The organism is Pseudomonas sp. MPB26 (genome assembly GCF_046605355.1).
Lineage (GTDB): Bacteria > Pseudomonadota > Gammaproteobacteria > Pseudomonadales > Pseudomonadaceae > Aquipseudomonas > Aquipseudomonas cedrina.
Genome location: NZ_CP176793.1, coordinates 2,269,250 through 2,381,454, shown reverse-complemented (window position 1 = coordinate 2,381,454; position 112,205 = coordinate 2,269,250). Strand labels below are relative to the sequence as shown.

108 protein-coding genes and 1 pseudogene (2 of these 109 running past the window's edge) are annotated in these 112,205 nt (G+C 61.4%); 45 read left to right on the top strand and 64 right to left on the bottom strand.

Annotated elements, in window-relative coordinates; genetic code table 11:
- The 9 genes from mdcA to pilG all read right to left on the bottom strand — a co-directional run.
- On the bottom strand, positions 1-823 hold the beginning of the coding sequence (gene mdcA / locus ACLH0H_RS10960; RefSeq protein WP_411382005.1) for a malonate decarboxylase subunit alpha. 848 nt of this gene lie to the left of the window's left edge; the window shows 823 of its 1,671 coding nt (coding positions 1-823); it begins with the start codon at positions 821-823; the stop codon falls past the left edge of the window.
- A gap of 121 nt (positions 824-944) precedes the next feature.
- Positions 945-1,667, bottom strand: coding sequence for a hypothetical protein (locus tag ACLH0H_RS10955; RefSeq protein ID WP_411382004.1), 723 nt, complete (start codon positions 1,665-1,667; stop codon positions 945-947).
- A gap of 165 nt (positions 1,668-1,832) precedes the next feature.
- Positions 1,833-2,087: a DUF6124 family protein gene (locus tag ACLH0H_RS10950; RefSeq protein WP_411382003.1), complete on the bottom strand. Its 255-nt coding sequence runs from the start codon at positions 2,085-2,087 to the stop codon at positions 1,833-1,835.
- A gap of 867 nt (positions 2,088-2,954) precedes the next feature.
- Entirely contained in the window at positions 2,955-3,410 is a 456-nt protein-coding gene (locus tag ACLH0H_RS10945; RefSeq protein ID WP_411382002.1) for a chemotaxis protein CheW, read from the bottom strand.
- A complete protein-coding gene (locus ACLH0H_RS10940; RefSeq protein WP_411382001.1) occupies positions 3,403-9,222 on the bottom strand; it encodes an Hpt domain-containing protein in 5,820 nt (1,939 codons plus the stop codon). Before ACLH0H_RS10940 ends, ACLH0H_RS10945 begins: the two co-directional genes overlap by 8 nt.
- Before the next feature lie 177 nt (positions 9,223-9,399).
- Positions 9,400-11,451 (bottom strand): methyl-accepting chemotaxis protein, encoded by a 2,052-nt coding sequence (locus ACLH0H_RS10935; RefSeq protein ID WP_411382000.1) that lies wholly within the window; start codon positions 11,449-11,451, stop codon positions 9,400-9,402.
- Complete coding sequence (locus tag ACLH0H_RS10930) at positions 11,448-11,972, bottom strand: chemotaxis protein CheW (RefSeq protein ID WP_411381999.1); 525 nt, start codon at positions 11,970-11,972, stop codon at positions 11,448-11,450. Before ACLH0H_RS10930 ends, ACLH0H_RS10935 begins: the two co-directional genes overlap by 4 nt.
- Positions 11,973-11,984: 12 nt before the next feature.
- Complete coding sequence (pilH, locus tag ACLH0H_RS10925) at positions 11,985-12,350, bottom strand: twitching motility response regulator PilH (RefSeq protein WP_076953156.1); 366 nt, start codon at positions 12,348-12,350, stop codon at positions 11,985-11,987.
- A 45-nt stretch (positions 12,351-12,395) separates the two neighbouring features.
- A complete protein-coding gene (gene pilG, locus ACLH0H_RS10920; RefSeq protein ID WP_411381998.1) occupies positions 12,396-12,803 on the bottom strand; it encodes a twitching motility response regulator PilG in 408 nt (135 codons plus the stop codon).
- A gap of 241 nt (positions 12,804-13,044) precedes the next feature.
- On the opposite strand from pilG, the gene gshB reads away from it, so the two are divergent.
- The 7 genes from gshB (at position 13,045) to ACLH0H_RS10885 (ending at position 19,113) form a co-directional block, all read left to right on the top strand.
- A complete protein-coding gene (gene gshB, locus ACLH0H_RS10915; protein WP_076953155.1) occupies positions 13,045-13,998 on the top strand; it encodes a glutathione synthase in 954 nt (317 codons plus the stop codon).
- A 77-nt stretch (positions 13,999-14,075) separates the two neighbouring features.
- On the top strand, positions 14,076-14,981 hold the full coding sequence (locus ACLH0H_RS10910; protein ID WP_186686786.1) for an energy transducer TonB: 906 nt from the start codon (positions 14,076-14,078) through the stop codon (positions 14,979-14,981).
- Positions 14,982-15,170: 189 nt separating this feature from the next.
- Complete coding sequence (locus tag ACLH0H_RS10905) at positions 15,171-15,740, top strand: YqgE/AlgH family protein (protein ID WP_076953153.1); 570 nt, start codon at positions 15,171-15,173, stop codon at positions 15,738-15,740.
- Positions 15,740-16,177: a Holliday junction resolvase RuvX gene (ruvX, locus tag ACLH0H_RS10900; RefSeq protein WP_003176676.1), complete on the top strand. Its 438-nt coding sequence runs from the start codon at positions 15,740-15,742 to the stop codon at positions 16,175-16,177. The genes ACLH0H_RS10905 and ruvX overlap by 1 nt, the downstream gene beginning before the upstream one ends.
- 132 nt (positions 16,178-16,309) lie before the next feature.
- On the top strand, positions 16,310-16,816 hold the full coding sequence (gene pyrR / locus ACLH0H_RS10895; RefSeq protein WP_076953152.1) for a bifunctional pyr operon transcriptional regulator/uracil phosphoribosyltransferase PyrR: 507 nt from the start codon (positions 16,310-16,312) through the stop codon (positions 16,814-16,816).
- 24 nt (positions 16,817-16,840) lie between these two features.
- Positions 16,841-17,845: an aspartate carbamoyltransferase catalytic subunit gene (locus tag ACLH0H_RS10890; protein ID WP_076953151.1), complete on the top strand. Its 1,005-nt coding sequence runs from the start codon at positions 16,841-16,843 to the stop codon at positions 17,843-17,845.
- Positions 17,842-19,113, top strand: coding sequence for a dihydroorotase (locus ACLH0H_RS10885; protein WP_411381997.1), 1,272 nt, complete (start codon positions 17,842-17,844; stop codon positions 19,111-19,113). Before ACLH0H_RS10890 ends, ACLH0H_RS10885 begins: the two co-directional genes overlap by 4 nt.
- Positions 19,114-19,247: 134 nt before the next feature.
- Here ACLH0H_RS10885 and ACLH0H_RS10880 read toward each other — a convergent pair whose 3' ends face one another.
- Positions 19,248-19,676: an NINE protein gene (locus tag ACLH0H_RS10880; RefSeq protein WP_076953149.1), complete on the bottom strand. Its 429-nt coding sequence runs from the start codon at positions 19,674-19,676 to the stop codon at positions 19,248-19,250.
- Positions 19,677-19,926: 250 nt separating this feature from the next.
- Between ACLH0H_RS10880 and ACLH0H_RS10875 the strand changes: the two genes are divergently transcribed.
- Positions 19,927-20,565: a C40 family peptidase gene (locus ACLH0H_RS10875; RefSeq protein WP_411381996.1), complete on the top strand. Its 639-nt coding sequence runs from the start codon at positions 19,927-19,929 to the stop codon at positions 20,563-20,565.
- 155 nt (positions 20,566-20,720) lie between these two features.
- Here ACLH0H_RS10875 and ACLH0H_RS10870 read toward each other — a convergent pair whose 3' ends face one another.
- On the bottom strand, positions 20,721-21,755 hold the full coding sequence (locus ACLH0H_RS10870) for a type IV pilus twitching motility protein PilT (RefSeq protein WP_411381995.1): 1,035 nt from the start codon (positions 21,753-21,755) through the stop codon (positions 20,721-20,723).
- 57 nt (positions 21,756-21,812) lie between these two features.
- Here ACLH0H_RS10870 and ACLH0H_RS10865 point away from each other — a divergent pair, with 57 nt between their 5' ends.
- The 10 genes from ACLH0H_RS10865 to ACLH0H_RS10820 all read left to right on the top strand — a co-directional run bounded on the left by ACLH0H_RS10865 (position 21,813) and on the right by ACLH0H_RS10820 (position 29,385).
- Complete coding sequence (locus ACLH0H_RS10865) at positions 21,813-22,499, top strand: YggS family pyridoxal phosphate-dependent enzyme (RefSeq protein ID WP_411381994.1); 687 nt, start codon at positions 21,813-21,815, stop codon at positions 22,497-22,499.
- 34 nt (positions 22,500-22,533) lie between these two features.
- Complete coding sequence (proC, locus tag ACLH0H_RS10860; protein ID WP_411381993.1) at positions 22,534-23,352, top strand: pyrroline-5-carboxylate reductase; 819 nt, start codon at positions 22,534-22,536, stop codon at positions 23,350-23,352.
- Positions 23,353-23,391: 39 nt separating this feature from the next.
- Entirely contained in the window at positions 23,392-23,979 is a 588-nt protein-coding gene (locus tag ACLH0H_RS10855) for a YggT family protein (protein ID WP_076953144.1), read from the top strand.
- Positions 23,980-24,130: 151 nt separating this feature from the next.
- Positions 24,131-25,270, top strand: coding sequence for a homoserine O-succinyltransferase MetX (gene metX / locus ACLH0H_RS10850; RefSeq protein ID WP_076953143.1), 1,140 nt, complete (start codon positions 24,131-24,133; stop codon positions 25,268-25,270).
- A 7-nt stretch (positions 25,271-25,277) separates the two neighbouring features.
- Positions 25,278-25,898, top strand: coding sequence for a methionine biosynthesis protein MetW (metW, locus tag ACLH0H_RS10845; protein WP_017735309.1), 621 nt, complete (start codon positions 25,278-25,280; stop codon positions 25,896-25,898).
- Positions 25,899-25,919: 21 nt separating this feature from the next.
- Entirely contained in the window at positions 25,920-26,357 is a 438-nt protein-coding gene (locus tag ACLH0H_RS10840; RefSeq protein WP_076953141.1) for a DUF4426 domain-containing protein, read from the top strand.
- Entirely contained in the window at positions 26,354-26,947 is a 594-nt protein-coding gene (gene rdgB / locus ACLH0H_RS10835; protein ID WP_411381992.1) for an RdgB/HAM1 family non-canonical purine NTP pyrophosphatase, read from the top strand. The genes ACLH0H_RS10840 and rdgB overlap by 4 nt, the downstream gene beginning before the upstream one ends.
- Complete coding sequence (gene hemW / locus ACLH0H_RS10830; protein ID WP_411381991.1) at positions 26,944-28,146, top strand: radical SAM family heme chaperone HemW; 1,203 nt, start codon at positions 26,944-26,946, stop codon at positions 28,144-28,146. The genes rdgB and hemW overlap by 4 nt, the downstream gene beginning before the upstream one ends.
- Positions 28,147-28,165: 19 nt before the next feature.
- Positions 28,166-28,489 carry a DUF3392 domain-containing protein gene (locus tag ACLH0H_RS10825; protein WP_003176691.1) on the top strand — a complete coding sequence of 108 codons (324 nt, stop codon included), beginning with the start codon at positions 28,166-28,168 and terminating at the stop codon, positions 28,487-28,489.
- A 95-nt stretch (positions 28,490-28,584) separates the two neighbouring features.
- Complete coding sequence (locus tag ACLH0H_RS10820) at positions 28,585-29,385, top strand: pentapeptide repeat-containing protein (RefSeq protein WP_411381990.1); 801 nt, start codon at positions 28,585-28,587, stop codon at positions 29,383-29,385.
- A 175-nt stretch (positions 29,386-29,560) separates the two neighbouring features.
- On the opposite strand, the gene trmB is transcribed toward ACLH0H_RS10820, so the two are convergent.
- The 4 genes from trmB to ACLH0H_RS10800 form a co-directional block, all read right to left on the bottom strand.
- Complete coding sequence (gene trmB, locus ACLH0H_RS10815; protein ID WP_411381989.1) at positions 29,561-30,286, bottom strand: tRNA (guanosine(46)-N7)-methyltransferase TrmB; 726 nt, start codon at positions 30,284-30,286, stop codon at positions 29,561-29,563.
- A gap of 9 nt (positions 30,287-30,295) precedes the next feature.
- On the bottom strand, positions 30,296-31,090 hold the full coding sequence (locus ACLH0H_RS10810) for a thiazole synthase (RefSeq protein ID WP_307388447.1): 795 nt from the start codon (positions 31,088-31,090) through the stop codon (positions 30,296-30,298).
- Between the two features lie 48 nt (positions 31,091-31,138).
- Positions 31,139-31,339: a sulfur carrier protein ThiS gene (gene thiS / locus ACLH0H_RS10805; RefSeq protein ID WP_411381988.1), complete on the bottom strand. Its 201-nt coding sequence runs from the start codon at positions 31,337-31,339 to the stop codon at positions 31,139-31,141.
- Between the two features lie 71 nt (positions 31,340-31,410).
- Complete coding sequence (locus tag ACLH0H_RS10800) at positions 31,411-31,788, bottom strand: DUF423 domain-containing protein (RefSeq protein WP_307388443.1); 378 nt, start codon at positions 31,786-31,788, stop codon at positions 31,411-31,413.
- 74 nt (positions 31,789-31,862) lie between these two features.
- On the opposite strand from ACLH0H_RS10800, the gene mtgA reads away from it, so the two are divergent.
- On the top strand, positions 31,863-32,585 hold the full coding sequence (mtgA, locus tag ACLH0H_RS10795; protein WP_411381987.1) for a monofunctional biosynthetic peptidoglycan transglycosylase: 723 nt from the start codon (positions 31,863-31,865) through the stop codon (positions 32,583-32,585).
- 193 nt (positions 32,586-32,778) lie between these two features.
- Here the strand turns inward: mtgA and rpoH are convergent, their stop codons facing one another.
- From rpoH to ftsY, 4 genes are all read right to left on the bottom strand, one after another.
- Positions 32,779-33,633 (bottom strand): RNA polymerase sigma factor RpoH, encoded by an 855-nt coding sequence (rpoH, locus tag ACLH0H_RS10790; protein WP_003176698.1) that lies wholly within the window; start codon positions 33,631-33,633, stop codon positions 32,779-32,781.
- Positions 33,634-33,762: 129 nt separating this feature from the next.
- Positions 33,763-34,788, bottom strand: a complete 1,026-nt coding sequence (gene ftsX / locus ACLH0H_RS10785; protein WP_411381986.1) for a permease-like cell division protein FtsX — start codon at positions 34,786-34,788, stop codon at positions 33,763-33,765.
- Positions 34,785-35,456, bottom strand: a complete 672-nt coding sequence (ftsE, locus tag ACLH0H_RS10780) for a cell division ATP-binding protein FtsE (protein WP_003213784.1) — start codon at positions 35,454-35,456, stop codon at positions 34,785-34,787. Before ftsE ends, ftsX begins: the two co-directional genes overlap by 4 nt.
- Positions 35,453-36,823, bottom strand: coding sequence for a signal recognition particle-docking protein FtsY (ftsY, locus tag ACLH0H_RS10775; protein ID WP_411381985.1), 1,371 nt, complete (start codon positions 36,821-36,823; stop codon positions 35,453-35,455). The genes ftsE and ftsY overlap by 4 nt, the downstream gene beginning before the upstream one ends.
- Positions 36,824-37,054: 231 nt before the next feature.
- Between ftsY and ACLH0H_RS10770 the strand changes: the two genes are divergently transcribed.
- The 4 genes from ACLH0H_RS10770 (at position 37,055) to ACLH0H_RS10755 (ending at position 41,711) form a co-directional block, all read left to right on the top strand.
- Entirely contained in the window at positions 37,055-38,410 is a 1,356-nt protein-coding gene (locus ACLH0H_RS10770; RefSeq protein ID WP_411381984.1) for a M16 family metallopeptidase, read from the top strand.
- Complete coding sequence (locus ACLH0H_RS10765; protein WP_411381983.1) at positions 38,403-39,893, top strand: M16 family metallopeptidase; 1,491 nt, start codon at positions 38,403-38,405, stop codon at positions 39,891-39,893. Before ACLH0H_RS10770 ends, ACLH0H_RS10765 begins: the two co-directional genes overlap by 8 nt.
- Positions 39,893-40,501, top strand: a complete 609-nt coding sequence (rsmD, locus tag ACLH0H_RS10760) for a 16S rRNA (guanine(966)-N(2))-methyltransferase RsmD (RefSeq protein ID WP_411381982.1) — start codon at positions 39,893-39,895, stop codon at positions 40,499-40,501. Before ACLH0H_RS10765 ends, rsmD begins: the two co-directional genes overlap by 1 nt.
- 214 nt (positions 40,502-40,715) lie before the next feature.
- A complete protein-coding gene (locus ACLH0H_RS10755; RefSeq protein ID WP_411381981.1) occupies positions 40,716-41,711 on the top strand; it encodes a hydrolase in 996 nt (331 codons plus the stop codon).
- A 115-nt stretch (positions 41,712-41,826) separates the two neighbouring features.
- Here the strand turns inward: ACLH0H_RS10755 and ACLH0H_RS10750 are convergent, their stop codons facing one another.
- Positions 41,827-42,681 carry a sulfurtransferase gene (locus tag ACLH0H_RS10750; RefSeq protein WP_411381980.1) on the bottom strand — a complete coding sequence of 285 codons (855 nt, stop codon included), beginning with the start codon at positions 42,679-42,681 and terminating at the stop codon, positions 41,827-41,829.
- A gap of 34 nt (positions 42,682-42,715) precedes the next feature.
- Positions 42,716-43,387 (bottom strand): TetR/AcrR family transcriptional regulator, encoded by a 672-nt coding sequence (locus ACLH0H_RS10745; RefSeq protein WP_411381979.1) that lies wholly within the window; start codon positions 43,385-43,387, stop codon positions 42,716-42,718.
- 146 nt (positions 43,388-43,533) lie between these two features.
- Between ACLH0H_RS10745 and ACLH0H_RS10740 the strand changes: the two genes are divergently transcribed.
- From ACLH0H_RS10740 to ACLH0H_RS10720, 5 genes are all read left to right on the top strand, one after another.
- Positions 43,534-44,961: a coniferyl aldehyde dehydrogenase gene (locus tag ACLH0H_RS10740; RefSeq protein ID WP_411381978.1), complete on the top strand. Its 1,428-nt coding sequence runs from the start codon at positions 43,534-43,536 to the stop codon at positions 44,959-44,961.
- A 27-nt stretch (positions 44,962-44,988) separates the two neighbouring features.
- Positions 44,989-45,534 carry a twin-arginine translocation pathway signal protein gene (locus tag ACLH0H_RS10735; RefSeq protein ID WP_411381977.1) on the top strand — a complete coding sequence of 182 codons (546 nt, stop codon included), beginning with the start codon at positions 44,989-44,991 and terminating at the stop codon, positions 45,532-45,534.
- A gap of 162 nt (positions 45,535-45,696) precedes the next feature.
- Positions 45,697-47,292, top strand: coding sequence for a GMC family oxidoreductase N-terminal domain-containing protein (locus ACLH0H_RS10730; RefSeq protein ID WP_411381976.1), 1,596 nt, complete (start codon positions 45,697-45,699; stop codon positions 47,290-47,292).
- A gap of 103 nt (positions 47,293-47,395) precedes the next feature.
- Positions 47,396-47,875: a pantetheine-phosphate adenylyltransferase gene (gene coaD / locus ACLH0H_RS10725; RefSeq protein WP_049711086.1), complete on the top strand. Its 480-nt coding sequence runs from the start codon at positions 47,396-47,398 to the stop codon at positions 47,873-47,875.
- A 102-nt stretch (positions 47,876-47,977) separates the two neighbouring features.
- On the top strand, positions 47,978-48,229 hold the full coding sequence (locus ACLH0H_RS10720) for a YfhL family 4Fe-4S dicluster ferredoxin (RefSeq protein WP_057723493.1): 252 nt from the start codon (positions 47,978-47,980) through the stop codon (positions 48,227-48,229).
- Positions 48,230-48,363: 134 nt separating this feature from the next.
- Here ACLH0H_RS10720 and mutM read toward each other — a convergent pair whose 3' ends face one another.
- A complete protein-coding gene (gene mutM, locus ACLH0H_RS10715) occupies positions 48,364-49,176 on the bottom strand; it encodes a bifunctional DNA-formamidopyrimidine glycosylase/DNA-(apurinic or apyrimidinic site) lyase (protein ID WP_411381975.1) in 813 nt (270 codons plus the stop codon).
- A 21-nt stretch (positions 49,177-49,197) separates the two neighbouring features.
- Positions 49,198-50,010, bottom strand: a complete 813-nt coding sequence (locus ACLH0H_RS10710) for an HDOD domain-containing protein (RefSeq protein ID WP_197678489.1) — start codon at positions 50,008-50,010, stop codon at positions 49,198-49,200.
- Positions 50,011-50,305: 295 nt separating this feature from the next.
- On the opposite strand from ACLH0H_RS10710, the gene ACLH0H_RS10705 reads away from it, so the two are divergent.
- Complete coding sequence (locus tag ACLH0H_RS10705; RefSeq protein WP_015886370.1) at positions 50,306-51,502, top strand: class I SAM-dependent rRNA methyltransferase; 1,197 nt, start codon at positions 50,306-50,308, stop codon at positions 51,500-51,502.
- 105 nt (positions 51,503-51,607) lie between these two features.
- Here the strand turns inward: ACLH0H_RS10705 and ACLH0H_RS10700 are convergent.
- Positions 51,608-52,053, bottom strand: a pseudogene (locus tag ACLH0H_RS10700) (REP-associated tyrosine transposase).
- Positions 52,054-52,438: 385 nt separating this feature from the next.
- Between ACLH0H_RS10700 and ilvD the strand changes: the two are divergent.
- Positions 52,439-54,280 (top strand): dihydroxy-acid dehydratase, encoded by a 1,842-nt coding sequence (gene ilvD, locus ACLH0H_RS10695; protein WP_411381974.1) that lies wholly within the window; start codon positions 52,439-52,441, stop codon positions 54,278-54,280.
- A 192-nt stretch (positions 54,281-54,472) separates the two neighbouring features.
- On the opposite strand, the gene ACLH0H_RS10690 is transcribed toward ilvD, so the two are convergent.
- Positions 54,473-55,531: a haloacid dehalogenase-like hydrolase gene (locus ACLH0H_RS10690; protein WP_411381973.1), complete on the bottom strand. Its 1,059-nt coding sequence runs from the start codon at positions 55,529-55,531 to the stop codon at positions 54,473-54,475.
- Positions 55,532-55,772: 241 nt separating this feature from the next.
- Between ACLH0H_RS10690 and ACLH0H_RS10685 the strand changes: the two genes are divergently transcribed.
- Positions 55,773-57,164, top strand: coding sequence for an L-cystine transporter (locus ACLH0H_RS10685; RefSeq protein WP_411381972.1), 1,392 nt, complete (start codon positions 55,773-55,775; stop codon positions 57,162-57,164).
- 32 nt (positions 57,165-57,196) lie between these two features.
- Here the strand turns inward: ACLH0H_RS10685 and ACLH0H_RS10680 are convergent, their stop codons facing one another.
- The 3 genes from ACLH0H_RS10680 to ACLH0H_RS10670 all read right to left on the bottom strand — a co-directional run bounded on the left by ACLH0H_RS10680 (position 57,197) and on the right by ACLH0H_RS10670 (position 58,435).
- Positions 57,197-57,484 carry a type II toxin-antitoxin system RelE family toxin gene (locus ACLH0H_RS10680; RefSeq protein WP_411381971.1) on the bottom strand — a complete coding sequence of 96 codons (288 nt, stop codon included), beginning with the start codon at positions 57,482-57,484 and terminating at the stop codon, positions 57,197-57,199.
- A complete protein-coding gene (locus ACLH0H_RS10675; protein ID WP_003176725.1) occupies positions 57,474-57,713 on the bottom strand; it encodes a type II toxin-antitoxin system RelB/DinJ family antitoxin in 240 nt (79 codons plus the stop codon). Before ACLH0H_RS10675 ends, ACLH0H_RS10680 begins: the two co-directional genes overlap by 11 nt.
- A gap of 209 nt (positions 57,714-57,922) precedes the next feature.
- Entirely contained in the window at positions 57,923-58,435 is a 513-nt protein-coding gene (locus ACLH0H_RS10670) for a dihydrofolate reductase (protein WP_411381970.1), read from the bottom strand.
- A 69-nt stretch (positions 58,436-58,504) separates the two neighbouring features.
- Here ACLH0H_RS10670 and ACLH0H_RS10665 point away from each other — a divergent pair, with 69 nt between their 5' ends.
- Positions 58,505-59,884: a DUF2868 domain-containing protein gene (locus ACLH0H_RS10665; RefSeq protein ID WP_411381969.1), complete on the top strand. Its 1,380-nt coding sequence runs from the start codon at positions 58,505-58,507 to the stop codon at positions 59,882-59,884.
- Positions 59,877-61,244 carry a DUF3482 domain-containing protein gene (locus tag ACLH0H_RS10660; RefSeq protein ID WP_411381968.1) on the top strand — a complete coding sequence of 456 codons (1,368 nt, stop codon included), beginning with the start codon at positions 59,877-59,879 and terminating at the stop codon, positions 61,242-61,244. Before ACLH0H_RS10665 ends, ACLH0H_RS10660 begins: the two co-directional genes overlap by 8 nt.
- On the opposite strand, the gene ACLH0H_RS10655 is transcribed toward ACLH0H_RS10660, so the two are convergent.
- From ACLH0H_RS10655 to ACLH0H_RS10625, 7 genes are all read right to left on the bottom strand, one after another.
- On the bottom strand, positions 61,241-61,795 hold the full coding sequence (locus ACLH0H_RS10655; protein ID WP_411382399.1) for a phosphonate degradation HD-domain oxygenase: 555 nt from the start codon (positions 61,793-61,795) through the stop codon (positions 61,241-61,243). The genes ACLH0H_RS10660 and ACLH0H_RS10655 overlap by 4 nt on opposite strands.
- Positions 61,795-62,928, bottom strand: coding sequence for a TIGR03364 family FAD-dependent oxidoreductase (locus ACLH0H_RS10650; protein ID WP_411381967.1), 1,134 nt, complete (start codon positions 62,926-62,928; stop codon positions 61,795-61,797). Before ACLH0H_RS10650 ends, ACLH0H_RS10655 begins: the two co-directional genes overlap by 1 nt.
- Before the next feature lie 124 nt (positions 62,929-63,052).
- Positions 63,053-64,072: a putative 2-aminoethylphosphonate ABC transporter substrate-binding protein gene (locus tag ACLH0H_RS10645; protein ID WP_411381966.1), complete on the bottom strand. Its 1,020-nt coding sequence runs from the start codon at positions 64,070-64,072 to the stop codon at positions 63,053-63,055.
- 21 nt (positions 64,073-64,093) lie between these two features.
- Complete coding sequence (locus tag ACLH0H_RS10640; protein ID WP_411381965.1) at positions 64,094-65,806, bottom strand: putative 2-aminoethylphosphonate ABC transporter permease subunit; 1,713 nt, start codon at positions 65,804-65,806, stop codon at positions 64,094-64,096.
- Position 65,807: 1 nt separating this feature from the next.
- The gene (locus ACLH0H_RS10635) at positions 65,808-66,872 is read right to left on the bottom strand and encodes a putative 2-aminoethylphosphonate ABC transporter ATP-binding protein (RefSeq protein WP_411381964.1); all 1,065 of its coding nucleotides are present in this window, start codon (positions 66,870-66,872) and stop codon (positions 65,808-65,810) included.
- Positions 66,873-67,118: 246 nt separating this feature from the next.
- A complete protein-coding gene (locus tag ACLH0H_RS10630; protein ID WP_411381963.1) occupies positions 67,119-67,982 on the bottom strand; it encodes a LysR family transcriptional regulator in 864 nt (287 codons plus the stop codon).
- 15 nt (positions 67,983-67,997) lie between these two features.
- Complete coding sequence (locus ACLH0H_RS10625; RefSeq protein ID WP_411381962.1) at positions 67,998-70,244, bottom strand: heavy metal translocating P-type ATPase; 2,247 nt, start codon at positions 70,242-70,244, stop codon at positions 67,998-68,000.
- 85 nt (positions 70,245-70,329) lie between these two features.
- On the opposite strand from ACLH0H_RS10625, the gene cadR reads away from it, so the two are divergent.
- On the top strand, positions 70,330-70,770 hold the full coding sequence (cadR, locus tag ACLH0H_RS10620) for a Cd(II)/Pb(II)-responsive transcriptional regulator (protein ID WP_076951908.1): 441 nt from the start codon (positions 70,330-70,332) through the stop codon (positions 70,768-70,770).
- Between the two features lie 153 nt (positions 70,771-70,923).
- On the opposite strand, the gene ACLH0H_RS10615 is transcribed toward cadR, so the two are convergent.
- The 3 genes from ACLH0H_RS10615 to ACLH0H_RS10605 form a co-directional block, all read right to left on the bottom strand.
- The gene (locus ACLH0H_RS10615; RefSeq protein ID WP_015886389.1) at positions 70,924-71,757 is read right to left on the bottom strand and encodes a thymidylate synthase; all 834 of its coding nucleotides are present in this window, start codon (positions 71,755-71,757) and stop codon (positions 70,924-70,926) included.
- Between the two features lie 57 nt (positions 71,758-71,814).
- Positions 71,815-72,627, bottom strand: coding sequence for a prolipoprotein diacylglyceryl transferase (gene lgt, locus ACLH0H_RS10610; RefSeq protein WP_076951910.1), 813 nt, complete (start codon positions 72,625-72,627; stop codon positions 71,815-71,817).
- 77 nt (positions 72,628-72,704) lie between these two features.
- Entirely contained in the window at positions 72,705-73,487 is a 783-nt protein-coding gene (locus ACLH0H_RS10605; protein ID WP_411381961.1) for a sulfite exporter TauE/SafE family protein, read from the bottom strand.
- 121 nt (positions 73,488-73,608) lie between these two features.
- Between ACLH0H_RS10605 and ACLH0H_RS10600 the strand changes: the two genes are divergently transcribed.
- On the top strand, positions 73,609-74,355 hold the full coding sequence (locus ACLH0H_RS10600) for an NRDE family protein (RefSeq protein ID WP_411381960.1): 747 nt from the start codon (positions 73,609-73,611) through the stop codon (positions 74,353-74,355).
- Positions 74,356-74,453: 98 nt separating this feature from the next.
- Here the strand turns inward: ACLH0H_RS10600 and ptsP are convergent, their stop codons facing one another.
- Both ptsP and ACLH0H_RS10590 read right to left on the bottom strand, forming a co-directional pair.
- Positions 74,454-76,733, bottom strand: a complete 2,280-nt coding sequence (ptsP, locus tag ACLH0H_RS10595) for a phosphoenolpyruvate--protein phosphotransferase (RefSeq protein WP_076951914.1) — start codon at positions 76,731-76,733, stop codon at positions 74,454-74,456.
- Positions 76,734-76,755: 22 nt separating this feature from the next.
- Positions 76,756-77,235 carry an RNA pyrophosphohydrolase gene (locus ACLH0H_RS10590; RefSeq protein ID WP_003176750.1) on the bottom strand — a complete coding sequence of 160 codons (480 nt, stop codon included), beginning with the start codon at positions 77,233-77,235 and terminating at the stop codon, positions 76,756-76,758.
- A gap of 143 nt (positions 77,236-77,378) precedes the next feature.
- On the opposite strand from ACLH0H_RS10590, the gene ACLH0H_RS10585 reads away from it, so the two are divergent.
- Positions 77,379-78,035, top strand: a complete 657-nt coding sequence (locus tag ACLH0H_RS10585) for an HAD family hydrolase (RefSeq protein WP_411381959.1) — start codon at positions 77,379-77,381, stop codon at positions 78,033-78,035.
- Between the two features lie 112 nt (positions 78,036-78,147).
- Here the strand turns inward: ACLH0H_RS10585 and ACLH0H_RS10580 are convergent, their stop codons facing one another.
- From ACLH0H_RS10580 to ilvA, 4 genes are read right to left on the bottom strand one after another with little or no spacing between them, the layout of a single operon-like run.
- Complete coding sequence (locus tag ACLH0H_RS10580; RefSeq protein WP_411381958.1) at positions 78,148-78,615, bottom strand: DUF2269 family protein; 468 nt, start codon at positions 78,613-78,615, stop codon at positions 78,148-78,150.
- A complete protein-coding gene (locus ACLH0H_RS10575) occupies positions 78,612-79,862 on the bottom strand; it encodes an SDR family oxidoreductase (protein WP_411381957.1) in 1,251 nt (416 codons plus the stop codon). Before ACLH0H_RS10575 ends, ACLH0H_RS10580 begins: the two co-directional genes overlap by 4 nt.
- A 9-nt stretch (positions 79,863-79,871) precedes the next feature.
- Positions 79,872-80,285, bottom strand: a complete 414-nt coding sequence (locus ACLH0H_RS10570; RefSeq protein ID WP_411381956.1) for a DUF2269 family protein — start codon at positions 80,283-80,285, stop codon at positions 79,872-79,874.
- 42 nt (positions 80,286-80,327) lie between these two features.
- The gene (gene ilvA / locus ACLH0H_RS10565; RefSeq protein ID WP_411381955.1) at positions 80,328-81,842 is read right to left on the bottom strand and encodes a threonine ammonia-lyase, biosynthetic; all 1,515 of its coding nucleotides are present in this window, start codon (positions 81,840-81,842) and stop codon (positions 80,328-80,330) included.
- A gap of 138 nt (positions 81,843-81,980) precedes the next feature.
- On the opposite strand from ilvA, the gene rpiA reads away from it, so the two are divergent.
- Positions 81,981-82,652, top strand: a complete 672-nt coding sequence (gene rpiA / locus ACLH0H_RS10560; RefSeq protein ID WP_411381954.1) for a ribose-5-phosphate isomerase RpiA — start codon at positions 81,981-81,983, stop codon at positions 82,650-82,652.
- A 112-nt stretch (positions 82,653-82,764) separates the two neighbouring features.
- Here the strand turns inward: rpiA and ACLH0H_RS10555 are convergent, their stop codons facing one another.
- The 4 genes from ACLH0H_RS10555 to ACLH0H_RS10540 all read right to left on the bottom strand — a co-directional run bounded on the left by ACLH0H_RS10555 (position 82,765) and on the right by ACLH0H_RS10540 (position 86,944).
- Positions 82,765-83,685 carry an SdiA-regulated domain-containing protein gene (locus tag ACLH0H_RS10555; protein ID WP_411381953.1) on the bottom strand — a complete coding sequence of 307 codons (921 nt, stop codon included), beginning with the start codon at positions 83,683-83,685 and terminating at the stop codon, positions 82,765-82,767.
- A gap of 120 nt (positions 83,686-83,805) precedes the next feature.
- A complete protein-coding gene (locus ACLH0H_RS10550; RefSeq protein ID WP_411381952.1) occupies positions 83,806-84,732 on the bottom strand; it encodes an SdiA-regulated domain-containing protein in 927 nt (308 codons plus the stop codon).
- Between the two features lie 123 nt (positions 84,733-84,855).
- Positions 84,856-85,527, bottom strand: a complete 672-nt coding sequence (locus tag ACLH0H_RS10545; RefSeq protein ID WP_411381951.1) for a fumarylacetoacetate hydrolase family protein — start codon at positions 85,525-85,527, stop codon at positions 84,856-84,858.
- Between the two features lie 22 nt (positions 85,528-85,549).
- Positions 85,550-86,944, bottom strand: coding sequence for an FAD-binding oxidoreductase (locus tag ACLH0H_RS10540; protein WP_411381950.1), 1,395 nt, complete (start codon positions 86,942-86,944; stop codon positions 85,550-85,552).
- Positions 86,945-87,149: 205 nt separating this feature from the next.
- On the opposite strand from ACLH0H_RS10540, the gene serA reads away from it, so the two are divergent.
- Positions 87,150-88,379, top strand: a complete 1,230-nt coding sequence (gene serA, locus ACLH0H_RS10535) for a phosphoglycerate dehydrogenase (RefSeq protein ID WP_076951925.1) — start codon at positions 87,150-87,152, stop codon at positions 88,377-88,379.
- Positions 88,380-88,446: 67 nt separating this feature from the next.
- Here the strand turns inward: serA and ACLH0H_RS10530 are convergent, their stop codons facing one another.
- Positions 88,447-88,887, bottom strand: a complete 441-nt coding sequence (locus ACLH0H_RS10530; protein WP_411381949.1) for a DUF4399 domain-containing protein — start codon at positions 88,885-88,887, stop codon at positions 88,447-88,449.
- A 134-nt stretch (positions 88,888-89,021) separates the two neighbouring features.
- On the opposite strand from ACLH0H_RS10530, the gene ACLH0H_RS10525 reads away from it, so the two are divergent.
- Positions 89,022-89,516, top strand: coding sequence for a transporter substrate-binding domain-containing protein (locus ACLH0H_RS10525; protein WP_411381948.1), 495 nt, complete (start codon positions 89,022-89,024; stop codon positions 89,514-89,516).
- 41 nt (positions 89,517-89,557) lie between these two features.
- On the opposite strand, the gene ACLH0H_RS10520 is transcribed toward ACLH0H_RS10525, so the two are convergent.
- On the bottom strand, positions 89,558-90,190 hold the full coding sequence (locus ACLH0H_RS10520; protein ID WP_411382398.1) for a 2OG-Fe(II) oxygenase: 633 nt from the start codon (positions 90,188-90,190) through the stop codon (positions 89,558-89,560).
- 131 nt (positions 90,191-90,321) lie between these two features.
- On the opposite strand from ACLH0H_RS10520, the gene ACLH0H_RS10515 reads away from it, so the two are divergent.
- Entirely contained in the window at positions 90,322-91,074 is a 753-nt protein-coding gene (locus ACLH0H_RS10515) for a DUF2059 domain-containing protein (protein WP_411381947.1), read from the top strand.
- Between the two features lie 85 nt (positions 91,075-91,159).
- On the opposite strand, the gene ACLH0H_RS10510 is transcribed toward ACLH0H_RS10515, so the two are convergent.
- Positions 91,160-92,101 carry an alpha/beta hydrolase gene (locus ACLH0H_RS10510; RefSeq protein ID WP_411381946.1) on the bottom strand — a complete coding sequence of 314 codons (942 nt, stop codon included), beginning with the start codon at positions 92,099-92,101 and terminating at the stop codon, positions 91,160-91,162.
- 99 nt (positions 92,102-92,200) lie between these two features.
- On the opposite strand from ACLH0H_RS10510, the gene ACLH0H_RS10505 reads away from it, so the two are divergent.
- Both ACLH0H_RS10505 and ACLH0H_RS10500 read left to right on the top strand, forming a co-directional pair.
- Entirely contained in the window at positions 92,201-92,776 is a 576-nt protein-coding gene (locus tag ACLH0H_RS10505) for a DUF6436 domain-containing protein (protein WP_411381945.1), read from the top strand.
- Between the two features lie 29 nt (positions 92,777-92,805).
- Positions 92,806-95,160, top strand: a complete 2,355-nt coding sequence (locus ACLH0H_RS10500) for a penicillin acylase family protein (RefSeq protein ID WP_411381944.1) — start codon at positions 92,806-92,808, stop codon at positions 95,158-95,160.
- Positions 95,161-95,299: 139 nt separating this feature from the next.
- Here the strand turns inward: ACLH0H_RS10500 and ACLH0H_RS10495 are convergent, their stop codons facing one another.
- Positions 95,300-96,265 carry a GlxA family transcriptional regulator gene (locus ACLH0H_RS10495; RefSeq protein ID WP_411381943.1) on the bottom strand — a complete coding sequence of 322 codons (966 nt, stop codon included), beginning with the start codon at positions 96,263-96,265 and terminating at the stop codon, positions 95,300-95,302.
- A gap of 246 nt (positions 96,266-96,511) precedes the next feature.
- Between ACLH0H_RS10495 and ACLH0H_RS10490 the strand changes: the two genes are divergently transcribed.
- Positions 96,512-97,153: an HD domain-containing protein gene (locus tag ACLH0H_RS10490; RefSeq protein WP_411381942.1), complete on the top strand. Its 642-nt coding sequence runs from the start codon at positions 96,512-96,514 to the stop codon at positions 97,151-97,153.
- A 132-nt stretch (positions 97,154-97,285) separates the two neighbouring features.
- Here ACLH0H_RS10490 and ACLH0H_RS10485 read toward each other — a convergent pair whose 3' ends face one another.
- The 7 genes from ACLH0H_RS10485 to ACLH0H_RS10455 form a co-directional block, all read right to left on the bottom strand.
- Positions 97,286-98,170: an ABC transporter permease subunit gene (locus tag ACLH0H_RS10485; RefSeq protein WP_057723417.1), complete on the bottom strand. Its 885-nt coding sequence runs from the start codon at positions 98,168-98,170 to the stop codon at positions 97,286-97,288.
- Positions 98,167-99,087 (bottom strand): ABC transporter permease subunit, encoded by a 921-nt coding sequence (locus ACLH0H_RS10480; RefSeq protein WP_076951936.1) that lies wholly within the window; start codon positions 99,085-99,087, stop codon positions 98,167-98,169. Before ACLH0H_RS10480 ends, ACLH0H_RS10485 begins: the two co-directional genes overlap by 4 nt.
- The gene (locus tag ACLH0H_RS10475; RefSeq protein WP_169376954.1) at positions 99,084-100,226 is read right to left on the bottom strand and encodes an ABC transporter ATP-binding protein; all 1,143 of its coding nucleotides are present in this window, start codon (positions 100,224-100,226) and stop codon (positions 99,084-99,086) included. Before ACLH0H_RS10475 ends, ACLH0H_RS10480 begins: the two co-directional genes overlap by 4 nt.
- A gap of 62 nt (positions 100,227-100,288) precedes the next feature.
- Positions 100,289-101,383, bottom strand: coding sequence for a polyamine ABC transporter substrate-binding protein (locus ACLH0H_RS10470; RefSeq protein WP_411381941.1), 1,095 nt, complete (start codon positions 101,381-101,383; stop codon positions 100,289-100,291).
- A gap of 219 nt (positions 101,384-101,602) precedes the next feature.
- Positions 101,603-102,697, bottom strand: a complete 1,095-nt coding sequence (locus ACLH0H_RS10465) for a polyamine ABC transporter substrate-binding protein (RefSeq protein WP_411382397.1) — start codon at positions 102,695-102,697, stop codon at positions 101,603-101,605.
- A gap of 85 nt (positions 102,698-102,782) precedes the next feature.
- Positions 102,783-104,147, bottom strand: a complete 1,365-nt coding sequence (locus tag ACLH0H_RS10460; RefSeq protein WP_411381940.1) for an aspartate aminotransferase family protein — start codon at positions 104,145-104,147, stop codon at positions 102,783-102,785.
- 58 nt (positions 104,148-104,205) lie between these two features.
- Positions 104,206-105,564, bottom strand: a complete 1,359-nt coding sequence (locus ACLH0H_RS10455; protein ID WP_076951940.1) for a glutamine synthetase family protein — start codon at positions 105,562-105,564, stop codon at positions 104,206-104,208.
- A gap of 597 nt (positions 105,565-106,161) precedes the next feature.
- On the opposite strand from ACLH0H_RS10455, the gene ACLH0H_RS10450 reads away from it, so the two are divergent.
- Together ACLH0H_RS10450 and ACLH0H_RS10445 are read left to right on the top strand one after the other, a co-directional pair.
- Positions 106,162-107,538, top strand: a complete 1,377-nt coding sequence (locus tag ACLH0H_RS10450) for a glutamine synthetase family protein (protein WP_003176781.1) — start codon at positions 106,162-106,164, stop codon at positions 107,536-107,538.
- A gap of 218 nt (positions 107,539-107,756) precedes the next feature.
- Complete coding sequence (locus tag ACLH0H_RS10445) at positions 107,757-108,386, top strand: TetR/AcrR family transcriptional regulator (protein ID WP_411381939.1); 630 nt, start codon at positions 107,757-107,759, stop codon at positions 108,384-108,386.
- Between the two features lie 335 nt (positions 108,387-108,721).
- On the opposite strand, the gene ACLH0H_RS10440 is transcribed toward ACLH0H_RS10445, so the two are convergent.
- The 5 genes in view from ACLH0H_RS10440 to ACLH0H_RS10420 are tightly spaced (at most 25 nt apart) and all read right to left on the bottom strand, a layout consistent with a single transcriptional unit that may run on beyond the window.
- Positions 108,722-108,937, bottom strand: coding sequence for a molybdopterin-binding protein (locus tag ACLH0H_RS10440; RefSeq protein WP_003213899.1), 216 nt, complete (start codon positions 108,935-108,937; stop codon positions 108,722-108,724).
- A gap of 18 nt (positions 108,938-108,955) precedes the next feature.
- Positions 108,956-109,762 (bottom strand): aliphatic sulfonates ABC transporter ATP-binding protein, encoded by an 807-nt coding sequence (gene ssuB, locus ACLH0H_RS10435; protein ID WP_411381938.1) that lies wholly within the window; start codon positions 109,760-109,762, stop codon positions 108,956-108,958.
- On the bottom strand, positions 109,759-110,547 hold the full coding sequence (gene ssuC / locus ACLH0H_RS10430) for an aliphatic sulfonate ABC transporter permease SsuC (protein ID WP_411381937.1): 789 nt from the start codon (positions 110,545-110,547) through the stop codon (positions 109,759-109,761). Before ssuC ends, ssuB begins: the two co-directional genes overlap by 4 nt.
- Positions 110,548-110,556: 9 nt before the next feature.
- Complete coding sequence (gene ssuD, locus ACLH0H_RS10425) at positions 110,557-111,705, bottom strand: FMNH2-dependent alkanesulfonate monooxygenase (RefSeq protein ID WP_411381936.1); 1,149 nt, start codon at positions 111,703-111,705, stop codon at positions 110,557-110,559.
- Between the two features lie 25 nt (positions 111,706-111,730).
- Positions 111,731-112,205 carry the 3' end of a sulfonate ABC transporter substrate-binding protein gene (locus ACLH0H_RS10420; RefSeq protein WP_411381935.1) on the bottom strand. 497 nt of this gene lie beyond the right edge of the window, so the window shows 475 of its 972 coding nt (coding positions 498-972); its start codon lies off the right edge, out of view — the gene reads right to left on this strand; it ends in the stop codon at positions 111,731-111,733.

Sequence of the window (112,205 nt, the reverse complement as noted above, 5' to 3'; positions counted from 1 at the left end):
AGGTGGGCAGGATCAGTTCGATGGCGGCGGTGTTGAAGCCGATACCGTGGTTGAGCGACTGCACCTTGTGTTTTTCGTAGATGCCACGGATCGCCATCATCGCCATCAGCACATGCACCGGCTTGATATGGCGCGGGTCGCGGGTGAACAGCGGCTCGATGTAGAACGGCTTGTCGGCCACCACCACAAAATCCACCCAGCTCGCCGGAATGTCGACGCGGGGCAGGTCCGTCACGTCGTCCACCAACTGGTTGACCTGCACGATCACGATGCCGTCGCTGAAGGCAGCGGGTTCGATCAGTGCCGGGGTGTCTTCGGTGCTGGCGCCGGTGTAGATGTTGCCGGCGCGGTCGGCCATGAAACCGGCGGACAGCACCACATTGGGGATCAGGTCCACCACCAGCCGCGCGTAGAGCTCGATGTAAGTGTGGATCGCGCCGATTTCCAGCAGGCCGTCTTCCAGCAACTGGCTGATGCGCAGGGATTGGGCGCCTGCGAAGGAGAAGTCGAGCTTGCGTGCGATGCCCTTTTCAAACAGGTCCAGGTGCTCGGAACGGCCGACACTGGGCATGATCATGTGCAAATCGTGGAGCTTGGCCGGGTCGGCCTTGGCCAGGGAGCGCGAGAGGAAGTCGGCCTGCTTCTGGTTATTGCCCTCCAGCACCACGCGGTCGCCGGGGAGAATCAGCGCTTCAAGGGCCTCGACGATTTTGTCACTGGGTAGCACCGCCCCGTCTGCGTATTGCTTGACCAGCCCGAGCCGCCGCTGCTTCTCGTCGCGCCGCCGCGTCCAGCGCGAGTCGGGGGTGAATGTTGTTGTCATGGTCGCTCCACGGATTTGCTGTCGTGGGGCTTACCTTAGGAGTGATTGAGGGGGCCATCAATCAAGCTGGACGTTGGACTGTTACGTCTGGGTTAATGATGACTCAATTAACACGGGGCGTTCAGACCCTGCGCCATTCGCTGCGATGGAACCATAGGGTCCTGAAAAACGCCAACGCCGCAAAAACGTGCAACCCCGACACGGCCGCCCAACTCCAATCCCACAGCCCTGACAGCGCCTGCGCGTAAACCGGTAACAGCAGCACGAGCAACGCCACCAGCGCGCAAGCACCCACTTGCTCCCAGTTTCTCAAGCGACTGGGGCGGGACGCTATCGCGTAACCCAACAATGCGCCCAGACACACAATCAGCAGGCTCAGCAGGTCATGCTCGCCGACCGGAGGCCACCCCAGCAGGTTGAGCGGCAGGCAGACCGCGAACAGGGTGAACGAGCAGATCGCGACATACACAAAAGCGTACTCAAGCGCATCCAGCAGACGATCACGGATAAACCCACGGGCCTGTTTATCCTCTTGCGGTGTGGGTCCTTGGGAAATCGCCACCGCCAGCAGACCCGACCCGAGACCGCCCAGGGTCATGACCACGAAATTGCTCACAACGCCTTTGATTGCCTTATCGGCACCGATCAGCTTGAGGCTTTCGAGGTACACCAGAATAAACACCGCGCCCGCGGTGGCAATCGTGAAGCCCCACAGCTTCCCCCGGTTGGACTGCACGTTCATGGTTACCGCTGCAGTGAACACCAGCACCCCAAACCACATCAGCAGCGTGCCGGTAAAACGGTTGAGGTTGTACAGCCAGGCAAACCCATCCAAAAGCCACATTGCGTCGATACTTCTGTCGAAAAATTCCCCTCGCTATCGGCAGTGGAGCGGGGATCTTTACGATGGGGGAGCAAGTGTTCCGTGGCTCGTCGCAATTGCCCAAGACGCCCGCTCCCACATTTGCCCGGTGTTGTTTGTTAGATAGCTGTCCCATTAAGGGACCGATCAGTCCCTTTTTGGGACCACCTCCGGCGACGGGCTGACTTGCTCCAACGCCCTTTCGACCAACAATTGTCCGAACTCAGCCATTTGCTGAATCCCCAGCATGATCGCGCGTTGGGAAGCGTCCAGGTCGAAGGCCAGGTTGCAGGTGAGTGCGTTGAGGGAGGATAGGGTTTCGCTGGCATTGACCAGCAGGGTTTCGGTGGTTTGGTGCGGGTTGACGGTGAAGAGCGGTGGATTGGGGGTAGGTTTGACCATGATGAAGCTCCTAAACAGTAAGTAAGGAGCGCCACCGTTCGCTTGCACGCGAATGAGGGTGGCGACCGTGCGCAGGTGTGCAAGACCGGGCCTGTTTAGGACACCCAGCAGGTCCGAAGACCTCCTGCGCGCAGCCGCCATTAAGCAGCGAGCACAAAAAACGCCCGTGGTTGGCTGGGCGTTTGTACGCCTAAACAGTTTCGTCGGACTTGCACGTCCGTGTCACCGTTTTTTGCGATGACGGGGCGAAGACTAGGCGCGTTGACTCGATGCGACAAGTTCATGCACTGCCCAACATCTTGCAGGAAAAATCCGAAGCCCCCGCTCACCTTGATCGTTCCCACGCTCTGCGTGGTAATGCCGCCTGGGACGCTCCGCGTCCCGACCACAGCCCCGCGTAAGGGTGACGCGGAGCGTCACGGGATGCATTACCACGCAGAGCGTGGGAACGATCGACGACTTGTGGCAGGCCGAGCATCGGGAGCAGCCGGTGATTGAGCGGTTTGCGCGGATTGATTGAGGGCTGGAGCCGAGCGCAATTCAGTGTGGGAGCTGGCTTGCCTGCGATGGCGGTGGGTCAGCTGGCTAATGTGTGACTGACCCACCGCTATCGCAGCATAGATATCTACACATCTATTTTTAATGCATGCGAGCATCTGTAGTGAGCGGGCTTGTCCCGCGCTGGGCTGCGAAGCGGCCCCAAACCAGGCGACTTGGATTTATCTGGAACTCGGCGGCGTATTTATTGGGGCGGCTTCGCCACCCAGCGCGGGACAAGCCCGCTCACTACAAAGATGTGTAGATACCTATGGCTATCGCAGGCAAGCCAGCTCCCACAGTAGCTCTCACTGAATTTGAGAAGAGTGTTCAGGCCAATCCGGATTCGACCAGCAAGGCTTCCAACCCCATCAAATCCGGCACCTTCGCCACATGTTCCCCCACCTGCACCGCCGCCAGTTCCAGCGGGCACAGCGGCACGTCCACATAACTCAACTCGCTGTCGAGCTTGTACGAACGCGGAATGCCCTGGATCACCAGCGCAATGAACTTCAATGTCGGCCGCCCACCCAGCGCATTCAACACCACGATCCGCGAACGTTCGCCGGTCACGCTGGCTTCACCGCACACCGCTTCAAAGCTGATCAGCGGGATTTGCCGATCGCGCCAGGTCACTTGCCGCAAATACCACGGCGGCGCATCGCTGGCCGGTTCGCCGCGCTGGAAGTCGATCAGCTCGGCGACGGCGACGTTGGGCAGGATCAGGTGCCGATCAGCCAACGGCAGCAGCAGGCCGGTGAGTTGGCTGGCGCGGTGGTCAAGCATGGGACTTGCTCCAGTAGGCAATGCTTTCGAGCAGCACCGATTCCTGATACGGCTTGCCCAGGTAGTCGTTGACCCCAATGGCCATGGCGCGGTCGCGGTGTTTCTGGCCGGTGCGCGAGGTGATCATGATGATCGGCAGGCGCATCAGGCGGGGGTCGTTGCGCACTTGGGTGGCCACTTCGAAGCCGTCCATGCGCGGCATTTCGATGTCGAGCAGCATCAGGTCCGGCGTGTGTTCTTCAAGCACGGCGAGCGCGTCGATGCCGTCCTTGGCGGTGAGCACGTTCATGCCATTGCGCTCCAACAGGCGGCTGGTGACTTTGCGCACGGTGACCGAATCGTCCACCACCAGTACCAGCAGCGCGCGTTTTTTCAGCGGGTCGTTGAGGATCAGTGGTGCATCGATCATCTGGGCGGGCAAGGCCGGCGGGCGAGCGCGGATATGCGCCAACAAGTCGATGATCAGCACCACGCGGCCATCGCCCAAAATGGTTGCGCCGGACAAACCCTGCACGCCGGCAAACTGCGGGCCCAGGCCCTTGACCACGATCTCCCGCGTGCCGGCCATGGCATCCACATGGATGGCCACGCGCCGCTCATTGCACTGCACCAGCAGCACCGGCACCGGCTGGTACTGGCCCAGCAGTTTCGGGCGGCTGACGGTGTGCAGAAGGTCGCCGAAATAGAACAGCTCATAGCGCTGGCCAGCGTACTCATAATGCGGCGGGTCTTGCTGGTAATGCCCGGCCAGTTCATGGGGCAGTACCCGAACCAGGCCTTCGATGGTGTTGAGCGGGATCGCATATTGATCCTCCGCGCATTGCACCATCAACGCGCGGTTGACCGACACGGTAAACGGCAGGCGGATGCGAAAATGCACGCCGGCGCCTGGCGTCGAATCAATGACCATCGAACCACCGAGCTGGCGCACCTCTTCATGCACTACGTCCATGCCCACGCCGCGCCCGGAGATCTGGGTGATCTTCTCTGCCGTGGAAAACCCCGGCTGCAGGATGAACTGCAACACGTCGCGGTCACTGATCTCCTGATGAGGGTCGAGCAGGCCGCGCTTGATCGCCTTGCGCCGCACCGCTTCCAGCGGCACCCCGGCACCGTCGTCGCGCATGTCGAAGACGATATCGCCGCCTTCGTGGGTCAGGTCCAGGGTGATGCGGCCCTTCTCCGGTTTACCCGCCGCCAAACGCACATCGCGAGATTCCAGGCCATGGTCGACCGCATTGCGCAACATGTGCTCCAGCGGCGCCGCCATGCGTTCCAGCACGTTGCGGTCCATCTCGCCCTCGGCATTGCCGACGATGAACTCCACGTCCTTGCCCAGCTCGCCCGCCACCTGGCGCACGATGCGCTTGAGGCGCGGCAACATGCGTTCGAACGGCACCATGCGCGTGCGCATCAGGCCTTCTTGCAACGCGGTGTTGATGCGCGCCTGTTGCTGCAGCAGATCGTGGGCATCTTCGTTGCGACGTTCGAGGGTGTCCTTGAGGTCGAGCAGGTCGGAGGCCGATTCCGACAGCGCGCGGGACAGCTGCTGCAACTGCGAGTGGCGGTCCATTTCCAGCGGGTCGAACTCTTCGTAGCCCAGGCGTTCGGCCTCGGCCTGCTGGCGGCTGAGGAGACGGCCCTGGGTTTCGGTGTCGAGACGGCGCAGTTGGTCGCGCATGCGTTCGATGGTGGTTTCCACTTCGCTCAAGGCAATACGCGCATCGTTGACTTGCTGCTCGATACGGCCACGGAAGATCGAGGTTTCGCCGGCCAGGTTGACCAGGTCGTCAAGCAGCTCGGCGGAGATCTTCACCATATCGGCAGCCGGGTCCATGGCGGCTTCCGCCTTGCCCGCCGGCAGCGCCACCGGGGTTACCGGCTCTTCGCTCGGGTGTACCAGGCTTTTGATGCGCTCGATGAGTTTGTCCACCGAGCCGACCGGCAGGCCGTCCGCCACGGCGTCGATCATCTGTGCCAGACGGTCGTGGCAGCCTTGCAGCAGCGCAAACAGTTCGGCGGACGGCGCGAGCAACCCGGCCGACAGGCCTTCGTAGAGAAATTCCAGCTCATGGGCCAGGTCGCCGATGGGCGCAATCTCGACCATGCGCGCGCCGCCCTTGAGGGTGTGCAGGTCACGCAGCAGGGTTTCGACTTCCTGGCGGTTGCCGGGCTCGGCCTGCCAGCGCAGCAAGGCGCTGCCCGAGCTGTCGAGAATGTCGGCGGCTTCTTCGAGGAAAATATCCAGCAGCTCAGGATCGGCGCCAGACGCTGACGGGGCCTCGACCGGCGCTGCGGGTGTGCTGCTCTGGCGAAATTCGCGCAGTTGGGCAATCAACTCGGCGGCATCGCCCAGGGGTTGATGCTGTTGCAGGTCACCAAGCTGCGAGGCCAGCCGTTCATGGCTCGCCATCAGCAACAGGGACAGTTCGGCGCAGTAACTGTAGCGCCGATCCACCAGCCCTTCGTACAGGCATTCGAGCTCATGGGCCAGGTCGCCGATCGGCTGGATTTCGGCCATGCGCGCACCACCCTTGAGGGTGTGCAAGTCGCGCTGCAAGGACGACAGCGGCGCGGCGTTGTCCGGTTCCAATAACCAGCGCTTGAGCGACTGCCCGGCGCTGTCGAGGAGGTCCACGGCTTCTTCGAGGAAGATCTCGACGATCTCGTCGTCAATCGTCGTCTCGCGTTCCAACTGCTGTGTGGCGGCACCCAGCTCGGCAATGCTCAGCGCGCGGTTGCCGTCGCTTTTGATCAGGCCGGTGGCGGACGGGTCGAGGGCTTCGTCCAGCAGCTCGCGCAGGGCTTCGACACGGGCCGGCGCCGGGCTGACTTCCTGGCCGGCGGCCAGTTGGTCGAGCATGTTGATCAACGCTTCATGGGCCTGTTCGGCTTCGTGGAAAAACCGCTCGCTCACCGCCAGGCTGCTCTCTTCCACGGCGCCATAGAGGTCGAGCAAGGCTTCGCAGAGTGCGTCGATCGCGTGCAGGTCGGCGGCATGCGCGCCATCGCCCAGGGTGGTCAACTCGTCCAGCAGCGCGGTCAGTTCCTGGCGCGCGCCGGGGTGCTGTTGCCAGCGGCGCAGCAGGTTTTCGGCGTCGAGCAGGATGTCCATGCCCTGGGCCAGGAAGTTGGCGATCAGGTGCGGGTCGCGCTTGATGCGCAGGCCGGTGTTCGGTGCGTCGAGCAGTGCTTCAAGCTGGTGATCGAGCAAGCCTTGGGTGCGGTTGATCAGGTCTTGCGCACCGTTGATCGGCGCCAGGGGATCACTGTCCAGGTCACGCAGCCCACGCTGGAACAGGCCTTCGGCTTCCAGCAGCAACTCCACTTCATCCAGGTCCAGCGGCAGGCGATGGGCCTTGTACTCGCGGGTCAGGTGATCCAGCGGGCGCGCCAGTTCGGCAATCGGCAGCACGCCGGCCATGTAGGCGCTGCCCTTAAGGGTGTGCAAGGCGCGTTGCAGTTCATCGCTGACTTGCAGCGGCACATGCTCGGCGGCCTGTTGCAGGAAGTGGTTGAGGCTGCCCAGGTGGCTCTGGGCTTCGTTGCGGAAAATCTCCAGCAACAGCGGGTCATGGGGTTCGGCGGCCGGCGCTTGGGTACCGCTGGCCAGCGCATGGGCGCGGGCGGCCAGGGCGTCGACTTCGTCGCGCTGGCGTTGAGCGTCGGCGGCAAAGTCGGCGATCAGTTCGGGCAGCAGGGCCACCGCTTCATCCAGCACCTGCTGCACCTCAGCGCCGAGAACCACGCTGCGTTCCAGCACGCGGTTGAGCAGGTTTTCCACGGCCCAGGCCAGCTCGGCCAATACCAGGGCGCGCACCATGCGGCCGCTGCCTTTGAGCGTGTGGAACGCACGGCGCATTTCACCCTGGGCGGTCTTGTCGGCGCTGTTGGGCAGGTGGCGGTGCAGCACCTCAAGCACTTCGTCGGTTTCTTCAAGGAAGACTTCGCGCAGTTCATCGTCGATAGGCGCCTCATCAGCCGGTGGCGGCAGCAAACTACCGGGGCGCTGCAGGGCCGGCGGGTTCAGGCGCGACGTCGGGCTGGCCAGCGCATCGAACTGGGATTGGCTCGGTGTGACCTCGGCTGAAAGCACGCCATCCGGCGCAGCCAATGCCTGGCGCCAGGGTTTTTCGGCGGGCAGGTAACCCAACGCAGCCAGGCCTTGGGTGGCCAGCTCCAGCATCCGTTCGCCGGTAGCGTCCGGGTCTTGGAGCATGCGCTCGAGGTAGTACTCCAAGCCGCTGATCACATCGGCGAAATGCGCCAGGTGCTGCTGCGAAGGCGCAGCGTCGTTGCCTATCAATTGTTCGTCGACATAGTCGGTGCAACCGCGCATCAGGCTCGCCGCGCGGGGTAACGGGATCATCGCAAGCGCGCCGCGCACCTGGCTCAGCAGCTCCGGCAAGGATTCCAGGCGTTGGCGGTCCCAGTCCGCTTCGACACAGTCGATCACCAGCTCCTTGGCTTGCTTGAGGCACTGGCAGGATTCGCGGATCACCAATTGGTGGATCTGGGTCAGGTCGGTGGTCGGCAGGCGGCTTTCTTCGCGGCTTTGCGGCTCGACGGTGCCGACCATGCCCGCCAGCGTGGCTTCGACATAGAGTAACGCGCCCGCCACGTCCATCAACACGGCGTCGTTGGGTTCGCGCTGGCCCTGGGCCAGGCTCAGCACCACGGCAAGCTGGTCGATGATGACTTTGCGCGGCTGGCCGAAGCCCAGCACCGCCAGGGTGTCGGCGATCTGCCGCAACGGTGCCAGCAACGCATCAAGGTCGCCGGTGTGCTGGCGGTCACTGCGTACAAATAAGTCGAGGCGTTCTTTGACCCGCACCAGTTCTTCACACAAAGCCCCCAGCACCGAGCCCATGGCGTTGCGATCGGCTCCAGCCAGGCGGGCGCGTTCGGCGTCTACCACGGCACTGTCGGGCAAGGCCTCGTCCAGGCCGTAGCGTTCCTTGAGGCTTTGCATGCGCGGTGTCGGCCGGGTGACCTTGGCGACGTAGAACAACAAGCTCTTGAGCAACTCATCCGGCGCCGGCTGGTTGACCCCTTCGATACCCTGGGCGAGCAGGCGCTTGAGTTGTTTGTCGCTGGCCTTGAGCAGGCTGCGCAACGCCGGGCTGTTGGCGATCACACCGGTGAGCATGCCCTCGACCAGTGCCGAGGCGACTTGCCACAGCGGCAACAACGGCGCGCCCTGGCACAAGGCTTCCAGGCGCGCGAACACCCGCGCCATGTCTTCCAGGTTGCTCGGGCCGTGGTCCTCACGCAGCAGCCCCGCCAACGCCTGTTGCAGCAGGTGGTGCCACTGGCGCAATTGCTCTTTCAGGTCGGGCACCGCGCGTTGGGCCAGGGCTTCATCGGGCAGCGGGGCTATCGTCAGCAATTGCGGGCTGAACAGGCTGGTCTCCGACAGCAGGCTTTCGCCGTGCGCGCTGCGCAGGTCGTTGAGCAGCGGCAACACCACCAGCGGCAAGTCGCGGCGGGCACTGTGCACGCGGTCCAGATACAGCGGCAGCTGGTTGAGGGCTTGTTGCAGCAGGCGGATGCTCTCGTCGCGCTGGCTGACGCGCTCGGCCTGCAGAGCCACGGCGAGTGCTTCAATTTCTTCGGCCAGCAGCGCCGCGCCGTAGAACTCGACCATCTGCAAGGCGCCATGCACTTGATGGACGCACGCCAGGCACTCCTCGATGGCGTCGCCGTCCGAGGTTTGGGCATACGCGTCCAGCGCCGACCGGGCCTGTTTCAGGGTTTCGGCAATGTCGCCCTTGACCCATTCGAGGGCCACGTAGTCGTGCCGATCAACCATATTCACTCCGGTGAGAATTTTTGAGTTGCAGATGCTGCCAGGAATAATGAAGATCTAATGTGGGAGCTGGCTTGCCTGCGATGGCGGTCTGTCAGTTGATATATAGGTAGCTGACCCACCGCTATCGCAGGCAAGCCAGCTCCCACATTTGGACTGTGGTGTTCTTTGGGTCGCATTTCAATCATCGACCCGTTGTGGCGGCGGGAGGGTGAAACCCGACACCGACCTACGCAACTCGCTGGCCATCTTCGCCAGGTTGCCGATGCTTTCGGCAGTCGCCGTGGAGCCCGACGACGTCTGGGTGGTGATCTGCTGGATCACGTTCATGGTCAGGGAAATCTGCCCCGCCGAAGACGTCTGTTGCTGCGCCGCATTGGAAATACTCTGGATCAGCGCCGCCAGGGTTTTCGACACGCCTTCGATCTCTTCCAGCGCCACCCCGGCATCCTGCGCCAGGCGTGCGCCGCGCACCACTTCGGTGGTGGTCTGCTCCATGGAGATTACCGCTTCGTTGGTGTCGGCCTGGATCGCCCGCACCAGGGTTTCGATCTGCCGGGTCGCGGCCGATGAGCGCTCGGCCAGGCGCTGCACTTCATCGGCCACCACCGCAAAGCCGCGCCCGGCATCGCCAGCCATGCTGGCCTGGATCGCGGCGTTCAGGGCGAGGATGTTGGTCTGGTCGGCAATGTCATCGATCAGGCTGACGATGTCGCCAATCTCCTGGGACGACTCGCCCAGGCGCTTGATGCGCTTGGCGGTGTCCTGGATCTGCTCGCGAATGTTGTCCATGCCGTGGATAGTGTTGTGCACCACCTCATTGCCCTTGTTGGCGATTTCCACCGAGCGCTCCGCGACCGCCGAGGATTCTGCGGCGTTGGCCGACACCTGGTCGATGGACTGGGCCATCTGGTTGATCGCGGTGGAGGCCTCGGCGATCTGCTGGGCCTGATGTTCCGAGGCCTGGGCCAGGTGCATGGCGGTGGCCTGGGTGTCCTGCACCGCGCCGGCGACTTGGCCGGCGGTGAGGTTGATGGTGGCGACCAGGTCGCGCAGTTGGTCCACGGAATAGTTGATGGAATCGGCGATGGTGCCGGTGAAGTCTTCGGTCACCGAGGCAGTCACCGTGAGGTCGCCGTCGGCCAGGTCTTCGATTTCGTCCAGCAGGCGCATGATCGCGTTCTGGTTGCGCTCGTTTTTTTCGGCGGTTTCATGCAACTGACGGTTGGTTTCGCGCACCATGACCAGGCCGATCAGGATGATCGAGGTCAACGCCAGCAGGCCCAGCACATAGCCGCCGATGGTGTCGAAGCTGCGCCCGCTGGCCAGGTTTTCAAACCCGGTGGCCAGGTGCGAGGCTTCATCGAGCAGGGTTTGCGACAGGTTGAAAATATTGCTCGCGGAGGCGCGCACTTGGAACAGTTGCGGCGAGGTTTCGAGGATTTCATCCACGGAGCCGGAGACAAACTCGAACAGCTCGGCGATTTCCCCCAGCCGCGCGCGGGCATCGCGGTCTTCGACTTGGGTGATGCGCAGCCCTGGGTTGCCGTTGAGCATGCCGTTGAGCACCACGCCGAAGCGGTTGGCATCGCGCCCAAAGGCGTCGGCGGCCTGCACCGCGGTTTCATCGCCGGCCAGGACGGTGTTGACCGCCCCCAGGATTCGTTCGGCCAACAACGATTGGCGCTGGGCCAGGGCCACCTGGCTGGCCGGGGCGCCGCGCTGCAGGAGGATGTCGACGACCTTCTCCGACTCAACCTGCAATTGCGGCACGGTTTCGGCGAGCGTCGCGGCCACCTGATGCAAGGACAGCACCGTCTGTTCGCTGGCGAGGATCGCATCGGTATTTTTCAGCAGCGCTTCCCAGTCGGTCTGCACCGCGCGCATTTCGGCGCGCACGGCACCGGGCGCGGCGGGCAGGCCGGTTTGCGGGTCACCTTTTTTCAGGTAGCCCCAGCGTTGGGCGAAGTCGTTGCGCGCATCCGCCAACAGCTTGAACGCAGCGGCCTTGCCGGTAGCGGCCTCGGTGGCGTTCTTGGCAATGCGCTGGGACAGCACGCGCAGCTCACCGGCGTGGCCGATGTACTGTTTGTCGTAGGTGGACTGGGTGTTGAGGTACGCAAAGTTGGCGAACAGCAACATGATGAACACGATCAGTGCAATAAACAGCACGATAATCTGCGAGCGGCTGCGCGAGCCGGCCTGAGGCCTCGGCGTGGTTGCGGTGGTCATGCGGCAACGTCCATGAAACCCGGAGCCTGGGCCAGGGCGAAGGGGCTGAGGACCTGCCACTGCGGGTCGCCCTCGAATCGGCCCTGAATGAACGGCGCACCGGGAGCGGCGTTCGCCAGCAACGCGTCTTGTGCAAAATGTTGCATCCCCACCACCTCGTCCACCAGCAGCCCGACAAACAGGTCGTTATATTCCACCACCAATACCCGCCGTTGTTTGCGCGCCTTGGACAGCTCCAGGCCGAGGAAACCGCCCAGGTCCATCACCGGTAACAAACGCCCACGCAGGTTGGCCACACCCCTGACCCAGGCCTTGACTCCGGGCATCAAGGTGCAACGCGGCTCATGCAGGACTTCGGCCACTTCCCCCATGGGCGCGACATACCAATGCTCGCCCAAACGAAAGCCGATGCCGCTCCAACGCTGCAGGCGAGCTTCCTGGGATGGCAGGTCGGCAGCCAGCAGGCGGCAGCGGCGGTCAATGTCCAGCAGCAGTTCGAAGGCGGTGTGCGACTCGGTCATGATGGCGAACAGTCAACCAGCCAACACCTTATTCAGGGTGGCGATCAGGGTTTCTTCATCCACGGGTTTGGTCAGGTAATCCTTGGCGCCCTGGCGCGCCCCCCAGATCTTGTCGGTTTCCTGGTCCTTGGTGGTAATGATGATGATCGGGATACCGTTGGTTTCCGGCTCCTTGGACAATTGGCGCGTAGCCTGGAAGCCGTTGAGACCCGGCATCACGATGTCCATCAGCACGGCGTCGGGCTTTTCCAGGCGGGCCAGGGCCACGCCATCCGCGCCGTTTTCGGCCTTGAGAACCTGGTGACCATGCTTTTCCAGCATACCGGTCAGTTTGTACATTTCGGTCGGCGAATCGTCGACGATCAGAACACGTGCCATGGTTTTCCCCACTACATAGGTGGACGCCGCCCTTGTGGGGCGGCGTCAGTGTGCTTGTTCTACTGCGGCGAACCCTGGCACATAGGCCTTGATCGCGCCCAGCAGTTCTTCCTTGCTGAACGGCTTGGTCAAAAACTGATCGACACCCACGATGCGCCCCTTGGCCTTGTCGAACAGGCCGTCCTTGGAAGACAACATGATCACCGGGATCGATTTGAACGCCGGGTTGTTCTTCACCAATGCGCAGGTCTGATAGCCATCCAGGCGCGGCATCATGATGTCGACAAAAATAATGTGCGGGTGATGGTCGACAATCCGGGCCAGGGCATCGAAACCGTCGATGGCCGTGATGACATCGCACCCTACGTTTTTCAACAGGGTTTCAGCGGTGCGGCGGATCGTCTTCGAGTCGTCGATCACCATCACCCTCAAGGCGTTGGATTGCTGTTCCATATCTGCTCTGCCATCGCCACAGCGAATCGGTTTTTTCGTGTGCACTGCCCGATGTTGCCCGGGATGAGCGCCGCAAGCCTTGGAATTCAAGGCGCTGCTGCGCCGTGGCAGTCTTTTTAGCACAGTCTTTGGGCGCAATCTATCGAGCAACCGGCCAGGTGGTTTTTCCTTGACCCACAACAGCCACAGCGCCACTCTGACGCCACTTTTATGCGCACCCATTTGCTAGAGGAAATCCCCCATGAGCGTTCGCGTCGGCATTGTCATGGACCCTATCGCCAGCATCTCCTATAAAAAGGACAGCTCGCTGGCCATGCTCCTGGCCGCCCAAGCTCGCGGCTGGACGTTGTTCTATATGGAGCAGCGCGATCTTTACCAGGGTGACGGCGAGGCTCGTGCACGTATGCGCCCGCTGCAGGTGTTTGCCAACCCTGAAAAGTGGTTCGAGCTTGCGGATGAAATCGATAGCCCTCTGAGCGACCTGGACGTGGTCCTGATGCGCAAGGACCCGCCGTTCGACATGGAGTTCGTCTACTCCACCTACCTGCTGGAGCAGGCTGAGCGCGCCGGCGTGCTGATCGTCAACAAGCCGCAGAGCCTGCGCGACTGCAATGAAAAACTGTTCGCCACACTGTTCCCGCAATGCACGCCGCCGACCGTGGTCAGCCGCCGCGCCGACGTGCTGCGTGAATTCGCCGCCAAACACGGTGATGTGATCCTAAAGCCGCTGGACGGCATGGGCGGCACCTCGATTTTCCGGCACCGCGCCGGCGACCCGAACCTGTCGGTGATCCTGGAAACCCTGACAGCCCTGGGCACCCAGCAGATCATGGGCCAGGCCTACCTGCCGGCGATCAAGGACGGCGACAAGCGCATCCTGATGATCGACGGCGAACCGGTGGATTACTGCCTGGCGCGCATCCCGGCAGCCGGCGAGACGCGCGGCAACCTGGCGGCCGGTGGCCGTGGTGAAGCACGGCCGTTGTCGGACAAGGATCGCTGGATCGCTGCCCAGGTCGGCCCGACCCTGCGTGAAAAGGGCTTGCTGTTTGTCGGCCTGGACGTGATTGGTGAGCACTTGACTGAAATCAACGTCACCAGCCCGACCTGTATTCGCGAGATCGACAATGCATTTGGCACGAACATCGGCGAAATGTTGATGGCTGCCATTGAGCGCAAGCTGCAAGCCAAGTGACATAGAACAGCCGGACACACACCAACATTGCGTTATCATGCGCCACCTGTGAAACGCGCGATGTTGGTTTTTTTGTCATGACACTCCCGTCCGATCTGCCCCCAGAACTCTCCCACCGCGGCGTGCGCCCGGCTGATCGGCTCGGATTTACCCTGTTTCTGGCGGCACTGATCCACTTGGCCCTGATCCTCGGCGTGGGGTTCTCCATGGTCGAGCCCAAGCAAATCAGTAAAACCCTGGAAATCACCCTCGCCACGTTCAAAAGCGAAAAAAAGCCCGAAAAGGCTGACTTTCTTGCCCAGGACAATCAGCAGGGCAGCGGCACGCTGGATAAAAAGGCCGTGCCCAAGACCACCGAAGTGGCGCCGTTCCAGGACAACAAGGTGAATAAAGTCACGCCGCCACCAGCGCCCAAGCCAGAGGTCAAGCAGGCCACGCCCAAAGCCGCCGTCACCACCGTCGCACCCAAGCCGCAAAAAGCCCCGACCCAGCGCGAAAAGGCCAAGACCGAACCGAAACCCGAGCCCGTCAAGCCGGCGCCGACCTTCGACAGCTCGACGCTGACCGACGAGATTTCCAGCCTGGAAGCCGAGCTGGCCCACGAACAGCAACTGTACGCCAAGCGTCCGCGCATCTACCGGCTGAACGCTGCTTCGACCATGCGTGACAAAGGCGCCTGGTATAAGGATGAATGGCGCAAGAAGGTCGAGCGCATCGGCAACCTCAACTACCCCGAAGAAGCGCGGCGCCAGCAGATCTACGGCAATCTGCGCCTGTTGGTGTCGATCAACCGCGACGGCACGTTATATGAAGTGCAGGTGCTGGAATCTTCCGGCCAGCCACTGCTGGACCAGGCCGCCCAGCGTATCGTGCGCCTGGCTGCGCCGTTTGCCCCGTTTACCGGTGATTTGAACGACGTGGACCGCCTGGAAATCATCCGCACCTGGAAATTTGCCAAGGGCGACCGCCTCTCCAGTAACTAACCGTCAGATCGTTCCCACGCTCTGCGTGGGAATGCCGCCCCTGACGCTCCGCGTCCTGCTTTAAAGCCGTGACGCAGAGCGTCACCGAATACATTCCCACGCAGAGCGTGGGAACGATCAAGCAGACGGCACTGTATTCGGGTCACGCTCAGCTTGTCAGTTCGCCCCTCCAACGCCACACTAGCGGACATGAAAAATGTCAGCCCGACCTACCTCAAGCACCAATTCCTGATCGCCATGCCCCATATGGCCGACCCGAACTTTGCGCAGACCTTGACCTACATCGTCGAGCACACGGCCAATGGTGCCATGGGGCTGGTGGTGAACCGTCCACAGGAGCTGAGCCTGGCGGATATCCTTGAGCAATTGCGTCCGGAAATCGATCCGCCGGCCAGTTGCCAGCACGTGCCGATCTACTTCGGCGGGCCGGTGCAGACCGATCGTGGCTTTGTGCTGCACCCCAGCGGGCCGAAATTCCAGGCGACGGTTGATCTGGAAGGCGTGTCGCTGTCCACTTCCCAGGACGTGTTGTTCGCCATCGCCGACGGCGTGGGCCCCGAGCAAAGCGTGATCACCCTCGGCTACGCCGGTTGGGAAGCGGGCCAGTTGGAAGCTGAACTGGCGAGCAATGCGTGGCTGACCTGCCCGTTTGACGCCGACATTCTGTTCAACACCTCCAGCGAACTGCGCCTGGAAGCGGCCGCGGCCACGCTGCGGGTCAACCTCAACCTGTTGACCAGCCAGGCGGGGCACGCCTGATGGCTTTACGCCTGATCCTCGGCTTTGACTACGGCACCAAACAGATCGGCGTAGCAGTCGGCCAGGTAATCACCGGCCAGGCCCGCGAGCTGTGCACCTTGAAAGCCCAGAACGGCATACCGGACTGGAACCAGGTTGAAGCCCTCATTAAAGAATGGAAACCCGACGCGGTCGTGGTTGGCCTGCCGCTGAACATGGACGGCACGCCCAGCGATATGTGCCTGCGCGCTGAAAAATTCGCACGCCGCCTCAACGGCCGCTACAACATTCCCTTCTATACCCACGATGAACGCCTCACCACCTTTGAAGCCAAGGGCGAGCGGCGCGACCGTGGCGGACAGAAAGGCAGCTACCGCGACAACCCCGTGGACGCCATCGCGGCCGCTCTGTTGTTGCAGGGTTGGCTGGACGAAAACACCGCTTTATTTGAATCCTGACTTTGCCGCAACCCTGTGGGAGCGGGCTTGCCCGCGAAAAACGTTAACGATACCGCGTGGATATTGGATGAACGCGATACCCATGAGTTTTCGTGAGCAAGCATGTGCCTACACACTTAACAAGGAGCCACCATGAGCTTGCCGAACCCCGCCGAACTGATCAGCCAGATGGCCACGCGCCTCAGGGCCCATCTGCAACACCGCGCCATCAGCGAGCCACGTTTCATCGGCATTCGTACCGGCGGTGTGTGGGTCGCCCAGGCGTTGCTGCAAGAACTGGGCAGTGATTCGCCCCTGGGCACGCTCGACGTATCCTTCTACCGCGACGACTTCAGCCAGAACGGCCTGCACCCGCAAGTGCGCCCTTCGGCCCTGCCGTTCGAGATCGAAGGCCAGCACTTGGTGCTGATCGACGACGTGCTGATGAGCGGTCGCACCATCCGTGCCGCCCTGAATGAACTGTTCGACTACGGCCGCCCGGCCAGTGTGACCCTGGTGTGCCTGCTGGACCTGGACGCTGGCGAATTGCCGATCAGCCCGGATGTGGTCGGCGCCACACTGTCGCTTGCCGCCCACCAGCGGGTAAAATTGTCCGGTCCCACGCCGCTCGCACTCGAACTGCAAGACCTTGCCCCTTAAACTGCCTTGTACAGAGTCCCCGCGATGACGCCTCTAGATGCCAAGCGCCCGCTGCAGCTCAATGCTCAGGGCCAGTTGCAACATTTCCTGTCCCTCGACGGCCTGCCCCGCGAGCTGCTCACCGAGATCCTCGACACCGCCGACTCGTTCCTCGAGGTCGGTGGACGCGCGGTGAAGAAGGTCCCGCTGCTGCGCGGCAAGACCATCTGCAATGTGTTCTTCGAGAACTCCACCCGCACCCGCACCACTTTTGAACTGGCCGCCCAGCGATTGTCTGCCGACGTGATCACGTTGAACGTGTCCACCTCGTCGGCGAGCAAGGGCGAAACCCTGCTCGACACCCTGCGCAACCTGGAAGCCATGGCCGCCGACATGTTCGTGGTGCGCCACGGCGATTCCGGCGCCGCGCACTTCATCGCCGAGCACGTGTGCCCGCAGGTGGCGATCATCAACGGTGGCGACGGCCGCCACGCCCACCCGACCCAGGGCATGCTCGACATGCTCACCATCCGTCGGCACAAGGGCAGCTTTGAAAACCTGTCGGTGGCCATCGTCGGCGACATCCTGCATTCGCGGGTGGCACGCTCGAACATGCTGGCCCTGAAGACCCTGGGCTGCCCGGATATCCGCGTGATCGCCCCGAAGACCCTGCTGCCGATCGGTATCGAACAGTACGGTGTGAAGGTCTACACCGACATGACCGCAGGCCTCAAGGACGTGGACGTAGTGATCATGCTGCGCCTGCAACGCGAACGCATGGCCGGTGGCCTGTTGCCGAGCGAAGGCGAGTTCTACCGCCTGTTCGGCCTGACCACCACACGCCTGGCCGGCGCCAAGCCGGACGCGATCGTGATGCACCCGGGCCCGATCAACCGCGGCGTGGAGATTGAGTCGGCGGTGGCCGACGGCAACCAGTCGGTGATCCTCAACCAGGTGACCTACGGCATCGCCGTACGCATGGCCGTGCTGTCCATGGCCATGAGCGGGCAGACCGCGCAACGTCAATTCGAGCAGGAGAACGCCCAGTGAAGCTCAGCATCCTCGGCGCCAGCGTCATCGATCCGGCCAGCGGCCTGGATCAAGTTACCGATCTGCACCTGGAAGCCGGCAAGCTCATCGCCATCGGCGCCGCGCCCGCGGGCTTCAGCCCCAGCGAGACCATCGACGCCAAAGGCCTGGTGGCCGCGCCTGGGCTGGTGGACCTGAACGTCGCCCTGCGCGAGCCGGGTTACAGCCGCAAGGGCAATATCATCAGCGAAACCCGCGCCGCCGCCGCCGGTGGCGTGACCAGCCTGTGCTGCCCGCCGCACACCAAGCCGGTGCTGGACACCTCGGCCGTGACCGAGCTGATCCTCGACCGCGCCCGTGAAGCCGGCAATTGCAAAGTGTTCCCCATCGGCGCCCTGAGCAAAGGCCTGGAAGGCGAACAACTGGCCGAACTGATCGCCCTGCGCGACGCCGGTTGCGTGGCCTTCGGCAACGGCCTGGAGGGTTTCCGCAGCACCCGCACCCTGTGCCGTGCCCTGGAATACGCGGCCACCTTCGACCTGACGGTGATCTTCCATTCCCAGGACCACGATCTGGCCGAAGGTGGCCTGGCCCATGAAGGCGCCGTGGCCAGCTTCCTCGGCCTGCCGGGCATTCCGGAAACCGCCGAAACCGTGGCCCTGGCCCGTGACCTGCTGCTGGTGGAACAAAGCGGGGTGCGCGCGCACTTCAGCCAACTGACCAGCGCCCGCGGTGTCGCCCTGATCGCCCAGGCCCAGGCCCGTGGTTTGCCGGTGACGGCGGACGTCGCCCTGTACCAGTTAATCCTGACGGATGAAGCGCTGATCGACTTTTCCAGCCTGTACCACGTGCAGCCCCCACTGCGTACCCGTGCCGACCGCGAAGGTTTGCGCGCGGCGGTCAAATCCGGCGTGGTCTCGGCGATTTCCAGCCACCACCAGCCCCATGAGCGGGATGCCAAGCTGGCGCCGTTCGGCGCGACAGAGCCGGGTATCAGCAGCGTCGAACTGTTGCTGCCGCTGGCAATGACATTAGTTGAAGAAGGCTTGCTGGACTTGCCAACACTGCTGGCGCGCCTGAGCACGGGCCCGGCCGAGGCCTTGCGCCTGCCGGCGGGCAAGTTGGCGGTGGGTTCGGCGGCGGATCTGGTGTTGTTCGACCCGGCCGCCTCCACCGTTGCCGGGGAGCATTGGCTGTCCAAGGGCGAAAACTGCCCATTCATCGGGCATAGCCTGCCGGCGACGGTGCGCTACACCATTGTCGACGGACGGGTCACCTACCAGGCCTGAAGCGGGCACGGTAGAAAATGTGGGAGCGGGCTTGCTCGCGAATGCTGAGTGCCAGTCGACAGCTACATGACTGATACACCGCATTCGCGAGCAAGCCCGCTCCCACATTAGGTTCTGCGCAGGCCTCCAGAGATTCAGCGCCCGCCGTTACGCTCGGCATTGCGGACCGAAATCTGCGTATTCAACGTCCAGAAGTCATACAGCACCCCCACCAGGAACAAGCCGCCGGTCAGCAGGTAGATCAGGCCAGTGATCCATTTGCCCTGGTACATGCGGTGCACGCCGAACACCCCCAGAAACGCCAACAGGATCCAGGCCACGTTGTACTCGATGGGCCCGGCGGTGAAACGCAGGTCCGCTTCACGGTCCATGGCCGGGATCAGGAAGAAGTCGATCAGCCAGCCGATGCCCAACAGGCCCAAGGTAAAAAACCAGATCGTACCGGTGACGGGTTTGCCGTAGTAAAAGCGATGCGCGCCGGTAAAACCGAAAATCCACAACAGGTAACCGATCACCTTGCTGTGAGTGTCTTGCTGCGAACCAATCTGCTGATAGGTGTTCATCGCGTACCTCTTTTGCCTCGATAGATAAATTTTTTCACTTTCTTTGTGACTTTTTTACGAGCGCCCGACGTACGGCAAATGGTATCTTCCCTGCCCTGAAAGCCTTATGCCACCTGACTTGTGTCGGACAATTGCGGCGGATTGTCGCGTTTTTCCTGATTTTAACGTCAAGGTTCAGTCGACAAACGGCCTGAGAACGACACCAAAAGCTGTTATAAAGTTGCGCGCAAACCCATAAGAGCCACGCCTAATGCGACCATTTTTCAAGACATGGCTAACCATTTGCCTATTAATGCCACTGGCCGCCCACGCCACCAATCGTGAGCAAAGACTTCCAAACGTTAACGGTTTTACCCCTAAAGTCCACAGCACACCCGGCATTGCCAAATCGGTAAAGCCCACCGTGAACCGCCCGACTCAACTGAGCAAGGCCCACGGTAAAGCAACGCCGGCCCTGATGGCCGTCAACACTAAGCAGAGCAGTACCGTCCTCAGCCGCGCCGTCAACGTGCTCGGTACTCCTTATCGTTGGGGCGGCAGCAGCCCAAGTAAAGGGTTCGACTGCAGTGGCCTGGTGAAATATGCGTTCAACGACGTCGCTGCCGTGGATTTGCCGCGTACGTCCAACGCCATGGCCGCCGGCCACGGGCAGAAGGTCGACCGCAAGGACCTGAAGCCGGGTGACTTGCTGTTCTTCAAGTTGAAGAGCCGCCAGGTGAACCACGTTGCCATTTACCTGGGCAACGACCGTTTCATCCACGCCCCGCGCCGTGGCAAATCGGTCAGCATCGATACGCTGAAGAAGCCGTTCTGGGACAAGAACTACGTGATTGCCAAGCGGGTACTGCCTAAAGAGCAGAACAACAACCTGCGGGTTGTACAGCGCTGATTCCAGGCTGAAATGCGGTAAAACATGTGGGAGCGGGCTTGCTCGCGAATGCGGTGGATCAGTCGATTACTCTGTCGGCTGACACTCCGCATTCGCGAGCAAGTCGAATCGTCGCACCGCCGCTCCCACATTTGATTTACATCGCCCTCAAGATTTCATATGTCTGCAGGCACCCTCGCCTTCTCCCGCGCCTCTTCCCGATTGATTACGCCCTCCCCGACCAGCGCCTTCAAGCTCATATCCAACGTCTTCATTCCCAACGCCCCGCCGGTCTGGATCGCCGAGACCAGCTGCGCCACCTTGTCCTCACGGATCAAATTGCGAACGGCCGGCGTGCCCAGCATGATTTCGTGGGCCGCCACCCGCCCGCCGCCGATTTTCTTCACCAGCACCTGGGACACCACCGCCTGCAGCGACTCCGACAGCATCGAGCGGACCATGGCCTTTTCCCCGGCCGGAAACACGTCCACCAGCCGGTCCACGGTTTTTGCCGCCGAGCGGGTGTGCAAAGTGCCGAATACCAGGTGCCCGGTCTCTGCGGCGGTCAGCGCCAGGCGGATGGTTTCCAGGTCGCGCAGCTCCCCTACCAGGATCACATCCGGGTCTTCCCGCAGCGCCGAACGAAGAGCGCTGGAAAAACTGTGGGTGTCGCGGTGTACCTGGCGTTGGTTGATCAATGCTGTTTTGGGCGTGTGGATGAATTCGATGGGGTCTTCGAGAGTAAGGATGTGCTGGCGCCGATGTTGATTGAGAAAATCGACCATGGCCGCCAGGGTGGTGGACTTGCCTGAACCGGTGGGCCCGGTCACCAATACCAGCCCGTGTGGCAACTGGGCGATGCGCTGGAATACTTCGCCAAGGCCGAGGCTTTCCAGGCTCTGCACCTCAGAGGGTATGGTACGAAAGACCGCGCCCATTCCCCGATCCTGCCGGAACACATTCACCCGGAACCGCGCCACGCCGGGCAGTTCGAAGGCAAAATCCGTATCAAGAGATGTTTCGAAATCCTTTTGTTGGTGCCGATTGAGCAACGGGCTCAACAAGTCCGCGACTTGCGGGGGCGAGAGCACCGGCCAATCCAGCGGCCAGACCTCGCCATCGACCCGCAGCATCGGCGCCAGGCCAGCCGACAAATGCAGGTCGGAGGCGCCACGGCGCACGCTGGCCGTGAGTAGTTCAGTGATATCCATAGGGCTTTCCATTTCCAGTAGAATGCCGCGGACTCCATATCCACGGGCGCATCTTGAATGTCGACGATAGCAGACAATATCGGCCTGGTTAGCCAGCGCATCCGCGCCGCAGCCGACGCCGTGCAACGTGACGCAAACAGCATCCACCTGCTGGCCGTGAGCAAGACCAAACCCGCCCAGGCCGTGCGCGAAGCCTACGCCGCCGGCGTCTGCGACTTTGGCGAGAACTACCTGCAGGAAGCCTTGGGCAAACAAGCCGAATTAACCGACCTGCCCTTGAGTTGGCACTTCATCGGCCCCATTCAATCGAACAAGACGCGCGCTATCGCCGAGAATTTCGCTTGGGTGCATTCCGTGGACCGCCTGAAAATCGCTGAACGCCTGTCCGAACAACGCCCGGCCGACCTGCCGCCGCTGAATATCTGCATCCAGGTCAACGTCAGTGGCGAAGCCAGCAAGTCCGGCTGTACACCCGCCGACCTGCCGGCCCTGGCCAATGCGATCAGTGCCCTGCCGCGCTTGAAGCTGCGCGGCCTGATGGCGATTCCCGAGCCGACTGAGGATCGCGCCGCGCAAGATGCGGCGTTCGCCCGCGTACGCGAGCTGCAGGCCGGTTTGAATCTGGCGCTGGACACACTTTCCATGGGCATGAGCCACGACCTTGAGTCGGCCATCGCCCAAGGCGCCAACTGGGTGCGGATCGGTACCGCCCTGTTTGGCGCCCGCGACTATGGCCAGCCATGAACATGGCTGACTTCCATCTGAATAAGGACCTGTCATGAGCGACACGCGTATTGCCTTTATCGGCGCCGGCAACATGGCGGCCAGCCTGATCGGTGGCCTGCGGGCCAAGGGCCTGGATGCGGCGCAGATTCGCGCCAGCGACCCCGGCGCCGACACCCGCGCGCGCGTCAGCGCTGAGCACGGTATCGACACTTTTGCCGACAATGCCGAGGCCATCCAGAACGTCGATGTGATCGTACTGGCGGTCAAGCCGCAGGCCATGAAGGCCGTGTGCGAAAGCCTGCGCCCGAGCCTGCAGCCGCATCAGTTGGTGGTGTCCATCGCTGCCGGCATCACTTGCGCCAGCATGAACAAATGGCTCGGCGCCCAGCCGATCGTACGCTGCATGCCCAACACCCCGGCACTGGTCAGTCAAGGCGTCAGCGGCTTGTATGCCACCTCCGAAGTGACCGCCGCACAACGCGACCAGGCGCAAGAGCTGCTGTCCGCCGTGGGCATCGCCCTGTGGCTGGAACAGGAGCAGCAACTGGACGCGGTCACCGCCGTGTCCGGCAGCGGCCCGGCCTATTTCTTCCTGCTGATCGAGGCCATGACCGCCGCCGGCGTGAAACTGGGCCTGCCCAAGGAAGTCGCCGAGCAACTGGCTGAGCGGACCGCCCTGGGCGCCGCGCATATGGCGGTCGCCAGCGACGTGGACGCCGCCGAGTTGCGCCGTCGCGTGACGTCCCCCGGAGGCACCACGCAAGCGGCCATCGAATCGTTCCAGGCCGGGGGCTTTGAAGCTCTGGTGGAAAAAGCATTGGGTGCCGCGGCACACCGTTCGGCAGAAATGGCTGAACAGCTGGGCAAATAGTCGCCCCCTACCCGCAACCGGACTAGATAGGAAACATACATGCTCGGACTCATAGACACTGCCGTTTTCATCATTCAGACCCTGGGCAGCCTGTATCTGCTGGTCGTACTGATGCGTTTTATCCTGCAACTGGTGCGGGCAAACTTCTACAACCCGCTGTGCCAGTTCGTGGTCAAGGCCACCCAACCACTGCTCAAGCCACTGCGCCGGATAGTGCCAAGCATGTTCGGTCTGGATATGTCGTCCCTGGTGCTGGCGCTGCTGCTGCAGATTTTGCTGTTTGTGGTGGTGCTGCTGCTCAAGGGTTACCTGCCCTACACCGTGCTTCTGTTCCCATGGGCGCTGATCGGCATCTTCTCGCTGTTTTTGAAAATCATCTTCTGGTCGATGATCATCAGTGTGATTCTGTCCTGGGTCGCACCGGGCAGTCGCAGCCCTGGCGCCGAGTTGGTGACGCAGATCACCGAGCCGGTGCTGGCACCGTTCCGTCGCATCATCCCCAACCTGGGCGGCCTGGACATCTCGCCGATCTTCCTGTTTATCCTGATCCAGGTGCTGCAAATCAAGGTCATCCCGTTCCTGGCTGAACTGGCTTACATGCCACCACTGCTGTTCGGGCTGATTTGACGCCTGACGCAGTAAAGTGTGGGGGCTGCGGTCGCACCGCAGCTCCCACACTTTTGTATCTATGTGTTGAATTGAATGCGCGCAGGCCTTTGCTTGCCGCTGGGGTCCCCGCTCTTTAGACTTACGCCTCATTTAAACGAGAGCAGGGTCGATGCCAACTGCCTTTCCCCCCGATTCTGTTGGACTGGTCGTGCCCCAAGTGGCGCACTTCAGCGAACCGCTGGCCCTGGCCTGCGGGCGTTCGCTGCCCGCCTACGACCTGATCTATGAAACCTACGGCCAACTGAACGCCACGGCGAGCAACGCCGTGCTGATCTGCCACGCCTTGTCCGGCCATCATCACGCCGCCGGTTTCCACTCGGTCGACGAGCGCAAGCCCGGCTGGTGGGACAGCTGCATCGGTCCCGGCAAGCCCATCGACACCAACAGGTTCTTTGTGGTCAGCCTGAACAACCTCGGCGGCTGCAACGGTTCCACCGGTCCCAGCAGCCTCAACCCGGAAACCGGCAAGCCGTTCGGCGCCGACTTCCCAGTGCTGACCGTGGAAGACTGGGTGCACAGCCAGGCGCGTCTGGCGGACCTGCTGGGCATAAACCAGTGGGCCGCCGTGATCGGCGGCAGCCTGGGCGGCATGCAGGCGCTGCAATGGACCATCACTTACCCGGATCGCGTGCGCCATTGCCTGGCCATCGCTTCGGCCCCCAAATTGTCGGCGCAGAACATTGCCTTCAACGAAGTAGCGCGCCAGGCCATCCTCACCGACCCTGAATTCCACGGCGGCTCGTTCCAGGAAGCCGGCGTCATTCCCAAGCGTGGCCTGATGCTGGCGCGGATGGTCGGGCATATCACCTACCTGTCCGATGACTCCATGGGCGAAAAATTCGGCCGTGGCCTCAAGAGCGAGAAGCTCAACTACGACTTCCACAGCGTCGAATTCCAAGTGGAAAGCTACCTGCGTTATCAGGGCGAGGAGTTCTCCGGGCGTTTCGACGCCAACACCTACCTGCTGATGACCAAGGCCCTGGACTATTTCGACCCGGCGGCGAACCACGATGACGACCTGGCGAAAACCTTCGAACACGCCACGGCCAAGTTCTGCGTGATGTCTTTCACCACCGACTGGCGCTTTTCGCCGGCGCGTTCCCGCGAGCTGGTGGACGCCCTGATGGCGGCCAAGAAAGACGTTTGCTACCTGGAGATCGATGCTCCGCAAGGCCACGACGCCTTCCTGATCCCGATCCCGCGTTACTTGCAGGCCTTCAGCAATTACATGAACCGAATAGCAGTGTGAGAACGCCATGAGAGCCGACCTGGACATCATCCAAGACTGGATCCCCGCCGGCAGCCGCGTGCTCGACCTGGGCTGCGGCGATGGCGAACTGCTGAGCTGGCTGCGCGACAACAAGCAAGTCACCGGCTACGGCCTGGAAAACGACCCGGACAATATCGCCCAGTGCGTGGCCAAGGGCATCAACGTGATCGAGCAGGACCTGGACAAGGGCCTGGGCAACTTTGCCAGCAACAGCTTCGACATCGTGGTGATGACCCAGGCCCTGCAAGCGGTGCACTACCCGGACCGTATCCTCGACGAAATGCTGCGCGTGGGCCGTCAGTGCATCATCACTTTTCCCAACTTCGGGCATTGGCGTTGCCGCTGGTACCTGGCCACCAAGGGCCGCATGCCGGTCTCGGACTTCCTGCCCTACACCTGGTACAACACGCCGAACATTCACTTTTGCACCTTCGAAGACTTCGAAGCGCTGTGTGGCGAGCGTGAAGCCAAGGTGATCAACCGCCTTGCCGTCGATCAACAGCACCGCCACGGCTGGGCGAGTAAGCTATGGCCCAACCTGTTGGGCGAAATCGGTATCTACCGGGTCAGCAGCCCTGGCCTGACCGACCACAAAATTGCCGTCTAATCATTTTCAAGAGGGACGTTCATGAGTCGCTTGGCTATTTTTCTATTGACCGCGTGCCTGGGCGCCAGCGCCATGGCCGCGGACACTATCGACGCTAATCGCAAGAAAGACTTCGGTGATATCACCGTGCACTACAACACCTTCACCTCAAGCTTCCTGCCGCCGGAAACCGCCCAGAAAGTCGGCGTGGTGCGCAGCAAGGAGAAGGGCTTGATCAATGTGACGGTGATCAAGGGCGTCACCCCGGTCGCGGCCCAAGTGACCGGCACCATCAAGGACCTGGGCGGCAAGAGCGAGATCCTGACGTTCAAGCAAATCGAAGAGAAAGGCGGCATCAGTTACCTCGCGCCTTACTCCGTGACGCAGCGCGAATACAAGACGTTTACCATCAATGTTGAAACCGGCGGTAAAGCCCACGGTTTCCAATTCAACCAAGAACTGTTTCCGGCCGACCGATGAACCTCACCCAACTCGTACTGGCCAGCCATAACGCCGGCAAACTCAAAGAACTCCAGGCCATGCTCGGCGAAGCCGTACAACTGCGCTCGATTGGCGAGTTCAGCCAGGTCGAACCGGAAGAGACCGGCCTGTCGTTCGTCGAGAACGCCATTCTCAAGGCACGCAATGCCGCGCGTATCTCCGGCTTGCCGGCGCTGGCGGATGACTCGGGCCTGGCCGTGGACTTTCTCGGCGGCGCGCCTGGCATTTATTCGGCGCGCTACGCCGACGGCAAGGGCGATGCGGCCAACAATGCCAAGCTGCTCGATGCCCTGAAGGACATGCCAGACGCGATGCGCGGCGCGCAGTTCGTGTGTGTGCTGGCCCTGGTGCGGCATGCCGATGATCCGTTGCCGATCCTGTGCGAAGGCCTGTGGCACGGGCGTATCCTGCATGCCGCCAGCGGTGAGCATGGGTTTGGCTATGACCCGCTGTTCTGGGTGCCGGAGCGCAATGTCTCGAGCGCCGAACTGAGCCCGGCCGACAAGAACCAGATCAGCCACCGCGCCCGCGCAATGGATTTGCTGCGCCAACGCCTGAGCCTGAAATGACCCAGAACACCTCTGCGCAGCCGCTGATCCACGGCGGCGCGCAAACACCTCGGGCGGCGTTGCCCCTGCTGCCGCCCCTGGCGCTGTATATCCACATCCCGTGGTGCGTGCGCAAATGCCCGTATTGCGACTTCAACTCTCACACCGCCAGCAACGTGCTGCCGGAAGAAGAGTATGTGGACGCCCTGCTCGCCGACCTCGATCAAGACCTGCACGCCGTTTACGGCCGCGAGCTGAGTTCGATCTTCTTCGGCGGCGGTACGCCCAGCCTGTTCAGCGCTGCGGCGCTGGGTCGTCTGCTCAAGGGCGTGGAATCGCGTATCCCGTTCGCCAGCGATATCGAGATCACCCTGGAAGCCAACCCCGGGACGTTCGAGCAGGAAAAGTTCGTGGCGTATCGCGCGCTGGGAATCAATCGGCTGTCGATCGGCATTCAGAGCTTCCAGCAGGAAAAACTCCAAGCCCTGGGCCGCATTCACAATGGCGATGAAGCCGTACGCGCCGCCGGCATGGCGCGCCAGGCGGGGTTCGACAACTTCAACCTGGACTTGATGCACGGTTTGCCCGATCAGTCCCTGGACGACGCCCTGAGCGACCTGCGCCAGGCTATCGCGCTGAAGCCGACGCACTTGTCCTGGTACCAGTTGACCCTGGAACCCAATACGGTGTTCTGGAACCAGCCGCCAACGCTGCCGGAAGATGACACCCTGTGGGATATCCAGGAAGCCGGCCAGGCGCTGCTTGCCGAACACGGTTATGCGCAATACGAGGTGTCGGCCTACGCCCAACCGGGTCGTGCGGCGCGGCATAACCTGAATTACTGGAGTTTTGGCGACTTCATCGGCATCGGTGCCGGCGCCCATGGCAAGCTCAGCCACCCCGACGGACGCATCGTGCGCACCTGGAAAACGCGAGCGCCAAAGGACTACCTCAACCCGGCCAAAAGCTTCCAGGCCGGCGCGAAAGAACTGACCAATGAAGAGCTGCCGTTCGAGTTCCTGATGAACGCTTTGCGCCTGACCGAGGGCGTCGAAGCCAGGCTCTACACCGAACGCACCGGCCTTGAACTGACGACGCTCGATAAGGGCCGCACGGATGCAGAACAAAGTGGCCTGATGCAGGTCGAACCGTCACGCCTGGCGGCGACCGACCGCGGGCAACTCTTTCTCAATGACCTGCTGCAGACGTTTTTGAGCTGACGCTCTTTAAGGAAATCGAATGGATCTGGTACTCGACCTGCTCGCCACCGTATCCCGCTGGAGCCGCAGCAACCTGTCGGAAATCTCCCTGGCTCTCGTCGGCTGTTTGCTGGTGCTGTTCGGCGCCGACATCAAGGGCTGGGTCGAAGCCCGCCTGGGCAGCATCGCCGGCGCCTTGCGCGTGCCGTTGATGGCCCTGCTGTGCATGATCGGCAGCGGCGCAGCGCTGATCTACGCCACGCCGTGGATCGTGCGGGGGTTGAGCCAGTTCAACAACTACAGTTTGGCGCCGGTGTTGGTGGTGGTGCTGGTGTTGATTGGCGTGGTTGCGGACCGCCGCTGATTTGACCGAAATACTTTGATCTAAAATCTCAGGGTTTCAGACCTTCTTGGTCAGATGCTCAACTTATGAAAAAACATATGGACACGGACGTCACAATGCGCACACCGATAATAGTTTTAATTATTTTTTCAGCAATTATAATTTTAGCAACTGGCCTCTGGCCCAGCCTCTCAAGCTTAATACTCCCCAATACGACATGGGGTCTATATACTAGAAGTTTCTTCGAGAATATCTTGGTCGGTGCGCACGGAACCGTTATAGATTTATTCCTAGTTGGTATCGTCTTGTTTTGGTTCGAACGAAGAACAGAGCAACGGGAAAAAATCGCCAAAGAAAACTCCGAGCGATCCGCCGCGATCACAAGACATAAAGAAACGTTGGCCGACCTAAGGTTTTATAAAGGTTCCGACTGCCCACATAGAACGCTTAGTACAATCAAGAGACTAATAGCATTAGAGGCAAACGACTTCCCGTGTTTTGAAGCAAATTTACAAGACATGCAAATAGAGAATATAAAACTAAAAGATACAAACATGATCGCAATAAATTTCGCAAACGCCAAGCTATCAAACGTAGAGCTAACAAATTGCCAATGTGACGCCACAAATTTTATTAACGCAAAATTTCATCATGTAACTTTAAAAAACGTAACTTTGAACAGATCAAAATTCTGCGCTGCAAACTTATCGGGTGTGGATTTTTCAGGATGCAAAATAGAACGTGTAGACTTTAGCAATGCAAATTTGCGAAGCGCAATTTTTAAGGGCGTTGATTGCAAAGGAGTGAATTTTACAAACGCAGATCTGCGTTCTGCCAATTTCAAAGGCGCAAAAAATCTCACACAAAGAATGCTGGCCACAGCAAAAAGCACCGACCATATACAGATAGGTGCTTAAAGCTAAGTAATTTTAACGAGGAGGGAATCGAACCTCTCTTCCTACCGAATCGAAAAACGATAGTTAACGGAGTAACAACGCCTTCGCGTTGCGTACCGCCCCGGAGAATTAACCCCGTTATCAGCAACCAGCTCGTTGGGCTCTGATACTACTTAGCCATGACGAAAGTTGCAATTTATTTTTGTTTTTCGAACTTCAAATCCCAAACCCCATGCCCCAACCGCTCGCCGCGGCGTTCGAACTTGGTGATCGGGCGCTCGGCCGGGCGCGGCACGCATTTGCCGTCTTCGGCCAGGTTGCGGTAGCCAGGGGCGACGTTCATCACTTCCAGCATGTATTCGGCGTACGGTTCCCAGTCGGTGGCCATGTGCAGGATGCCACCCACCTTGAGCTTGCTGCGCACCAGTTCGGCAAAGGAGGCCTGGACGATCCGGCGTTTGTGATGGCGGGCCTTGTGCCAGGGGTCGGGGAAGAACAGCATCAGGCGGTCGAGGCTGTTGTCGGCGATGCAGCGGTTGAGCACTTCGATCGCGTCGCAGTCATAAACCCGCAGGTTGGTCAGGCCCTGGGTCAGCACGCCATTGAGCAGCGCGCCGACACCGGGGCGGTGCACTTCCACACCGATGAAGTCCTGGTCCGGCGAAGCGGCGGCCATTTCCAACAGAGAGTGGCCCATGCCGAAACCGATTTCCAGGGAACGCGGGGCCGAACGGCCAAAGACCTGATCGTAGTCCACCGGCGCGTCGGCCAGGGGCAGCACGAACAGCGGCGTGCCTTGCTCCAGGCCCTTTTGCTGGCCTTCGGTCATGCGACCGGCGCGCATCACAAAGCTCTTGATGCGGCGATGCTTGGACTCGTCGCCTGCTTCCAGGGTGTTCGGCGTTTCGTTTGATTCAGTCATCAATGGCTCTTACTTGATCAGACCATCCAGCGGCGAAGAGGCGCTGGCGTAGAGTTTTTTCGGCATGCGCCCGGCGAGGTAGGCCAGACGGCCCGCGACGATGGCGTGTTGCATGGCTTCGGCCATCATGATCGGTTGCTGGGCATGGGCGATGGCCGAGTTCATCAGCACCGCGTCGCAGCCCAGTTCCATGGCGATTGTGGCGTCGGAGGCAGTGCCTACGCCCGCATCCACCAGCACCGGGATCTTGGCTTCTTCGAGGATGATCTGCAGGTTGTACGGATTGCAGATGCCCAGGCCGGAACCGATCAGACCGGCCAACGGCATCACCGCGATGCAGCCGATTTCCGCCAGTTGGCGCGCGATGATCGGGTCATCGCTGGTATAGACCATTACCTCAAAGCCTTCCTTGACCAGGGTTTCGGCGGCCTTGAGGGTTTCGATCACGTTGGGGAACAGGGTTTTCTGGTCGGCCAGCACTTCCAGCTTTACCAGGTTGTGGCCGTCGAGCAATTCACGGGCCAGGCGGCAGGTGCGCACGGCTTCGATGGCGTCGTAGCAACCGGCGGTATTGGGCAGGAAGGTGTAACGGTCCGGCGAAAGCACCTCAAGCAGGTTGGGCTCGCCCTCGATCTGGCCGAGGTTGGTGCGGCGCACGGCGAAGGTGACGATCTCGGCGCCCGAGGCTTCGATGGCCAGACGGGTTTCTTCCATGTCGCGGTATTTGCCGGTGCCGACCAGCAGACGGGACTGGTAGGTACGACCGGCCAGGACGAAGGGCTTGTCGCTACGAACGATGCTCATGGGAAATCCTCGAATTGGGGTGAGGTTCTGCAGAATTCGGGCAGGCGACTAGCCGCCGCCGATGGCGTGGACCACTTCGACCTGGTCACCGTCGCTGAGCGCGGTGCCTTCGTGCTGGCTGCGCGGGACGATCTCCAGGTTGAGCTCCACTGCGACGCGACGCCCGGTCAAATCCAGGCGGGTCAGCAGGGCCGCAACGGTTTCACCGTCGGGCAGTTCAAGGGGTTCGCCGTTCAACTGAATGCGCATGCCACGGGCCGCCATCGTTTTTAGGGGCCAGCATTCTAGCTTGATCACGGTTGATGACCCAAGCCCCTTGGTCAGGCAGCCTGCAGGCGCCATGCCGCCAGGCCGAGGAAGAACCAGCCGAGCAGGAATGCCAGCCCGCCAAACGGCGTGATGATCCCGAGCTTGCTGATCCCGGTCAGGGTCAACACGTACAAGCTGCCGGAGAACAACAGGATACCGACCGCAAACGATATACCTGCCCAGGTCACCAGGCGACCGGGAATATGCGCCGCCAGCAACGCCACGCCAAACAGCGCCAGGGTATGCACCAGTTGGTAAGTCACACCGGTGTGGAAGATCGCCAGGTACTCGGCGCTCAGGCGGTTTTTCAAGCCGTGGGCGGCGAAAGCGCCAAGGGCGACACCGGTAAAGCCAAAAAAGGCAGCCAGCATCAGAAAGCTACGCAGCATGAGGAACTCCGGTCAGACTCATGGGACAGGGTCTGTATAATGGCCCGCTCAACGGGTTCGGCCAAGCCATCTCTATGCTGCGTCTCCTCTTCAAACGCTTTCTCAATGTCCTGAAATGGTTTGCCATTGGCAGTATGCTGCTGGTGCTGCTGTTTCGCGTCGTCCCGCCGCCTTTCACCGCGCTGATGGTGGAGCGCAAGGTCGAATCCTGGTTTGACGGCGAACCCATAGACCTGCAGCGCGACTGGGTGTCCTGGGACGAGATTTCCGATGACCTCAAACTGGCGGTGATGGCCGGTGAAGACCAGCGCTTCCCGCAGCATTGGGGCTTTGACTTCGGCGCGATCCAGGCGGCGATCCTGCACAACGAGCGCGGCGGCTCGATTCGCGGCGCCAGTACGTTGAGCCAGCAGGTGTCGAAGAACCTGTTCCTGTGGGCCGGCCGCAGTTATCTGCGCAAGGGCCTCGAGGCCTGGTTCACCGGGTTGATCGAGGTATTATGGCCCAAGCAGCGGATTCTTGAGGTGTATCTCAACAGCGTCGAGTGGGATGACGGGGTGTTTGGCGCAGAGGCCGCGGCCCGGCATCACTTTGGGGTGAGTGCCAAGGGGCTTTCGCGGCAGCAGGCCAGTTATCTGGCCGCCGTGTTGCCCAACCCAAGGGTGTGGAGTGCCAGCCATCCTACGGCCTATGTGGCGCGGCGCGCGGCTTGGATTCGCCAGCAGATGAGTCAGCTCGGCGGCGATGGCTACCTGCTGGAGCTGAACAATGCCCGCAAGGCACCCTGGGCCGACTGACACAACGAGGTTCCTGTGGGAGCTGGCTTGCCTGCGATAGCGGTGGGTCAGTCAGCAGATGCCTGGCTGACACGACGTCATCGCAGGCAAGCCAGCTCCCACAGGAACCGCGTAGGGCTTGAGATTTTCTGAGCACAGACAAAAAATGCCCCGATCTTTCGATCGGGGCATTTTTTTGTCTCTTCGCTGTGTTTTAAGCAGCGATCGACAATTTCAACTTGTTCATCGCGCTTTTCTCAAGCTGACGAATCCGCTCGGCCGACACGTTGTACTTTTGTGCCAGGTCGTGCAGCGTGGCTTTTTCTTCCGCCAGCCAGCGCTGGTAGAGGATGTCACGGCTGCGGTCGTCCAGTACTTCCAGCGCTTCGTGCAGGTTGTGATTGGAGTTGTCGCTCCAGTCGGCGTCTTCCAGTTGACGAGCCGGGTCGTACCGGTGGTCTTCCAAGTAGTTGGCCGGCGATTGGAAGGCGCTGTCGTCGTCCGCTTCGGCGGCCGGGTCGAAGGCCATGTCATGGCCGGTCAGGCGGCTTTCCATCTCGCGCACTTCACGGGGCTCCACGCCGAGGCTCTCGGCCACGCGGTGGACTTCCTCGTTGTTCAGCCACGCCAGGCGTTTTTTCTGGCTGCGCAGGTTGAAGAACAACTTGCGCTGGGCCTTGGTGGTCGCCACTTTCACGATGCGCCAGTTGCGCAGGATGAACTCGTGGATTTCCGCCTTGATCCAATGCACGGCAAACGACACCAGGCGCACACCCATCTCAGGGTTGAAACGTTTCACAGCCTTCATCAGGCCGACGTTGCCTTCCTGGATCAGGTCAGCCTGGGCCAGGCCGTAGCCGCTATAGCTACGGGCGATATGTACGACAAAACGCAGGTGGGCGAGCACCATCTGCCGAGCCGCCCCCAAATCCTGCTCATAGTAGAGACTCTCGGCCAGTTCACGCTCCTGCTCGGGCGTCAGCAATGGAATGCTGTTGACCGTGTGCACATAGGCTTCCAGGTTCGCACCCGGCACCAGGGCATAAGCAGGTTGCAAAGAAGTGGTCATACGAAAAAACCTCCGACTCACATAACTCGTGCAGTTCAGCACTGCGAAAATTGACCGGGAACCGTAGGACAAGTTCCCTATACCGCCAATACGGCCAATACAAACAAAACCACATTAATCTGACATTAATTACTTCGGCGCAAGCTCACGCAAATGCCGTGCGACCGCAATCCAGGCACCGATATACCCCAACAATACCGCGCCAAGCAAGAGGCTCAAACCATCGGCGACCGGCACGCCGGCCAACGCGAAATCGCTGCCGTAGAGCCCGGCAAGCCCGACCACTGCGTCGTTCAGCCAATTAAGGCCAAACGCCAGCACGCCCCAGGACAAAACCCCGGCACCGAAGCCATAAAGCGCGCCCATGTACAGAAAAGGACGACGCACATAGCTGTCTGTGCCGCCGACCAGTTTAATCACTTCTATCTCGGTGCGACGGTTTTCAATATGAAGACGAATGGTATTACCTATCACCAAAAGTAATGCAGACACCAACAGCACCGTCAAACCGAACACAAAGCGGTCGCCCAGCTTGAGGATCGCCGCCAGGCGCTCTACCCAGACTAGATCAAGTTGGGCTTGTTGCACCTTGGGCAGCGCTGCGAGTTTTTGTCGCAGGGCTTCCAGGGCGGTCTTGTCGACTTCGTTCGGCGTCACCAGCACCACACCCGGCAGCGGGTTCTGCGGCAGCTCCTTAAGTGCCTCGCCCAGGCCGGACTGTTGCTGGAACTCCTCAAGGGCCTGGTCGCGACTGACGTACTCGGCATCCGCCACGCCCGGCATGTTCTTGATGTCGTCGCGCAGCGCTTCGCCTTGCTGGATGCTGGCATCCAGGTTCAGGTACAGCGAAATCTGCGCCGCGCGCTGCCAGGAACCGCCCAGGCGCTCGACATTATTGAGTAAAAGCGACAAGCCCATCGGCAGGCTCAAGGCCACCGCCATCACCAGGCAGGTAAAAAAGCTGCCGATCGGTTGCTTGCCCAGGCGGCGCAGGCTGTCGAGCAGGCTGGCGCGATGGCTTTCGATCCAGGCGCGCAGCAAGGTGCTGAAATCCGGGCCGTCGTCATCGTGATCGTGTTTTTTCTTCTTCGGTTGCGGATCGGCCGGTTTCGGCGCCACGCGTTCGGAGACTTTAGGGCTGCGTGTGGCACTCATACGCCGGCCTCCCCGTCACCGATCAGGCGGCCGCGTTGCAGGGTCAGCATGCGATGGCGCATGCGCGCGATCAGCGCCAGGTCGTGACTGGCGATCAGCACGCTGGTGCCCAAGCGGTTGATGTCTTCGAATACGCCCATGATCTCGGCGGCCAGGCGCGGGTCGAGGTTGCCGGTGGGTTCGTCCGCCAGCAGCAGCGCCGGGCGGTGGACGATAGCGCGGGCAATGCCGACGCGCTGTTGCTGGCCGGTGGAGAGGTCGCCGGGGTAGAGGTCGGTTTTGTCCGACAGCGCCACGCGCTCCAGGGCCGAGTCCACTCGCTTGACGATCTCGGCCTTGGACAACCCGAGAATCTGCAATGGCAACGCAATGTTGTTGAACACCGTGCGATCGAACAGCAACTGGTGATTCTGGAACACCACGCCGATCTGCCGGCGCAGGAACGGAATCTGCGCATTGCTGATGGTGGCCAGGTCCTGGCCCGCCAGCAGCAATTTGCCAGTGGTCGGGCGTTCCATGGCCAGCAACAGGCGCAACAGGGTACTTTTGCCGGCGCCGGAGTGACCGGTGACAAACAAGAATTCGCCGCGACGCACGCGAAAGCTCAGCTCATGCAAGCCCACATGCCCGTTGGCGTAGCGCTTACCGACCTGTTCGAATCGAATCATGAACGCTCCCGCTCGGCAAACAGTGCCTGTACAAAGGGTTCGGCTTCAAAGGTGCGCAGGTCGTCGATGCCTTCGCCGACACCGATATAACGAATTGGCAACCCGAACTGTTTCGCCAGGGCGAAGATCACACCGCCCTTGGCCGTGCCGTCGAGCTTGGTCAACGCCAGGCCGGTCAGCTGTACCGTCTGGTTGAATTGCTTGGCCTGGCTGATGGCGTTCTGACCGGTGCCGGCATCCAGCACCAGCAGCACTTCGTGCGGGGCATCGGCGTCGAGCTTGCCGATCACGCGGCGCACTTTCTTCAGCTCTTCCATCAGGTTGTCTTTGGTATGCAGGCGACCGGCGGTATCAGCGATCAGCACGTCGATGTTGCGCGCCTTGGCGGCTTGCACTGCATCGAAGATCACCGAGGCGGAATCCGCGCCGGTGTGCTGGGCGATGACCGGAATCTTGTTGCGCTCGCCCCAGACCTGCAACTGCTCGACCGCTGCGGCCCGGAAGGTGTCGCCAGCGGCCAGCATGACTTTTTTGCCTTCGGACTGCAGCTTCTTGGCCAGCTTGCCAATGGTGGTGGTTTTGCCGGCGCCGTTGACGCCGACCACCAGGATCACGAACGGCTTGTTCGGGGTGATCACCAGCGGCGCTTCGACCGGCTTGAGCATGGCGGCCAGCTCGGCCTGCAGGGATTTGTACAGGGCATCGGCGTCGGTCAGTTGCTTGCGCGCAACCTTCTGGGTGAGGCTCTGGATGATCACGGCGGTGGCTTCGACGCCCACGTCGGCGGTAAGCAGGCGGGTTTCGATGTCTTCCAGCAATTCGTCATCGATGACTTTCTTGCCCAGGAACAGGCTGGCCATGCCTTCGCCGATACTGGCGCTGGTCTTGCTCAGGCCTTGCTTGAGGCGGGCGAAGAAGCCGGTTTTGCTGGTTTCGGCAGCCGCAGCGACAGGTTCGGGCTCGATGACGGCGGGAGCGGCTGGCTCGACAACAACATCGACCGGCTCGACCGCTGCGGGAATCGGCGGCGCCACCTGTTCGGCCTGCGGGTCTTCAACGAAGGCGACAGGCTCGTCAGCCACCGGCAGTTCCGGCCACGGCTGGTGCTCTGGCTCCGGCTCGGGAGCTGCCTCGACGAGCGGCTGCAATACCGGTTCGGCCATTGGCAACACCACCGGTGCCGGGGTTTCGGCTACCGGTTCGGCTTCGATTACGGGCTCTGCCGCAACAGGTTCAACAGGCGGCTCGGGCTGAACCTGCGACTGTTCGTCGACGGTTTCCTGCGGCTTTTTGCGCAGCCATCCGAACAGGCCTTTTTTCTCGCCAGCCGCAGCTGGGGTCTTCTTGTCGTCGTTGGAACCAAACATGGAGACGGCTATCTCAAGGTAGCGACGCGCCGAGGGGCGCTTCGGTAAATAAAATTCGATGCGTAACAGACTGTTTTCTAGCCAGCTCGTTCATGCGCAACATTTTGAAGGCCAAAATAGGGCCTCAACAAGACCGCCGCAGTGGCCGTCCTTAAGTCGGACCAGTATCCTAGCACCTCCTCGCCCGCCGACGCTAAGATCAAGCGGGCAGCCCAACAGGTTAAAAAACGAATGAATGCTCTAGCCCGCCGCGCCGCAGGCCTGCTGCTCAGCACAGTTTGTCTGCCCCTTTCAGCTTTGGCTGCCGACCCACAACCCACCCATGAATTTATCCTCGACAACGGCCTCAAGGTCGTCGTGCGCGAAGACCATCGCGCGCCGGTGGTGGTGTCCCAGGTCTGGTACAAGGTCGGTTCGAGCTACGAAACCCCGGGCCAGACCGGTTTATCCCACGCTCTGGAACACATGATGTTCAAGGGCAGTGCCAAGGTTGGCCCAGGCGAAGCCTCGCTGATCCTGCGCGATCTGGGTGCCGAAGAAAACGCATTCACCAGCGACGACTACACCGCCTATTATCAGGTGCTGGCCCGCGACCGCCTGGGCGTGGCCTTCGAGCTGGAAGCCGACCGCATGGCCAGCCTGCGCCTGCCGGCCGACGAGTTCAGCCGCGAGATCGAGGTGATCAAGGAAGAGCGCCGCCTGCGCACCGACGATAACCCGATGTCCAAGGCCTATGAGCGCTTCAAGGCCATGGCCTTCCCGGCCAGCGGCTATCACACGCCGACCATCGGCTGGATGGCCGACCTGGACCGCATGAAAGTCGAAGAGCTGCGCCATTGGTACCAATCCTGGTACGTGCCGAACAACGCCACCCTGGTGGTGGTGGGCGACGTCACCCCGGACGAGGTGAAAAACCTGGCTCAGCGCTACTTTGGCCCGATCCCCAAGCGTGACGTACCGCCGGCCAAGATCCCGATGGAGCTGGCCGAACCCGGCCAGCGCCAGCTGACGATGCATGTGCAGACCCAACTGCCGAGCGTGATCCTGGGCTTTAACGTACCGGGCCTGGCCACCGCCGAAGACAAACGCTCGGTGCAGGCCCTGCGCCTGATCTCGGCCTTGTTGGACGGCGGCTACAGCGCGCGTATCTCCGAGCAACTGGAGCGCGGTGAAGAGCTGGTCTCCGCCGCCTCGACCAACTACGACGCCTACACCCGTGGCGATACGCTGTTCATGCTCACCGCCACCCCCAACCAGCAGAAGAAGAAAACTGTCGCCCAGGCCGAAGCCGGCCTGTGGCGCCTGCTGGATGAGTTGAAAGCCAAGCCGCCGACCGCCGAAGAACTGGAACGCATCCGCGCCCAGGTCATTGCCGGCCTGGTCTACCAGCGTGATTCCATCACCAGCCAGGCCACGGCCATCGGCTCGCTGGAAACCGTCGGCCTGTCCTGGAAGCTGATGGATTCTGAGTTGGCCGACCTGCAAAGCGTGACCCCGGAAGATATCCAGAAAGCCGCACGCACCTATTTCACCCGCGAACGTCTCAGCGTCGCCCATGTATTGCCTCAGGAGACCGCTCATGAGTGATCGCAAAAGCAGCCGCCTGATCTTCCCGGGCCTGATCGTTGTCACCTTGATCGCTGCCAGTGCCGTGTATTTGTTGCGCCCGAGCGAATCAATGGCCAGTACGGCGCTGGAAAAAGCCGAGTCGAGCAACACGTTGCAGTCCCTGGCGGAGCTGGACGGCAAGGCGCCGACCAACCGCAAGCTCGACGTACAAACCTGGACCACTGCCGAAGGCGCCAAGGTGTTGTTCGTCGAAGCCCATGAGTTGCCGATGTTTGACGTGCGCATCCTGTTCGCCGCCGGCAGCAGCCAGGACGGCAACGTACCGGGCCTGGCGTTGATGACCAACGCCATGCTCAACGAAGGCGTGCCGGGCAAGGACGTCAGCCAGATCGCCAGTGGCTTCGAGGGCCTGGGCGCGGACTTTGGCAACGGCGCTTACCGCGACATGGCGTTGGTTTCCTTGCGCAGCCTCAGCGACAGCGATAAACGCAACGCCGCCCTGGAGCTGTTCGATCAGGTGATCGGCAAGCCGACCTTCCCCGCCGACTCCCTGGCAAGGATCAAGAACCAGATCCTGGCCGGCTTCGAGTACCAGAAGCAGAACCCCGCCAAGCTGGCGAACCTTGAGTTATTCAAGCGCCTGTACGGTGACCACCCCTACGCGCACCCGAGCGAAGGCACGCCGCAGAGCGTTCCGAAGATTACCCTGGCACAGTTGCAGGCGTTCCACGCCAAGGCCTATGCCGCGGGCAACGCGGTGATTGCCGTGGTGGGCGACCTGACCCGTGCCGAGGCCGAGGCCATGACCGCTAAGGTCTCCGCCTCGTTGCCCAAGGGCCCGGCCCTGGCGAAGATCGCCCAGCCGACGGAGCCCAAGGCTGGCCTGAGCCATATCGAGTTCCCGTCCAAGCAGACGCACCTGTTGTTCGCACAACTGGGTATCGACCGCGCCGACCCGGACTACGCAGCCTTGTCCCTGGGCAACCAGATCCTCGGCGGCGGCGGTTTCGGCACCCGCCTGATGAGCGAAGTGCGCGAAAAACGCGGCCTGACCTACGGCGTGTACTCCGGGTTTTCGCCGATGCAGGTGCGCGGCCCGTTCATGATCAATCTGCAGACCCGCGCCGAAATGAGCGGCGGCACTCTGCGCCTGGTCGAGGACGTCGTGGCCGACTACCTCAAGACCGGCCCGACGCAGAAGGAACTGGACGACGCCAAGCGCGAGCTGGCCGGCAGCTTCCCGCTGTCTACCGCCAGCAACGCCGATATCGTCGGGCAACTGGGCGCGATGGGTTTCTACAACCTGCCGCTGAGCTATCTGGAAGATTTCATGAAACAATCCCAGGCGCTGACCGTAGAGCAGGTCAAGGCGGCAATGAATAAACACCTGAGCGCCGACAAAATGGTCATCGTGACCGCCGGCCCGACGATTGCGCAAAAGCCACTACCGCCCCCCACTGATAAACCCGCCGAGCAGCCGCTCGGGGTTCCGGAGCATTAATGGCCAGTTCATCTCGCCCGAAAAAACCTGTCCACAACGTGCATAACGGTGTGGGCCAACTGCGCATCATTGGCGGCGAATGGGGCAGCCGCAAGCTGAGCTTCCCCGACGTCGTAGGCCTGCGCCCGACGCCAGACCGCGTGCGCGAAACCCTGTTCAACTGGCTGGCGCCGTACATCGCCGGCGCCAAGGTGCTGGACCCGTTCGCCGGCAGCGGCGCTTTGTTCCTGGAGGCGCTGTCCCGTGGCGCGTCCCAGGCCCAGGCGCTGGATGCGAGCAATGTCGCCGTCTCAAGCCTCAAGGAACACCTGGGCACCTTGCGTTGCACCAACGGCCAGGTGCAAACCGCCGACGCGCTGCGCTACCTGGAAACCCAGGCGGCCAGCGAGTACGACGTGGTGTTCCTTGACCCGCCGTTCAACCAGAACCTGCTGCCCGCCGTTTGCACGCTGCTGGAAGAGCGCCAATGGCTGGCGCAGGATGCATGGATCTACACTGAAAGCGAGACGGCACCGTCTACGCTGGGCTTGCCGGGCGCATGGCGCCTGCATCGGGAGCAGAAGTCCGGGCGGGTGTATTACGCGCTGTGGCACCGAAACATCGCCTGACCTCTTTGCGTGTTGTCGGTGAGCGGGCGTGTTGTGGCGAGCGGGCTTGCCCCGCGTTGGGCTGCGCAGCAGCCCCATCAAGAACACCGCGTTTAATCAGTTAGAACACCTTTGCCGGTTTTGGGGCTGCTGCGCAGCCCAACGCGGGGCAAGCCCGCTCGCCACAACAACCCCGCTCGCAACAGTTAATAAATGCGCCGCCGCAGAGAGTCTCATGAAGCCTTCCGTCGACCTGTTCACCCCCGCCTTCGGCCTCGGCAACCCCCACCTGCAAACCCTGTGGGGGCCGTTGTGGCGACCCACCACGCATATCGAACGCCAACGCGAACGCCTGTGGCTGGAAGACGGCGACTTCCTCGACCTCGATTGGCACGGCCCCCACGACGCGCATGCGCCTTTGGTGCTGGTACTGCACGGGCTGACCGGATCATCCAACTCGCCCTATGTAGCCGGCCTGCAAAAAGCCCTCGCCACTCAAGGCTGGGCGAGCGCGGCGCTCAACTGGCGCGGGTGTTCGGGGGAGCCGAACCTGCTGGCTCGCAGTTACCACTCCGGCGCCAGTGAAGACCTGGCGGCTGCGATTGCCCATCTGCGGGCCAAGCGACCGTTGGCGCCGCTGTATGCGGTGGGCTATTCGCTGGGCGGCAATGTGCTGCTCAAGCATTTGGGCGAAACCGGCGAGACCTCGGGGCTGCAAGGCGCGGCGGCGGTGTCGGTGCCGTTTCGCCTGGACCAGTGCGCGGACCGCATCGGCCTGGGCTTCTCGCGCATTTATCAGAAACACTTCATGCGTGAAATGCTGGCGTACATCCGGGTCAAGCAAAGCCGGTTTCTACAGGATGGCCAGGCAGACGGGCTTAAAACCCTGGAAGCCTTGGGCTCGCTGGAGAAGATGCGTACATTCTGGGATTTTGATGGCCGGGTGACTGCGCCACTGCATGGTTTCTTGAGTGCCGAGGACTACTACCGCCGCGCGTCGAGCCGCTATTACCTGAGTGGTATCCGCACGCCGACGCTGATCATCCACGCGGCTGATGATCCGTTTGTGTTTGCTCATAGCCTGCCTGAGGCGAGTGAGCTGTCGCAGAGCACTGAGTTTGAGCTGCTGGCCAAGGGTGGGCATGTGGGCTTTGTCGACGGGTCAATCAAGCGCCCGACTTACTACCTCGAGCGCCGCATTCCGCAGTGGTTACTGGCACAACACGGTTAACCGTGGGAGCTGGCCTGCCTGCGATGCAGACACCTCGGTGTATCAGTGATACCGAGGTGATGCTATCGCAGGCAAGCCAGCTCCCACATTTTGATTGGGTTTTCAGTCCGATATTTCAGTCGCCAGTCGCAATCGCCCGCGTTGGATCATTAATCCACTCACTCCACGACCCCGCATACAACTTGCCCAACGGATACCCCGCCAAACTCAGGGCGAACAAGTTGTGGCATGCCGTCACCCCCGAACCGCAATAGGCCACCAATTCCTCCGCCGAGCGGCCCTGCAATTGGGCGGCGAAGCGCTGCTTGAGCTGCTCTGCCGGCAGAAAGCGGCCGTCACTGCCCAGGTTTTCACTGAACGCCGCACATTGCGCACCGGGGATATGCCCGGCAATCGGGTCGATGGGCTCCACTTCGCCGCGAAAACGCGGCTGGGCGCGTGCATCGATCAGCGTCAATCCCGGCTGGCCCAGGCGTTTTTGCAGGTGTCCGGCGTCCAGAAGCAGGCGATTGTCCGGCGTACCGGCGAAGGTCCCTGGCTCAACGACCGGCGCATCCAGGCTCAACGGGAAGCCCGCGGCATGCCAGGCCTTGAGCCCACCATCGAGAATAAACACGCCATCACGCTTGCCCAGCCAGGCCAGCAACCACCAGGCCCTGGCGGCATAAGCGCCAGGGCCGTCGTCATACAGCACCACCTCGGTGTCGGCGCTGATGCCCCAGACCCGCAACTGCCCAACCAACGTATCCGCCGCCGGCAACGGATGGCGCCCGGTCACGCCCTTGATCACCGGCCCACTGAGGTGGCGCTCAAGATCAGCGTACTGCGCGCCCTCGATATGCCCTTCGGCATAGCTGCAGCGCCCATAATCCGGGTCTTTCAGGGCAAAACGGCAATCCAGGATCACCACCCCGCCCGCCTTCTGGCGTTCGGCCAGTTGCTGGGGGCTGATCAGTTGGGCAAGCGGCATGACGGACTCCTATGAACAGATTCGGGGAAAGGTCCTACTTCACTTCATCCAGTGCCTGATTCAACGGCACGTAAAATTCTTTGAACAATGCGTCCACCGCTTCTTTGGCCTGGGGCGTGACAAACCCGGCCTCCAGCACCAGCACCTGGTAGACCCCGCGCTTGATCGCCTCGGCGCTCAAATGCGTGGAGTTTTCATTGGTGGTGCACAAGAACCGTACCCAGGAGGTGAGAATAATCCAGGCATTGAGGGTCAAGGCCTCGGTTTGCACCGGGTCCATATCGAGAATGCCCGCATCCACGAACCCTTTGTAGATAGCGCCACCCTGGATCAGGCAGCGCTGGGAAAATCGCCGATAGCCGGTGGCCAGCTCCGGGTCGCTTTCCAGCAGATGTTCAAGGTCGCGGTGCAGGAAGCGGTAGCGCCACATGCCGGCCAGCACGGCTTGCAGGTAGAAGCGTTTGTCTTCGACGGTGACCGCGCGGCCCTGGGGCGGGCGCAGGAAGGTGTCCACCAGGACTTCGTATTCGCGAAACAGCACGGCGATGATCGCCTGCTTGTTGGGAAAGTGGTAGTACAGGTTGCCCGGCGAAATTTCCATGTGGGCGGCAATGTGGTTGGTGCTCACGCTGCGCTCGCCCTGCTGGTTAAACAGCTCCAGGCTGGTTTGCACAATGCGCTCGCTGGTCTTTACTCGTGGTGCCATAGGGGATCAGCTTCTGTACACGTGATGGAACATCTTACGGCCTATTCCGGTAGGGATAAATCCGCAGGCAAATGTAATGACATTTGACAAATTAGAGTAATGACTCTAAAAATCCAGGCAGACCTATAACAATCGGGAACGCCGCCATGTCTGCCAACGTTGCCTACCTGCAAGATGCCCAGGCGCTGGATCACCTCCAGGACCTGTTCGACACCCAACGTCGCGCCTACGCCGCTAACCCGATGCCGTCGGCCGCTCAGCGCCAGCAATGGCTCAAGGCCCTGCGCGATTTGCTCAGCGACGAGCGCCAGGCGCTCATCAACGCGATCAGCCAGGACTTCAGCCATCGCAGCGCCGATGAAACCCTGTTCGCTGAACTCATGCCCAGCCTGCATGGCATTCACTATGCCGGCAAACACCTCAAGGGCTGGATGAAACCTTCCCGGCGAGCGGTAGGCATCGCCTTCCAACCCGCTTCGGCCAAAGTCATCTACCAGCCCTTGGGCGTGGTTGGCGTGATCGTGCCCTGGAATTATCCGCTGTACCTGGCCATTGGCCCGCTGGTCGGCGCGCTGGCGGCGGGCAACCGGGTGATGCTCAAGCTCAGCGAATCCACCCCCGCCACCGGCGAGTTGCTCAAGACGCTGTTGGCGAAGATCTTCCCTCAAGACCTGGTGTGCGTGGTGCTCGGTGAAGCCGACGTCGGCATGGCCTTTTCCAGGTTGCCCTTCGACCACCTGCTGTTTACCGGCGCCACCAGCATTGGCAAGCAGGTGATGCGTGCCGCGGCCGAACACCTCACGCCGGTCACCCTGGAATTGGGTGGCAAGTCGCCCGCCATCGTTTCCGCCGATGTTCCGCTCAAGGACGCCGCCGAGCGCATCGCCTTCGGCAAAGCCTTGAACGCTGGCCAGACCTGCGTGGCACCGGACTACGTGCTGGTGCCGCAAGAGCGTGTCGAAGGTTTTGTCGAGGCATACTCCAAGGCTGTTCGCGGGTTTTATCCGACCCTGGCCGACAATCCGGACTACACCGCCATCATCAACGAACGCCAGCTTGCTCGGCTCAATGCCTACATCAAGGACGCCACCGACAAAGGCGCCACCTTGATTCCACTGTACGAGCAGGGCCAGGCACGGCGCATGGCTCACAGCCTGTTGCTGAATGTCAGCGACGACATGACCGTGATGCAGGACGAAATCTTCGGCCCTGTGCTGCCGATCGTGCCCTATCGCGGCATCGGCCAGGCTTTTGCCTACATCAACCAACGTCCGCGCCCGCTGGCCCTGTATTACTTCGGCTACAACAAGGGCGAGCAAAACCGCGTGCTCCACGAAACCCATTCCGGTGGCGTGTGCCTGAACGACACCTTGCTACACGTGGCTCAGGACGATATGCCATTCGGCGGCATCGGCCCGTCGGGCATGGGCCACTACCACGGCCATGAAGGTTTCCTCACTTTCAGCAAAGCCAAGGGCGTGCTGGTGAAACAACGCCTGAACGCGGCGAAACTGATCTACCCGCCCTACGGAAAATCCATTCAGAAGCTGATCCAGAAACTGTTCGTGCGCTGAAACCGCCACCACGGGATAACAATAACAATGAACCCCAGCCTGACTGAAACACCCACACTGTCGCGCCGCGGCGTCTTGAAAATCGGCCTGTGCGCCAGCGCCTTCCTGGCCACCGCCGGGCTTGGCGCCAGCCTCAGCGGCTGCTCCAGCAGCACCCCGGCGAGCGGCTTTGCCTTGTTGCGCAGCAGCGACCTGCCGTTCCTGCGCGCGGTAATCCCGGTATTGCTCGAAGGCGCGGCCAGCGCCCAGGACATCGCCAACGGGATTGAAGACACGCTTAAAAAGCTCGATTTCAGCCTTCAACGCCTGTCCCCGGAAATGTTCAAGCTCACCCAGCAGTTGTTCGATGTGCTCGGCATGGGCATCACTCGTGGGCCGCTGACCGGGATCTGGGGTAGTTGGGAAAACGCCAGCAGCGAGCAGATTCGAAACTTCCTGCACCGCTGGGAAAACAGCTACCTGAACCTGCTGCGCATGGGCCAGGGCTCGCTGCTCAAGCTGGTGATCATGGCCTGGTACTTCCAGCCGGCGGCGTGGGCCCATTGCGGCTATCCCGGGCCGCCGAAAATCTGAAATTGATAATTCATTCATATGTGGGAGCGGGCTTGCTCGCGAAAGCGCTGGGTCAGCCAATAAATTCTTCACTGATACACCGCTTTCGCGAGCAAGCCCGCTCCCACATTTGGGCCGCAACTACGTAGCCACTGACATCTATAACAACAAGAGCGCACTTTTATGCCCGTACCCGATCTGTTCCGCGACGGCATGGCCCGTGGCTGGAAAACCCACAATGGCGCCGCCCTCGACAACGACCTGACCCTGCAAGCCGATGTGGTCATTATCGGCAGCGGCGCGGGCGGCGGCACCACCGCTGAAATCCTCAGTGCAGCGGGCTATAAGGTGCTGCTGATCGAAGAAGGCCCGCTCAAGACCAGCAGTGATTTCAAGCTGCTGGAAGACGAGGCCTACACCAGCCTGTACCAGGAAGGTATCGGCCGCATGAGCAAGGATGGCGCGATTACTATTCTGCAGGGCCGAGCGGTGGGCGGCACTACGTTGATCAACTGGACGTCGAGCTTTCGCACCCCCGACGCTACCCTCGCCCACTGGGCCAGCGAATACGCGGTAAAGGGGCACAGCAGCACGGAAATGGCGCCCTGGTTCGAAAAAATGGAGCAGCGCCTGGGCATCGCGCCCTGGGCCCTGCCGCCCAACGCCAATAACGATGTGATCCGCAAAGGCTGCGAAAAGCTCGGTTACAGCTGGCATGTGATCCCGCGCAACGTGCGCGGCTGTTTCAACCTGGGTTACTGCGGCATGGGCTGCCCGGTCAACGCCAAGCAATCGATGCTGGTGACCACCATCCCGTCCACCCTGGAAAAAGGCGGTGAACTGCTCTATCTGGCGCGCGCCGAACGCCTCGTCTACAGCGGCGACACCATCAGCCGCCTGGAATGCGTGGCCATGGACAACCTGTGCGTGGCGCCGACCGGGCGCAAGATCACGGTCACCGCCAAGCACTACGTGCTCTCGGGCGGCGGTATCAACAGCCCCGCGTTGCTGATGCGCTCGAACGCGCCGGACCCGCACTCGCGGCTGGGCAAGCGCACCTTTCTGCACTTGGTGAATTTCTCTGCCGGGTTGTTCGATGAGGTCATCAACCCGTTCTACGGCGCGCCGCAATCGATCTATTCCGACCATTTCCAGTGGCAGGACGGCACCACCGGGAAAATGTCATACAAACTGGAAGCCCCGCCCTTGCACCCTGCGCTGGCCAGTACCTTGCTCGGTGGCTACGGCGACCAGAATGCCCTGGACATGAGCCAACTGCCCAATACCCACGCGATGCTGGCACTGCTGCGCGACGGCTTTCACCCCGACAGCCCGGGCGGCAGCGTGGAGCTGCGCGGCGACGGCACGCCGGTGCTCGACTACCCAGTGTCGGACTATGCCTGGGATGGACTGCGCCGTGCGTTCCGGAGCATGGCCGAGATCCAGTTCGCGGCGGGCGCCAAGTCGGTCAAGCCGCTGCACCATGATGCGCGCTACGTGAAAACCCTGGCCGAAGCGCGCAGCCTGATCGACGGCCTGAACCTGGAGCTGCACCGCACCTGCCTGGGCAGCGCCCATGTGATGGGCGGTTGCGCCATGGGCGAAGACCCGAAAAACGCAGTGGCCGACAGCCTCGGTCGCCATCACCAGTTGCGCAACCTGTCGATCCACGACGGCTCGCTCTTCCCCACCAGCATTGGCGCCAACCCGCAATTATCGGTGTATGGAATGTGCGCCCAACTGGCGACAGCATTGGCCGAACGTCTGAAAACGGCATGAAAAAACCCATAATTCGGCGTAGGTATCTACATAAGTCGACTTGGCCGACCGGGGTGGCTGCGATACCATCCGGTTCCCCAACGGACTCCGCCAGGACGACGCGATGAACCGAGTGTTGTACCCAGGAACCTTCGACCCGATTACCAAAGGCCATGGCGATCTGGTCGAACGTGCTTCTCGCTTGTTCGACCATGTGATCATCGCGGTCGCGGCCAGCCCCAAGAAAAACCCGCTGTTTCCCCTGGAACAGCGCGTGGAGCTGGCGCGTGAGGTCACCAAACACCTGCCCAACGTGGAAGTGGTGGGTTTTGCCACGCTGCTGGCGCATTTCGCCAAAGAGCAGAACGCCAATGTGTTCCTGCGCGGCCTGCGTGCGGTGTCGGACTTCGAATACGAATTCCAGCTGGCCAACATGAACCGCCAACTGGCGCCGGACGTCGAAAGCCTGTTCCTCACGCCGTCGGAGCGTTATTCGTTCATTTCCTCGACGTTGGTTCGCGAAATCGCCGCTTTGGGCGGAGATATCACCAAGTTCGTGCATCCGGCCGTGGCGGACGCGCTGACCTTGCGCTTCAAGAAGTAAGACCGCTCGATCGGCGCCTGCTCGCGCTGCGGGCGCCAATGCGGCACAATTGCGCGCATTAGTTTTCAGATGCCTTGGCTGACTGCCCTGGCAGGAGTTTCCATGTCCCTGATCATCACCGACGATTGCATCAATTGCGACGTCTGCGAACCCGAGTGCCCGAACGCCGCGATTTCACAAGGCGAAGAGATCTACGTGATCGACCCCAACCTGTGCACCCAGTGTGTCGGCCATTATGACGAGCCCCAGTGCCAGCAGGTGTGCCCGGTGGATTGCATTCCGTTGGACGAAGCCCGTCCGGAGACCGAAGAGCAGTTGATGGAGAAGTACCGGAAAATTACCGGTAAGGCTTGAGGTTCTTCGGCGCCTGCAAGGGCCTCTTCGCGAGCAAGCCCGCTCCCACAGTTGACCGAGTTCCAATATGAGAATGCGGTCAACATGTGGGAGCGGGCTTGCTCGCGAAAGCGATAGCAGCCCTCACACAGTGGTCAGCGCTGACACCTGGGGCAAAACACACTCGCCCGCTGCCCCAGCACCACATTGCGCAATTCGGTCCCGCAGACCTTGCACGCCTCACCCACCCGACCATAGACGAACAGTTCCTGCTGGAAATACCCCGGCTGCCCGTCGCCACCGATAAAGTCACGCAACGTGGTGCCACCGCGCTCGATAGCCGCGGCCAGGATGCGCTTGATCTCGATCGCCAGCTTCAAGTAACGAGCCCGCGAAATTCCGCCGGCCTCGCGACGCGGATCAATCCCTGCTGCGAACAACGCCTCGGTCGCATAGATATTGCCCACGCCCACCACCACCGCGTTGTCCATGACGAACGGCTTCACCGCCATCGACCGCCCACGGGACAACTGGAACAAGCGCTCGCCGTCAAACAGGTCAGTCAGCGGCTCCGGCCCCAGGCGGATCAGCAGGGCGTGGTTGTGCGGGTCCTGGCTCCACAGCATTGCGCCGAAACGCCGAGGGTCGGTGTAACGCAGCGCCAGACCGGATTCGAGTTCGATATCCACATGTTCATGTTTGGCCGCCGGCATGCCGGCCTCAACCAGGCGCAGGTTGCCCGACATGCCCAAGTGGCTGATCAGGGTGCCCACTTCGGCATTGATCAGCAGGTACTTGGCCCGCCGCTCCACCAGCACGATGCGCTGCCCGGACAGGCGCGCATCCAGGTCGTCCGGGATCGGCCAGCGCAGGCGTCGTTCACGCACCACCACACGGCTGACGCGCTGGCCTTCCAGGTGCGGTGCAATACCGCGCCGGGTGGTTTCGACTTCGGGTAACTCAGGCATGTGTACCTCGTGAGGGATGGGTCAGCGCGCGCCCAGTTCGCGGATCGACAACTTCATGCTCTCGAAGTCGTAGTCCGACAGGCCCACGTAGTCCAGCACCAGATGGCCGACGGCGTTCCACTCGTGATCGACGGACTGGTTGCCCAGCACCCTGTACGAGGAGCAAATGTGCTCAGCCATTTTCAGGATCGCCAGCAGGTTCTTGAGCTGCGGGTTGCGCGACGACTCATCGCTGAAAATCGCCAGGGCGTTGTGATGGTTGGCGATGGCATCGGTCACATGCTCCGGCAGGCGCCAGGACTTGGCGGTGTAATAACCCACCACGGCATGATTGGTGTTGAACGCGTTGTTCTCGGTGTCCACTACGCGGCAGTCGGGGCCTGCACTGGCATAGGCCTGTTCCAGCACCGCCATGTAGTCGGGAAAGCGCTTGAGCATGAGCGGCACGCCGCAATCGTGGAACAGGCCCAATGCATAGGCCTCGTCCACCGCCTGGGCGCCGGTGCGCTTGGCAAGGGTGAGGCAAGTCATGGCCACATCCTGGGCGGTGTCCCAGAAGCGGTTGAGCGTGACGATGGTGTCGTCGCTCATCTCACCCTTGATCGACAGGGCGTTGATCAGGTTGATGATCGAGCGGCTGCCCAGCAAGTTAACTGCCCGCTGGATCGAGGCGATCTTGTTGCTCAGCCCGTAGTAGGACGAGTTGACGATCTTCAGCAATGCGCCGGAAAGGCCGGGATCCTGGGAGATCAACCGCGCGATGACTTCCAGGTCCGGATCGGGCATGTACTGCTCCATCTGCAAATCCACCATGATTTGCGGTTGGGGCGGCACGCTGATGCCTTGCAGGGCCTGTTGGATCTGTTCGGCTGAAAGCTCTGGGGACATAGGTAGATACTCTGGGCTAGGCGGGGATTCTACCTCGTATGACGACTGGGTAGGCATCCAAATACCTGATTGAAACGCGACCCCATGTGGGAGCGGGCTTGCTCGCGAATGCAGAGTGTCAGTCGATACATATGTCGCTGATACACCGCTTTCGCGAGCAAGCCCGCTCCCACATGTCCGGCGGCGCCGCCAATTCCTACACAACGCGCTATAATCCCGCTCTTTTTTCCGGAGCGACGTCATGTCCCTGCCAAGCCTGCGCCTCAAAGCCAATGCCGATCGTCGTTTGCGCAACGGCCACCTGTGGGTCTACAGCAACGAAATCGACGTGGCGGCCACCCCGCTTCACGGCTTCCAGGCAGGCGACCAGGCTATCCTGGAAGCGGCCGGCGGCAAGACCCTGGGCATCGTGGCCATGAGCCCGAACAACCTGATCTGCGCCCGCCTGCTGTCGCGCGACATCAAGCTGCCGCTGGACAAGTCGCTGCTGGTGCACCGCCTCAACGTCGCCCTGTCCTTGCGTGACCGCCTGTTCGACAAGCCGTTCTACCGCCTGGTCTACGGCGATTCCGACCTGTTGCCAGGCCTGGTGGTCGACCGTTTCGGCGATATCCTGGTGGTTCAGATCGCCTCGGCGACCATGGAAGCCCACAAGGAAGACGTGATCGCCGCGCTGACCCAAGTGCTCAAGCCGAGCGGCATCCTGTTCAAGAACGACTCCGCCGCGCGCGACGCCGAAGGCCTCAACCGCTACGTCGAAACCGTATTCGGCCTGGTGCCGGAGTGGGTCGCGCTGGAAGAAAACGGCGTGAAATTCGAAGCGCCGGTGATCCAGGGCCAGAAAACCGGCTGGTTCTACGACCACCGCATGAACCGCGCCCGCCTGGCCCCGTATGCCAAAGGCAAGCGCGTGCTTGACCTGTACAGCTACATCGGCGGCTGGGGCGTGCAAGCCGCCGCTTTCGGCGCCAGTGAAGTGTTTTGCGTCGACGCCTCCGCCTTTGCCCTCGATGGCGTGGAGCGCAACGCCGCGCTGAACGGCGTGGCCGAGAAGATGACTTGCATCGAAGGCGACGTGTTCGAAGCCCTCAAGGAGCTCAAAGCCAGCGAAGAACGCTTCGACGTGATCGTCGCCGACCCACCGGCCTTCATCAAACGCAAGAAAGACATGAAGAACGGCGAAGGCGCCTACCGCCGCCTCAACGAGCAAGCCATGCGCCTGCTCAGCAAGGACGGCATCCTCGTCAGCGCTTCGTGCTCCATGCACCTGCCGGAAGACGACCTGCAAAACATCCTGCTGACCAGCGCCCGCCACCTGGATCGCAATATCCAGATGCTGGAGCGCGGCGGCCAGGGTCCGGATCATCCGGTGCATCCGGCGATTGTCGAGACGCGCTATATCAAGAGCATTACGTGCCGGTTGCTGCCTAATAGCTAAGACTACGTTGTAGGAGCGAGCTTGCTCGCGAAGATCGCCAACCATAACGCAGCGCTGTCAGGTAAATCCGAGTCGTCTGTGCATTCTTCGCGAGCAAGCTCGCTCCTACAACCAGATCGCGTCCCACAGTGGGTACTGGCCGATATGCTCGACCAAACCCGCTCGCAGAGGATTGGCAACAATGTAGCGAGCCATGGCCTTCATATCATCCTCCCGACGCAGCGCTCGGTCGAAGTAGCCCTTTTGCCAAAGCGTTCCGAAGGACTGCCTTGCCTGGTTGATGGCACGCGCACTTCGCGATTTGGTTATTTGCATGAGTCTGGGCAAATCGCCGTTATGCAACTCCACCAGCCAGTGGAAGTGGTCGGGCATGACCACCCAGCCTCGCCGTCTTCCTGAGCCCTTCTGAACTCGCGGACAAGCAAGCGACCGATGCGCCAATCTTGAAAGATGAGTTGCCGTTGATGTGTTACAGCCGTCAGCAAGTAAATACGGCCCGATTCTGAATAGCGTCCTGTACGCAATCGATGCGCATTTTGCTGGGTGGACATTCCTTCGTCCTCTTCTGTGGTTGAAGAGAAACGGTAGGAGCCTCCAACGTTTAGTGACGTTTAAACAGTAGTCGAGATATTTCTGGGACCTTGTAGGAGCGAGCTTACTCGCGAAGATCGCCAACGATAACGCAGTACTATCGGTAACACGCGCCGTCTATACGTTTTTCGCGAGCAAGCTCGCTCCTACAGGAAGACGGTGTAGAATCGGCCCTATTCATCGCCAGTCATCCCCCGGCGGGTTTATGAGCTCGAGGCCCAAGCAAGCGGCGATCCCGCGATGCGAGTGGCAACTTCCGGACACACGGCCATTTTTCGAGTGTTCCAGTCGTCAATTAGAAGCTCACTCCCCTTTAGTACTTGATTAGCCGCCCGGAGTGCTCCAATGCCTGATTACCGCTCGAAAACATCCACCCACGGCCGCAACATGGCCGGCGCGCGCGCATTGTGGCGCGCCACGGGGATGAAGGATGACGACTTCAAGAAGCCGATCATCGCGATTGCCAACTCGTTCACCCAGTTCGTACCCGGCCACGTCCACCTCAAGGACCTGGGCCAACTGGTCGCCCGCGAGATCGAACGCGCCGGCGGCGTGGCCAAGGAGTTCAACACCATCGCCGTGGATGACGGCATCGCCATGGGCCATGACGGCATGCTGTATTCCCTGCCGAGCCGCGAGATCATCGCCGACTCCGTGGAGTACATGGTCAACGCCCACTGCGCCGACGCCATCGTGTGCATTTCCAACTGCGACAAGATCACCCCCGGCATGCTAATGGCCGCCCTGCGCCTGAACATCCCGGTGATCTTCGTCTCCGGCGGCCCGATGGAAGCCGGCAAAACCAAGCTGGCCTCCCACGGCCTCGACCTGGTCGACGCCATGGTGATCGCCGCCGATTCCAGCGCGTCTGACGAGAAAGTCGCGGAATACGAGCGCAGCGCTTGCCCGACGTGCGGCTCGTGCTCCGGCATGTTCACCGCCAACTCGATGAACTGCCTGGTGGAAGCCCTGGGCCTGGCCTTGCCGGGCAACGGTTCGACACTGGCGACCCACAGCGACCGCGAACAGCTGTTCCTGCAGGCTGGCCGCACCATCGTCGAGCTGTGCAAGCGTTACTACACCGAGAACGATGACTCGGTACTGCCGCGCAACATCGCCAACTTCAAGGCGTTCGAAAACGCCATGACCCTGGACATCGCCATGGGCGGTTCCACCAACACCATCCTGCACTTGCTCGCCGCGGCCCAGGAAGCCGAGATCGATTTCGACCTGCGCGACATCGACCGCCTGTCCCGTCATGTGCCGCAACTGTGCAAGGTCGCGCCAAACATCCAGAAGTACCACATGGAAGACGTGCACCGCGCCGGCGGGATCTTCTCGATCCTCGGTTCCCTGGCCCGTGGCGGCCTGTTGCACACCGACCTGCCGACCGTGCACAGCACGTCCCTCGCCGAAGGCATCGCCAAGTGGGACATCACCCAGACTGACGACGAAGCCGTGCACACCTTCTTCAAGGCAGGCCCGGCCGGCATCCCGACCCAGACGGCATTCAGCCAGTCGACCCGTTGGGACACCCTGGACGACGACCGTGAAAACGGCTGCATCCGCAGTGTCGAGCACGCCTACTCCCAGGAAGGCGGCCTGGCCGTGCTGTACGGCAACATCGCCCTCGACGGCTGCGTGGTCAAAACCGCCGGTGTGGATGAGTCCATCCATGTCTTCGAAGGCCGCGCCAAGATCTACGAAAGCCAGGACAGCTCGGTACGCGGCATCCTCGCCGACGAAGTCAAAGAAGGCGACATCGTGATCATCCGCTACGAAGGCCCCAAAGGCGGCCCGGGTATGCAGGAGATGCTCTACCCCACGTCCTACCTGAAGTCCAAAGGCCTGGGCAAAGCCTGCGCGCTGCTGACCGACGGCCGTTTCTCCGGCGGCACCTCGGGCCTGTCCATCGGCCACGCTTCGCCGGAAGCCGCTGCCGGCGGCGCGATTGGCCTGGTGCAGGATGGCGACAAGGTACTGATCGACATTCCGAACCGCTCGATCAACCTGTTGATCAGCGATGAAGAACTGGCGGCACGCCGGGTCGAGCAGGATAAGAAGGGTTGGAAGCCGGTTGAAAAACGTCCGCGTAAAGTGACGACCGCGCTGAAAGCTTATGCGCTGTTGGCGACCAGTGCCGATAAAGGCGCTGTGCGTAACAAGTCGATGCTGGACGGCCTGTAAACGTCGCCCATAAAAATGCCCCGCCTGGTGCGGGGCATTTTTTTTGCCTGCTCAAAATTTCCAAGATAATGGAAATCCAATGTGGGAGCGGGCTTGCTCGCGAAAGCGGTGGGTCAGTCGATATTTATGGTGACTGACACTCAGCATTCGCGATCAAGCCCGCTCCCACATTTTAACGGGGTACATCCGTGGTTACTGGATCTCCTCTGGCTTGACGATCACCCAGTTCTTATCCGCCGTCACCGCCAGCCCTTCCTTGGCCTGCGCCGCCGCGTGCTTGGCGATCATGCCGTTAAGCTGCGTCATGTATTTATCCTTGCGGTTGATCCACAAATGGATGCCGCCTTTGGCCACGTCCACATCGTGAAACAGCATGTAGCCATCGCTGGTCGGGGTATCGCCACCGACCAGTACCGGTTTTTTCCATTCATCGATGTAGGTCAGGATCGCCGCGTGCTTGCCGGCCATCCAGGTCGCCGGAGTCCATAGGTAGGGCGTGAGTTCCAGACCGAGGTTGGCCTGCTCGTCATACTTGCCGGCGGTGATCTGTTTACGCGCGGTGGTCAGCTCGCCGGTCTTGCGGTCCTTGAGTAAGGTGGTCACGCCAATCACGTTCTGGGGCTTGACGTTGTAGCCATACTTCGGATCGGCGGCGACCATGCGCACCAGCTCTTCCGAGGCCGCGGTCATCACGTACACCTCGATGCCATTTTCCATCAGCTTGTTGTACAGCTCGGCCTGGCCGGTGAAGACTTTTGGCGGTTGCACCTCAGACTTTTTCACCACGTCGCCTTCGAAGTAGCTGACCGGCACGGGCTTGCCGGACGCCATCAGCTCATCGACCTGCACCTTGAGCTCCTTGAGCGTAAAACCCGAGAATACTTGGGCGACCCACGGGTAGCAGACCATGTCGTCCACTTCGCAGAGGCGATAGTAGTAACTGAACAGGCTCTCCTTATGGTCGGCGGTGTCTTTGAACGGCATCAGCTTGAGCGACGGGTCAAGGCTGTCGCGGGTGATCAGGCCTTTGTTTTCCATGTAGGGCAACAGCGACTCTTCCAGGTCGTAGCGGTAGCTGGTGTTGTCCATGTCGAACACCGCAAAGTTACCCTTGTTGGCGTTGGCGGCGATCATTTCGTTCAGTTGCTTGGCGGCAGGCGCGGGCCAATGTTTCAACTCGGTGGCGGCGAACGCCTGGCTGGCGAGTCCCAGGCAAAGTGCGGCGGCGAGTAGTTTCGGCACGAGCTTCATAGGCGTTGTCTCCCTGAGTGAAAGACACCGACGCTAACAAATCCCTGTGACAGTTACCGCCCCAGCGCGACCGCTTGCGTCGTGATCGCGCCAGCGGCATGTGCCTGAGCGCCAAATGCTTATTCCAAAAACGACAGTCGCCATTCCATATTGGTATTAAATCATTATATTTCAAGATGTTAGGCTCCCCGGTTCGCAATCGCAGGCCCACGCGATTGGCTGCCCTCTCAACGGAGCTTCAATGAATCTGCCCCTGATTCTCAACTTATTGGTGTTCGTGGCCCTGTTGCTGGGCTTGGCACAAACCCGTCGCACGAACTGGAGCCTGGCCAAGAAGGTGCTATTCGCCCTCGTCCTGGGCGTGGTGTTCGGTGCGATTCTGCACACGATCTACGGCGACGGCCATCCGGTGCTCAAAGCCTCCATCGGCTGGTTCGACCTGGTGGGTAACGGCTACGTCCAACTGCTGCAGATGATCGTGATTCCGCTGGTGTTCGCCTCGATCCTCAGTGCCGTGGCGCGCCTGCATAACGCCTCGTCACTGGGCAAGATCAGCTTCCTGACCATCGGCACGCTGCTGTTCACCACCGCCATCGCGGCGCTGATCGGCATCGCCCTGACCAACCTGTTCGGCCTTACGGCCGAGGGCCTGGTAGCCGGTACTCAGGAAATGGCGCGCCTGCAAGTGATCCAGAGCGATTACGCCGGCAAGGTGGCCAACCTGAATGTCCCGCAACTGCTGCTGTCGTTCGTGCCGGCCAACCCGTTCGCCGACCTGGCGCGCGCCAAGCCGACCTCGATCATCAGCGTGGTGATTTTCGCTGCCTTCCTGGGAGTTGCCGCGCTGCAACTGCTCAAGGATGACGTGGAAAAAGGCCAGAAAGTCCTTAACGCCATCGACACCCTGCAAGCCTGGGTGATGCGCCTGGTGCGCCTGGTGATGAAGCTGACGCCCTACGGTGTGCTGGCGCTGATGACCAAAGTTGTCGCCGGCTCCAACCTGCAGGACATCATCAAGCTCGGCAGTTTTGTGGTGGTGTCTTACCTGGCCCTGGGCCTGATGTTCATGGTGCACGGCCTGCTTCTGTCCCTGGCCGGGATCAACCCGCTGCGCTTTTTCCGCAAGGTGTGGCCGGTGCTGACCTTTGCTTTCACCAGCCGCTCCAGCGCGGCGGCGATCCCGCTGAGCATCGAAGCGCAGACCCGCCGCCTGGGCATCCCGCAATCCATCGCCGGGTTTGCCGCCTCGTTTGGCGCTACGATTGGCCAGAACGGCTGCGCCGGTCTGTACCCTGCGATGTTGGCAGTGATGGTCGCCCCGACGGTGGGCATCAACCCGCTGGACCCGCTGTGGATCGCGACCCTGGTGGCGATAGTGACCCTGAGTTCGGCAGGCGTTGCCGGCGTGGGCGGCGGCGCAACCTTCGCTGCGTTGATCGTGCTGCCGGCCATGGGCCTGCCGGTGTCGCTGGTGGCCCTGCTGATTTCCGTAGAGCCGCTGATCGACATGGGCCGCACAGCGTTGAACGTCAACGGCTCGATGACGGCCGGGGCGATTACCAGCCAGGTCATGGGGCAGACGGATAAAGCGTTGCTGGATGCCGATGAGCATGCCGAATTAGCGCAGGCCTGACGAAATCAGCCAGCAGGGACCTTTGCTCCCTGCTAGCTCAATCGATCACCAGCCTTTCGGTAAGCTTCTTCACGCTCACGCTTGTCGACGGCAACGATAAATACCGTGATCTCCTGTTCAATCACTTGATACACCAACCGGTAACCGCTGCTGCGAAGCTTGATCTTGTAGCAATCGGGCAAACCGTGCAGACGGCTGGCTTCGATGCGTGGATTGATCAAAACCTCGGCCAGCTTCTTTTTAAACTGTTGGCGAACGGTATCGCCGAGTTTGTGCCATTCCTTTAAAGCACGTGCATCGAAATCAAGTTCATAGGTCATCCAGGGAGACCTTCACCCGTTGAGGCGCAGACAGCCGTTCCCGAACTGTTGCCAACAATGCCTCATCGTCTTCGGTCATGAGAACAGGCTTGAACGGTAACTGGCCGCGTTCTGCCACATACTGCAAGGCTTGACGCATTAATTCCGATGGGGTGACGCCGAGCTTTTCCAACTCGTGATAAGCACGAGCCTTAAGGTCGTCGTCGATACGTACGTTGATAGAGGCCATTGGGCAGCCCTCACTGTAAAGACATTGGTCATTACAGTGGCGCATAAAGGTTCCTTTTGCAAGCCTGACTAATCGGGTGCCAGTCAGGCCTTTTATGATCGTTCCCACGCTCCGCGTGGTAATGCAGCCCTGGACGCTCTGCGTCCGCTCTTGAGAGCGGGACGCGGAGCGTCCCAAGAGGCGTTCCCACGCGGAGCGTGGGGACGATCTTAGCCGCGTTCCCACACTTCGAAGTTGTACGCTGGCTTATCGCCTTCAGCTGGGTTCTCCAGATTTGAAACCAGCTTCCACTGGCTCCGATCAAACTCGGGAAACCACGCATCCCCTTCCGGGCTCAACGCGACCCGCGTCAAATACAGGCGATCCGCGTGTTCCAGCCCCTGCGCATACAACTGCGCACCGCCGATCAACATCAACTCGTCCACGCCCTGCTCCAACGCCCAGGCCTCGGCGCGCTGCACGGCCGCATCCAGTGACGGAAAAACTTGCGCACCTTCCAGCACCAGGTCGGTCTGACGGCTGACCACCAGGTTCAAGCGCCCCGGCAACGCTCGGCCCAGGGAATCCCAGGTCTTGCGCCCCATGATGATCGGCTTGCCGAGCGTGGTGGCCTTGAAATATTTGAAATCCCCCGGCAAATGCCAGGGCATGCTGTTGTCGACGCCGATCACGCGGTTTTCACCGAGGGCTGCGATCAGGCTGAGAGGGAGAGTTTTTTTCATGGTGACGAGAATACCAGAGCCACGACCCAGCGGTTATGCTCCAACCTCATTGACTCAACAGGAAGGCGCGTGACTGCACTGACTCCCTTGCACACACTCTGGCTGACAGAAACCGTGCGCCTGCGTGAAGAGCACGCCGGGCCCCTTGAAGACCTGGAAGCCAACCGCCTGGCCCGCACGGCCGGCGGTGACTTGCCCACGCGCATCCAGCACCGCGCCCTGCACCTGGCCGAGCGCGACGGGCTGACAGGCGCCCTCACCCGCTGGCTGCAAGGCGCGCGCCTGGCGCTGGTGCTGCTGGCGATCGTCGCGCTGATCAGCGGCGCCGGACTGGCCTTTGCCGCGATGGGCAATGGCCTGACGCCAGTGAACGTGTTCTGGGCCTTGGGCAGCCTGCTCGGTTTGAATCTGCTCCTGTTGATCAGTTGGGCCCTGGGCCTGCTGTTTGCCGGCGAACACAGCGCCAGCCTCGGGCGCCTGTGGCTGTGGCTCAGCGAAAAACTCGCGCGTGACGCCAAGGCCGCGCAACTGGCCCCGGCGCTGTTACTGCTGTTGCAGCGCCAAAAACTCAATCGCTGGGCGGTGGGCGTGCTGGTCAACAGCTTGTGGCTGCTGGCGCTGCTCAGCGCCATGGTGATTCTTCTTACGCTGCTTGCTACCCGCCGCTACGGCTTCGTGTGGGAAACCACCATTCTTGGCGCCGACACCTTCGTCGCCGTGACCCAGGCGCTCGGCACCCTGCCGGCGTTGCTGGGCTTGAACGTGCCGACCGTCGACATGATCCGCGCCAGCGGCGATTCCGCGCTGAACATCGAGAGCGCCCGCCAGGCATGGGCCGCCTGGTTGGTCGGCGTGCTGCTGGTGTATGGCGTGCTGCCGCGCCTGATCCTCGCCCTGCTGTGCCTGTGGCGCTGGAAACGCGGGCGCGCCGCCCTGCGCCTGGACCTGAACCTGCCCGGCTACAGCCAACTGCGCGAACGCCTGATGCCGAGCAGTGAACGCCTGGGCGTCAACGATGCCGCGCCGCAACAACTGCATCAGGTCAGCGGTGGCGTCAACGAACTGGAAAGCGACGGCGCCCTGGTGGTCGCCATCGAACTGGACGACCAGCACACCTGGCCGCCCAAACTGCCCGCCGGCGTAAAAAACGCCGGCATCCTGGACAGCCGCGAATCACGCCACACACTGCTGGAACAACTGACGCGCTTCCCGCCCGCGCGCCTGGCCATCGCCTGCGACCCGCGCCGCTCGCCGGATCGCGGCAGCCTGGCGCTGATCGCCGAACTCGCGCGCAGCGCCACCGCCACCCGCGTATGGCTGCTGCAAGCGCCGCCGGGCCAGGCGCTGGACGCCGAGAGGCTGGGCGATTGGCACGCCGCGCTGCAACAACTGGAACTGCCCTTCGCCGATTGCGCGCCGCTGAACTGGCTGGAGACCGGTCATGACTAAACCGCTGAAGCTCGCCGTGGTCGGCCACACTAATGTGGGCAAGACTTCGCTGTTGCGCACGCTGACCCGTGATGTCGGCTTCGGCGAGGTGTCCCATCGCCCCAGCACCACGCGGCATGTCGAAGGCGCGCGGTTATCGGTGGAGGGCGAAGCCTTATTGGAGCTGTACGACACGCCCGGCCTGGAAGACGCCATCGCCCTGCTCGATTATCTGGAGCGCCTCGACCGCCCCGGCGAACGCCTCGACGGTCCGGCTCGCCTGGCGCGCTTCCTCGAGGGCAGCGAAGCACGCCAGCGTTTCGAACAGGAAGCCAAGGTGCTGCGCCAACTGCTGGCGTCCGACGCGGGGCTGTACGTGATCGACGCCCGCGAGCCGGTGCTGGCCAAGTACCGCGATGAGCTGCAAGTGCTGGCCAGCTGCGGCAAGCCGTTGCTGCCGGTGCTCAACTTCGTCAGCAGCAACGACCACCGCGAGCCCGACTGGCGCGAAGCCCTGGCGCGCCTGGGCCTGCATGCGCTGGTGCGCTTCGACAGCGTGGCGCCGCCGGAAGACGGCGAGCGGCGGCTGTATGAAAGCCTCGCGCTGCTGCTGGAAACTGCGCGGCCGCAATTGGAGCGCTTGATTCTGGACCAAGAAGCGCAGCGCCAGGCCCGTCAGCAAAGCGCTGCACGGCTGATCGCGGAACTGCTGATCGACTGCGCCGCATGCCGACGCAGCGTGGTCACCGAAGATGAACCGCAAGCCATCGGCGACCTGCGCAAAGCCGTGCGCCAACGTGAACAAAAGTGTGTCGAAGCGCTGCTCAAGCTGTTCGGCTTCCGCCCCCAGGACGCCGCCGCCAGTGACTTGCCGCTGTTGGACGGGCGCTGGGGCGATGACCTGTTCAACCCCGAAACCCTCAAGCAGCTTGGCGTGCGCGTCGGTGGCGGGATCGCCGCTGGCGCGGCGGCGGGTGCCGGCGTGGACTTACTGGTGGGTGGGCTGACCCTGGGCGCCGCTGCCCTGGCCGGCGCGATTGCCGGTGGCGCGCTGCAAACCGCGCGCAGCTACGGCGGGCGCCTGCTGGGCAAGATCAAGGGCCAGCGCGAACTGACCGTCGACGACAGCGTTTTGCGCCTGCTCGCCCTGCGCCAACGCCAGTTGCTCAAGGCCCTGAATCTGCGCGGGCATGCGGCGATGCACAGCATCAAGGTCGACACGCCCCAGGACAAGACCTGGCGCGAAGGCAAGTTGCCCGATGCCTTGCACAAAGCCCGCGCCCATCCGCAATGGTCGTCCCTCAACCCTCACGCCAAGCTGAGCCAGGCCGAGCGTCAGGAACAGGTCGAAGCCCTGGCCCGGCGCCTGGACGAAACCTAAGCCGCCAGCACCTGCCGAGCCTTGGCCTTGAGCAGTTCAAGGTCGAGCACAGGCACGTGCATCTCCTTCGCCTGCTCGTCCCAATGGCGCAGGCGCAAGCTGACCGCATAGAGCGGGTCCTGTTCGAAGGCCCGAGCCTCTTCGGCGCTCATCACTGCGCCTTGATAAGCCAGGGTGCGACGGCTGGCTTCGCTCAGGCGAGCGTAGTAGTCCGGCTGGCTGAAGGTGAGGTAGCGCTTGGCCTGCACGTGGTACTCCACCAGTCTGGCCAGGCGTTCGCTGAACCCTGCATGACGCAAATAATCCGCGCCCAGACGCTCATGGCTGACCACGCCGTAACCGCCCATGTTTTCGCCGCCCTGCCCGCATAAATGCCCGATGTCGTGAAAAAACGCCGCCAGTATCACTTCGTCATCAACGCCCTCGGCCATGGCCAACTGCGCAGCTTGGGACATGTGTTCGATCTGCGACACCGGCTCGCCGATGTAATCGGCCGCGCCGTGCCGCTCGTACAAGCCGAAGACGTCGGCAATCGCCTGTTCCGGGTTCATCATGCAGTGCCCCACAAAGCGCGGATGTTTCGCTCGGCCAGTGCCGGCCCTACGCTCATGCCCACGCCGGTGTGCATTAATGCCGCGCTCACGCCGGGCGCTGCCCGCAGGAACGAAAACGGCCCCGGCCCGCGCGAGCCGTAAACACCCTGCCAACGCTCCACCACCTGAACCGCGCAGCCGAGGGTCTGCTCAGCCAGTTCGATCATCCAGTCATCGACCTGTTCGGCGTTGAAGGGCGACGCATCGCTGCCGTAATCATGGGAGTCGCCGATGATCAGCTCGCCATGGGGCGTCGGGCTGATCAACAGGTGAATGCCGTGTTCCTGCAGGTGCGGTGCCTCACGCAGGATCTGCGCCTGTACCTGCGCCGCTTCCGGCAGGTCGGCAAAAGCGCCGTAATGCACGCAACTCAGGCCGGTGAGCAGGGCGTGTTGCAGGTTCAGGTTCACCGCCGGCCGCGCGCGCAGCATTTGCAGGCGGCAGACACTCGGCTTGAGCTCCGCGAGCACTTCAGCCAGGAGGGTTTGATAGTCGTGGCCGGAGCAGACGATGATCTGCCCGCCGCGAAAACTTCCCGCCGTGCTGTGCACCTGGCCCGGTTCGACGTCGCGCACCAGGGTGGAGAAGTGAAATTCGACGTTCAGCTCAGTGCGCAGGTAATTAATCAACGCCGGGATAGCTTCGCGGGAATACAGCTGCTGATCGTCCTTGCCATGCAGCGCGGCGCGGTGATGGCGGAACTGGCCGCTATACAGGGCCTTCATTGCCGGACCTTGCAGCAGGTCGACGTTGTAGCCGTGTTCTTTCGCACGACCGCTGCAAAAAGCTTCCAGTAAGTGCTCTTCCGCTTCGGTCCGGGCAAACAGGTACGAACCGTTGCGCTTGAGCTGCAGGCCCGCGACCTGGGCCCAATGGCCCCAGATGTCACGGCTTTCTCGTGCCAGGTCTAGCATCGGCCCCGGTGGTTGGCCGGTCACCAGTGCCTGACCGAAGTTGCGTACCGAGGCGCCAAGCGGTGTGGCGCTGCGTTCGAAGACTTTGACCTTGAGGCCGCGTTTGGCGGCGGCGTAGGCGTGGGACAAGCCGAGGATGCCGGCGCCTATGATCAGCAGGTCGCTGTGGTGGGTCATGAAGTGATGTCCTGAATTCGAGGCCGCCATCGCAGGCAAGCCAGCTCCCACATTTTGAGTTGCGAACACTTCAAATGTGGGAGCTGGCTTGCCTGCGAAGAGGCCATCAGCCTTAACGAAAACCTTACTGACCGACCTTCTCCGACTTACCGTCATAGCGCTTGCGCCATTCGGTGAGGATGCTGTCGCGGTTCTTCGACGCCCAGGCAAAGTCGTTCTTGATCAGACGCTGTTCGTAGTCAGCCGGCAATTCGGTCTGCGGCTTGGCGATACCCGGCTGGGCGAGGACGGCAAAGTTGTCCTTGTACAGGTCCATCGCGGCGGGGCTGGCGGAGAAGTCGGCGAGTTTTTTCGCGGCATCGGCGTGGGCCGTGCCCTTGATTACGGCGGTGGCTTCGATGTCCCAGCCCAGGCCTTCCTTGGGCAGGATGATGTCCAATGGCGCGCCCTGGCGTTTCAACTGCACGGCCGGGTACTCGAAGGAAATGCCGATGGGGAACTCGCCCGACGCCGCCAGCTTGCACGGTTTGGAACCGGAGTGAACGTACTGGCCGATGTTCTGGTGCAGGTCGTCCATGTACTGCCAGCCCTGCTTCTCGCCAAAGGTCTGCAGCCAGGCGCTGACGTCCAGGAAACCGGTGCCGGACGAGGCCGGGTTGGGCATGACGATCTTGCCCTTGTACTCAGGCTTGGTCAGGTCTTGCCAGCTCACGGGCTTGGTCAGGCCCTGCTTTTCGGCCTCGACGGTGTTGAAGCAGATGGTCGCGGCCCATACGTCCATGCCGACCCAGGCCGGCGGGTTGGCGGCGTCGCGATAATTCTTGCCGATCTTGTCCAGGTCCTTCGGTGCGTAGCTATCGAGCATGCCCTGCTGGTCGAGGATCGCCAGGCTGGAGGCGGCCAGGCCCCACACTACGTCGGCCTGGGGGCGGTCTTTTTCGGCCAGCAGCTTGGCGGTAATGATGCCGGTGGAGTCGCGCACCCATTTGATCTCGATATCCGGGTTGGCCTGTTCGAAGGCCTTTTTGTAGGTCTTCAGTTGCTCGGCTTCAAGGGCCGTGTACACGGTGAGTTCGGTCTTGGCGAAGGCATTCAGGCTGAATGCGGTGAGTACGGCAGCGACCAGCGCCAGGGGCTTGAACATGGAGCACCTCCTTCGGGATGTTTATTGGCCGGGCGCGATCTGGCGCCAGGCTTGGGAGCGACGCAGCGCGCCACGTGAGGCCCACGCCAGCAGCAGCGAAACGCTGGCTGAGGTGAACAGGATCAGGGTGGACATGGCCGCCGCGCCGCCCACGTTGCCGGCGTCGTCCATGTTCAACACGGCGACGGCGGCGAGGATGGTGTCGGGGCTGTAGAGGAAAATCGCGGCGGACACGGTGGTCATCGCCGACACAAACAGGTAGCGCAGGATATCCAGCAGCGCCGGCAGGCAGATCGGCACGGTGACGCGCAAATAGTGGCGGTACAGCGGCGCTTTCAAAGACAACGCGGCGGCTTCGAACTCGGCGTCCAGCTGGCGCAAGGCGGTGGTCGCGGTCATCTGCGCAGTGGTCAAATAGTGCGCAATGGTGCACACCACCAGCAGGGTCATGGTCCCGTAGAACACATGCAGCGGGTTGCCGCTGAGGTTGAAAAAGAACACGTAGCCCAGACCCAGCACCAGCCCCGGCACTGCCATCGGCACAAAAGTGAGCAGGCGCAGCGCCAGGTTCAGGCCCTTCTGGCCCTTGGTTTTTTCCATCAAATAGGCGCCGGTGAAGATCAGCACACTGCCGATCAACGCCGTGCACAACGCCAGGGTCAGGCTGTTGCGGTAAGCCAACCAGCCGCCGCCCGCCGTGTCCTCGAACTGGTAATGCTTGAGCGACAGCGACAAGTTATACGGCCAGAATTTCACCAGTGAGGAATACACCGCCATGCCGAACACCAGCAGCAACACGGCGCAGACCAGCAGCACGATGGCCAGGTAGCAGCCGTCCCTTACCCGTGATGGCGCCGGTTGGAACACCTGGGCGCGGCCGCTCATGGAATCGCCCTGACGACGGCGCAGCCAGGCATCCACACCAAAGCTGAACAGCGCCGGCAGCAGCAACACCATGCCGATCAGGGCACCGCGACCGAACTGCTGCTGGCCGACCACCGCCTTGTAGGCTTCCAGCGCCAGCACCTGATAATCGCCACCCACCACCACGGGCACGCCGAAGTCGGTGATAGTCAGGGTGAATACCAGGCAAAACGCGGCGAACACCGCCTGGCGCGTGGCGGGCCAAGTAATGCTGCGAAACGCCCGGGCCGGGCTGGCACCCATGCTTGATGCGGCGTCGAACAGGCGCGCATCCGCCAGGGACAGCGCCGACAACAGGATCATCAAGGCATGGGGGAAGGTGTAGATCACCTCACCCAGCACAATGCCCCAGAAGCCGTAGATATTCTCCGAGAGCAGCCCGCGCAACAGGCCCTGGTTGCCGAACAGATAGACCAGCGCAATGCCCGGCAACATTGACGGCGCCATCAGCGGCAGCAATGACAGACCGCGCCAGATCGCCTTGCCGGGAATCAAGGTGCGTTGCAGGGCGTAGGCAAACAGGTAAGCCAGCGGTACGACAATGGCCGCCACGCTGAGGGAAACTTTCAGGCTATTGCCCAACAGCCAGTGGAAGTTGGCGCTGGTGATCAATGCCTGCGCGGCGACCAGGCCACCGCCCTGCCCGGCTTCGCTGCTGAAACCACGCCAGAAGATCGCCAGCAATGGCAACAACACCGCAACCGCCAACAGGCACAGCCACAGCCATTTGCCGCCGACCACGAAAATACGATCACCCAGCTCGGCACGGGACACCTGGCGTGGCACGGGCAATGTCATGACAGCGGCCATCTCAGGCAAACACCTGCAGGCTGCTCGGCGGTAAAGCGACCCAGATGTCCTGGGCGCCCAGGCGCGGCAACGCGTGCGGCGCCACTTCGGCCAGCAATGGATGGCCGGGCAATTGCTCCAGCTCAAAGCTCATGCGGCAGCGATTGCCGAGAAAGGTGATCTCACGGACCTTGGCCGGGAACAGGTTTTCTTCATGCACCGGCGGGTTGACGTTGATGGCTTCCGGGCGGCAAAACAGACGGCCGGACGTGGCCACGCCGGCATCGTTGGCCAGACGCATGTTCATTCCGCCGACTTGGGCATGGCTGGCGCTTTTGCGGCTGAACGGCAGCCAGTTGCCCTGGCCGACAAACTCTGCCACGAACGGCGTGGCCGGGCGGTCGTAGATCTCCTGGGGTGTGGCGTATTGCTCGACTCTGCCGTTGTTCATCACGGCAATACGGTCGGCCATCAGCATGGCTTCGTCCTGGTTGTGAGTAACCATCAGCGTGGTGACGCCCAGGCGCCGTTGCAGCTGGCGCAGCTCGGTACACAGGTGTTCGCGCACGCGGGCGTCGAGGGCCGACATCGGCTCATCCAGCAACAGCAATGAGGGTGCCGGCGCCAGCGCGCGGGCCAGGGCCACGCGTTGCTGCTGGCCGCCGGACAGTTGGCCGGGGTATTTCTTTTCGCTGCCGAGCAGGCCGACCAGTTCAAGCATCTGCCCGACGCGCTTGCGCACTTCATCGCGGCCGCTGCCGGTGAGGCCATAGGCGATGTTTGCTTCGACGGTGAGGTTGGGAAACAACGCGTAGGACTGGAACAGAATGCCGTAGTCCCGCGCCTGTGGCGGCAGCAGGGAAATGTCGCGGCTGCCCAAGTAAAGTTCGCCGCTGTCCTGGCGCTCCAGGCCGGCGATGCAGCGCAGCAAGGTGGTCTTGCCGCAACCCGACGGGCCCAGCAGGCACACCAGCTCGCCTGCGACGACGTCCAGGGACACGTTATCCAGCGCGGTGAACGCGCCGAAGCGTTTCTGGATACTGCGCACCTTCATGGGCGCGCCGGGTGGGGTCAGGGCTGTGTTCATGGGGGCACCTCATCAAACGGATGAGGGCCATGCTAGGCAGGCAATGCGTCGCTGTTGTGGCAGGAAGGCAAAAGGGGGTGATAGTGGTATTGGTGGATTTGTGTAGGACCTATAGAGACTGGTTGTCTGGTCTACCGCTTTCGCGAGCAAGCCCGCTCCCACATTTGATCCGGTTTCTTCAGGGCAACTCGGTCAACTGTGGGAGCGGGCTTGCTCGCGAAGAGGCCCTCAATGCCTGCCAAAAAATCAGAGCGGCGACATTTCCTGCGCCAACCCCAGAAACGCCGCCGGCAGCCGCGCACTTTTTCTTTCCTTGAGGCAGTACAAATACTCCGGAATCTGCGGCGCGTTCTCCAGGGTCAACACCCGCAACTGTGGATCATGCGGCACTTCCTGGCGCGCAATGATGCTGATCCCGATGTTGCGCAGCACCGCTTCGCGGATCGACTCGCGGCTGCCGATTTCCAGCAGCGGGCCGAAGCTCACACCGGAATCTTTCAACATGTCTTCAGTCAAGCGTCGCGTGGTGGAGCCCACTTCGCGCATCAACAGCGTATGCCCGGCGAGCGCGCTCAGCGGCACATGATCGAGCTTGGCCAGGGGATGGTTGCGATGCACCGCCAATACCAGCGGGTCGGTACCCAACACGCGGCGAACCAGGCGCGGGTCTTCCAGCAGTTGCGACGAGGCGGCGACATCGACGCGGTAGTCATCCAGTGCTTCGAGCACCTGCTGGGAGTTGCCGATCTCTACCGACACCTCCACCTGCGGCAGGCGTTCGCGGAAGGCTTTGACCAGGTCAAGGATGTAATACGGCGCCGTCGCGGCGATCCGCAATGCCCCCTGGACCTGGCCATTGTTGCGCAGGAAGAATTCGATATCCGCTTCCTGCTGCAGCAGCGCCTTGACCATCGGCAGCAGGCGCGCACCGTCGTCGCTGACGGTGAGGCGGCGACCGCCTCGGTAGAACAGCTCCACGCCGTACTGGCTTTCCAGGTTGCGGATCTGGGTGGTGACCGTGGGCTGGCTCAGGCCGAGTTTCTTCGCCGCCTGGGTAATGCTGCCCAGGCGGGCGACCATGAAAAACGCCTTCAGCTCAGCACTCAGCACGCCACCCTCTCATCCTCATTTGCGCAACAAGCGCAGGCCATTGAACACCACCAGCAGGCTCACGCCCATGTCGGCAAACACCGCCATCCACATGGTGGCCATGCCGAGGAAGGTAACTGCCAGGAAGATCGCCTTGATCACCAGCGCCAAGGCGATGTTCTGCTTGAGGATACGCGACGTTTGCCGGGAGAGCCGAATGAAAGCCGGGATCTTGCGCAAATCATCGTCCATCAGCGCGACGTCGGCGGTCTCGATGGCGGTGTCGGTACCGGCGGCGGCCATGGCAAAGCCGATCTCGGCGCGGGCCAGCGCCGGGGCGTCGTTGATGCCGTCACCCACCATGCCTACGCGGCGGCCTTGACTGTACAGGGCCTCGATGGCGTGCAGTTTGTCGGTGGGCAACAAGTCGCCCTGGGCCTGGTCGATGCCGACTTGAGCCGCGATGGCCTGGGCGGTGTGAGTGTTGTCGCCAGTGAGCATCAGGGTCTTGATGCCCAGTTCGTGCAGTTGCCGGATGGCTTCACGGCTGCTGTCCTTGACCGTGTCGGCCACGGCGAACAGCGCCAGCGGGCCGGACTTGTCGAGCAGCAGCACCACGGACTTGCCTTGTTTTTCCAGGGCGAAGAGTTTTTCTTCCAGCGCTGGCGAGCACAGGCCCAGGTCTTCCACCAAGCGGTGGTTGCCCAAGTGATAGGTTTCGCCGTTGATGTCGCCGCGTACGCCGCGTCCGGGCAGGGCCTCGAAGTTATCCACAACGTGGCTCGGCAGGTTTTTATCCACAGCCGCATTGGCGATGGCCAGGGACACCGGATGGTCGGAGCGCCCGGCCAGGCTCGCGGCCAGGGCGGGCGCGCTGTCCTGCACATTCGGGAACAAGGCCAGGTAATCGGTCTGCACCGGCTTGCCGTGGGTGAGGGTGCCGGTCTTGTCCAAGGCCAGGTAGTCGAGCTTGTAACCGCCCTCCAAGTACACGCCGCCCTTGATCAGGATGCCTTTGCGCGCCGCCGCCGCCAGACCGCTGACGATGGTCACCGGGGTGGAAATCACCAGCGCACAGGGGCATGCGACCACCAGCAGCACCAGGGCGCGGTAGATCCAGTCGAACCAGGCGCCCGCCATGAACAGGGGTGGAATCAGCGCCACGCCCAATGCGAACAGGAACACGGCCGGGGTATAAATTCTGGAGAAACTGTCGACGAAACGCTGGGTCGGCGCTCGCGCGCCCTGGGCCTGTTCCACGGCATGAATGATGCGCGCCAGGGTGGAGTTGTTGGCTGCCGCGGTGACTTTATATTCCAAGGCGCCGGCCTGGTTGATGGTGCCGGCGAAGACTTTATCGCCCACGGTCTTTTCAATCGGCAGGCTTTCACCGGTGATCGGCGCCTGGTCAATGGTGGATTGGCCAGCGGTGACTTCGCCGTCCAGGCCGATGCGTTCGCCGGGCCTTACCCGCACGATTGCTCCCAGATCAATGTTTTTGACCTCTTTTTCGACCCAAGAACCGTCCGCCTGTTGCACTGTGGCCTGTTCCGGGGTCATCTGCATCAAGCCGCTGATGGCGTTGCGCGCACGGTCCAGGGACTTGGCCTCGATCAACTCGGCCACGGTGAACAGGAACATCACCATGGCCGCTTCCGGCCACTGGCCGATCAGGATCGCGCCGGTCACGGCGATGCTCATCAGGGCATTGATGTTCAGGTTGAGGTTTTTCAGGGCAATCCAGCCCTTTTTATAGGTGGTGAGGCCGCCGCTGAAGATCGACACCAGCGCAACGACTGCGATCACCCAGGTGGGTGCGGCGTTGGTGAAGTGCAGCACTTCGGCGCCCAGTGCACCAACGCCAGACAACGCCAGCGGCCACCAATGTTTCTTGGTGACAGGCGCGGCGGCGGGCGCGCCCTCTTCAAGCGGATCGGCTTGCATGCCCAGGGATTTGATGGCGTCGATGATCGGCGCGGTGCTCGGCAAGTCATGAGTGACGCCGAGGATGCGGTTGATCAGGTTGAATTCCAGTTGCTGCACGCCGGCGAGCTTGCCCAGTTTGTTCTGGATCAGCGTCTGCTCGGTGGGGCAGTCCATGGCTTCGATGCGGAACGTGCTCAGGCGTGCGCCGGCGGTGGGCGCTTCGCTCAGTTGCACCACCGCAGGAGCCGGGGTGCTGGAGCAGCACGAGCCGCCGTGGTCGTGGTTACGCACAGGCGTCAGCTTCTTCTCGCCGTGGTCATGGTCATGTTTGTGCGGGGTGTGGATCGAATCGCTCATCAGGTCGCGTCCGTAAAGGTGCCTGTTGCCAAGTAAAGACCCTGTAGCCACTATAGGGTCAAGCACCCATTTGGAGATTGCTGCGATGAAGATCGGCGAACTGGCCAAACTCACCGACTGCCCGGTGGAAACCATCCGTTACTACGAGAAGGAAGCCCTGCTGCCGCCGCCGGCGCGCACCGACGCCAACTACCGCGTATACACCCAGGCACACACCGAGCGGCTGATCTTCATCCGCAACTGCCGCAGCCTGGACATGACCCTGGAAGAAATCCGCAGCCTGCTCGGGCTACGCGACAGCCCCCAGGACCAGTGCGAAAGCGTGAATGCGTTGATCGATGAGCATATCCACCATGTAAAAGCGCGGATCGACGGGCTGCTGGCGTTGCAGGAACAATTGCTGGACCTGCGCCAGCGCTGTGGTGGCGGGGATCATTGCGGGATTCTGCAGCGGCTGGAGGTCAGCGGGAGTGTGCAGGCCAGTGAGGCTGAGCCGTCACATGTCGGAAGAAGCCACGGTCACTGACTGATAATGGGGTGAAAACCCAATTCAAATGTGGGAGCGGGCTTGCTCGCGAAAGCGGGGGATCAGTCGACATCGCCAGCGACTGACCCACCGCATTCGCGAGCAAGCCCGCTCCCACACAAGCCAGCTCCCACAGTTACACCGGGGTAGTCTTCAGATCGCCACGTCAGCCTTGATGCTTGGATCGGCGTCGTAGCCCACGATCTCGAAGTCTTCGAACTTATAGTCGTAGATCGACGCAGGCTTACGCTTGATCACCAGTTCCGGCAGCTTCTTCGGCGTACGCGCCAGTTGGGTGCGGATCTGTTCCATATGGTTGCTGTAAGCGTGGGTATCGCCGGTGGTGACGATGATCTCGTGGGGGATCAGGTCGCATTGCTGGGCCAGCATGTGGGTGAGCAATGCCAGCGCGGCCGTATTGTACGGCAAGCCGAGGAACACATCCGAGCTGCGGATGTACAGCTGCATCGACAGATGACCGTCATGCACGAACGCCTGGTATAGCAGATGGCACGGCGGCAGGGCCTGCTTGCCGTTGCGCGCGTTTTCCTGCGGGCTCTTGGTCTCGTCCGGCAGGTACTCGACGTTCCAGCCGTGGAACAGGATGCGGCGGCTGTTGGGATTGGTCTTGAGCGTGTGCACCATGTAATCGATCTGGTTGATCGTGCCGCCGTCCTTGGTCGGCCAGGCAGTCCACTGCTCGCCGTACACCGGGCCCAGGTCGCCGTCTTCGGTGGCCCATTCATCCCAGATTTTTACGCCGTTTTCGTTGAGCCACTTGATATTGGTGTTGCCGCTCAACATCCAGATCAGCTCATTAGCGATGCTTTTGAAGTGAAGCTTCTTGGTGGTCAGCAGCGGGAAGCCGTCGGCCAGGTTATGCCGGTACTGACGGGCGAACACGGCCTTGGTGCCGGTGCCGGTGCGATCGCCCTTGGTCAGTCCGTTGGTCACGACGTCGTTCAGGAGTTCGAGATATTGCTTCATGTGTGTACCCGTATCGTTGACGCCGAGGCTCTGTAGCAAAAGGCTCGGCATTCGAATTTAAAGCGCGGTGTTCTTGATCGGTTGCGGGCGATTGTACGCCCACCACAGCAGGCCCAGGCCGCCGAGGATCATCGGCAGGCTGAGGATCTGGCCCATGGTCACCCAACCGAACGCCAGGTAGCCCAACTGCGCATCCGGCACACGCACGAACTCGACGACAAAGCGGAAGATCCCGTAGAACAACGCGAACATGCCCGACACCGCCATGGTGGGTCGTGGCTTGCGCGAAAAGAGGTACAGGATAAGGAACAGGGCCACGCCTTCCAACGCGAACTGATAGAGCTGCGACGGGTGGCGCGGCAGTTGCGCCGGGTCGCTGAACGGCGGGAAGACCATGGCCCATGGCACGTCGGTCGGCTTGCCCCACAATTCGGCATTGATGAAGTTGCCGATACGCCCGGCGCCCAGGCCGATCGGCACCATCGGTGCGATGAAGTCCATCAGCTGGAAGAACGACTTGCCATTGCGTCGGCCGAACCACCAGGCGGCGATCATCACGCCAATAAAGCCGCCGTGGAACGCCATGCCGCCCTTCCACACTTCGAAGATCAGCGTCGGGTTGGCGATATAGGCGGAAAGATCATAGAACAGCACATACCCCAGGCGCCCGCCGACAATCACGCCCATCGACAGCCAGAAAATCAGGTCGGAGAGTTTCTCCTTGGTCCAGGTCGGATCGAAACGGTTCAAGCGTCGGGACGCGAGGAACCATGCACCGCCGATGCCGACCAGGTACATCAGCCCGTACCAGTGGATTTTCAGCGGACCGATGGCCAGGGCCACCGGGTCGATCTGCGGGTAAGGCAGCATTGCGACTCCTCGTTAATCATTCGTTATAGCGACCGGACCATGCCCGGGCGCGATTAAGCCTGCATTACTCAGGTTGTTTAAAGCAAAAAGTTGATGCCGACGCAGAACAGCAGCCCGGCGAACAGCCGCTTGAGCAAGCGCGGCGACAACCGGTGTGCCAGGCGTGCGCCGAAGCGGGCAAACACCATGCTGGTCAGGGCAATGCCCAACAGCGCCGGCAAATACACGAACCCTAGACTATGAGCGGGCAACAACGGGTCATGCCAGCCCAGAATCATGAAACTTAATGCACTGGCCAGCGCAATCGGCAGGCCACAGGCGGATGAAGTGGCCACGGCCTGCTGCATCGGCACGCTGCGCCAGGTCAAGAACGGCACGGTCAGCGAGCCGCCGCCAATCCCGAAGATCGCCGAGGCCCAACCAATAAACGTGCCCGCCAGGGTCAGGCCGACCTTGCCCGGCACCGTTCGGCTGGCGTTGGGTTTGAAATCCAGCGCCAGCTGCACGGCCACCAGCAAGGCGAATACACCGATGATTTTTTGCAGGTGAGGGCCGGAAATCGCCTCGGCGGTCAGCGCGCCAAAGCCTGCGCCAATCAGGATACCCACAGTCATCCACACAAATATCGGCCAACGCACCGCACCACGACGGTGATGCTCACGCACGGCATTCACCGAGGTAAAGATGATCGTCGCAAGCGAAGTGCCGACGGCCAGGTGGGTCAGCACCTGCGGGTCGAAGCCCTGCAAGGTGAAGCTGAACACCAGCACCGGCACAATGATGATCCCGCCGCCCACGCCAAACAGTCCGGCAAGCACACCCGCACAGGCGCCGAGCAACAAATACAGCAGAAATTCCATGGGAGCCCCCGAACCAAGTCCGGCATGTTAACGGATGGAAGGCGCGCAACCCAACTGGAGACGATGGAACGCCTGTGCCTGAGTGGGTAAAGTGGCAGAAAACACAAAGGGAAATCGCCTGATGTGCCTGATTGTATTTGCCTGGCGGCCGTGCCACGCCCAGCCGCTGATCGTCGCGGCCAACCGCGATGAGTTCTACGCCCGCCCCAGCCTGCCGCTGGCCCAGTGGCCGGATGCGCCGCACGTGTACGCCGGCCGCGACCAGGAAGCGGGCGGCACCTGGCTGGGGGTGAGTGCCGACGGACGCTTCGCCGCCTTGACCAACATCCGCGACCCGCACCAGCCGCCGACACGCAAATCACGCGGTGAGTTGGTGGCGCGGTTTCTCAGCGGATCGATGCCGATTGACGACTATCTAGCGGATGTTAACGGCCGTTCGATCGAATATGCCGGGTTTAACCTGCTGGTGGGCACGCAGGATGAGTTGTGGCACTACAACGCCAATCAGACCGAACCCACGCGCTTGGAAGCCGGGGTGTATGGGCTGTCCAATGCGGGGCTGGATACGCCCTGGCCAAAGCTGCTCAAGGCCAGGGCGGCGTTGAGCGAAGTACTGGAAGATCCACAACCTGAGGCGTTGCTGGCGATTTTGAGTGATCCGCAGACGGCAGCGTTTGCCGAGCTGCCGGATACCGGCGTGGGCTTGGCGACGGAAAGCCTGCTGTCGAGCGTGTTTATCGCCAGCCCGAGTTACGGGACGCGGGCAAGTACGGTGTTGATTGTGAATGCCGACGGGACGCGGCGGATGGTGGAACGCAGTTTTGGGCCGCAGGGTGGCAGGCTGGGTGAGGTAGAGCTGAGGATTTGATGGCGCCTGGACTGGCGCCATCGCAGGCAAGCCAGCTCCCACATTTGGAATGCATTCCCCTGTGGGAGCTGGCTTGCCTGCGATGGCCGCGACGCGGTCTAGAGGGTTTTCGCGGAGGCAGGGTTGATCATGCGCGTCAGCCCGAGGTTCTTCAGCGCCAATTGCAACGAGCTGTGGATAACTTGCGGGTTGTCGATCGTCATCAGCTCCGCCAGCAGGTCCTTGGCCATGCTCAATTCAACCTGGCGCAACATCCACTTCACCTTTGGCAAGTTGGTGGCGTTCATCGACAGGCTGTCAAAGCCCATCGCCATCAACAGCACCGCCGCCGCCGGGTCGCCGGCCATTTCACCGCAGATGCTCACCGGCTTGCCTTCGGCATGGGCGTCGCGCACTACGTGTTGCAAGGCTTGCAGCACTGCCGGGTGCAAGTAGTCGTAAAGATCGGCCACCCGTGGGTTGTTGCGGTCCACGGCCAGCAGGTATTGGGTCAGGTCGTTGGAGCCCACCGACAGGAAGTCCACCTGCCGCGCCAGCTCCTTGGCTTGGTACACCGCCGCAGGGATTTCGATCATCACGCCGATCGGCGGCATCGGCACATCGGCGCCTTCGTCGCGCACTTCGCCCCAGGCACGGTGGATCAGGTGCAGCGCTTCTTCCAGCTCATGGGTGCCGGAGATCATCGGCAGCAGGATGCGCAGGTTGTTCAGGCCTTCGCTGGCCTTGAGCATGGCGCGGGTCTGCACGAGGAAAATTTCGGGGTGGTCGAGGGTCACGCGAATGCCGCGCCAGCCAAGGAAGGGGTTGTCTTCCTTGATCGGGAAATATGACAGTGACTTGTCGCCGCCGATGTCCAGGCTGCGCATCGTCACCGGTAACGGGTGGAAGGCTTGCAGTTGCTCGCGATAAATCGCCAGCTGCTCCTTCTCGCTCGGGAAACGCTGGTTGATCATGAACGGCACTTCGGTGCGGTACAGCCCCACCCCTTCGGCGCCGCGTTGTTGCGCGCGGGCCACATCGGCGAGCAAGCCGGTGTTGACCAGCAGCGGCACACGATGGCCATCGGTGGTCACGCACGGCAGCTCGCGCAATGAATCGAGGCCCAGCGCCAGCTGCTTCTCTTCCTCCACCACTTCGGCGTACTGCTTGCGCAGCAACTCGCTGGGGTTGGTGAAGACTTCGCCACGATGGCCGTCGACGATCATGTCGATGCCATCGACCTTGGAATACGGCAGGTCCACCAGGCCCATCACCGTCGGAATACCCATGGCCCGGGCCAGGATCGCGACGTGGGAGTTGCCCGAACCGAGTACCGAGACCAGGCCCACCAATTTGCCTTCCGGCACTTCGCCGAGCATGGTGGCGGTCAGTTCTTCACTGATCAGGATGGTGTTGTCGGGGTAGACCAGATTGGTGGTGCGGTCTTCCTGCAGATAGGCCAGCAGACGGCGGCCGAGGTCGCGCACGTCCGAGGCGCGCTCGCGCAGGTAGGCGTCGTCCATCAATTCGAAACGGTTGACGTGATCGGTCACCACCTGGCGCAGCGCGCCCTGGGCCCACTGGCCGGTCTTGATGACGGTCTTGACTTCGTTACCCAGGGACGCGTCGTCGAGCATCATCTGGTACACGTCGAACAGCGCGCGCTCTTCGGGGCGCAGCTGAGTCGCCAGCTTGGTCGACAGGTTGCGCATGTCGGCGCGCACGCCTTCCAAAGCGGTCTTGAACAGTTTGATTTCGGCGTCGATGTCTTTGACGGTCTTGTCCGGCACTACGTCCAGGTCCGCCGGCGGCAACATGACCACCGCCGTACCCACCGCAGCGCCCGGCGAACCCGGCACACCCACGAACTTGGCTTCCTGGATGCCCTTGCCCTCGCGGCCCAGGCCACGGATCGAGCCCGTCGCTTCGGCGTGGGCGATAACCCCGGCCAATTGCGCGCTCATGGTCACCAGGAAGGCTTCTTCACCTTCGTCGAACTGGCGTCGCTCTTTTTGCTGGATGACCAACACGCCGACAACACGACGGTGATGAATGATCGGTGCGCCGAGAAACGAGGCGTAGCGCTCTTCGCCGGTTTCGGCAAAGTAGCGGTAACGCGGGTGATCGGCCGCGTGTTCAAGGTTCAGGGGTTCTTCACGCGTCCCCACCAGGCCCACCAGACCCTCGTTGGGCGCCATGCTGACCTTGCCGATGGAGCGCTTGTTCAGGCCCTCGGTGGCCATCAGCACAAAACGGTTGGTCTCGGGGTCCAGCAGGTAAACCGAGCAGACCTGGCTGCCCATGGCTTCCTTGACGCGCAACACAATAATCCCCAACGCCGCCTTGAGATCCTTGGCGGAGTTAACTTCCTGGACGATCTTGCGCAGCGTATTGAGCATGGCTCGGGGTCGAACTCCGTCGTCAGTCGCGCGCTAAAAGGCGCGGGGCAAGCTCTTTGAGCGCGCGACGATAAACCTCGCGCTTGAATGTCACCACCTGGCCTAACGGATACCAATAGCTGACCCAGCGCCAGCCATCGAACTCCGGTTTACCGGTCAAATCCATCCGCACCCGCTGCTCGTTGGAGATCAGGCGCAGGAGAAACCATTTCTGCTTCTGGCCGATGCACAGCGGTTGGCTGTGGGTACGCACCAGGCGTTGCGGCAAACGATACCGCAACCAGCCACGGGTACAGGCCAGAATTTGCACATCTTCACGCTCAAGGCCGACTTCTTCATTCAACTCACGGTACAAGGCGTCTTCAGGGGTTTCGTCGGGGTTGATTCCGCCTTGAGGAAACTGCCAGGCATCTTGGTTGATTCGGCGAGCCCATAGCACCTGTCCGGCATCATTCGTAAGAATAATCCCGACATTAGGACGGAAACCATCGGGGTCGATCACGGCAACAACCTCGCAAACGCATGTCGCCGCATTGTTCCACAAAGGTTGTTCCAGCGGCAACGAGGCTTCTTACCTTATGTGCACTCTTGTGAAAAGACCGTATTCTGGACGCCTTTTTACAGACTTTTCAGCGAGTAACTGCAATGCGCCTGGCTTTATTCGACTTGGACAACACCCTTCTGGGCGGTGACAGTGACCACGCTTGGGGCGATTACCTGTGCGAACGCGGGATTCTCGACCCGGTGGCCTATAAAGCCCGCAACGATGAGTTCTACCAGGATTACCTCGCCGGCAAGCTGGATAACGCCGCCTACCTGAACTTTTGCCTGGAAATCCTCGGCAGCACCGAGATGGCCCAGCTCGACGAGTGGCACAACGACTATATGCGCGACTGCATCGAACCGATCATGTTGCCGCGGGCTGTGGAACTGCTGGCCAAGCACCGCGCCGCCGGTGACAAGCTGGTGATCATCACCGCCACCAACCGTTTCGTCACCGCGCCAATTGCCGCACGCCTGGGCGTGGACACCCTGATCGCCACCGAGTGCGAGATGGAAAACGGCCGCTATACCGGGCGCAGCACTGATGTGCCGTGCTTTCGTGAGGGCAAGGTGACGCGGTTGAACCGTTGGCTGGAAGAAACTGGCTTGAGTCTGGAAGACAGCTATTTCTACAGCGACTCGATGAATGACCTGCCGCTGCTGGAGCAAGTAACTCATCCGGTGGCGGTGGATCCGGATCCGAGTCTGCGGGCTGAGGCCGAGAAGCGCGGCTGGCCCGTGATTACCCTGCGTAGCTGATGCCGCTATCGCGGGCAAGCCCGCTCCTACATGTAACCGCGTACCAACCTAAGAATGCGGTCAATCTCTGGGAGCTGGCTTGCCTGCGATGCAGTCCACGCGGTCCAAAGCCTTACATGGGCTTGGCCACCATCAAATAGAAAATCACCATGAACGCCAGGAACGCCGGCCACCCCAGGCCAAACCACCAGCGCATATAGGTCGACGCCTTGAGCGGCATCGCCGTGCCTTCCCTCAGCGCCTGCTCTGCCATTTTGTGCACACGAATCTGCAACCACACCACCGGCAGCCAGCAGATCCCCGCCAGTACGTACAACCCGAACGTCCACTGCAGCCAACTTTGCTGCAACGACCACCCCGCCAGGTGCATCAAGCCGATACCGCTCAACGGCTGGAACACCGCCGTGGTCGCGGTAAACGCCCAGTCGGCGAACACCAGGTGCTTGAAGGTCACAGCGATGACTTCCACCTTGCCGCTGCGCCAGGCGCGCAGCGCGTAATAAGCCGAGCCGGCGCCAAGGCCGAACAGGACGGTGGATGACAGGATATGCAGGGTTTTCAACAGCAGGTAAGCGCTCATCGGCGGGGCTCAGTCCAAAATAGCCATAAAGTGGCCACCATCAACACCAGGTTCTTGGCGACGGCGGCATAGGGGTCAAACCAGTAGTGGGGCAAAATCAAGCTGATGCACAGGGTATAACCGGTCATCAGCAGCAGTTGCAGCATCAGGGCTGGGCGCCGCCAGCGGCGGACCAGCAATCCCAGGCCGAGCAGCGCATCGCACAGCGCACCGCCGATCACGGCCAGCGTCGCCCAGGCACCGTCCACGCCGGCTTGCGCCATGATGCGCAAGCCCCAATCGTATCCCGGCCCCAGGCACACGGCTGCGGTGCCCAGCCAGATCAGTACCAGCACCGCCAGCATCAGGGGCCGGATCGTGAGTTGGCTGCTCACGGCTGCTGTCGGCCAGCCCTGCAAGCGTGAGGATAACGGTGCCGCCGAATAGCCGCAGACCGAAGCCAGCACCTCCGGGTCGGCCACGTTGTCCTGTTGCGCAAGGGTGATGCTTTGTCTGTTGAGCGCGCGCCAACCCAAGCGGTCGCCCATCCAACCGCTCAATTTCAGCAACGGGGCTTGCACGTATCGACCCGGCCCCCAGCCTTGGGCAGCGCGCAAATGATCGATGACCTGGCTCAGCCGCATCGGTTCAGGCCCCACCAAGGGCAATACCATCGATTCGGCAGGCCAGCGTCGCAGCAGCGCCAGCACGGCACCGACCACGTCATCGATATGCACCGGTTGCAGGTGGGCCTTGAGGTTCAACAACGGAATCAGCGGCCAGGGCGAAAGCGCGGCGAGCCAGGCACTGCTGGTGCCGCCCTCACCCACCACCAATGAGGGGCGCAGCACCACTGAATGGATGTTCAGGCCGAGCAGGTAATCGTCAGCTACGCCTTTACTGGCAAGAAAAGGCACGTCGGCCTGCGTTGAGGCGCCCAAGGCCGATATCTGCAGGACCCGAACGCCACGCCGCGCCGCCAGATCAAACAACGCGCAAGTGCCCCGATCCTGCACCCGGCTTAATTCGGCCGCATCCACGCTCAGCAGACCGGCTGCATTGATCAATACATCAACGGACTCAGGAAAGTTGAAAGCTTTGGGGTCAGTAGCCAGCAGGCCCAGATCCAGCGAGCGCCACTGCACCCCGGGCCAATCCTGGCTTCGAGGCTCGCGACAGGTTGCAACCACACGGTGCCCCGCTTGCTGCAAGGCCCGCAGCAGGTGGCGTCCGACAAACCCGGTGGCGCCCACCAGAAGAATGTTCATGAAACTCCTTTAGACCGGTTTGGCACCCATCAACCCGGCAATCGCCACGAAACCCACCAGGCTGACCACCGCCAGCACGAGGGTGAAATTCAGGCTGCCGCCCTCGCCCTTGCGCAGCCGATTGAGCCGCGCCACCAGCCAGAACCACGCCAGCGCCGCTACGGTGTAGAGGATGCTGGACCCCAGGATCCAGGTCTGCCCCAGCGGCCAGCCAACAAGGTGTACCAGCCACCAGCCGGTGAACGGCATGCTGACCAGGCAAACGCCCATCAATAACCAGATGAAGGCCCATGGCCGCTGCACGATCACCGCCGCGCCGGCGCTGCGTTTGCGCCAGGCCAGCAGCGCCAGGCCAAGGCCACTGAGCAGCAACAATACGGTGGCCGCGACGTGGATAACTTTCAGGGTGGTCAGGGTTTCCATGTTTCATCTTTCCTTAAAGGCCGTCCCCACCAGCGTAGTCGCTCAGCCGAGGAACAGGGTGTAGGCCGGGTTATCGCTTTCATCCCAGTAGGGGTAGCCAATCGCTTCCAGCGCGGCCGGTACCAGGTGACGTTCGTCTGCCGGCACTTGCAGGCCGGCGACCACACGGCCATCGGCTGCGCCGTGATTGCGATAGTGGAACATCGAGATGTTCCAGCGCCCGCCCAATTTGTTAAGAAAGTTGAACAAGGCACCCGGGCGCTCCGGGAATTCGAAGCGAAACACCACTTCATCGCTGACCTTGGCTGCGTGCCCGCCGACCATATGACGGATGTGCAACTTGGCCAGTTCATTTTCAGTCAGGTCCAGCACTGGGAAACCCTGGCCGGTGAGACTGGCGATCAACGCGCTGCGTGGGTCGTTTTCGGGGTGCGTCTGCACGCCGACGAAAATGTGCGCCTCGCTGCCGGTGTGGTAGCGGTAGTTGAATTCGGTGATCTGGCGCTTGCCCACGGCCTCGCAGAAGGCCTTGAAGCTGCCGGGTTTCTCGGGAATGGTGACGGCGATGATGGCTTCGCGCCCTTCACCCAGCTCGGCGCGCTCGGCCACATGGCGCAGGCGGTCGAAGTTGACGTTGGCACCGGAGTCGATGGCCACCAGCGTCTGCCCCGTAACACCGCGGGTCTCGACGTACTTCTTGATCCCGGCCACGCCCAATGCCCCTGCCGGCTCGGTGATGGAACGGGTGTCGTCGTAGATGTCCTTGATTGCCGCACAGATTTCATCGGTGCTCACGGTGATCACTTCATCGACATAGTCTTTACAGATGTCAAAGGTGTATTGGCCAATCTGTGCCACCGCCACGCCGTCCGCAAACAGGCCCACGGTCGGCAGCACCACGCGCTCGCCCGCCGCCATGGCGAGTTGCAGGCAGTTGGAGTCGTCCGGCTCGACGCCGATGATCTTGATCTCCGGGCGCAGGTATTTCACATACGCCGCGATACCGGCGATCAACCCGCCGCCGCCCACCGGCACGAAGATCGCGTCCAGCGGCCCTGGGTGCTGGCGCAGGATTTCCATCGCCACGGTGCCCTGCCCGGCAATGGTGTGCGGATCATCGTAGGGGTGAATGTAGACGTAGCCTTTTTCGTCGACCAGCTTCAGCGAATAGGCCAAGGCTTCCGGGAAGGAATCGCCATGCAGCACCACTTTGCCGCCACGGGAGCGCACGCCTTCGACCTTGATCTCCGGCGTGGTCTTGGGCATCACGATGGTGGCCTTGACCCCCAGCACTTTGGCCGCCAGGGCCAGGCCCTGGGCGTGGTTGCCCGCCGAAGCCGTGACCACGCCGCGCGCACGCTCTTCAGTGCTCAGTTGGGTCAGCTTGTTGTAGGCGCCGCGAATCTTGAACGAGAACACCGGCTGCAAGTCTTCACGCTTGAGCCAGACCTTGTTGCCCAGCCGCTCGGAAAGCTGGCGGGCGGTCTGCAAAGGGGTTTCTACGGCAACGTCGTAAACGCGCGAGGTGAGGATCTTTTTGACGTAGTGTTCAAGCATCGGCGCAGGTTCACTTGGGCGGGTTGGACAGGGCCAAGGAGTCTAACCCAGCGTTTGGCCGGGCGACCACACGAATCCCGAGGTTTTGTTGGGTTATACTCGCGCCCCCCTTTAGTTCCCGCCCGTTCCGGAGCCCGCATGACCCAGGATCAACTCAAACAGGCAGTGGCCCAGGCCGCTGTCGATTTAATCCTTCCCAAACTCGACGACAAGAGCGTCGTTGGTGTCGGCACCGGCTCCACCGCCAATTGTTTCATCGATGCGCTGGCCCGGCACAAGGGCGCGTTCGACGGCGCCGTGGCCAGCTCCGAAGCCACCGCCGCGCGCCTCAAGGGTCATGGCATTCCGGTGTACGAGCTCAACACCGTGAGCGACCTGGAGTTCTACATCGACGGCGCCGATGAAAGCGACGAACACCTGAACCTGATCAAGGGTGGCGGCGCGGCCCTGACCCGCGAAAAGATCGTCGCGGCCGTGGCCAAGACCTTTATCTGCATCGCCGACGCCAGCAAGCTGGTGCCGGTACTCGGGGCGTTCCCGCTGCCAGTGGAAGTGATCCCGATGGCCCGCAGCCACGTGGCCCGCGAGTTGGTCAAATTGGGCGGCGACCCGGTGTACCGCGAAGGCGTGTTGACCGACAACGGCAACATCATCCTCGACGTGTTCAACATGCAGATCACCGATCCGGTGAAGCTGGAGACGCAGATCAACGCGATCGTCGGCGTGGTCACCAACGGTCTGTTTGCCGCGCGTCCTGCCGACGTACTGTTGCTCGGCACCTCTGAAGGCGTAAAAACCCTCAAGGCTTGACGCAAAACCCAATGTGGGAGCGGGCTTGCTCGCGAATGCGGTGGATCAGTAAAAGATGTATTTACTGACACTCCGCTTTCGCGAGCAAGCCCGCTCCCACATTGGTTGCGTGTTACTTCAGGGATTCAGGTTTTTTAAAAACGTAAAACAGGTTCGGCTCGCTGGTGAGGTACAAGTTACCGTCATCGTCCATCGCGATCCCTTCCGCCTGGGGCACGCGCTTTTTCAGGCCATGGCGCCCGTTCAGCAGTGACAGACTGCTCAGCGGGCGACCATCGATATCCAGCTCCAATACCAGGAACGACTCATCCGACAGCGCCAGCAAATGGCCGCTGCGTTCATCGTATTGCAGGCTCGACAGGTCACGCACAAACAACCCTGCATCGCGCTTGGGGTTGTTGATCACGTGCACCGAGTAGGTTTTTTCCGGTTTGAAATGGGGGAAGCCATGGACCTCGTAGATCAGCATCGGGTCGCGTTCCTTGGCCACGAACAGGCGCTTGCCCACCGAGTCATAGGCCAAACCTTCAAAGCCTTTATTGCCGCCAACGTGCAGGCCCAGGGTCATTTGCTCCGCATCGGCTGCGTCGAGAAATTGCGTGTCGTCATCCACATGCACCTTGATCAGGCGCTGCTGGCGTTCATCGCTGATGACATAGATGTTGTCGCTGATAAATTCCACCGCTTCGGCATCGCCAAACCCCACCAAGGGGATGCGCCGCAGGATCTTGCCCTCCAGGGAAAGCTCGATCAGCTCGGCATTTTTATTGGTGACGGTAAACAGGCTTTTGCGTACCGGGTCGTAGGTTAAGGCCGAAACATCGTCATTGAGCCCTTCGATTACCTGGGCCTCGATGGCCACACGGTAATCCGCCAGGCCAATGGAGCGCTCATTGGCCGGCTGGCGCCACGCTTGCCAGTTGAACCAGGCGCGCTCGAACAGGCGAAAGTGCTGCGCAACGACCCCGGCGCTGACCAGGGCGATCAGCGCAAGAAGAAAGAAGATGGGTTTGGGGCGGGCTAGTCGTCGCATTGGGCGGGCTCAAAATCAAAAGTGGCGAATGAATATCACGCCTGTCTGAATTTAAACTTAAACGCACCCTGATGTCTGGCGAATGCCGCTCAAAGAGAAATATCCGACGTAAATTATCTGTTATTTCTGCCTTTCAAAACGATAGAACAGATTTGGCTCACTGACCATGTACAACGTGCCGTCCTCGTCCATGGTCACCCCTTCCGCGCGTGGAATGGTGTTTTTCAGGCCATTGAACCCGCCGAGCAAGGTCATGAAGCTCACTTGCCCGCCCTTCTCGTCCAACTCCAGCAACAGATGGGAATCGGCCGACAGCAACAGCAGATGGCCTGTACGTGGGTCGACGGCCAAGGCAGAGAGGTTACGCATGTCCAGTTCGGAACTGGCCCGCTTTTGCTTGTCGCCGGCCAACGTCTGGCTGCCGTCGCTTTTCCAGGTAAACAGCGCCGGCGGGCGCTCTTCGCCCAATATCAGCTGTTGGTTGCGCTTGTCCCAGGTGACGGCTTCAAATGCTTTGTTCTGGTCCTTGGACGGACCCAGGTCATACACCGGGAAGTCAGCCTTGTTCAATTGCTGGGTGGCCGCGTCGACCTTGATGATGGTCAGGCTATGCTGGCGCTCGTCGACCACGGCGATCAGGCCGTTTTCCATCACCGTCACGCCTTCGGGGTTTTCCCAGCCGTTGAGCGGCATCTTGCGCAACACCTCGCCTTGCAGGGTCAACTCGACGAGGAATGGGTTCTTGCCCATCACTGAAAACAGGGTTTTGGTCTGAGGGTTGTAAGCGATGTCGGACGCTTCGTCCTTCTCCATCCCCGGCAAAAGCTTGCCATCGATGACCGCATGGTAGTCCGGCAGCCACACGCTTTCCTGGCGCTCGGCGGAAGTTTCGAAGCCTTCAAGCACCCACAGCACGCCGCGATCATCCCAGTGCATGATCCAGGCAACGCCATACACGATCACGCCGGTCAGCAGCAGCCAGGAGTACCAGCGCAGGGCAAAACGAGAACGCGGCTTGGGTGTGGCGGAGGGCAGAGGCACGGCCATTGGGCGCTTTTTCCGGAAAGTCAGCATTAGGGGGGTAGCACAAGGCCAAGGATTATCCGGATGGCGTGTGAAAAAAATGCAAAACCTTGGATTTTGCGGCTCCCACATTTCGATCGCATTTCTTCAGGCTGAACGAACTACGCTTTCGAAGCGATTCACACCCGACAATTCCAGCACCAGCTCATCGCCCACATTCAGCGGACCCACGCCAGCCGGGGTGCCGGTGAGGATCACATCGCCCGCTTGCAGCGAGAAGCAGCCGGCCATGTGCTGGATCATCGGGATGATCGGGTTGAGCATTTGCGAGCTGTTGCCGTTCTGACGCACTTGGCCATTGATGCTCAGGCGAATGCCGATGTCGGTCACGTCGGCAAAGGTACTGCTGACCACAAACGGTGCAATCACCGCCGCGCCGTCGAAGGACTTGGCGATTTCCCATGGCAGGCCCTTGGCCTTGAGCTCGGCCTGCTTGTCGCGCAAGGTCAGGTCCAGGGCCGGAGCGAAGCCGGAGATGGCATCCAACACTTCTTCACGGCTGGGCTTGTTTGACAAAGGCTTGCCGATCAATACCGCGATTTCCGCTTCGTAGTGCACCGAACCGCGCTCGGTCGGGATGCTGAAACCGCCTTCCAACGGCACCACGCAACTGCCCGGCTTGATGAACAACAACGGCTCGGTGGGTACCGGGTTGTCCAGTTCCTTGGCATGTTCGGCGTAGTTACGTCCGATACACACGACTTTTCCGACCGGAAAGTGGATGTTGGTGCCGTCGACGTACTTGTGCTGGTAGCTCATGAAACGACTCCTTCAGGGGCGGTTAAACAGCGAAGATCTTGCCAGGGTTCATGATCCCGTTGGGGTCGAACACGGCTTTCACTGCTTTCATGTATTCGATTTCAACCGGCGAACGGCTGTAGGTCAGGTAATCGCGCTTGGTCATGCCCACGCCGTGCTCGGCGGAGATCGAACCGTTGTACTTCGCAACTGTTTCAAATACCCACTTGTTCACCGTGGCGCACTTGGCAAAGAACTCATCCTTGCTCAGGGTTTCCGGTTTGAGGATGTTCAGGTGCAGGTTGCCGTCGCCGATGTGGCCGAACCAGACGATTTCGAAGTCCGGGTAGTGCTCGCCAACAATCGCATCGATTTCCTGCAAGAACGCCGGCACTTTGGAGACAGTGACGGAGATATCGTTCTTGTACGGCGTCCAGTGGGAAATGGTCTCGGAGATGTACTCGCGCAGCTTCCACAGGTTGTGCAGCTGGGTTTCGCTCTGGCTCATCACGCCGTCCAGCACCCAGCCCTGCTCGACGCAGTGCTCGAAGGTTTCCAGAGCATGGTTGGCGACTTCTTCAGTGGTGGCTTCGAATTCCAGTAGCGCATAGAAGGGGCACTCGGTTTCGAACGGCGCTGGCACGTCGCCACGGCCGAGGACTTTGGCCAAGGCCTTGTCCGAAAAAAACTCGAAGGCGGTCAGGTCGAGCTTGCTCTGGAACGCGTGCAATACCGGCATGATCGAGTCGAAGTCGGTGGTACCCAGCACCATGGCGGTGAGATTTTTCGGCGCACGGTCCAGGCGCATGGTGGCTTCGACCACAAAGCCCAGGGTTCCTTCGGCGCCGATGAACAGCTGGCGCATGTCGTAGCCGGTGGCGTTCTTGATCAGGTCGCGGTTCAGTTCCAGCACATCGCCCTTGCCGGTGACGACTTTCATGCCGGCCACCCAGTTGCGGGTCATGCCGTAGCGAATCACCTTGATGCCGCCGGCATTGGTGCCGATGTTGCCGCCGATCTGACTGGAACCGGACGATGCGAAATCCACCGGGTAGTACAGGCCATTTTCTTCAGCGACGTTCTGCAACTGCTTGGTGACCACGCCCGGCTGGCACACGGCGGTGCGGTCGGTGAGGTTCACGTCGAGGACTTGGTTCATGTAGTCGAACGACACCACCACTTCCCCATTCGCCGCCACGGCGGCTGCCGACAGGCCGGTGCGCCCGCCGGAAGGCACCAGCGCCACCTTGTGCGTATTGGCCCAACGCACGATGGCCTGTACCTGCTCGGTGGTCTTTGGGAAGACAATGGCGGTCGGCGCGGGTGCGAAGTGCTTGGTCCAATCCTTGCCGTAAGCCTCCAGGGAGTCGGCGTCGGTCAGCACTTTGCCGGGCTCAACCAGGGTCTTTAGCTCATCAATCAGGGCAGGATGGGTCATCGACAGAACTCTCGAACAATTCATGGTCATCCTGAGAACGCTTCACGTCGCAGGAATAGGTGTTTAGCGGGGCGCGTATGCTAGCATACCGCCCCCGCAGGACAGAGCCCAAGGGCGTTTCTGCGGTGACGGCTTTCCTGCCGTCCGGGTCAGCTTAAGCGATCCGATTCCCTGCCATTTTTCTCCGGGATACAGGTTTACGCAGATGAGCAAGACTTCTCTCGATAAGAGCAAGATCAAGTTCCTTCTTCTGGAAGGCGTCCACCCATCGGCTGTCGACGTTCTGAAAGCCGCCGGGTACACCAGCATTGAGTACATCACCAGTTCTCTGCCGGAAGCCCAGCTCAAGGAAAAGATCGCCGACGCGCACTTTATCGGCATTCGCTCACGCACTCAGCTGACCGAAGAGATCTTCGACCACGCCAAGAAGCTCGTGGCGGTTGGCTGTTTCTGCATCGGCACCAACCAGGTCGACCTCAACGCAGCGCGCGAGCGTGGCATCGCGGTGTTCAACGCACCGTACTCCAATACCCGTTCCGTTGCGGAGCTGGTGCTGGCCGAGGCGATTCTGCTGCTGCGCGGTATCCCCGAGAAGAACGCATCCTGCCACCGTGGCGGATGGATCAAGAGCGCGGCCAACTCCTTCGAAATCCGCGGCAAGAAGCTGGGCATCGTCGGTTACGGCTCGATCGGCACGCAGCTGTCGGTACTGGCGGAAGGCTTGGGGATGCAGGTGTTCTTTTACGACACCCTGACCAAGCTGCCCTTGGGCAACGCCACGCAAGTGTCGAGCCTGACCGAACTGCTGGGCATGTCCGACATCGTCACCCTGCACGTTCCGGAAACCGCCGAGACCCAGTGGATGATCGGCGAGAAGGAAATCCGCGCCATCAAGAAAGGCGGGATCCTGATCAACGCCGCACGCGGCACCGTGGTCGAGCTGGACGCCCTGGCCGACGCGATCAAGGACAAGCACCTGATCGGCGCCGCCATCGACGTGTTCCCGGTGGAGCCACGCTCCAATGACGACATCTTCGAAAGCCCGCTGCGTGGCCTGGACAACGTGATCCTGACCCCGCACATCGGCGGCTCCACCGCAGAAGCCCAAGCCAACATCGGCCTGGAAGTCTCGGAAAAGCTGGTAAAGTACAGCGACAACGGTACCTCGGTATCGTCCGTCAACTTTCCGGAAGTGGCCCTGCCGGCTCACCCTGGCAAGCACCGCCTGCTGCACATCCACCAGAACATTCCTGGCGTGATGATGGAGATCAACAAGGTCTTCGCGGAAAACGGCATCAACATCTCCGGTCAGTTCCTGCAGACCAACGAGAAGGTCGGCTATGTGGTGATCGACGTCGATGCCGAGTACTCGGACCTGGCGCAAGAGAAGCTGCAGCACATCACCGGCACGATTCGTAGCCGCGTGTTGTTCTAACGCTTCAAACGCCGCACAAAAAATGGGAGACCCGCAGGGGTCTCCCATTTTTTTGTCTGAACAACGCTTACTTGACGTTAACCGTGATGACTTTCGAGGCGACAGTGGGCTCGAATTGGCGATGCACGTTATCGCCAGCCACCAGTTGCAAGGTGTGCTTGCCTGGGCTCAGGGTCAGTTCGGTTTCGGTTTGCGCCTTGCCGAAATGAATCGAAGTAGCAGTGGCCGGGATGGCTTCGTCCGCCTTAAGCGCCTTCACCTCCTGGTCCACCAGCAGGTGATGGTGGCCGGCGCCCGGCACCTGCTTGTCGATCGGCTCCAGGTCCAGACCCTTGATGCCAAACTTGACAGTGAAGGTTTTGTCGACGGTAGCGCCGTCTTTAGGCGAGACGATAAACACCTCGGCCCCTTTGGGGGCAGGCGTACGAGGAACATCAGCGGCATTGGCCAACATCGAGGCGCCCAGCAACACGCTGGCCAGGGTTGCACGTGACAAAAGAGCTTTCATTCGCTTCTCCAGTTTTTCTGTGAAATCTGTAGGGGGATGACAACTTCGTGACAAATCGCTGTCCAAGGCACTCGACACCATAGCAAAGCGATGCTGAACGGCGCCTCGCACATTAAAAATTTCTAGGAGTGACCATGCGCTTTTCGCCTGGCCTGTTACTGCTGCTTCCCCTGCTGAGCCCATTGGCTCATGCCGAATTGATCGACGACGTCAATGACCGTGGCGAACTGCGCATCGCCGTTGAAGCCAACACACCGCCGTTCAATTTCAAGGAAGGCGACAAACTCACCGGCTTCGAAGTGGAGTTGGGTGAACAACTGGCCAAGGAGATGGACGTGCGCCCCTCGTTTATCACCACCGATGACACCGACCTGCTGTCGGGGGTGGAAACCGGCAAGTACGACGTGGCCATCAACCATTTCGCTATGACTGCCGCGCTGCAGGATCGTTTCGATTTCAGTGTGCCCTACAACGAGAAGCCTGAGCTGGCGATACCGTTCCAGAAGGGTAACCCAGCGTTCAAGGTAAGTTTGGATGAGGCGCTGAAGCGGATGAAGGACGACGGGCGATTGAAGGCACTGGCGCAGAAGTGGCTCGAAGGCGACACGCCAACAGTCAAGACGCAATGACTCTTTGGATTTGACCTATAGCTTCACAGAGCTGGGCAAGCTCAAAACGGCTCGTTGCCCCGCCGGCGAAACCAGCCGGTGAGGGACAGGCGTTCGCGCGTGGCGGGCATGACTTCGTGAGGCACTTCGCCCGAGAGGAACACCACCAGGCAACCGCCGCTGGGCACCACGTCGTATTCGACGCCGTCCTTGAGGTACATGCGCAACTGGCCGCCATGCTCGGGCAGCCAGGCGTCGTTCAAGTAGATGACCGCCGAGACCATGCGCCGGTCATCGTCGCGGAAACGGTCCAGGTGCTTGAGGTAGAACGCTCCCGGCGGGTACATGGCAAAGTGACTTTCGAAATCTTCCAGTCCGAGGAACAGGCCGCGGTTCATCGCCAGGCGCAGGCTGTCCATGATCGCCATGTAACTGTCGCAGACTGGCGCATCGCCCTCTTCCAGCCACTGGATATGGTCACCGCGAATACCCTCGCGGATTTCCTGGGCCGGGCCGCGCCCAACCGCCGCCGGAGCCAGTTCACCCTCGGCCGCACGTTTACGGCACTCAGCCGCCAGTTCCAGGGTCAGAGCCTGGGGCAGGAAGCCGTCCTGCCGGGACCAGCCCTTTTCGGCCAGGTCGTCGACAATGCGTTGCAGCAAGGGGTGATCGAGGGGTATTTGCATGGCGCGCATAGTATCCATACGCCTGTGAATCCGACAGAGCCGCCGAGCGTCTGAATACACTTTAGTCAGGTGACTGATAGGACTTCTCGACAAATCCTACGCCCGACACGGACAATAGTGGCCGACTGACAGGAGTCCATATGCGTCGTTTGTTTTTTTCCTTGTTGATGTTCTGCGTTTTGCCCGCTTGGGCAGACGGCCATGACCAGTTGTACAAGGTCGCCGGCTGGGCCGAACAACGTGCGCACTTCAATGACGCCCTCAGTGCCGCCCAGCAGCGCTACCGCAACAGCCTGCCGCCGGCGGTGTACCAGGCGCTGGTGGACAACAGCAATAAGCGTTTTGCCGCCCAGGCCATGGACCAGCGTGCCGAAGCGCAATTGCGCAAACACCTGGCGGACCCCAAACCCGCCCTGGCGTTTTTTCAATCGACCTTGGGCCGCAAGATTGTGGCCGCCGAGTTGCAGGCCACACGCCGCGACCAACTGGCGAAAAACGCCCAAGGCTTGCCGAAAATCGAAGCAGACGCCACCCGCAGCCTGATCATCGGCCACCTGGCCCAGGCGCTGCCGGCCCGTGAAGCCGGCGCCGAAGTCAGCCTGGCGATTGCCGGTGTGGCGGCCGACAGCCTGAGCCAGATGATCCCCGGCCTGTTGGGCGGCGGTCAGGCACAGGGCATGTTGAACGGCCAGCGTGAGCGGTTGATGCAGCAGATCGACAAGGACCTGAACAACACCTTGTTGTATGTCTACCGGGATTTGTCTGACCCGGAGCTGGAAGAATTCGCGGCCTTTGCCGAATCGCCGGAGGGCAAGGCGTATTACCAGGCGGCGCTGGCGGCGGTTCGTGCGGGATTGGCAGTTGGTCAGAGTACCTCCAGCCTGGCACCGTAAACTGTGGGAGCTGGCTTGCCTGCGATAGCGGTGGTGACTGACACACCGCTATCGCAGGCAAGCCAGCTCCCACAGTTGGGCCGTGTTACTTCAGATGATCCGTCAAATAGCGGAAATACTCTTCGCGAATCTCCTCAATCTCATTCGCCAAATGATGCCTGCCCCTCGGCAGCATCAACACCTCGGGCTGGTCGAACTTGCTGCGCAGCACCTGCAGGTTGTGCTGCCAGTCCACCGTCATGTCTTCCTCGCCCTGCACAATCACCGGCCGCCTCGGGCTGCGCGGCGCGGCTTCGATGCGTTTGATCCAGCGCGCCAATGCGCCAACCCAGGCAGTCGGCAGTTGGCGCGGCTGCAGCGGGTCGGCCTCAAGGAAAGGTTTGAACGCGGGATCGTGGGTGTTCTCGCTGAACCGCCGCGCAATGCCGTTGACGAACGGCCGCAGCAGGTAATAGCTGACTTGCGACCAACCCCAGGCACGTGGCCGCACCAACGGCGATAGCAGAAAGGTCCTGCCCTGGGCCGGGCTGGCGGCGCCATGGTTGAGCAGGTGATCCACCACTACCGCCCCGCCGGTGCTTTGCCCGAACAAGTGCCAGGGCTGCGGCAGTTGCAGTGCCTCGGCCTGGCTGAACAGGGCCTGCACCACGTCCTGATACACCGAAAATTCATCGATGCTGGCGCGCGGGCCGCTGGATAGGCCGTGGCCGGGCAAGTCGCAGGCGATCACCATGAACCCCTGGTCCAGCGCCCAGTCCACCACATGGCGGTACAGTCCCATGTGGTCATAAAAGCCGTGGAACAGGAACATCGTGGCCACCGGCACTGGCGGCCACCACACCTGGGCGACCACCTCAAAGCCATCCACCTCGAAACGCCCCAGCCGGCTCACTACCGGGACGGTGCGTGCAGCCAGATCCAGCCCATAGAAACGCTGGTAGACCCGCGCCTCGGCCGAAAGCGGTTGCGCATCCACCAGGGGCCGCAGGCTTTCGCGCAGATGATCGGGGTCAAAGGTCACAGGCATAAAGGGTTCCAGACTGACGGCAGAGATGAATTTCAAGCTGCGATATTCATCTGTCAGGACAAGCATGGCAAGCTACGCGACCTTCGAGGATACATCTGAATGCGACAGCCCCACCGCACCGCCTTGTTCGCCGGCCTGATCCTGGTTATCTGCGCCGGGGTGCTGTGGGTGGCCTATGACTGGTTCCAGGGCCGCTACCTGCGCGCCTTCAGCGAACACACGGCGGTCTTCTCCGGTGACCCGCTGAGGCTGCCGGCCGAGCTTGCGGGCCCGGGCCCGATCCGCCTGGTGCACTTCTGGGACCCGGCCTGCCCCTGCAACGTCGGCAACCAACAGCACTTGGGCGAGTTGATCGAGCAATACGCGCCCAAAGGCGTCGAGTTCTACGCCCTGCAAAAACCCGGCAGCCATGGCCAACTGCCCGAGAACCTGCGCAGGATGAAAATCCTCAATACACTGCCCGGCGCTGATCAAGTGCCGGCCAGCCCAGCCGTGGGCATCTGGGATCGCAGCGGCAAGCTGGCCTATTTCGGGCCCTACAGCGAAGGCCTTACGTGCAATGCCGGCAACAGCTTTATCGAACCGATCTTGAAGACCCTTGAAGCGAGGCGACCGGTGAATGCCACGCACACCCTGGCGGTGGGCTGCTATTGTTCGTGGCCAAAAGGCTCGTAGCTGCCACCAACTCTCCATAAGGAATGCCCATGAAGCGCGTCTTGAGGACCCTCGCGGTGCTTGCGGTACTGATCGCCCTCGGCGCCGGCTGGTACGTGTACAGCAAGCAGCCCACGCGCCAGGGCACAGTGACGCTGGCCAACCTGCAGGGCCCGGTCACCGTGCGTTACGACGACCGCGGCGTGCCGCACATTCGTGCCCAGAACGAAACCGACCTGTATCGCGCCCTGGGTTATGTGCACGCCCAGGACCGGCTGTTCCAGATGGAAATCATGCGGCGCCTGGCCCGTGGCGAGCTGGCCGAGGTGCTGGGGCCCAAGGTGCTGGAGACCGACAAGCTGTTCCGCAGCCTGCGCATTCGCGAGCGCGCCGACACCTATGTGGCGCAGCTCGATCATACCTCGGCCCACTGGAAGGCCTTGCAAGCCTACCTGGACGGGATCAACCAGTATCAGGACAGCCACGCGCGGCCGATGGAGTTCGACGTCTTGGGCATCCCCGAGCGGCCGTTTACCGCCGAGGACAGCATCAGCGTCGCCGGGTATATGGCCTACAGCTTTGCTGCTGCGTTTCGCACCGAGCCCCTGCTGACTTACGTACGCGATCAATTGGGCAGCGATTACCTGAAAATCTTCGACCTGGACTGGCAGCCCCAAGGCGCCCTCAACCTCGCCGCCAGTGACTGGCAAGCCTTGGGCGCCATCGCCGCCCTGAGCGAACAGGCCCTGGCCGACAACGGCTTGCCGCAGTTCGAAGGCAGCAACGCCTGGGCCGTCAGCGGTAACCGCACCAAGAGCGGCAAGCCGTTGCTGGCCGGTGATCCGCACATTCGCTTTTCGGCGCCGTCGGTATGGTACGAGGCGCAGCTGTCGGCGCCGGGTTTCGAGTTGTACGGTTATCACAACGCACTGCTGCCGGTGGCGTTCCTGGGGCACAACCTGGATTTCGGCTGGAGCCTGACCATGTTCCAGAACGATGACCTCGACCTGATCGCCGAAAAGCTCAACCCGGACAACCCCAACCAGGTCTGGTATCACGACCAATGGGTGGACATGACCCACACAGAGCAGCAGATCGCGGTAAAAGGCCAGACGCCGGTGACCTTGACGCTACGCCAATCCCCCCACGGGCCGATCATCAATGACGTGCTGGGCGAGAGCGCCGGCAAGACCCCGATCGCCATGTGGTGGGCGTTTCTCGACACCCAGAACCCGATCCTCGAAGGCTTCTACCAGCTCAACCGCGCCGACACCCTGGCCAAGGCGCGTGCGGCGGCGTCGAAGGTGTCCGCGCCGGGCCTGAATATCGTGTGGGCCAATGCCCAGGGCGATATCGGCTGGTGGGCGGCGGCGCAGTTGCCGATTCGCCCGGCCGGAACCCACCCTGGCTTTATCCTCGACGGCAGCACCGCCCAGGCTGACAAGCTGGGCTTCTACCCATTCAGCGCAAACCCGCAGGAAGAGAACCCGGCGCGCGGTTATGTAGTCTCGGCCAATGCCCAGCCGGTTTCACCGACCGGCATGGAGATCCCCGGCTATTACAATTTGGCCGACCGTGGCCAGCAATTGAACCTGCAACTGAGCGATAACCGGGTGAAGTGGGATATGGACAACAGCCAGGCCTTGCAGCTGGGCACCACCACCGCCTTCGGCCCGCGCCTGCTGGCGCCGCTGTTGCCGGTGCTGCGCGAAGTGGTCAAGGACCCGGCGCAGTTGAAACAGGTAGAGCAACTGGCCGCCTGGAAAGGCGACTACCCGCTCGATTCCACCAGCGCCACGTTGTTCAACCAGTTCCTGTTCAACCTGGCTGACGCGGCCTTGCGCCCGAAACTCGGCGACGCCATGTTCAAGACCCTGCTCAGCACCCGCGTGATCGACGCCGCCCTGCCACGCCTGGCCGCCACGCCGGATTCGCCGTGGTGGGACGGCAAGCGCGCCGACACCGTCAAGTTCGCATGGGACAACAGCCTTGCGCATCTGAAGGCCACCTTCGGCGATGACCCGAGCCAATGGCAATGGGGCAAGGCCCACACCCTGACCCACGGCCACCCGCTGGGCTCGCAAAAGCCGTTGGACCTGATCGTCAATGTCGGCCCGTTCCCGGCGCCGGGTGCCCACGAAGTGCCGAACAACCAGTCGGCCAACATCGGCCCGGCGCCTTGGCCCGTCACCTATGGACCATCCACACGCCGCCTGATTGACTTCGCCGACGCGGCGCACGCACTGACCATCAACCCCGTGGGTCAAAGCGGTGTGCCGTTTGACCGGCACTACGGCGACCAGGCGCAAACCTACATCGAAGGCGGCTACGAACAGGCGCACTTTACCGATGAGGAAGTGACGGCGAATACGCGCGGTACGCTGAAGTTGCTACCAGCCCGATAGCCGCTTGGAAACAGATCAAAATGTGGGAGCGGGCTTGCTCGCGAATGCGGAGTATCAGTCAACTAATCTGGCGACTGACACACTGCATTCGCGAGCAAGCCCGCTCCCACATAGAGTCCAGGGTGATGCTACTACCGGCCTACAGCGGGACTGCAAAGTTAAGCCGGAACTGTTGCGGCGTCACGCCCAGCCGGCGGTTGAACACACTGCGCATGTGCTGGGCATCACGGAACCCGCATCGATAGGCCACGGTCTTGAGCGGCGCGCAGCTGCTTTCGAGCATCACCCGCGCCGCGTCCACCCGCGCGCGCTCGACAAACTCCGCGGGCGTTATCCGCGCCTCACGGGCAAACACCCGGGAGAAATTGCGCGCGCTCATATTGGCCGCCCTGGCCAGGTCGGCGATGGCCAAATCCCCCGTCAGGTTCGCCAATACGTAAAGCTGCACCTGCGCTACCGCTGACGTTGTTTCAGCGTGCGGCGTGAGGAACGGGCTGAACTGCGACTGCCCGCCTGCGCGCTGGGTGAATACAACCAGGCGCTTGGCCACGCTCAGCGCGACTTCCGGGCCGTGGTCCTGGGCCAGCAGATACAACGACAAATCGATACCCGCCGTCACCCCGGCCGAGGTGTAGAGGTTACCGTCCTGAACATAAAGGCGGTCGGCTTCGACCTGGGCCGTGGGGCACAGGCGCGCCAGCTCGGCGGCATCGTTCCAATGGGTGGTGACGGTTTTGCCACCCAGCAACCCGGCACGGGCCAGCAGGAAGGCGCCGTTGCAGATCGAACCGAAGCGCCGCGCACGCGCGGTGGCCCCGCGAAGCCAATCATCGAACTCGGCGCCAAAGTCTTCAAAGGGCAACTGCGGGCCACCGGCGACCAGCAGCAGGTCGTAGGCTTGCAGGGCTTGGCTGTAATGCCGGTGGGCCTGCAACGACAGGCCGTTGGAAGCCGCCATATTGCCGTGGCCGAAACCGATGACCTCCAACTGATAGTGCTCCTGCGGTGGCAGAAACCGGTTGGCCTCGCAGAACACATCCATGGGACCGGTCACGTCCAATGACTGGACGCCGGGGAAGATCAGGATGGCGACGGTTTTGCCCATGCACGACACACCTTATCTAACTGGATAAACACAAATCCCTGTGGGAGCTGGCTTGCCTGCGATGCAGACGCCCCGGTCCATCAGGTATACCGAGTAGATGCTATCGCAGGCAAGCCAGCTCCCACATTTGACCGGGTACACCCTTGGCGCGATGTGAAGGCACATTGGCCGACATCGCTCCCCCGCCAAGGTAGCTGCCTCACGGACACGCGACCAGACTGGAACCCTTTCCAGAGGAGAACCACCATGCGCACTACCATCGCCGGCATTCAGGTCCCCGATAGCGCCCTGGCCAGGGCCACCACCGAATACATCCGTGACGCCGAATCCGACCTGCTCTATCACCACTCCCGCCGGGTGTTCCTGTTCGGCGCGCTGAGCGGCGAGCGCAAACAGTTGGCCTACAACCCGGAGCTGCTTTATGTCGGCGCGATGTTCCATGACCTGGGCCTGGTCGAGGGCCACCGCAGCGACAATGAACGCTTTGAAGTGGACGGCGCCAACGCAGCCGCTGCCTTTCTCAAGCCTTACGGGCTGAGCGATGACGATATCGAGCAAGTGTGGCTGTCCATTGCACTGCACACTACGCCAGGCGTGCCGCAGCATCTGCGGCCGACCGTGGCGCTGGTGACTGCCGGTGTGGAGATGGACGTGCTGGGCATGGACTACGCCGCGTTTTCCAGCGTGCAGCGCGAAGCCGTGGTGCATGCGCATCCACGTGGGGAAGGGTTCAAGGAGTGCATCATTTGCGCGTTTGCCGACGGCTTGCGCCATCGCCCGCAGACCACGTTTGGCAACGTGAAGACCGATGTGCTGGTGGATCAGGAGCCGGGGTTCAAGCCGATGAACTTTGTGGAGGTGATTCGTAAGTCGCCGTGGGCTGCATAGTTGACTTGAAATGCAATCAAATGTGGGAGCTGGCTTGCTCGCGAATGCAGTCTGTCAGTTGATGAATAAGTCGACTGACACTCCGCATTCGCGAGCAAGCCCGCTCCCACATTTTTGATCCTGTTTAGTCAGTTAGACCGGTGCAGGCGCGCGGCGCTTGTCCGGCTGCTGCCAACCATCGGCAGCCGCTTCTTCGATCGCTTGCTGGATGGCCTTCTTGCGGTGTTCCTCGGCACGGCGGCTGAAGAACCACACCAGGAAGGTCACCAACGACACCGCCAGCAGGATCAGGCTGGCCACGGCGTTGATCTCGGGTTTAACCCCAAGGCGCACCGCCGAGAACACTTCCATCGGCAACGTCGTCGACCCCGGCCCCGAGACGAAACTCGCCAGTACCAGGTCGTCCAGGGACAACGCGAACGACATCATGCCGCCCGCCGCCAACGACGGCGCGATCATCGGAATGGTGATCAGGAAGAACACCTTCCACGGCCGCGCGCCCAGGTCCATCGCCGCTTCTTCGATCGACAGGTCCAGCTCACGCAGGCGCGCCGACACCACCACCGCCACATAGGCCGCACAGAACGTCGTGTGGGCGATCCAGATGGTGACGATGCCGCGCTCCTGGGGCCAACCGATCATCTGCGCCATGGCCACGAACAGCAGCAACAGCGACAGACCGGTGATCACTTCCGGCATCACCAACGGCGCCGTCACCAGGCCGCCGAACAAGGTACGGCCCTTGAACTGGCTGATGCGCGTCAACACGAATGCCGCCAGCGTACCCAGGGCGACCGCGGCGACCGCCGTGTAGCAGGCGATTTCCAGCGAACGCGCCACCGAGCCCATCAACTGCGTGTTGTCCAGCAGGCCCACGTACCACTTGATCGACCAACCGCCCCACACCGTCACCAGCTTGGACTCGTTGAACGAGTAGATCACCAGGATCAGCATCGGCAAGTAGATAAACAACAACCCCACGACCAGCATGAAGCTGGAGAAACGAAAGCGTTTCATATCTTGCCCTCCAGCTCTTTGGCCTGGCTGCGGTTGAACAGGATGATCGGCACGATCAGGATCGCCAGCATCACCACCGCCAGGGCGGACGCCACCGGCCAGTCACGGTTATTGAAGAATTCCTGCCACAGCACTTTACCGATCATCAGGGTTTCCGGGCCGCCGAGCAGTTCCGGGATCACGAACTCGCCCACTACCGGGATGAAGACCAGCATGCAGCCTGCGATGATGCCGTTCTTGGACAGCGGCACGGTGATCTTCCAGAAACTGTTGAAGGTGCTCGAGCCCAGGTCGGACGCGGCCTCCAGCAGGCTCTGGTCGTGCTTCACCAGGTTGGCGTACAGCGGCAGGATCATGAACGGCAGGTACGAATAGACCACGCCGATATACACCGCGATATTGGTGTTGAGGATCTGCAGCGGCTCGTTGATCAGCCCCATGGACATCAGGAAGCCATTGAGCAGACCGTTGTTGCTCAGGATGCCCATCCACGCATATACGCGGATCAGGATTGCGGTCCAGGTCGGCATCATGATCAGCAGCACCAGCACGGTCTGCATCTCTTTGCGCGCAGTGGCAATGGCGTAGGCCATCGGGTAGCCGATCAGCAGGCACAACAGCGTGCTGAAGAACGCCATCTTCAGCGAGCCCAGGTACGCGGAGATGTACAGGTCGTCGCCGGCCAGCAGTTGGTAGTTGGCCAGGTTCAGCACCAGCTGCAGCTTTTGCTCAACGTAGGTATAGATCTCGGTGTAGGGCGGAATCGCCACGTCGGCTTCGGCAAAGCTGATTTTCAGCACGATGAAAAACGGCAGTGCGAAAAACAGGAACAGCCACAGGAACGGAATCCCGATGACCACCTGCTTGCCGGTGGGGACGATGCGATCCAAGCGCCGCTTGAACTTCTTCATGTTCATGAGCGAAGTACCACGCCGCTGTCGTCTTCCCACCACACGTAGACCTGGTCACCCCAGGTCGGACGCTGGCCACGGCGCTCGGCGTTGGCCACGAAGGACTGCACCAGCTTGCCGCTCGGCAATTGCACGTAGAACACCGAGTGGCCGCCCAGGTACGCGATGTCATGCACCTTGCCGCTGGACCAGTTGTGCTCGCAGGTCGGCATTTCGGTGGTCACCAGCAGCTTTTCCGGGCGAATGGCGTAGGTCACCGACTTGTCTTCCACCGCGGTGGCGATGCCGTAGCCGACGTAGATGTCGCGGTCCAGGTCGGGGCATTTGAGCACCGCGTGGCCTTCGGCGTCATCCACCACTTGGGTGTCGAAGATATTGACGTTGCCGATGAATTCGCACACCAGGCGGCTGGTAGGCGTTTCGTAGATGTCGATCGGGCTGCCGATCTGCGCGATCCAGCCCAGGTGCATGATCGCGATGCGCTCGGCCATGGTCATGGCCTCTTCCTGGTCGTGGGTCACCATCACGCAGGTCACGCCGACGCGTTCGATGATCTCCACCAGCTCAAGCTGCATCTGCGAACGCAGTTTTTTGTCGAGGGCGCCCATCGGCTCATCGAGCAGCAGCAGTTTCGGGCGCTTGGCCAGAGAGCGGGCCAGGGCCACGCGCTGGCGCTGGCCGCCGGACAACTGGTGCGGCTTGCGCTTGGCGTACTGGCTCATCTGCACCAGCTTGAGCATCTCGGCCACACGGGCGTCGACCTCGGCCTTGGGGATCTTGTCCTGCTGCAGGCCGAAGGCGATGTTCTGCGCCACGGTCATGTGCGGGAACAAGGCGTAGGACTGGAACATCATGTTGATCGGCCGCTCGTAGGGCGGCATGTCAGTAATGTCGACACCGTCTAGGTAGATGCGGCCTTCGGTCGGGCGCTCGAAGCCTGCGAGCATACGCAGCAAGGTGGACTTGCCCGAACCTGAACCGCCGAGCAGGGCGAAGATTTCGCCTTTCTTGATTTCCAGGGACACATCGTCCACGGCAATCGTCTCGTCGAACTTCTTCGTGACCCGGTCGATTTTGACCAGCACCTTTTTCGGTGTCTGGTCGCCCTCGAGGGCTTTCTTATAGGCGCCGGAGGCAACTGCCATTTACGAAACTCCCAACAAATTTGCAGTCCGCCCCAGGTGAGCGGACTTGGATAGTTTGAGCCTTACTTGCCCGTCTTGACCTTGGTCCAGCTGCGGGTCATTAAACGCTGCACCTTGGGGGGCAACTCGAAGTTGACGAATGTCCTGTCGAGTACCGCCTGCGGTGGGTAAACCGCTTCGTCGGCGCGTATCGATTGCTCCATCAGTTTGTCCGCCCCAGGGTTGGGGTTGGCATAACCGACGTAATCACTGACCTGGGCGATCACCTCAGGTTGCAACAGATAATTGATGAAAGCGTGGGCCTCCTTGACGTTGGTCGCATCCTTGGGGATGGCCAGCACGTCAAACCACAGGTTGCCGCCTTCCTTGGGAATCACGTAGGCGATGTTCACGCCTTTGCCCGCCTCGCTTGCGCGGGCCTTGGCCTGGAACACATCGCCGGAGAAACCTGCCGCTACGCAAATGTTGCCGTTGGCCAGGTCCGAGATGTACTTGGAAGAATGGAAGTAGGTCACGTAAGGACGCACTTTGAGCAGCTTGGCTTCGGCCTTCTTGTAGTCTTCCGGGTTGCTGCTGTTGGGATCCAGGCCCATGTAGTTGAGCACCGCCGGCAGCATTTCATCCGCCGAGTCCATGAACGATACGCCGCACGTGGCCAGCTTCTTCATGTTTTCCGGCTCGAACAGCACGGCCCAGGAATCGATATGGTCGACGCCCAGCACTTCCTTCACTTTATCGACGTTGTAGCCGATGCCGTTGGTGCCCCACAGGTACGGGACGGCGTACTGGTTGTCCGGGTCGTTTTTTTCCAGGCGTTTGAGCAACGCCGGGTCGAGGTTGGCGTAGTTCGTCAGCAACGACTTGTCGAGCTTCTGGAACGCCCCGGCCTTGATCTGCTTGCCGAGAAAGTGGTTGGACGGCACGACCACATCGTAGCCGGTACGCCCGGCCAGCAGCTTGCCTTCCAAGGTTTCGTTGGAGTCGAAGACGTCATACACGGGCTTGATGCCGCTGGCCTTTTCGAAGTTGGCCAGGGTGTCGGTACCGATGTAGTCCGACCAGTTATAAATATGCACCGTGGGTGCGGCCTGCACGCTGACAGCCAGCGTGATACCTGCACCCACCAGCAAGGCTTTGCGAAATAAAGAAATTGGCAAGTGGAGGTCCTCTAAAATAGTTGGGCCTTAAAGTTGTTGCCCGGCAACAAAACCGGCGCGCAACTTACCCTCGATAAACCGATCCGGCAAAACTTTCTGTCATTTAATTGTAGGAGCGAGCTTGCTCGCGAAGGTCGTCAACGATCATGCGGGGCATCAGGCACCCCGCAGCGCTCTTGAATTTTTCGCGAGCAAGCTCGCTCCTACAGGTTTTTTGCGTTACTTGCCGGATTTGATCTTGGTCCAGCTGCGTGTCATTTCACGCTGGGTTGCAGCCGGCAAATCAGCAATGGCATAGAGCTTGGCCTGCACATCCGCTGGAGGGTAGATACCCGGGTCGCTGGTGATGTCTTTGTCGACCAATGCGGTGGCTTTCTCGTTACCGTTCGGGAAGCGCACGCTGTCAGTGATCGAAGCCATCACTTCTGGCTTGAGCAAGTAGTTCATGAACTTGTAGGCGGCGTCGACGTTTTCCGCATCTTTAGGGATGGCGACCATGTCGAAGAAGCTACCTGCGCCTTCTTTCGGAATGTCGTAGGCCACTTTCACCTTGCCACCAGCTTCAGCCGCGCGGGACTTGGCCTGCTGGATGTCACCCGAGTAACCCACGGCTACGCAGATGTTGCCGTTGGCCAGGTCGGAGATGTACTTGGACGAGTGGAAGTAACCGATCGAAGGACGGATCTTGAGGAACAACGCCTCGGCTTGCTTCAAGTCGTCTTTTTTCTGGCTGTCGGTTGGCAGCCCGAGGTAATGCAAGGCGATCGGCAGCATTTCGGTCGGCGAATCGAGGAAGCTCACGCCGCAGCTCTTGAGCTTGGCAATGTTCTCAGGCTTGAGCAGCACATCCCACGAATCGATCTTGTCCACGCCCAGCGCGGCCTTGACCTTCTCCGGGTTGTAGCCGATGCCGATCGAACCCCACATGTACGGGAAGGCATGCTTGTTGTCCGGGTCGCTGACCGACACGGCCTTAAGCAGGGACTTGTTCAGGTTGTCGTAGTTGGACAGCTTGGACTTGTCCAGCTCCTGGTAGACGCCGGCCTTGATCTGCTTGGCCAGGAAGTTGTTCGACGGCACCACGATGTCGTAGCCGGACTTGCCCGCCAGCAGCTTGGCTTCCAGGGTTTCGTTGCTGTCGAAAACGTCATACACCACCTTGATGCCCGACTCTTTTTCAAAGTTGGCGATGGTGTCCGGTGCGATGTAGTCGGACCAGTTGTACACATGCAGAACCTTATTGTCTGCCTGCACCGCGCCCGCCATTGCGCCCATCAGGGACAAGGCGAGGAGGGTCTTGCCGGCGTTCTTCAAACCTGATGCCTTCATTTGGTGATGCTCCAATTTTTTTCTTTATTAGCCACAGCCTGCGTTATTTGCCGCAGGCGCAGACTAGCACTTAGCCCTGCAATGCCGCCAAGGTCAGGTCCAGGCATGTACGCGCCTTGGTCACCAACTCGTCGATTTCGGTCTTGCTGATCACCAGTGGCGGCGAAATGATCATGGTGTCGCCCACCGCGCGCATGATCAGGCCGTTATTGAAGCAGAAATTGCGGCAAATCATACCCACGCCTTTGCCTTCATAACGCTTGCGCGTGGCCTTGTCCTGCACCAGCTCGATCGCACCGAGCATGCCCACACCGCGCACTTCGCCCACCAGCGGATGATCCGCCAGTTCCCTCAGACGCTTCTGCAAATACGGTGCCGTTTCGTCGCGAACGCGGCTGACGATCTTTTCGTCGCGCATGATGCGGATGTTTTCCAGCGCCACCGCAGCGGCCACCGGGTGGCCGGAGTAGGTGAAGCCGTGGTTGAAATCACCGCCTTCGTTCAGTACGGCCACCACTTCATCGCGCACGATCAGGCCACCCATGGGGATGTAACCCGAGGTCAGGCCCTTGGCGATGGTCATCATGTGGGGCTTGAGGTCGTAGAAATCGCTACCGAACCACTCACCGGTGCGGCCGAAACCGCAGATCACTTCATCGGCGACAAACAGAATGTCGTACTTGGCGAGGATTTCCTTGATGCGCGGCCAGTAGGTCGCAGGCGGAACGATCACGCCACCGGCGCCCTGGATCGGCTCGGCAATAAAGGCACCGACGCTGTCCACGCCCAGTTCGAGGATTTTCTCTTCCAACTGGTTGGCCGCCCAGATGCCGAATTCCTCAGGGCTCATATCGCCGCCTTCGCCAAACCAGTATGGCTGGGCGATGTGGGTGATGCCTGGGATCGGCAGGTCGCCCTGCTCATGCATATACGTCATGCCGCCCAGGCTGGCGCCGGCCACGGTGGATCCGTGGTAGCCGTTCTTGCGGCTGATGATGGTTTTCTTGTTGGGCTGGCCCTTGATCGCCCAGTAGTGGCGGACCATGCGCAACATAGTGTCGTTGCCTTCGGAGCCGGAACCGGTGAAAAACACGTGGTTCATGCCGGCAGGCGCGATATCGGAAATGGCCTTGGCCAGTTCCAGCACCGGCGGGTGAGCGGTCTGGAAGAACAGGTTGTAGTAGGGCAGTTCTTTCATCTGCTTGGCGGCGGCGTCAGCCAGTTCATCGCGACCGTAACCGATCGCCACGCACCACAGGCCGGCCATGCCGTCGAGGATCTTGTTGCCTTCGCTGTCCCACAGGTAAACGCCGTGGGCTTTGGTAATGATGCGTGGACCTTTCTCCTTCAATTGCTTGAAGTCGCTGAACGGCGCCAGGTGGTGATCGCTGCTCAAGGCTTGCCATTCACGGGTTTGCGGGTTGTTGCTGGACATACCAATCTCCTAGACTTTTCAGTGAAGGGCGCGCTGTTCCCACAGCGCGCCCGGCGCATCAGACGGCGAAGAGCAGGAATTCCCGCTCCCACGAACTGATCACGCGCTTGAAGTTTTCATGCTCGGCCCGCTTGACCGCGACGTAGCCTGTGATGAACTTCTGACCCAGGTATTTCTCGATGGTCTTGCTGTTTTCCATGCGCTCCAGAGCGTCTTCGATGGTCAACGGCAGGCGCAGGTTGCGGCGCTCGTAACCACGACCCACCACCGGCGCGCTCGGGTTATGGCCTTCGACCATGCCGATGTAGCCGCACAGCAGGCTGGCGGCAATCGCCAGGTAGGGGTTGGCGTCGGCGCCCGGCAGGCGGTTTTCCACCCGGCGGTTCTGCGGGCCGGCATCCGGTACGCGCAGGCCGACAGTGCGGTTTTCTTCGCCCCACTCCACGTTCACCGGCGCCGAGGTGTCGGGCAGGAAGCGGCGGAATGAGTTCACGTTGGGGGCGAACAACGGCAGCAATTCGGGAATGAATTTCTGCAGGCCGCCAATGTGGTTGAGGAACAGCTGGCTCATGCTCCCGTCTTCGTTGGAGAAGACGTTCTTGCCGGTGGTGATGTCGATGATGCTCTGGTGCAAGTGCATCGCGCTGCCAGGCTCGCCGGTCATGGGCTTGGCCATGAAGGTGGCGGCCACGTTGTGCTTGAGCGCGGCTTCACGCATGGTGCGCTTGAACACCAGGATCTGGTCGGCCAGGGACAGGGCATCGCCGTGACGGAAGTTGATTTCCATCTGCGCGGTGCCGTCTTCATGAATCAGGGTGTCGAGGTCCAGCTCCTGCAGTTCGCACCAGTCGTAGACGTCTTCGAACAAAGGGTCGAATTCGTTGGCCGCTTCTATAGAGAAGGATTGGCGACCGGTCTCCGGGCGACCGGAACGGCCAATCGGCGGTTGCAGCGGGAAGTCCGGGTCTTCGCAGCGCTTGGTCAGGTAGAACTCCATCTCCGGTGCGACGATGGGCTGCCAGCCGCGGTCGGCGTAGAGCTTGAGGACTTTCTTGAGCACGTTGCGCGGCGACAGCTCGATCGGGTTGCCTTGCTTGTCGTAGGTGTCGTGGATCACCTGGGCGGTCGGTTCGATGGCCCAGGGCACCAGGAACACCGCGTTCTGGTCGGGGCGGCAGATCATGTCGATGTCCGCCGGGTCGAGCAATTCGTAATAGATGTCGTCTTCGACATAGTCCCCGGTCACGGTCTGCAACAGAACGCTCTCGGGCAGGCGCATGCCTTTTTCGGCGATGAACTTGTTGGTCGGCGAGATCTTGCCCCGGGTGATACCGGTAAGGTCGCCAATCATGCATTCGACTTCTGTGATCTTGTGGTCTTTCAACCAATCGGTGAGCTGGTCGAGGTTGTTACTCATAAATGCCTCTGGGCTGGGTTTCCTGGCATCCATTAAAGGCCAGGCGTTGGTTGACGCAGCATCCGCGTCGTTTTTTCATTCAGGGTAGGAGCTTACCTGCCATTTGCTGCAACGTTGCATTCCTCACGCCAACGTTGTGCGTAATTTTGAGCAGCGTAGTGGGCTCAGGCGGTTCGGCGCAGAATGAGGAGGTAAAAAAGAGGTCGGCCCGGGCGTCAAGAATATTGGCCGGTGCGCGGGCATTTACGCGGGAAGGATGAACGGTTGACACAGCCTCTCTGGAGCAGGCCAAGACGCCAGGCGGCGGCAGGAGAAACATGAAGCACCCCGGTATTATTGCTGTTATGGGTTTGAATCGAGCTTAGCCTTGTTCATTTTTTTACACAACACCCCCGTAAAAAATACAACACGGGCCGCTCAAGCCTGCGAGTCCCAAGCCCCTCAAACCCAAAAAACCGCCCCAAAAAGCCCCAAAAAAGCCTTCGTGGCGCTTTTTTAGGGCAAAAAAGCCCTCGCTTGACTTCGGCATGCCGTTCGGGTTGACTGAAACCAGAAAAGATCAATGATTGATATTTTTAACAACAAAGGTGTTGCATCATGTCGGTACCCCCGCGTGCCGTTCAGCTTAACGAAGCGAACGCGTTCCTTAAGGATCATCCTGAGGTTCTGTACGTAGACCTTCTAATTGCGGATATGAATGGTGTGGTGCGCGGCAAGCGCATCGAACGCACCAGCCTCCACAAGGTTTACGAGAAGGGCATTAACCTGCCTGCCTCTTTATTTGCCCTGGATATCAACGGCTCGACGGTGGAAAGCACCGGCCTGGGCCTGGACATCGGTGATGCTGACCGAATCTGTTATCCAATCCCCGACACCCTGTGCAATGAGCCCTGGCAAAAGCGCCCTACCGCGCAACTGCTGATGACCATGCACGAACTGGAAGGTGAACCCTTCTTCGCCGATCCGCGCGAAGTGCTCCGCCAAGTCGTCAGCAAGTTCGACGACATGGGCCTGACCATCTGCGCTGCCTTCGAGCTTGAGTTCTACCTGATCGACCAGGAGAACGTGAACGGCCGCCCTCAACCGCCGCGCTCGCCGATCTCGGGTAAACGCCCGCACTCGACACAGGTCTACCTGATCGACGACCTCGACGAATACGTCGACTGCCTCCAGGACATTCTGGAAGGCGCCAAGGAACAAGGCATCCCGGCCGACGCCATCGTCAAGGAAAGTGCCCCGGCGCAGTTCGAAGTGAACCTGCACCACGTGGCCGACCCGATCAAGGCCTGCGACTACGCCGTACTGCTCAAGCGCCTGATCAAGAACATCGCCTACGACCATGAGATGGATACCACCTTCATGGCCAAGCCTTACCCGGGCCAGGCAGGCAACGGTTTGCACGTACACATCTCCATTCTGGACAAGGACGGCAAGAATATCTTTGCCAGCGAGGATCCCGAGCAGAACGCCGCATTGCGTCACGCGATCGGCGGTGTGCTCGAGACCCTGCCCGCCCAGATGGCGTTCCTGTGCCCTAACGTGAACTCCTACCGTCGTTTCGGCGCACAGTTCTACGTGCCGAACTCGCCGTGCTGGGGCCTGGATAACCGTACCGTGGCGATTCGCGTACCGACCGGCTCGTCCGATGCCGTACGTATCGAACACCGCGTGGCGGGCGCCGATGCCAACCCTTACCTGCTGATGGCCTCGGTCCTGGCAGGCGTGCACCACGGTCTGACCAACAAGATCGAACCTGGCGCACCGGTGGAAGGCAACAGCTACGAGCAGAACGAACAAAGCCTGCCGAACAACCTGCGTGATGCACTGCGCGAGTTGGACGACAGCGAAGTGATGGCCAAGTACATCGATCCTAAATACATCGATATCTTTGTGGCCTGTAAGGAAAGTGAGCTGGAGGAGTTCGAACACTCCATCTCCGACCTTGAGTACAACTGGTACCTGCATACCGTGTAAGCGGTTGCAGCAGTAGAGGAACGCCGCTGACTTGGGTCAGCGGCGTTTTTTTATGGGTTTCTCCGGCAGACCGCAGTGGCTTCATCGCAGGCAAGCCAGCTCCCACACTTAAATGCACTCACAAATCAAATGTGGGAGCTGGCTTGCCTGCGATGGCGTCCTGGCAGACAACACAGATTCCTGCTCATACAATGCCCGTTGCCTTGTTGGAGACGCCCATGACCACCCGCCCCGCCGCCCCTCGCAAACCCCGCGCCCGCAGCCAGGCGCGGATCGACGCGATCCTGGACGCGGCCCGCACCTTGCTGGCCACCGAAGGCGTGGCGAGTTTGTCGATCTACAGCGTGGCCGAGCGGGCGCAGATTCCGCCGTCGTCGGTGTATCACTTTTTCGCCAGCGTTCCGGCACTCCTTGAAGCATTGACCGCCGATGTGCACGCCGCCTTCCGCGCCGCCATCCAGGCGCCCATCGAGCATGATTCGCTCAAGCACTGGCGCGATTTGTCCTGCATCGTCGAGCAGCGCATGCTCGTCATCTACGACCAGGACGCCGCCGCACGCCAGTTGATCCTGGCCCAGCACGGCCTCACCGAGGTAACCCAGGCCGACCGTCAGCATGACCTGGAGTTGGGGGATTTGATGCTGGAGGTGTTCAATCGTCACTTCGAAGTGCCAACGCTACCGAGCGATGTGGATGTGTTCGCTTTGGCGCTGGAGCTGAGCGACCGCGTCTATGCGCGCTCGGTGCATCAGCATGGGCTGATCACGCCGCGCATGGCGGAGGAAGGGATGCGGGTGTTTGATGCGTATGTGGGGCTTTATTTGCCGGCGTATTTGCCTAAGCGCTGAGTTTTGTACTGTCTGGGCTGGCCTCATTGCAGCATAGGTATCTACACATCTTCGTAGTGAGCGGGCTCGCCCCGCGCTGGGTGGCGAAGCCGCCCCAATAAATACTCCGCAGAGTTCCAGATAAATCCAAGTCGCCTGGTTTGGGGCCGCTTCGCAGCCCAGCGCGGGACAAGCCCGCTCACTACAGAGAGATTTTTCAACCTTTGAACGTTGTGTTAGATACCTATGCTCATCGCAGGCAAGCCAGCTCCCACATTGACCGAGTTTCACCTTTGAAATGCGGTCAATGTGGGAGCCGGGCTTGCCCGCGATGTGGGCCTCAAGGGCAACGCCAATCACAACTTGGCAATCGACACCTCGGTGGACTTCACAAAGGCAATCACCTCACTGCCAATCACCAGCTCCAGCTCCTTGACCGAGCGGGTAGTGATCACGGACGTGACGATGCCGGACGCAGTCTGCACATCGATTTCCGACAGCACGTCGCCTTCGACGATTTCCTTGATGGTGCCCTTGAACTGGTTGCGTACGTTGATGGCTTTGATAGTCATGGCGTTTTCCTGTGTGGGTTATTGAGCCCAACGCAATTGCGTAGGCAGCGGTGAAACAGGTTCAGGTTCCGGCGGCGTGCCGGGCAAAGACAGCACACGGTTGAGCACTTCGGCTTCCAGCGCGGCCAGGCGGTGCGAGCCGCGGGCCCGTGGGCGTGGCAGGTCGACGATCAGGTCGAGGCCGATTTCGCCGTCTTCGATCAGGATCACGCGGTCGGCAATGGCCACCGCTTCGCTGACGTCGTGGGTCACCAGCAACACGGTGAAACCGTGCTTGCGCCAGAGGTTTTCGATCAGTTGCTGCATCTCGATACGGGTCAGGGCATCCAGCGCGCCCAACGGCTCATCGAGCAACAGCAGGCGCGGTTGGTGGATCAAGGCGCGGGCCAGGGCCACGCGTTGCTTCTGCCCACCGGACAGCGCCGCCGGCCACTCATTGGCCCGCTCGGCCAGGCCGACCGCTTCCAGGGCGTCCAGGGCTTTAGGCCGCCAGTTGCCTTTAAGGCCCAGGCCGACGTTATCGATGATCTTTTTCCACGGCAGCAGGCGCGCCTCCTGGAACATCAGCCGCGTGTCGGCGATCGCCTCGGCCAGCGGCGCGGAACCGGCCAGCAGCTCACCGCCGCTGGCTTTGTCCAGGCCGGCCAGCAGGCGCAGCAAGGTACTTTTGCCGCAGCCGCTGCGCCCGACCACCGCCACGAATTGGCCGGCAGGGATGTGCAGGTCGATGTCCTTGAGCACTTTGCGCGCGCCAAAGGCCTTGCGCAGTTTGCGGACCGCCAGGGGAATGCCCTTGAGCAGGCGCGGGGGTTGTTGAGCTGTCATGCCGCACCTCCTTTGTTGCCTTGATAAGCCGGATGCCAGCGCAGCCACACACGTTCCAGGCCGCGCGCCGCCAGGTCGGCGAGCTTGCCGAGGATGGCGTACATCACAATGGCCAGCACCACCACGTCGGTTTGCAGGAATTCACGCGCGTTCATCGCCAGGTAACCGATGCCCGAGCTGGCGGAGATGGTTTCCGCCACGATCAGCGTCAGCCACATGAAACCCAGGGCAAACCGCACGCCCACCAGGATCGACGGCAGCGCGCCCGGCAGGATCACTTGCCAGAACAGGCTGAAGCCGGACAAGCCATAACTGCGCGACATTTCCACCAGCGCCGGGTCGACGTTGCGGATGCCGTGGTAGGTATTCAAGTAAATCGGGAACAGCGTGCCGAGCGCGACCAGGAAAATCTTCGCCGTCTCGTCGATGCCGAACCACAGGATCACCAAGGGAATCAGCGCCAGGTGCGGCACGTTGCGGATCATCTGCACCGAGCTGTCCAGCAGGCGTTCGCCCCACGTCGACAGGCCGGTGATAAAACCCAAGGCCAGGCCAATGCTGCCGCCGATCACAAAACCCAGGCCCGCGCGCCAGCCGCTGATGGCCAGGTGCGTCCAGATCTCACCGCTGGCTATCAGGTTGACGCCCGCTTCAATCACCGCACTGGGTGCCGGCAGGATGCGTGTCGACAACCAGCCCGCCGACACCGACAACTGCCACACCGCCAGCAGCAGAATCGGCAGGACCCAGGGCGCCACACGATGGGTTAGTTTTTCAACATTCATGGCGCTGCCTCAGCTCTGCGACGCAGCTTTTGGAAGGATATCGTTGGCCACCATCTCGCCGAACGGGCTCACATACCCAGCGCCCTTTGGCAACTCGGGACGTTCGACATCCAGGTGTGGGAACAGCAGCTCGGCGACCCGATACGACTCTTCCAGGTGTGGATAACCGGAGAAAATAAACGTGTCGATGCCCAGCGCCGCGTACTCATTGACCCGTGCCGCTACGGTTGGGCCATCGCCTACCAGCGCGGTACCCGCACCGCCGCGCACCAGGCCGACACCGGCCCACAGGTTGGGGCTGACTTCCAGGTTGTCGCGGTTACCGCCATGCAGGGCGGCCATGCGTTGCTGGCCCACCGAGTCAAAGCGCGACAACGACGCCTGGGCGCGGGCGATGGTCTCATCGTCCACATGGGAGATCAGCTTGTCGGCGGCTTGCCAGGCTTCGGCGTTGGTTTCGCGCACGATCACATGCAGGCGAATACCGAAGCGCACCGTGCGCCCAAGCTTCGCGGCTTTGGCCCGCACCTGGGCGATTTTTTCCGCGACGGCGGCCGGTGGCTCGCCCCAGGTCAGCACCATCTCAACCTGTTCGGCGGCCAGGTCCTGGGCCGCTTCGGAGGAACCGCCGAAGTAGAGCGGCGGACGCGGTTGCTGGATCGGCGGGTAGAGCAGCTTGGCGCCTTTGACGCTGATGTGCTCGCCGTCGTAGTCCACGGTTTCGCCTTCGAGCACGCGGCGCCAGATGCGGGTGAACTCCACCGAGGCCTGGTAGCGTTCTTCATGGTTGAGGAACAAACCGTCGCCGGCCAACTCTTCCGGGTCGCCGCCGGTGACCAGGTTGAACAGCGCACGGCCGCCGGACAACCGGTCCAGGGTCGCGGCCTGGCGCGCGGCCACCGTAGGGGAAATGATCCCGGGGCGCAGCGCGACGAGGAATTTCAAACGCTGGGTCACCGGGATCAGCGACGCAGCCACCAGCCACGAGTCTTCGCAGGAGCGCCCGGTAGGGATCAGCACCCCGCCGAAACCCAGGCGGTCGGCGGCCTGGGCCACTTGCTGCAGGTAACCGTGATCGACGGCGCGAGCGCCTTCGGCGGTGCCGAGGTAATGGCCGTCGCCGTGAGTAGGCAGGAACCAGAAAATATTGAGGCTCATGGAGTTGTCTCCTGAAAAAGTCGGATTACGGCGCTTTAGCCACGGCGGCGGCGGGCGGTGTCCAGATCACGTCCTTGATGCTCAAGGGCTTGGGGATCAATTTGAGTTGGTAGAAGGTGTCGGCGATTTTCTGCTGGGCGGCCACCACTTCCGGAGTCAGGAACACCGCACCGAAGCCTTGGCGCTTCATTGAGGTCAAGGTGACATCGGCGGGCAGCCCCAGCAGCGGCGCTACCTGCGCGGTGACTTGTTCGGGGTTGGCCTTGGCCCATTCGCCCACGGCGCGCACTTCTTCCACCAGCGCCTGGATGACTTCGGGGTGCTGCTGCGCATAGGGTTTGGTTGCCAGGTAGAACTGATGGTTATCGGCGATGCCCGTGCCATCGCGCAGGGTGCGCGCTTGCAGTTGTTTCTCGGCGGCAGCCTGGTACGGGTCCCAGATGACCCAGGCGTCGACGCTGCCACGCTCGAACGCGGCACGCGCATCGGCGGGCGGCAGG

Coding starts and splice junctions, on each gene's coding strand:
- ACLH0H_RS10955 (WP_411382004.1), bottom strand. CDS start 1,667: ATGTGGCTTTTGGATGGGTTTGCCTGGCTGTACAACCTCAACCGTTTT.
- ACLH0H_RS10950 (WP_411382003.1), bottom strand. CDS start 2,087: ATGGTCAAACCTACCCCCAATCCACCGCTCTTCACCGTCAACCCGCAC.
- ACLH0H_RS10945 (WP_411382002.1), bottom strand. CDS start 3,410: ATGCTTGACCACCGCGCCAGCCAACTCACCGGCCTGCTGCTGCCGTTG.
- ACLH0H_RS10940 (WP_411382001.1), bottom strand. CDS start 9,222: ATGGTTGATCGGCACGACTACGTGGCCCTCGAATGGGTCAAGGGCGAC.
- ACLH0H_RS10935 (WP_411382000.1), bottom strand. CDS start 11,451: ATGACCACCGCAACCACGCCGAGGCCTCAGGCCGGCTCGCGCAGCCGC.
- ACLH0H_RS10930 (WP_411381999.1), bottom strand. CDS start 11,972: ATGACCGAGTCGCACACCGCCTTCGAACTGCTGCTGGACATTGACCGC.
- pilH (WP_076953156.1), bottom strand. CDS start 12,350: ATGGCACGTGTTCTGATCGTCGACGATTCGCCGACCGAAATGTACAAA.
- pilG (WP_411381998.1), bottom strand. CDS start 12,803: ATGGAACAGCAATCCAACGCCTTGAGGGTGATGGTGATCGACGACTCG.
- gshB (WP_076953155.1), top strand. CDS start 13,045: ATGAGCGTTCGCGTCGGCATTGTCATGGACCCTATCGCCAGCATCTCC.
- ACLH0H_RS10910 (WP_186686786.1), top strand. CDS start 14,076: ATGACACTCCCGTCCGATCTGCCCCCAGAACTCTCCCACCGCGGCGTG.
- ACLH0H_RS10905 (WP_076953153.1), top strand. CDS start 15,171: ATGAAAAATGTCAGCCCGACCTACCTCAAGCACCAATTCCTGATCGCC.
- ruvX (WP_003176676.1), top strand. CDS start 15,740: ATGGCTTTACGCCTGATCCTCGGCTTTGACTACGGCACCAAACAGATC.
- pyrR (WP_076953152.1), top strand. CDS start 16,310: ATGAGCTTGCCGAACCCCGCCGAACTGATCAGCCAGATGGCCACGCGC.
- ACLH0H_RS10890 (WP_076953151.1), top strand. CDS start 16,841: ATGACGCCTCTAGATGCCAAGCGCCCGCTGCAGCTCAATGCTCAGGGC.
- ACLH0H_RS10880 (WP_076953149.1), bottom strand. CDS start 19,676: ATGAACACCTATCAGCAGATTGGTTCGCAGCAAGACACTCACAGCAAG.
- ACLH0H_RS10875 (WP_411381996.1), top strand. CDS start 19,927: ATGCGACCATTTTTCAAGACATGGCTAACCATTTGCCTATTAATGCCA.
- ACLH0H_RS10870 (WP_411381995.1), bottom strand. CDS start 21,755: ATGGATATCACTGAACTACTCACGGCCAGCGTGCGCCGTGGCGCCTCC.
- ACLH0H_RS10865 (WP_411381994.1), top strand. CDS start 21,813: ATGTCGACGATAGCAGACAATATCGGCCTGGTTAGCCAGCGCATCCGC.
- proC (WP_411381993.1), top strand. CDS start 22,534: ATGAGCGACACGCGTATTGCCTTTATCGGCGCCGGCAACATGGCGGCC.
- ACLH0H_RS10855 (WP_076953144.1), top strand. CDS start 23,392: ATGCTCGGACTCATAGACACTGCCGTTTTCATCATTCAGACCCTGGGC.
- metX (WP_076953143.1), top strand. CDS start 24,131: ATGCCAACTGCCTTTCCCCCCGATTCTGTTGGACTGGTCGTGCCCCAA.
- metW (WP_017735309.1), top strand. CDS start 25,278: ATGAGAGCCGACCTGGACATCATCCAAGACTGGATCCCCGCCGGCAGC.
- ACLH0H_RS10840 (WP_076953141.1), top strand. CDS start 25,920: ATGAGTCGCTTGGCTATTTTTCTATTGACCGCGTGCCTGGGCGCCAGC.
- rdgB (WP_411381992.1), top strand. CDS start 26,354: ATGAACCTCACCCAACTCGTACTGGCCAGCCATAACGCCGGCAAACTC.
- hemW (WP_411381991.1), top strand. CDS start 26,944: ATGACCCAGAACACCTCTGCGCAGCCGCTGATCCACGGCGGCGCGCAA.
- ACLH0H_RS10825 (WP_003176691.1), top strand. CDS start 28,166: ATGGATCTGGTACTCGACCTGCTCGCCACCGTATCCCGCTGGAGCCGC.
- ACLH0H_RS10820 (WP_411381990.1), top strand. CDS start 28,585: ATGCGCACACCGATAATAGTTTTAATTATTTTTTCAGCAATTATAATT.
- trmB (WP_411381989.1), bottom strand. CDS start 30,286: ATGACTGAATCAAACGAAACGCCGAACACCCTGGAAGCAGGCGACGAG.
- ACLH0H_RS10810 (WP_307388447.1), bottom strand. CDS start 31,090: ATGAGCATCGTTCGTAGCGACAAGCCCTTCGTCCTGGCCGGTCGTACC.
- thiS (WP_411381988.1), bottom strand. CDS start 31,339: ATGCGCATTCAGTTGAACGGCGAACCCCTTGAACTGCCCGACGGTGAA.
- ACLH0H_RS10800 (WP_307388443.1), bottom strand. CDS start 31,788: ATGCTGCGTAGCTTTCTGATGCTGGCTGCCTTTTTTGGCTTTACCGGT.
- mtgA (WP_411381987.1), top strand. CDS start 31,863: ATGCTGCGTCTCCTCTTCAAACGCTTTCTCAATGTCCTGAAATGGTTT.
- rpoH (WP_003176698.1), bottom strand. CDS start 33,633: ATGACCACTTCTTTGCAACCTGCTTATGCCCTGGTGCCGGGTGCGAAC.
- ftsX (WP_411381986.1), bottom strand. CDS start 34,788: ATGAGTGCCACACGCAGCCCTAAAGTCTCCGAACGCGTGGCGCCGAAA.
- ftsE (WP_003213784.1), bottom strand. CDS start 35,456: ATGATTCGATTCGAACAGGTCGGTAAGCGCTACGCCAACGGGCATGTG.
- ftsY (WP_411381985.1), bottom strand. CDS start 36,823: ATGTTTGGTTCCAACGACGACAAGAAGACCCCAGCTGCGGCTGGCGAG.
- ACLH0H_RS10770 (WP_411381984.1), top strand. CDS start 37,055: ATGAATGCTCTAGCCCGCCGCGCCGCAGGCCTGCTGCTCAGCACAGTT.
- ACLH0H_RS10765 (WP_411381983.1), top strand. CDS start 38,403: ATGAGTGATCGCAAAAGCAGCCGCCTGATCTTCCCGGGCCTGATCGTT.
- rsmD (WP_411381982.1), top strand. CDS start 39,893: ATGGCCAGTTCATCTCGCCCGAAAAAACCTGTCCACAACGTGCATAAC.
- ACLH0H_RS10755 (WP_411381981.1), top strand. CDS start 40,716: ATGAAGCCTTCCGTCGACCTGTTCACCCCCGCCTTCGGCCTCGGCAAC.
- ACLH0H_RS10750 (WP_411381980.1), bottom strand. CDS start 42,681: ATGCCGCTTGCCCAACTGATCAGCCCCCAGCAACTGGCCGAACGCCAG.
- ACLH0H_RS10745 (WP_411381979.1), bottom strand. CDS start 43,387: ATGGCACCACGAGTAAAGACCAGCGAGCGCATTGTGCAAACCAGCCTG.
- ACLH0H_RS10740 (WP_411381978.1), top strand. CDS start 43,534: ATGTCTGCCAACGTTGCCTACCTGCAAGATGCCCAGGCGCTGGATCAC.
- ACLH0H_RS10735 (WP_411381977.1), top strand. CDS start 44,989: ATGAACCCCAGCCTGACTGAAACACCCACACTGTCGCGCCGCGGCGTC.
- ACLH0H_RS10730 (WP_411381976.1), top strand. CDS start 45,697: ATGCCCGTACCCGATCTGTTCCGCGACGGCATGGCCCGTGGCTGGAAA.
- coaD (WP_049711086.1), top strand. CDS start 47,396: ATGAACCGAGTGTTGTACCCAGGAACCTTCGACCCGATTACCAAAGGC.
- ACLH0H_RS10720 (WP_057723493.1), top strand. CDS start 47,978: ATGTCCCTGATCATCACCGACGATTGCATCAATTGCGACGTCTGCGAA.
- mutM (WP_411381975.1), bottom strand. CDS start 49,176: ATGCCTGAGTTACCCGAAGTCGAAACCACCCGGCGCGGTATTGCACCG.
- ACLH0H_RS10705 (WP_015886370.1), top strand. CDS start 50,306: ATGTCCCTGCCAAGCCTGCGCCTCAAAGCCAATGCCGATCGTCGTTTG.
- ilvD (WP_411381974.1), top strand. CDS start 52,439: ATGCCTGATTACCGCTCGAAAACATCCACCCACGGCCGCAACATGGCC.
- ACLH0H_RS10690 (WP_411381973.1), bottom strand. CDS start 55,531: ATGAAGCTCGTGCCGAAACTACTCGCCGCCGCACTTTGCCTGGGACTC.
- ACLH0H_RS10685 (WP_411381972.1), top strand. CDS start 55,773: ATGAATCTGCCCCTGATTCTCAACTTATTGGTGTTCGTGGCCCTGTTG.
- ACLH0H_RS10680 (WP_411381971.1), bottom strand. CDS start 57,484: ATGACCTATGAACTTGATTTCGATGCACGTGCTTTAAAGGAATGGCAC.
- ACLH0H_RS10675 (WP_003176725.1), bottom strand. CDS start 57,713: ATGGCCTCTATCAACGTACGTATCGACGACGACCTTAAGGCTCGTGCT.
- ACLH0H_RS10670 (WP_411381970.1), bottom strand. CDS start 58,435: ATGAAAAAAACTCTCCCTCTCAGCCTGATCGCAGCCCTCGGTGAAAAC.
- ACLH0H_RS10660 (WP_411381968.1), top strand. CDS start 59,877: ATGACTAAACCGCTGAAGCTCGCCGTGGTCGGCCACACTAATGTGGGC.
- ACLH0H_RS10655 (WP_411382399.1), bottom strand. CDS start 61,795: ATGAACCCGGAACAGGCGATTGCCGACGTCTTCGGCTTGTACGAGCGG.
- ACLH0H_RS10650 (WP_411381967.1), bottom strand. CDS start 62,928: ATGACCCACCACAGCGACCTGCTGATCATAGGCGCCGGCATCCTCGGC.
- ACLH0H_RS10645 (WP_411381966.1), bottom strand. CDS start 64,072: ATGTTCAAGCCCCTGGCGCTGGTCGCTGCCGTACTCACCGCATTCAGC.
- ACLH0H_RS10640 (WP_411381965.1), bottom strand. CDS start 65,806: ATGGCCGCTGTCATGACATTGCCCGTGCCACGCCAGGTGTCCCGTGCC.
- ACLH0H_RS10635 (WP_411381964.1), bottom strand. CDS start 66,872: ATGAACACAGCCCTGACCCCACCCGGCGCGCCCATGAAGGTGCGCAGT.
- ACLH0H_RS10625 (WP_411381962.1), bottom strand. CDS start 70,244: ATGAGCGATTCGATCCACACCCCGCACAAACATGACCATGACCACGGC.
- cadR (WP_076951908.1), top strand. CDS start 70,330: ATGAAGATCGGCGAACTGGCCAAACTCACCGACTGCCCGGTGGAAACC.
- ACLH0H_RS10615 (WP_015886389.1), bottom strand. CDS start 71,757: ATGAAGCAATATCTCGAACTCCTGAACGACGTCGTGACCAACGGACTG.
- lgt (WP_076951910.1), bottom strand. CDS start 72,627: ATGCTGCCTTACCCGCAGATCGACCCGGTGGCCCTGGCCATCGGTCCG.
- ACLH0H_RS10605 (WP_411381961.1), bottom strand. CDS start 73,487: ATGGAATTTCTGCTGTATTTGTTGCTCGGCGCCTGTGCGGGTGTGCTT.
- ACLH0H_RS10600 (WP_411381960.1), top strand. CDS start 73,609: ATGTGCCTGATTGTATTTGCCTGGCGGCCGTGCCACGCCCAGCCGCTG.
- ptsP (WP_076951914.1), bottom strand. CDS start 76,733: ATGCTCAATACGCTGCGCAAGATCGTCCAGGAAGTTAACTCCGCCAAG.
- ACLH0H_RS10585 (WP_411381959.1), top strand. CDS start 77,379: ATGCGCCTGGCTTTATTCGACTTGGACAACACCCTTCTGGGCGGTGAC.
- ACLH0H_RS10580 (WP_411381958.1), bottom strand. CDS start 78,615: ATGAGCGCTTACCTGCTGTTGAAAACCCTGCATATCCTGTCATCCACC.
- ACLH0H_RS10575 (WP_411381957.1), bottom strand. CDS start 79,862: ATGAACATTCTTCTGGTGGGCGCCACCGGGTTTGTCGGACGCCACCTG.
- ACLH0H_RS10570 (WP_411381956.1), bottom strand. CDS start 80,285: ATGGAAACCCTGACCACCCTGAAAGTTATCCACGTCGCGGCCACCGTA.
- ilvA (WP_411381955.1), bottom strand. CDS start 81,842: ATGCTTGAACACTACGTCAAAAAGATCCTCACCTCGCGCGTTTACGAC.
- rpiA (WP_411381954.1), top strand. CDS start 81,981: ATGACCCAGGATCAACTCAAACAGGCAGTGGCCCAGGCCGCTGTCGAT.
- ACLH0H_RS10555 (WP_411381953.1), bottom strand. CDS start 83,685: ATGCGACGACTAGCCCGCCCCAAACCCATCTTCTTTCTTCTTGCGCTG.
- ACLH0H_RS10550 (WP_411381952.1), bottom strand. CDS start 84,732: ATGGCCGTGCCTCTGCCCTCCGCCACACCCAAGCCGCGTTCTCGTTTT.
- ACLH0H_RS10545 (WP_411381951.1), bottom strand. CDS start 85,527: ATGAGCTACCAGCACAAGTACGTCGACGGCACCAACATCCACTTTCCG.
- ACLH0H_RS10540 (WP_411381950.1), bottom strand. CDS start 86,944: ATGACCCATCCTGCCCTGATTGATGAGCTAAAGACCCTGGTTGAGCCC.
- serA (WP_076951925.1), top strand. CDS start 87,150: ATGAGCAAGACTTCTCTCGATAAGAGCAAGATCAAGTTCCTTCTTCTG.
- ACLH0H_RS10530 (WP_411381949.1), bottom strand. CDS start 88,887: ATGAAAGCTCTTTTGTCACGTGCAACCCTGGCCAGCGTGTTGCTGGGC.
- ACLH0H_RS10525 (WP_411381948.1), top strand. CDS start 89,022: ATGCGCTTTTCGCCTGGCCTGTTACTGCTGCTTCCCCTGCTGAGCCCA.
- ACLH0H_RS10520 (WP_411382398.1), bottom strand. CDS start 90,190: ATGCGCGCCATGCAAATACCCCTCGATCACCCCTTGCTGCAACGCATT.
- ACLH0H_RS10515 (WP_411381947.1), top strand. CDS start 90,322: ATGCGTCGTTTGTTTTTTTCCTTGTTGATGTTCTGCGTTTTGCCCGCT.
- ACLH0H_RS10510 (WP_411381946.1), bottom strand. CDS start 92,101: ATGCCTGTGACCTTTGACCCCGATCATCTGCGCGAAAGCCTGCGGCCC.
- ACLH0H_RS10505 (WP_411381945.1), top strand. CDS start 92,201: ATGCGACAGCCCCACCGCACCGCCTTGTTCGCCGGCCTGATCCTGGTT.
- ACLH0H_RS10500 (WP_411381944.1), top strand. CDS start 92,806: ATGAAGCGCGTCTTGAGGACCCTCGCGGTGCTTGCGGTACTGATCGCC.
- ACLH0H_RS10495 (WP_411381943.1), bottom strand. CDS start 96,265: ATGGGCAAAACCGTCGCCATCCTGATCTTCCCCGGCGTCCAGTCATTG.
- ACLH0H_RS10490 (WP_411381942.1), top strand. CDS start 96,512: ATGCGCACTACCATCGCCGGCATTCAGGTCCCCGATAGCGCCCTGGCC.
- ACLH0H_RS10485 (WP_057723417.1), bottom strand. CDS start 98,170: ATGAAACGCTTTCGTTTCTCCAGCTTCATGCTGGTCGTGGGGTTGTTG.
- ACLH0H_RS10480 (WP_076951936.1), bottom strand. CDS start 99,087: ATGAACATGAAGAAGTTCAAGCGGCGCTTGGATCGCATCGTCCCCACC.
- ACLH0H_RS10475 (WP_169376954.1), bottom strand. CDS start 100,226: ATGGCAGTTGCCTCCGGCGCCTATAAGAAAGCCCTCGAGGGCGACCAG.
- ACLH0H_RS10460 (WP_411381940.1), bottom strand. CDS start 104,147: ATGTCCAGCAACAACCCGCAAACCCGTGAATGGCAAGCCTTGAGCAGC.
- ACLH0H_RS10455 (WP_076951940.1), bottom strand. CDS start 105,564: ATGAGTAACAACCTCGACCAGCTCACCGATTGGTTGAAAGACCACAAG.
- ACLH0H_RS10450 (WP_003176781.1), top strand. CDS start 106,162: ATGTCGGTACCCCCGCGTGCCGTTCAGCTTAACGAAGCGAACGCGTTC.
- ACLH0H_RS10445 (WP_411381939.1), top strand. CDS start 107,757: ATGACCACCCGCCCCGCCGCCCCTCGCAAACCCCGCGCCCGCAGCCAG.
- ACLH0H_RS10440 (WP_003213899.1), bottom strand. CDS start 108,937: ATGACTATCAAAGCCATCAACGTACGCAACCAGTTCAAGGGCACCATC.
- ssuB (WP_411381938.1), bottom strand. CDS start 109,762: ATGACAGCTCAACAACCCCCGCGCCTGCTCAAGGGCATTCCCCTGGCG.
- ssuC (WP_411381937.1), bottom strand. CDS start 110,547: ATGAATGTTGAAAAACTAACCCATCGTGTGGCGCCCTGGGTCCTGCCG.
- ssuD (WP_411381936.1), bottom strand. CDS start 111,705: ATGAGCCTCAATATTTTCTGGTTCCTGCCTACTCACGGCGACGGCCAT.